At 63.7% G+C, this 85,554-nt stretch carries 70 protein-coding genes, 1 tRNA gene and 1 pseudogene; 37 read left to right on the forward strand and 35 right to left on the reverse strand.

The genetic code is table 11. The features are described 5' to 3' along the window. Positions 1–781, forward strand: a 781-nt coding sequence (locus tag AC07X4_RS06235; RefSeq protein WP_494739563.1) for a FecR domain-containing protein, incomplete at its 5' end; no start/stop codon positions are given. 240 nt (positions 782–1,021) lie between these two features. Further along, entirely contained in the window at positions 1,022–2,974 is a 1,953-nt protein-coding gene (locus tag AC07X4_RS06240) for a PhoX family protein (RefSeq protein ID WP_494739564.1), read from the forward strand. A 167-nt stretch (positions 2,975–3,141) separates the two neighbouring features. On the opposite strand, the gene AC07X4_RS06245 is transcribed toward AC07X4_RS06240, so the two are convergent. Continuing rightward, positions 3,142–5,607, reverse strand: coding sequence for a UvrD-helicase domain-containing protein (locus AC07X4_RS06245; protein WP_494739565.1), 2,466 nt, complete (start codon positions 5,605–5,607; stop codon positions 3,142–3,144). 43 nt (positions 5,608–5,650) lie between these two features. On the opposite strand from AC07X4_RS06245, the gene AC07X4_RS06250 reads away from it, so the two are divergent. Beyond that, positions 5,651–6,376, forward strand: coding sequence for a hypothetical protein (locus AC07X4_RS06250; protein WP_494739566.1), 726 nt, complete (start codon positions 5,651–5,653; stop codon positions 6,374–6,376). Between the two features lie 204 nt (positions 6,377–6,580). Then, positions 6,581–7,558, forward strand: coding sequence for a GMP reductase (locus tag AC07X4_RS06255; RefSeq protein ID WP_056061124.1), 978 nt, complete (start codon positions 6,581–6,583; stop codon positions 7,556–7,558). Positions 7,559–7,600: 42 nt separating this feature from the next. Here AC07X4_RS06255 and AC07X4_RS06260 read toward each other — a convergent pair whose 3' ends face one another. Then, a complete protein-coding gene (locus AC07X4_RS06260) occupies positions 7,601–8,482 on the reverse strand; it encodes an alpha/beta hydrolase (protein ID WP_494739567.1) in 882 nt (293 codons plus the stop codon). 210 nt (positions 8,483–8,692) lie between these two features. Here AC07X4_RS06260 and AC07X4_RS06265 point away from each other — a divergent pair, with 210 nt between their 5' ends. From AC07X4_RS06265 to AC07X4_RS06315, 11 genes are all read left to right on the forward strand, one after another. Then, positions 8,693–9,577, forward strand: a complete 885-nt coding sequence (locus AC07X4_RS06265) for an NAD(P)-dependent oxidoreductase (protein WP_260666866.1) — start codon at positions 8,693–8,695, stop codon at positions 9,575–9,577. A gap of 83 nt (positions 9,578–9,660) precedes the next feature. Continuing rightward, a tRNA-Lys gene (locus AC07X4_RS06270) sits at positions 9,661–9,736 on the forward strand. 498 nt (positions 9,737–10,234) lie between these two features. After that, positions 10,235–12,610: a cellulose biosynthesis cyclic di-GMP-binding regulatory protein BcsB gene (gene bcsB / locus AC07X4_RS06275; protein ID WP_494739568.1), complete on the forward strand. Its 2,376-nt coding sequence runs from the start codon at positions 10,235–10,237 to the stop codon at positions 12,608–12,610. Further along, complete coding sequence (bcsZ, locus tag AC07X4_RS06280) at positions 12,603–13,757, forward strand: cellulose synthase complex periplasmic endoglucanase BcsZ (RefSeq protein WP_494739569.1); 1,155 nt, start codon at positions 12,603–12,605, stop codon at positions 13,755–13,757. The genes bcsB and bcsZ overlap by 8 nt, the downstream gene beginning before the upstream one ends. Continuing rightward, positions 13,754–17,671 (forward strand): cellulose synthase subunit BcsC-related outer membrane protein, encoded by a 3,918-nt coding sequence (locus AC07X4_RS06285; protein WP_494739570.1) that lies wholly within the window; start codon positions 13,754–13,756, stop codon positions 17,669–17,671. Before bcsZ ends, AC07X4_RS06285 begins: the two co-directional genes overlap by 4 nt. Position 17,672: 1 nt before the next feature. Next, the gene (locus tag AC07X4_RS06290) at positions 17,673–19,493 is read left to right on the forward strand and encodes a BcsE family c-di-GMP-binding protein (RefSeq protein WP_494739571.1); all 1,821 of its coding nucleotides are present in this window, start codon (positions 17,673–17,675) and stop codon (positions 19,491–19,493) included. Then, positions 19,490–19,672 carry a hypothetical protein gene (locus AC07X4_RS06295; RefSeq protein WP_133246241.1) on the forward strand — a complete coding sequence of 61 codons (183 nt, stop codon included), beginning with the start codon at positions 19,490–19,492 and terminating at the stop codon, positions 19,670–19,672. The genes AC07X4_RS06290 and AC07X4_RS06295 overlap by 4 nt, the downstream gene beginning before the upstream one ends. A gap of 13 nt (positions 19,673–19,685) precedes the next feature. Continuing rightward, entirely contained in the window at positions 19,686–20,477 is a 792-nt protein-coding gene (gene bcsQ, locus AC07X4_RS06300) for a cellulose biosynthesis protein BcsQ (protein ID WP_494739572.1), read from the forward strand. 236 nt (positions 20,478–20,713) lie between these two features. Next, the gene (gene bcsA / locus AC07X4_RS06305) at positions 20,714–22,984 is read left to right on the forward strand and encodes a UDP-forming cellulose synthase catalytic subunit (RefSeq protein WP_494739573.1); all 2,271 of its coding nucleotides are present in this window, start codon (positions 20,714–20,716) and stop codon (positions 22,982–22,984) included. After that, complete coding sequence (gene bcsG / locus AC07X4_RS06310) at positions 22,981–24,558, forward strand: cellulose biosynthesis protein BcsG (RefSeq protein ID WP_494739574.1); 1,578 nt, start codon at positions 22,981–22,983, stop codon at positions 24,556–24,558. Before bcsA ends, bcsG begins: the two co-directional genes overlap by 4 nt. A gap of 175 nt (positions 24,559–24,733) precedes the next feature. After that, positions 24,734–25,966 (forward strand): multidrug effflux MFS transporter, encoded by a 1,233-nt coding sequence (locus AC07X4_RS06315; protein ID WP_494739575.1) that lies wholly within the window; start codon positions 24,734–24,736, stop codon positions 25,964–25,966. A gap of 15 nt (positions 25,967–25,981) precedes the next feature. Here the strand turns inward: AC07X4_RS06315 and AC07X4_RS06320 are convergent, their stop codons facing one another. From AC07X4_RS06320 to orn, 3 genes are all read right to left on the reverse strand, one after another. After that, on the reverse strand, positions 25,982–27,451 hold the full coding sequence (locus AC07X4_RS06320) for a sensor domain-containing diguanylate cyclase (protein ID WP_167514355.1): 1,470 nt from the start codon (positions 27,449–27,451) through the stop codon (positions 25,982–25,984). Between the two features lie 136 nt (positions 27,452–27,587). Next, positions 27,588–29,456, reverse strand: a complete 1,869-nt coding sequence (locus AC07X4_RS06325) for a DEAD/DEAH box helicase (RefSeq protein ID WP_494739576.1) — start codon at positions 29,454–29,456, stop codon at positions 27,588–27,590. Positions 29,457–29,844: 388 nt separating this feature from the next. Further along, positions 29,845–30,438, reverse strand: coding sequence for an oligoribonuclease (gene orn / locus AC07X4_RS06330; protein ID WP_056062110.1), 594 nt, complete (start codon positions 30,436–30,438; stop codon positions 29,845–29,847). A gap of 37 nt (positions 30,439–30,475) precedes the next feature. On the opposite strand from orn, the gene AC07X4_RS06335 reads away from it, so the two are divergent. From AC07X4_RS06335 to rsgA, 3 genes are read left to right on the forward strand one after another with little or no spacing between them, the layout of a single operon-like run. Next, positions 30,476–31,783, forward strand: coding sequence for a M48 family metallopeptidase (locus tag AC07X4_RS06335; RefSeq protein WP_494739577.1), 1,308 nt, complete (start codon positions 30,476–30,478; stop codon positions 31,781–31,783). Then, positions 31,780–32,118 carry a 4a-hydroxytetrahydrobiopterin dehydratase gene (locus AC07X4_RS06340; protein WP_494739578.1) on the forward strand — a complete coding sequence of 113 codons (339 nt, stop codon included), beginning with the start codon at positions 31,780–31,782 and terminating at the stop codon, positions 32,116–32,118. The genes AC07X4_RS06335 and AC07X4_RS06340 overlap by 4 nt, the downstream gene beginning before the upstream one ends. 12 nt (positions 32,119–32,130) lie before the next feature. Then, positions 32,131–33,075: a ribosome small subunit-dependent GTPase A gene (gene rsgA, locus AC07X4_RS06345; protein WP_494739579.1), complete on the forward strand. Its 945-nt coding sequence runs from the start codon at positions 32,131–32,133 to the stop codon at positions 33,073–33,075. Between the two features lie 49 nt (positions 33,076–33,124). Here the strand turns inward: rsgA and AC07X4_RS06350 are convergent, their stop codons facing one another. The 6 genes from AC07X4_RS06350 to rpsP form a co-directional block, all read right to left on the reverse strand. Further along, on the reverse strand, positions 33,125–34,111 hold the full coding sequence (locus AC07X4_RS06350) for a CobD/CbiB family protein (protein ID WP_056747487.1): 987 nt from the start codon (positions 34,109–34,111) through the stop codon (positions 33,125–33,127). Between the two features lie 189 nt (positions 34,112–34,300). Then, the gene (locus AC07X4_RS06355; protein ID WP_494739580.1) at positions 34,301–35,023 is read right to left on the reverse strand and encodes a CoA pyrophosphatase; all 723 of its coding nucleotides are present in this window, start codon (positions 35,021–35,023) and stop codon (positions 34,301–34,303) included. A gap of 90 nt (positions 35,024–35,113) precedes the next feature. After that, entirely contained in the window at positions 35,114–35,497 is a 384-nt protein-coding gene (rplS, locus tag AC07X4_RS06360; protein ID WP_056061081.1) for a 50S ribosomal protein L19, read from the reverse strand. A gap of 128 nt (positions 35,498–35,625) precedes the next feature. Next, positions 35,626–36,384: a tRNA (guanosine(37)-N1)-methyltransferase TrmD gene (trmD, locus tag AC07X4_RS06365; RefSeq protein ID WP_056747486.1), complete on the reverse strand. Its 759-nt coding sequence runs from the start codon at positions 36,382–36,384 to the stop codon at positions 35,626–35,628. Positions 36,385–36,408: 24 nt separating this feature from the next. Next, the gene (gene rimM, locus AC07X4_RS06370; protein WP_116749217.1) at positions 36,409–36,981 is read right to left on the reverse strand and encodes a ribosome maturation factor RimM; all 573 of its coding nucleotides are present in this window, start codon (positions 36,979–36,981) and stop codon (positions 36,409–36,411) included. A 74-nt stretch (positions 36,982–37,055) separates the two neighbouring features. Further along, a complete protein-coding gene (gene rpsP / locus AC07X4_RS06375) occupies positions 37,056–37,307 on the reverse strand; it encodes a 30S ribosomal protein S16 (RefSeq protein WP_015013104.1) in 252 nt (83 codons plus the stop codon). Positions 37,308–37,452: 145 nt separating this feature from the next. Between rpsP and AC07X4_RS06380 the strand changes: the two genes are divergently transcribed. After that, a complete protein-coding gene (locus AC07X4_RS06380) occupies positions 37,453–37,974 on the forward strand; it encodes a GNAT family N-acetyltransferase (RefSeq protein ID WP_056061071.1) in 522 nt (173 codons plus the stop codon). A 10-nt stretch (positions 37,975–37,984) separates the two neighbouring features. Next, the gene (locus tag AC07X4_RS06385) at positions 37,985–38,431 is read left to right on the forward strand and encodes a TM2 domain-containing protein (RefSeq protein WP_260666701.1); all 447 of its coding nucleotides are present in this window, start codon (positions 37,985–37,987) and stop codon (positions 38,429–38,431) included. 117 nt (positions 38,432–38,548) lie between these two features. Here the strand turns inward: AC07X4_RS06385 and AC07X4_RS06390 are convergent, their stop codons facing one another. From AC07X4_RS06390 to AC07X4_RS06440, 11 genes are all read right to left on the reverse strand, one after another. Further along, on the reverse strand, positions 38,549–39,559 hold the full coding sequence (locus tag AC07X4_RS06390) for an inorganic phosphate transporter (protein ID WP_056747483.1): 1,011 nt from the start codon (positions 39,557–39,559) through the stop codon (positions 38,549–38,551). A 19-nt stretch (positions 39,560–39,578) separates the two neighbouring features. Further along, entirely contained in the window at positions 39,579–40,226 is a 648-nt protein-coding gene (locus AC07X4_RS06395) for a DUF47 domain-containing protein (protein ID WP_055403060.1), read from the reverse strand. Positions 40,227–40,404: 178 nt separating this feature from the next. Next, positions 40,405–40,767, reverse strand: coding sequence for a DMT family protein (locus tag AC07X4_RS06400; RefSeq protein ID WP_015013099.1), 363 nt, complete (start codon positions 40,765–40,767; stop codon positions 40,405–40,407). 213 nt (positions 40,768–40,980) lie between these two features. Beyond that, entirely contained in the window at positions 40,981–41,709 is a 729-nt protein-coding gene (locus AC07X4_RS06405; protein ID WP_056061060.1) for an ABC transporter ATP-binding protein, read from the reverse strand. Positions 41,710–41,711: 2 nt separating this feature from the next. Further along, the gene (locus tag AC07X4_RS06410) at positions 41,712–42,506 is read right to left on the reverse strand and encodes an ABC transporter ATP-binding protein (protein WP_056061058.1); all 795 of its coding nucleotides are present in this window, start codon (positions 42,504–42,506) and stop codon (positions 41,712–41,714) included. A 20-nt stretch (positions 42,507–42,526) separates the two neighbouring features. Continuing rightward, positions 42,527–43,603, reverse strand: coding sequence for an ABC transporter permease subunit (locus AC07X4_RS06415; protein ID WP_056061055.1), 1,077 nt, complete (start codon positions 43,601–43,603; stop codon positions 42,527–42,529). Positions 43,604–43,616: 13 nt separating this feature from the next. Further along, positions 43,617–44,546 (reverse strand): branched-chain amino acid ABC transporter permease, encoded by a 930-nt coding sequence (locus tag AC07X4_RS06420; protein ID WP_056061051.1) that lies wholly within the window; start codon positions 44,544–44,546, stop codon positions 43,617–43,619. A gap of 357 nt (positions 44,547–44,903) precedes the next feature. Next, positions 44,904–46,259, reverse strand: coding sequence for a replication-associated recombination protein A (locus AC07X4_RS06425; protein WP_056061048.1), 1,356 nt, complete (start codon positions 46,257–46,259; stop codon positions 44,904–44,906). A 96-nt stretch (positions 46,260–46,355) separates the two neighbouring features. Then, a complete protein-coding gene (gene lolA / locus AC07X4_RS06430) occupies positions 46,356–46,988 on the reverse strand; it encodes an outer membrane lipoprotein periplasmic chaperone LolA (protein ID WP_494739581.1) in 633 nt (210 codons plus the stop codon). Positions 46,989–47,032: 44 nt separating this feature from the next. After that, complete coding sequence (locus tag AC07X4_RS06435) at positions 47,033–49,369, reverse strand: DNA translocase FtsK (RefSeq protein WP_056061046.1); 2,337 nt, start codon at positions 49,367–49,369, stop codon at positions 47,033–47,035. Positions 49,370–49,442: 73 nt separating this feature from the next. Next, complete coding sequence (locus AC07X4_RS06440; protein WP_494739582.1) at positions 49,443–50,120, reverse strand: Crp/Fnr family transcriptional regulator; 678 nt, start codon at positions 50,118–50,120, stop codon at positions 49,443–49,445. A 186-nt stretch (positions 50,121–50,306) separates the two neighbouring features. On the opposite strand from AC07X4_RS06440, the gene trxB reads away from it, so the two are divergent. The 3 genes from trxB to rpmG all read left to right on the forward strand — a co-directional run bounded on the left by trxB (position 50,307) and on the right by rpmG (position 51,857). Further along, the gene (gene trxB / locus AC07X4_RS06445; protein WP_056061042.1) at positions 50,307–51,260 is read left to right on the forward strand and encodes a thioredoxin-disulfide reductase; all 954 of its coding nucleotides are present in this window, start codon (positions 50,307–50,309) and stop codon (positions 51,258–51,260) included. A gap of 181 nt (positions 51,261–51,441) precedes the next feature. Continuing rightward, the gene (gene rpmB / locus AC07X4_RS06450; RefSeq protein ID WP_010463481.1) at positions 51,442–51,675 is read left to right on the forward strand and encodes a 50S ribosomal protein L28; all 234 of its coding nucleotides are present in this window, start codon (positions 51,442–51,444) and stop codon (positions 51,673–51,675) included. An 11-nt stretch (positions 51,676–51,686) separates the two neighbouring features. Beyond that, complete coding sequence (gene rpmG / locus AC07X4_RS06455; RefSeq protein ID WP_008904999.1) at positions 51,687–51,857, forward strand: 50S ribosomal protein L33; 171 nt, start codon at positions 51,687–51,689, stop codon at positions 51,855–51,857. A gap of 252 nt (positions 51,858–52,109) precedes the next feature. On the opposite strand, the gene AC07X4_RS06460 is transcribed toward rpmG, so the two are convergent. From AC07X4_RS06460 to AC07X4_RS06470, 3 genes are all read right to left on the reverse strand, one after another. After that, positions 52,110–53,324, reverse strand: coding sequence for a DesA family fatty acid desaturase (locus tag AC07X4_RS06460; protein ID WP_056061039.1), 1,215 nt, complete (start codon positions 53,322–53,324; stop codon positions 52,110–52,112). Positions 53,325–53,464: 140 nt separating this feature from the next. Continuing rightward, complete coding sequence (locus AC07X4_RS06465; protein WP_494739583.1) at positions 53,465–54,739, reverse strand: RsmB/NOP family class I SAM-dependent RNA methyltransferase; 1,275 nt, start codon at positions 54,737–54,739, stop codon at positions 53,465–53,467. Between the two features lie 104 nt (positions 54,740–54,843). Beyond that, the gene (locus AC07X4_RS06470) at positions 54,844–56,709 is read right to left on the reverse strand and encodes a M48 family metalloprotease (protein WP_494739584.1); all 1,866 of its coding nucleotides are present in this window, start codon (positions 56,707–56,709) and stop codon (positions 54,844–54,846) included. Between the two features lie 66 nt (positions 56,710–56,775). Here AC07X4_RS06470 and AC07X4_RS06475 point away from each other — a divergent pair, with 66 nt between their 5' ends. After that, positions 56,776–57,030 carry a DUF1653 domain-containing protein gene (locus AC07X4_RS06475; protein ID WP_056747477.1) on the forward strand — a complete coding sequence of 85 codons (255 nt, stop codon included), beginning with the start codon at positions 56,776–56,778 and terminating at the stop codon, positions 57,028–57,030. Between the two features lie 3 nt (positions 57,031–57,033). On the opposite strand, the gene AC07X4_RS06480 is transcribed toward AC07X4_RS06475, so the two are convergent. Then, complete coding sequence (locus tag AC07X4_RS06480) at positions 57,034–58,158, reverse strand: ATP-binding protein (protein WP_494739585.1); 1,125 nt, start codon at positions 58,156–58,158, stop codon at positions 57,034–57,036. After that, complete coding sequence (locus AC07X4_RS06485; protein ID WP_494739586.1) at positions 58,146–58,874, reverse strand: response regulator; 729 nt, start codon at positions 58,872–58,874, stop codon at positions 58,146–58,148. The genes AC07X4_RS06480 and AC07X4_RS06485 overlap by 13 nt, the downstream gene beginning before the upstream one ends. A gap of 240 nt (positions 58,875–59,114) precedes the next feature. Between AC07X4_RS06485 and xopAW the strand changes: the two genes are divergently transcribed. Further along, positions 59,115–60,119: a XopAW family type III secretion system calcium-binding effector gene (gene xopAW / locus AC07X4_RS06490; RefSeq protein ID WP_494739587.1), complete on the forward strand. Its 1,005-nt coding sequence runs from the start codon at positions 59,115–59,117 to the stop codon at positions 60,117–60,119. A gap of 269 nt (positions 60,120–60,388) precedes the next feature. Here xopAW and purN read toward each other — a convergent pair whose 3' ends face one another. After that, on the reverse strand, positions 60,389–60,970 hold the full coding sequence (gene purN, locus AC07X4_RS06495) for a phosphoribosylglycinamide formyltransferase (RefSeq protein WP_494739588.1): 582 nt from the start codon (positions 60,968–60,970) through the stop codon (positions 60,389–60,391). 283 nt (positions 60,971–61,253) lie between these two features. Between purN and AC07X4_RS06500 the strand changes: the two genes are divergently transcribed. The 4 genes from AC07X4_RS06500 (at position 61,254) to AC07X4_RS06515 (ending at position 65,795) form a co-directional block, all read left to right on the forward strand. After that, positions 61,254–61,955 (forward strand): YceH family protein, encoded by a 702-nt coding sequence (locus tag AC07X4_RS06500; protein ID WP_108498119.1) that lies wholly within the window; start codon positions 61,254–61,256, stop codon positions 61,953–61,955. Between the two features lie 47 nt (positions 61,956–62,002). Further along, positions 62,003–63,184 carry an acyl-CoA dehydrogenase family protein gene (locus AC07X4_RS06505; protein ID WP_494739589.1) on the forward strand — a complete coding sequence of 394 codons (1,182 nt, stop codon included), beginning with the start codon at positions 62,003–62,005 and terminating at the stop codon, positions 63,182–63,184. Between the two features lie 12 nt (positions 63,185–63,196). Then, positions 63,197–64,312 (forward strand): acyl-CoA dehydrogenase family protein, encoded by a 1,116-nt coding sequence (locus AC07X4_RS06510; protein ID WP_056061011.1) that lies wholly within the window; start codon positions 63,197–63,199, stop codon positions 64,310–64,312. Between the two features lie 88 nt (positions 64,313–64,400). Further along, positions 64,401–65,795, forward strand: a complete 1,395-nt coding sequence (locus AC07X4_RS06515; RefSeq protein WP_494739590.1) for an alpha/beta fold hydrolase — start codon at positions 64,401–64,403, stop codon at positions 65,793–65,795. 59 nt (positions 65,796–65,854) lie between these two features. On the opposite strand, the gene AC07X4_RS06520 is transcribed toward AC07X4_RS06515, so the two are convergent. From AC07X4_RS06520 to AC07X4_RS06530, 3 genes are all read right to left on the reverse strand, one after another. After that, entirely contained in the window at positions 65,855–66,412 is a 558-nt protein-coding gene (locus AC07X4_RS06520) for a DUF3617 domain-containing protein (protein ID WP_440596182.1), read from the reverse strand. A gap of 77 nt (positions 66,413–66,489) precedes the next feature. Next, on the reverse strand, positions 66,490–68,988 hold the full coding sequence (locus tag AC07X4_RS06525) for an IPTL-CTERM sorting domain-containing protein (RefSeq protein WP_494739591.1): 2,499 nt from the start codon (positions 68,986–68,988) through the stop codon (positions 66,490–66,492). An 80-nt stretch (positions 68,989–69,068) separates the two neighbouring features. Next, positions 69,069–69,752 carry a response regulator transcription factor gene (locus tag AC07X4_RS06530; RefSeq protein ID WP_395455901.1) on the reverse strand — a complete coding sequence of 228 codons (684 nt, stop codon included), beginning with the start codon at positions 69,750–69,752 and terminating at the stop codon, positions 69,069–69,071. Positions 69,753–69,994: 242 nt separating this feature from the next. Between AC07X4_RS06530 and AC07X4_RS06535 the strand changes: the two genes are divergently transcribed. Further along, positions 69,995–71,887, forward strand: coding sequence for a sensor histidine kinase (locus AC07X4_RS06535; RefSeq protein WP_494739592.1), 1,893 nt, complete (start codon positions 69,995–69,997; stop codon positions 71,885–71,887). Positions 71,888–72,022: 135 nt separating this feature from the next. Further along, entirely contained in the window at positions 72,023–73,333 is a 1,311-nt protein-coding gene (locus AC07X4_RS06540; RefSeq protein WP_494739593.1) for a tetratricopeptide repeat protein, read from the forward strand. Between the two features lie 53 nt (positions 73,334–73,386). Here the strand turns inward: AC07X4_RS06540 and AC07X4_RS06545 are convergent, their stop codons facing one another. Further along, positions 73,387–73,944, reverse strand: a complete 558-nt coding sequence (locus AC07X4_RS06545) for an HNH endonuclease (protein ID WP_056060991.1) — start codon at positions 73,942–73,944, stop codon at positions 73,387–73,389. A gap of 167 nt (positions 73,945–74,111) precedes the next feature. Between AC07X4_RS06545 and AC07X4_RS06550 the strand changes: the two genes are divergently transcribed. From AC07X4_RS06550 to AC07X4_RS06565, 4 genes are all read left to right on the forward strand, one after another. Continuing rightward, positions 74,112–75,164 carry a bifunctional riboflavin kinase/FAD synthetase gene (locus AC07X4_RS06550; RefSeq protein WP_494739594.1) on the forward strand — a complete coding sequence of 351 codons (1,053 nt, stop codon included), beginning with the start codon at positions 74,112–74,114 and terminating at the stop codon, positions 75,162–75,164. Between the two features lie 113 nt (positions 75,165–75,277). After that, positions 75,278–78,163 carry an isoleucine--tRNA ligase gene (gene ileS / locus AC07X4_RS06555; protein ID WP_494739595.1) on the forward strand — a complete coding sequence of 962 codons (2,886 nt, stop codon included), beginning with the start codon at positions 75,278–75,280 and terminating at the stop codon, positions 78,161–78,163. Continuing rightward, positions 78,163–78,675: a signal peptidase II gene (gene lspA, locus AC07X4_RS06560; RefSeq protein WP_494739596.1), complete on the forward strand. Its 513-nt coding sequence runs from the start codon at positions 78,163–78,165 to the stop codon at positions 78,673–78,675. Before ileS ends, lspA begins: the two co-directional genes overlap by 1 nt. Positions 78,676–78,906: 231 nt before the next feature. Beyond that, positions 78,907–80,562: a Na/Pi cotransporter family protein gene (locus AC07X4_RS06565; RefSeq protein ID WP_056747467.1), complete on the forward strand. Its 1,656-nt coding sequence runs from the start codon at positions 78,907–78,909 to the stop codon at positions 80,560–80,562. Positions 80,563–80,630: 68 nt separating this feature from the next. Here the strand turns inward: AC07X4_RS06565 and AC07X4_RS06570 are convergent, their stop codons facing one another. Continuing rightward, complete coding sequence (locus tag AC07X4_RS06570; protein ID WP_056062101.1) at positions 80,631–81,611, reverse strand: bile acid:sodium symporter family protein; 981 nt, start codon at positions 81,609–81,611, stop codon at positions 80,631–80,633. 131 nt (positions 81,612–81,742) lie between these two features. Here AC07X4_RS06570 and AC07X4_RS06575 point away from each other — a divergent pair, with 131 nt between their 5' ends. Then, a complete protein-coding gene (locus tag AC07X4_RS06575) occupies positions 81,743–82,666 on the forward strand; it encodes a LysR family transcriptional regulator (protein WP_436078089.1) in 924 nt (307 codons plus the stop codon). 83 nt (positions 82,667–82,749) lie between these two features. Here the strand turns inward: AC07X4_RS06575 and AC07X4_RS06580 are convergent, their stop codons facing one another. Beyond that, the gene (locus tag AC07X4_RS06580; protein WP_494739597.1) at positions 82,750–83,682 is read right to left on the reverse strand and encodes a LysR family transcriptional regulator; all 933 of its coding nucleotides are present in this window, start codon (positions 83,680–83,682) and stop codon (positions 82,750–82,752) included. Positions 83,683–83,779: 97 nt separating this feature from the next. Between AC07X4_RS06580 and AC07X4_RS06585 the strand changes: the two genes are divergently transcribed. Next, positions 83,780–84,871: an SDR family oxidoreductase gene (locus AC07X4_RS06585; protein ID WP_288853144.1), complete on the forward strand. Its 1,092-nt coding sequence runs from the start codon at positions 83,780–83,782 to the stop codon at positions 84,869–84,871. Here the strand turns inward: AC07X4_RS06585 and AC07X4_RS06590 are convergent. Next, positions 84,825–85,535: pseudogene (locus AC07X4_RS06590) on the reverse strand (NUDIX hydrolase); the annotation flags it as partial. The gene AC07X4_RS06585 and the pseudogene AC07X4_RS06590 overlap by 47 nt on opposite strands. Positions 85,536–85,554 lie beyond the last annotated feature (19 nt).

The following is an 85,554-nucleotide window of genomic DNA, read 5'->3' on the forward strand; positions in this document are numbered from 1 at the left end:
CCCCCCAGCCCCCCCGGCGCACCACCTGCAGGGCCGCTCTGACGACGAGCTGGTCTGGTTCCAACGGCGCAGCGTGGTGCAGGCTGCCGCGCTGTGGGTGGCAGGCGGTGGCTGGTCGGCCGCCCATGCGCAGGCGCGCAGCAACATCGTGGAGGTGCGCGGCGATGTGCTGCGCAATGGCGAGCCCCTGACGGCGCAGCACACCATCACCGCCAACGACCGCATCGAGACCGGGCCGGGCGCCAGCCTGGTGTTCTCGGTGGGTGACAGTGCCTTCATGGTGCGGCAGAACTCACGCATGGCGATGGAGAGCGACACCCCCACGGCCGTCAAGCTGCTGCGCCTGCTCAGCGGTGCGGTGGCCACGGTGTGGGGGCGCGGCCCCGACCGGCAGATTGCGCTGCCCACCGCCACGGCGGGCATCCGCGGCACAGGGGTGTATGCCGAGGTATTTGCCGACCAGGACCAGCGCGGCTATCTCTGCAACTGTTATGGCACGGTGGAGCTGACGGCGGGCGGCGAACGCCTGGTGAGCCAGTCCAGCTACCACCAGTCGTTCTGGGCCGAGCCCGCGCCCCGCAATGGCCGGCTGCTGACACCGGCCGGTGCCATCAACCACACGGACGAAGAAATGGAATTTTTGGCGGGGCTGGTCAACCAGCGCACCGCGTGGCAGGTGTCGGGCCGCAAGGGCATCAAGGATGGCAGCGGTGGCGCGGCCGTACCGGCCAATAACTACGGAACCGGCAACTCCTACGGCCCGCCCGGCTCCCGGGACTAGGGCCTGTCCCGCAGCGCACGCGCAGCCATGCCTGCGCGGCGCGCCTTGGGCGGGCGTCACGCGCTGCGCAAGGCATCGCGTCAAACCGTCACACAAACGTCAAACCACTGTCACGGGGCGTTCCTAGGATCGCGGGCTGGACTCCATGCCACCCGCCTACTACGCCTTTTCCAACAAGGCTCCCGGTCGGATCAGGGCGTGGCATGCCCGTTTGCATACCCACTTGGAAACACCCCGAAAATGACCCAACCGACGATGCCCACCCGCCGCAAGGCCCTGCAACTGCTGGCCGGCGTTCCCATGCTGCCGCTCAGCGCCAGCGCCTCGGCCGCACTGCTGACCGCCTGCGGTGGCGGCGACTCCGCCGCGCCCAGCTTTGTGTCGGCCAGCTTCACGTCGATGGCAGCCCCCACCCTGGCCAACGCCGCAGCCATGGCCACCACCACCGTGGGCTCCACGCTCAACATCAAGCTCAGCGACGACTCGGTGCGCTCTTACCAGCTGGCGTACCAGCCGTTCTTCGTGACGGGCGACATGGTGTCCGACGGCAAGGGCGGCACCATCCTGTCGGGTGGCTACTACGACATCAACAACAAGCCCATCATCGACGCCACGGTGGCTGGCAAGGAACGCCAGTACTTCTCGGACTCGCCCGACGGCACCTCGCTGCTGACCGTGGCCAACCCCACCGTGACTGGCCTCAAGGGCAAGGCCGTGTTTGCCGTGGTGCAGTTTGAATACACCACCTGGGCACAAGACGGCAAGACCGACATGTACGGCAAGCTGCCCTCGCCCATTGCCGTGCTGACGCTGGACCAGGACCAGACCACCGGCAAGCTGAGCCTGGTGAAGTACCACAACGTGGACACCTCCAAGGTGCACGGCCTGTGGATCACCTGCGGCGCCAGCCTGTCGCCCTGGGGCACCCACTTGTCGAGCGAAGAATACGAACCCGATGCGTTCAGCATCGCCAGCAACGCCATGTTCAAGGCTTACAGCAAGAACCTGCTTGGCGACGAAACCAAGGCCAACCCCTACCACTACGGCCACATGCCCGAGGTGACGGTGAACCCTGACGGCACCGCCAGCATCAAGAAGCACTTCTGCATGGGCCGCATCTCGCACGAACTGGTGCAGGTGATGCCTGACAACCGCACGGCGCTGATGGGCGACGACGCCACCAACAGCGGCTACTTCGTGTTCGTGGCCGACAAGGAAAAAGACCTGTCGTCCGGTACGCTGTACGTTGCCAAGGTGGGCAGCGGCTTCTCCATCGACCCCAAGGTGGGCACGGCGGCGCCCCTCACCTGGATCAAGATGGGTTCGGCCACCAGCGCCGAGATCGAGAACCTGGCCAACACGCTCAAGCCCACGGACATCATGACCGTGAAGACCACCGACCCGGCCGATGCCAGCTACACCAAGATCGTGGCCAACGGCAAGACCGAGTGGATCAAGCTGAACCCCGGCATGGAAAAGGCCGCAGCCTTCCTGGAAACCCACCGCTACGCCGCCTACCTGGGCGCCAGCCTGGGCTTCACCAAGATGGAAGGCACCACGGTCAACGCCAAGGACAAGATTGCCTACTCTGCGCTGCAGAACATCCAGTCGTCCATGGTGGCAGGCAACGCCGCCAACGTGCCGGGCAACGGCATCTCGGTGCCCAAGCAACTGGTGGCCGGCGCCGTGATGGCGCTGAACCTCAAGGGTGGCCAGAAGGACACCGCTGGCGGCACCATCAACAGCGAATGGATGCCCGTGGACACCAAGGTGCTGCTGGCCGGTGAAGACATCACCGCCGACGCCCTGGGCAACACCGCCAACCCCAACAACATCGCCAACCCGGACAACCTCAAGTTCTCCGAAAAGATGCGCACCCTGTTCATCGGCGAAGACAGCAGCCAGCACGTCAACAACTTCCTGTGGGCCTACAACGTGGACACCAAGCAGCTGTCGCGCGTGATGTCGATCCCCTCGGGCGGCGAGTCCACCGGCCTGCACGCCGTGGACGAGATCAACGGCTGGACGTACATCATGAGCAACTTCCAGCACGCCGGTGACTGGGGCGCCATCCACAGCGTGGTCAAGGACACGCTGGACCCGATGATCAAGGCCAACTACAAGAACAAGAACGGCGCGGCCGTGGGCTACCTGACGGCAGCGGCCAAGCAGCCCAGCCTGAACCAGGCCTGAACTCAGCCTGAGCGAAGGGCCAACAGGGCTGCACCCGGTGCGGCCCGCTTCAAAAACCAACGGGGCCTCAGGGCCCCGTTGTCATTGGCGGCCCCGGCTTGCTATATAAACAATAGCTAACAGGGCATAAGGTACTAGCGCCAGCAGGCGATTTGGCTCAAAACGCGCTATTCGACCACCGTCAGCTTGGCCACCGACAGCGCCAGCCACTTGGTGCCGTGGCGCGGAAAGTTGACCTGTGCACGTGTGTCGTCGCCGGTGCCTTCAATGGCCAGCACCTTGCCCTCGCCAAACTTGGTGTGGAACACGGCAATCCCCGCGCGCAGGCCGTGCGATGGTGCCGCCTTCTGCACAGGCACCGGGGGACTGGCAAACGTCTCGGATTTGAAGCCAAATTGGCCTCTAGCGCTAGATCCATATACGCCACCAGCTCCTGAATTAGTAGCAAAACTGGGCGCATACGAGCCAAAGCCCTGCTGCTTGGGCGTGATCCACTTGAGGGCCGCTTCGGGCAGTTCGTCAAAAAACCGGCTCTTGATGTTGTAGCGCGTCTGCCCGTGCAGCATGCGCGTTTGCGAGTGACTCAGGTACAGGCGCTTGCGCGCGCGGGTGATGGCCACGTACATCAGGCGACGCTCTTCCTCCAGGCCGTCGCGGTCGCTGGCGGAGTTCTCGTGGGGGAACAGGCCCTCCTCCATGCCGCCGATGAACACGCAGTCAAACTCCAGCCCCTTGCTGGCATGCACCGTCATGAGCTGCACAGCGTCCTGCCCAGCCTGGGCCTGGTTGTCACCGGCTTCGAGCGCGGCGTGGGTCAGGAAGGCGGCCAGGGGCGAGAGGGTTTCGCCGGTGTCGGCGTCCACGATGCCGGGCACAGCGGGTTTCAAAGGCTCGTCGAGTACGGGCGCGTTCGGGTCCAGCCCTTGGCTGACCACGCTTTGGGTGAGCGGCGTGCCGTGCTCGTCCAGCGGCAGCGCCACCGCGTCACGGCCAAAGCCCTCTTGCGTGACAAAGCTCTCGGCGGCGTTGACCAGTTCCTCCAAGTTCTCGATGCGGTCGGCGCCTTCCTTCTCGGTGCGAAAGTGCTCCACCAGCCCCGTGGATTCGAGCATCTGCTCGATGATGCCGCGCAGGTTCAGGCCCTGGGTCTGCTCGCGCAGCACATCCACCATGGCCACAAACGCGCCCAGGTTGGCCCCCGCCTTGCCGGGCACGGCGCTCACCGCATCGTGCAACGAGCAGCCCGCGGCGCGGGCCGCGTCCTGCAGCACCTCGATGCTGCGCGCGCCAATGCCGCGCGGAGGAAAGTTGACGACGCGCGTGAAGCTGGTGTCGTCGTGCGGGTTCTCCAACAGGCGCAGGTAGGCCAGCGCATGCTTGATTTCGGCACGCTCAAAAAACCGCAGGCCGCCGTACACACGGTAGGGGACGCTGGCATTGAACAATGCCGATTCGATCACCCGGCTTTGCGCATTGCTGCGGTAGAGCACGGCAATCTCCTTGCGCTCAAAGCCGTCGTTGCGCACCAACTGCTTGATCTCATCGACCATCCACTGCGCCTCGGCCAGGTCGGAGCTGGCTTCGTACACGCGCACGGGCTCGCCCGCGCCCTGCGTGGTGCGCAGGTTCTTGCCCAGGCGGCGGCTGTTGTGGCTGATGAGGTGGTTGGCCGAGTCGAGGATGTTGCTGTAGCTGCGGTAGTTCTGCTCCAGCTTGATCTGGCGCTGCACATCGAACTCGCGCACAAAGTCGGTCATGTTGCCGACGCGGGCGCCACGGAAGGCATAGATGCTCTGGTCATCGTCGCCCACGGCGATCACGCTACCGCGCGCCTCGTAACGCCCGCCCACGTCGTTGCCCGCCAGTTGCTTGAGCCAGGCGTACTGCAGCTTGTTGGTGTCCTGGAACTCATCGACCAGGATGTGCTGGAACCGGCGCTGGTAGTGCTCGCGGATCGGGTCGTTGTCGCGCAGCAGCTCGTAAGACCGCAGCATCAGCTCGCCGAAGTCCACCACGCCTTCGCGCTGGCATTGCTCTTCGTACAGCTGGTAGACCTCGACCTTCTTGCGGGCGTCGCTGTCGTGCGTGGGCACGTCGCCGGGACGCATGCCTTCTTCCTTGCAGCTGGCGATGAAGTACGACAGCTGCTTGGGCGGAAAGCGCTCCTCGTCCACGTTGTGGTGCTTGCACAGGCGCTTGATGGCCGAGAGCTGGTCTTGCGTATCCAGGATCTGGAACGACTGCGGCAGCCCCGCTGCCTTGTGGTGCGCGCGCAGCAGCCGGTTGCACAGGCCGTGGAAGGTGCCAATCCACATGCCACGCACGTTGACCGGCAGCATGGCCGACAGGCGGGCCACCATCTCCTTGGCAGCCTTGTTGGTGAATGTGACGGCCAGAATGCCGCCGGGCGTGGCGTAGCCGTTTTGCAGCAGCCAGGCAATGCGGGTGGTCAGCACCCGGGTCTTGCCCGACCCCGCCCCCGCCAGGATGAGCGCATGGCCTGCGGGCAAGGTCACCGCAGCCAGTTGTTCATCGTTCAGGTGGGCCAGAAGGGGGGATGCGGCCGAGGGCGCACCGGAGTGTGGGGGCACCAGGGCATCTGGCACACCCGAAAACGGGTCTTGTGGGAACATCCAGCCATTGTAGAAAGCACCCTGCCCCACGCCGCCTCGCACCATGAAAAACATTGCCCTCCCCCTGGCCAGCCTGTGGCTGGCCCTGGCGCACGCCCCCCAGGCGATGGCCCAGGCCAGTTGCAGCAGCGACGGCACCCCCAGGCCTGTGGCCGTGTTCGAGCGCTTCATCAGCGCCGACTGCGAGTCCTGCTGGAGCGATGCGGCCACCCCGGCACCGTCAGCCAAGGCAGGTGCCGTGGTGCTGGACTGGATCGTGCCGGGCAAGGCGGGCGACGACGCCCCCCTGTCGGCTGCGGCCTCGACCGACGCGCTGCCCCGCCTGCAAGCCCTGGGGCGCAAGCCCCCCATCTCCACCGATGTGTACGTCACCCCGGTCGGTTTAGCCGCGCGTGGCCGGTTGCGTGTGGCCCATGGGGTGGCGTTCAATGACTATGTGGGCACAGGCATCGCCTTCACCCCCTCCCCTGCGGCGCCACAGCGCACTGCGGCTGCCACGCCCCTCGCCTTTTACCTGTTGCTGGTAGAGGCCATACCCGCAGGTACTGACGGCACCGTTGTGCCCCGTTACATCGTACGCAATCAGTTCGAGGGCGCCTGGCCCCAGGCCCAGCGGCCCGCACGCAGCAAGGGCAAGCCGTGGGCATGGATGGAAACCCGCTCCATGCGCATCCCCGATGGCGCACAGGCCGACAGGCTGCATATGGTTGGCTGGGTGCAGGATGCCTCGGGCAGCATCGTGGCGGCCGCCCAATCCGTATGCAGGTAATACCGGTGGCGTTATGACGGCCCTTTGGCAGGCGGGTAGAATCAAGCACCGGGCCCAAGTTTCTTGACGCCCGGTTTTTTGTGCCCGCGCTCAGCAGGGTTCGGAGTGACTGTCACGTCCACTCCCGCAAAGCCGGTCTGACAGCCAAGCGCCCACCGCCGTCGAAATCGTTTGGCGGCGTCCCTTTATGGAGCTTGGAATCTCATGGAAATCTTCGACTACGACAACATCCTGCTGCTGCCCCGCAAGTGCCGCGTGGAAAGCCGCTCGGAATGCGACGCCAGTGTGGAGCTGGGCGGTCGCCGCTTTCGCCTGCCGGTGGTGCCCGCCAACATGAAGACCGTGGTGGACGAAACCATCTGCACCTGGATGGCGCAGAACGGTTACTTCTACGTCATGCACCGCTTTGACCTGGACAACATCCAGTTCGTCAAGGACATGCATGCCAAGGGCTGCTATGCATCGATCTCGCTCGGTGTGAAGCAACCCGACTACGCCACCGTGGACCAGCTGGTGGCACAGGGCATCACGCCCGAGTACATCACTATCGACATTGCCCATGGCCATGCTGACAGCGTGAAGAACATGATCGGCTACCTGAAAAAGCACCTGCCGCAGTCGTTTGTGATTGCTGGCAACGTGGCCACGCCCGAAGCCATCATCGACCTGGAAAACTGGGGCGCCGACGCCACCAAGGTGGGCGTGGGCCCGGGCAAGGTGTGCATCACCAAGCTCAAGACCGGTTTTGGCACGGGCGGCTGGCAGCTGTCGGCCCTCAAGTGGTGTGCCCGCGTGGCCACCAAGCCCATCATTGCCGACGGGGGCATCCGCAGCCACGGTGACATTGCCAAGAGCATCCGCTTTGGCGCCAGCATGGTGATGATCGGCTCGCTGTTTGCGGGCCACGAGGAATCACCCGGCAAGACGGTGGAAGTGGACGGCGCGCTGTTCAAGGAGTACTACGGCTCGGCCAGCGACTTCAACAAGGGCGAATACAAGCATGTCGAAGGCAAGCGCATCCTGGAGCCCATCAAAGGCAAACTGGCCGAAACGCTCATCGAGATGGAGCAGGACGTGCAAAGCTCCATCAGCTACGCGGGCGGCACCAAGCTGATGGACGTGCGCAAGGTGAACTATGTGATCCTGGGCGGCGACAACGCAGGCGAACACCTGCTGATGTAACCCCCCGGGCGCGAGCCGCCGCCCGGTTAGGAGAACCTGTTCTCAGGCCCGCAGCAGGTTCTGCGCCATGTGGTGCAGGTCATGCCCGGGCTTGGCCAGGGCATCGACGATGCTGAAGTGGTTCAACCCCGGCAAGGCCACGCTGCGGGGTACAAAATGGCTGCCCCAGGCATCCTGCATGAGCTGGTTCTGGCGCAGGAACTCGGGGCTTTCATCCGCCCCGACGGCGCAATACAGCGTGCCGGTGGGCGGCTCCAGCAAGCGCGCGGGGCTGCATTGCAGCACCTGCTGTTCGGTCAGGTGCAACACCGACTGGTACATGGGCGTGTGCATGATGGGTTCCAGGTCGTGCACCCCCGAGATCGACAGCACATTGCGCACCAGGCCATCGGGCAAGCCCTTGCCGATCAGGGGCCACACGCTGGTGAGCAGCAGGGCCGCCAACTGCCCGCCCGCCGAGTGCCCCGCAACGGTGATCCGCCGGGGGTCGCCACCATGGGCGGCGATCTGGTGCCAGACCCAGCCCAGCGCCTTTTCCATCTGCCGCGCGATGTGAGGAATGGTCACCGGCGCGTCCGGGGTGCCCGGGCACAGCGCGTAGTTCACCACCACCACACAAAACCCGGCCTGGGTGAAAGGCGGCGCGATGAAAGAGTGATCCGATTTGTCGAGTGACCGCCAGTAACCGCCGTGGATGAACACCAGCACGGGCACCGCCCCACCCCCGGCACGGGCGGACGGAAACACGTCCAGGGTTTCCCCGGCACCCGTGCCATAGGCCACATCCAGCGCACAAGGGACAGTGGCTCGCACCTGGGCAGAGTCTTGAGCCCAACGCTCGAAGTAGTCCATGTGGTCAGGGACCAGGGCGCGGTTGTTGTACATGCGCTCCAGCCAGGCAGGGTCGTACAGGGGCAAGGTCATGGGCAAGGGTCTCCGAGTTATGTGGGCTGCCTTCGGTGCCATACCGCAGACCGGCCAACAGGCTCGGCAGACGCAGGAACGGCGCTGGCGCTGCAGAATCATCTGGCCAATCGCCATACGCTGCAAGCTCCGTGACAGACTGGAGCGCCAAAAAGGCACATGATGACAACAGAGACGCCCTTGAATTCCTCTTTGCAGCAGAACAACGCCATGACCACCACACCGCTTCGCATCGCCGTTCTTGGCATTGGCATGATGGGGTTGCCCATGGCCAGGCGGCTCAGCGAAGCAGGCCACAGGGTGCACGCGTGGAACCGCACCCGCGCCAAAGCAGAACCGCTGGCGCAATGGGGTGTCACCGTGCACGGCAACCCTGCCGATGCCGTCAAGGACGCGGACATTGTCATCAGCCTGCTCGAAAACGGCCCGGTCGTGGGCCAGGTCCTGTTTGAGCACGGCACAGCACAGGCCATGCGCCCAGGTGCTCTTTTCATTGACATGGCCTCCATTCAGCCCAGCGAGGCGCGCGACCACGCAGCCCGCCTGGGCGAGCTGGGCCTGACCCACCTGGATGCACCGGTATCTGGGGGCACCGTTGGCGCCGAAGCCGGCACTCTGGCCATCATGGCCGGCGGAAGGCCCGAGGACTATGCCCGCGCCCAGCCCGTGTTTGCCTGCCTGGGGCACGCCACGCATGTGGGGCCACACGGTGCCGGGCAGCTGGCCAAACTGGCCAACCAGATGATCGTGGGCATCACGATTGGCGCCGTGGCCGAAGCGCTGCTGTTTGCCGCCAAGGGTGGTGCCGACATGGCCAAGGTCCGCGAGGCCATTAGCGGCGGTTTTGCCGACAGCCGTATCCTGCAACTGCATGGGCAGCGGATGGTGGAACGCGACTTTGCCCCCAGGGGCCGGATGGCGGTCCAACTGAAGGACATGCGCAATGCGTTGGCCACCGCCCGGGAAACAGGTTTCGACGCCCCCATCACTGCCCTGTTTGAGGCCTTGTATGCCGAAGGTGTGGACCACGGCCTGGGCGAGCTGGACCACAGCGGCCTCTTCGTCGAGCTGGCCAGCCGCAACGCAATGCAATAATTTTTGAGCACGACTTGCAGAGTGTCCAAAAACTAGTGCATAATTCGAGGCTCTGCAGCGATGCAGACAAATTTTAAAGATTTGGGTTCTTAGCTCAGTTGGTAGAGCAGCGGACTCTTAATCCGTAGGTCGAGTGTTCGAGTCACTCAGGACCCACCAAATCAAGCCGCAAGGCACAAAAAGCCTGCTACCCATAAGTAGCAGGCTTTTTTGTTTCCAGACCGATTGTTTCTCCGCTCGCGGCAACCCGGCCCCATGGCCCGGAGAGTCGTCCGCCGGCAGCACCATCGTCTGGCCGCCTGGGGCCCACGGCCCCGGTGTCCACCTTCCACGGGTGGCAACGGATGTGTCTTTGCAAGAACCACCGCGTGTTCTGTCCGCCGTCAGCCCGCCAGGGAGCATGCCATCCGCCATGCCATGGTGACCAGCCAGAGCTACAGACGCGCACCGTTTTTTCGAACCATGAATCCAGGCACTTACTCTTCACGTACCTGCTGCAGTCGGGCAACAACACTGCTGGCAAAGCAATTGCAAACAAATGTCCTGCGGAGCGGCACAACCCGGCCCCATCGATACACTTTGTCATACAAGTGACACCACCCAGGCATGGGTCCGATGCGCCCATCCTTCAGGTACGAGCCAGCAAAAAAGAACACTGTGAAATCCACATCTGCAACCCGCGCGCTCCCTCTTTTTGTCGCGCTGATCACTGCCGGGCTGATCTCAACCCCCGCCCCGCAAGCCAATGCCCAGACCAGCAAGGCCCGTAGCGCTGCGGCCAAAGAAAAGGCTCTGACCCGCCAGGAGCGCGAGTCAGCCCGGGCAGTGCAGGCCAACGACAGCGCGATCGGAGCCAGCCCATCGGACACTCCTACGCTGCCCGCACGGCAATGGAAAGTCAGCCTCAAGGAACTGGGCGTGGGGCGCCCTGTTTCTTTGCGAGGCGTGGAGAGTGAGGCCAGTGTGGGTGTGGGGGTGCGGCGCGACGAGATCGTCGAAGCCGCCAAGCTGCGCCTGACCTTCACACTGTCACCTGCGCTGATCCCGTCACTGTCGCATCTCAAGCTGATGCTCAATGACGAAACCCTGCAGACCGTGGTGCTGGACAAGGAGCGCCTGGGCACCCCGCAGACGGTCGAGCTCAATATCGACCCGCGCTACTTCACGGATTACAACCGGTTCCGCTTCCAGTTCATCGGCCACTACACGATGGAATGTGAGACGCCAACCCATTCCAGCCTGTGGGCAACCATCAGCAACGACAGCCAGCTGGAGCTTTCGTTGCGGCAGATCCCTCTGCGCAATGACCTCGCGCTGCTGCCTGCGCCGTTTTTCGACCCCCGGGACAACCGCCCCGTCAAGCTGCCGTTTGTGTTCGGCAATCAACCCAGCACCGGTACGCTCAAGGCGTCAGGCTCCATCGCCAGCTGGATTGGCATGCTGGCAGGCTACCGAGGCAACCAGTTCCCGGTGCTGGAAAACCAGCTGCCCCGCTCGCACGCCGTGGTGCTGGCCACCAACAGCCACCGTCCCGCGTTCCTGCAGGACATGGCACCTGTGACCGAGCCCACGATCTCGATGGTCAACCACCCCGAAGTGCCAGGCGCCAAACTGCTGCTGGTGCTGGGCAAAGACGATGTTCAGCTACAGATGGCGGCAGATGCCCTGGCCCTGGGGAAAGCGGTTTTGTCCGGGCAAACCATTGCTGTCAAATCGCTGGACTATCCCGCGCTGACCAAGCCCTATGACGCCCCTCGCTGGATCACCACCCAGAGGCCCGTGAAACTGGCCGAGCTGGTGGGCAGTCCTTCGGACCTGCAACTGCGCGGCACGGTGCTCAACGACACGGTGAACATCTACACCCGCATGGCCCCGGACCTGTTCACCTGGAACGCCAAGGGTGTGCCGCTGGACCTCGCCTACCGCTACACCCCCAGCAGTGTCTCGGACCATGGCAGCCTGAACATCTCCATCAACAACCAGTTCATCCAGTCCTATCCGCTGCAGTCGCGGGATGACCGCACCAGTGGCAAGAACACGGTGATGCTGCCCCTGTTCGATGACGGGAACGCCCAGAACCGTTCGGACCTGAAGATTCCTGCCTTCATGATTGGCGGCGACAACCAGCTGCAGTTCGCATTCCAGATCCCGCCCAACGACCTGGGCCGTTGCAAGTCCGCGCCGCCCACCGAACTGTTTGCGGCCATTGATCCGCAGTCCACCATCGACCTCACGGGTTTTCGCCACTACCTGGCCATGCCCAATCTGGCGGCCTATGCCAACAGCGGCTTTCCGTTCACCCGGGTGCCCGACCTGGCCCAGACCTCCATCATCTTGCCCAACCAGCCCAGCACCGCAGACATCGAGGTCTTCCTGACCTCCGTAGGCCGCATGAGCGCTTCCACCGGCTATCCAGGCACCCGCTTTCAGCTGCTGCGCGCCGCAGACGCCAACAAGGCGGGTGACACGGACATCCTGATCGTGTCGCAGGCCGACGCCGATGGTTTGCTGGAGCAGTGGAAGAACCACCTGCCAGCCCTGCTGGCCGCTGGCGCCCGGTCGGTGCAGCCCCTGGAACGCGCACTGGGATCGTTCATTGAACTGTTCAACCTGGAATCCGAACACCGTCTGTCCGCCTCTGGCGGGCAAGCCGTGCTGCAAGGCACAGGGCCGCTGGCAGCAGTCACCGGCTTTGAATCGCCCTTGCACAGTGGTCGCAGCGTGGTGGCGCTCACCGCCACTGACAAGGAAGCCATGGGGCTGCTGAGCCAGAGCCTGAACGATGCGGGCAAGATCAAGAGCCTGCGCGGAGATCTGGGCCTGATGCGCGGCGACGCCATCGAAAGCTTCCGCATCAAGCCTGTGTACTACGTGGGCGACCTGCCTTGGTGGCAACGCCTGTGGTTCCACCTGCACAGCCACCCCTTGCTGCTGGCCTTGGCGGGCATCGCCACAGGCCTTCTGCTGACCTTTATCGTTTATGGCGCCTTGCGCACCATGGCGCGCCGCCGACTGGCATCCCAGCATGACTGAGTCCCTTCGTCGGCGCACGGCCCTGCAGGCTGGCGGCGGTGCTGCACTGCTGTCCTGGCTGCCAGGCCTTCGCGCGCAGCCCCAATCCACGGCAGAACGCCCCGGGTGGCCCGCCTGGGAAGCGTTCAAGGCGCAGTTCATCAACGAAGGCGGCCGCGTCATCTCGGATGATGCGGGAGGAGGACAGACCTACTCCGAAGGTCAGGCATACGCCTTGTTCTTTGCCTTGGTGGCCAATGACCGAACCACCTTCGACAAGCTGCTGCGCTGGACGGAAAACAACCTGTGCGACGGCGATATGACCGCCCGCCTCCCGGCCTGGCTATGGGGTAAACGCCCCGATGGCACTTGGGGTGTCATCGACAGCAACGCCGCCTCGGACGCCGACCTCTGGATGGCCTACGCGCTGGGCGAGGCAGGCCGCCTGTGGAACGTGCGCACCTACCGCGCACTCTCTGCCTTGCTGGCGGCCCGCATCCTGCGTGAAGAAACCGCGCAACTGCCCGGCCTGGGACTGACCCTTCTGCCAGCGCCCCAGGGCTTTGCACAGAAGGACGGACGCTGGCGCCTGAACCCCAGCTACATGCCCATGCACCTCATGCACTGGCTGGCAGCAGAGGACCCCCAGCCCGAATGGAAGCAACTGGTGGACAGCTCGCTCAAGGTCATCCAGGGCGCTTCACCCAAGGGCTTCACGCCCGACTGGACCGTGTACGACCCTAAGCAGGGCTTTCTGGTGGATGACAAGGGCAAGGAAAAAGGCCAGGGCAGCTACAACGCCATCCGCGTCTATCTGTGGGCGGGCACGTTGCACGCCAACGCTCCCGGTCGCAAGGCCTTGCTGGATACCCTGCAGCCTATGGCACGCTTCGTGCGCGAACAGGGATACCCGCCCGAGTCCATCGACATCCTGACAGCCCAAGCCTCGGGCCCCGCCCCCTCCGGGTTCTCGGCTGCAGTCCTGCCATTTTTGCGGGCAGTGGGCGACGACCGCACCCTGCAATCGCAGCGCATGCGCCTGGAGGCCCGCCCCTTGCGTCCCACGGCCTACTACGAGCAGGTGCTCGGCTTGTTTGGGCTGGGCGCCATGGAGGGGCAATATCGCTTCACTGCAAACGGCCAACTCACTGTGCGATGGAAACCGTGAAACGCCGTACACACCGCTGGCTCCCCTCCCTGACCTTGCTCGCCGCCGCCTGCCTGCCCGGGCAGCACGGCGTGCACGCCAGCACCCCACCCGCCATCGAAGCTGAGCTGCTCAGCGGCGCCCGCCTGTGGGCCAGCAAAAACCGGCCGGATATGGCCCGCCAGCTGGTGGACAAGCTGCTGGCCATGGACCCGAACTCTCCCGAAGGGCTGGCGACGCTGGGCGACTTGGCGCTGCGCGAAAAGAAAAGCGACGAGGCCCAGCGCGTGCTGGCCACCTTGCGCGCACGCCACCCCGGCCATGTGCTGACCCAGGAACTGGAAACCCTGGTACGCGTGTATGGCCCCGACCGCGAAAAACTGGCCCAGGTGCGCTTGATGGCGCGCGCAGGCCGCAAGGCCGAGGCCGCCGACTTGGCGCGCGAGCTGTTCCCGCAAGGCCCGCCCACGCTCGGCGGACTGGCGCTGGAATACCACCAGATCATGGGCTCCACCGCCAAGCAGAGCACCGAATCCCAGCGCCAGCTGGCCAGGCTGTACCAGCAAACCGGGGAGTCCCGCTACCGGCTGGCACAGCTGGAGCTGCGCATGTACCAGGGGGGCAACCCGACGGCCGTGGTGCAGGAGATCGAGGCCCTGGCAAAGCAGCCCGATATCAATGCCCAGCAGCTGCAAGACCTCTGGCGCCGCGCCCTGGACCGGCTGGCCAACACCCCAGCGAACCTGCCCCGCGTGCGCGCATTTCTGCAGCGCTACCCGGCTGATAGCGCCATGGTGGAACGATTGGCCGCCATGCAACAGGCGGTCGAGCGCGCAGAGCGCGCGGCCCGCGACCCCGCCAACATCGCCCGCCAGGCAGCGCGTACTGCCCTTGACCAAGGTGATATGGAGTTGGCGGAAGAGCAGATCCAGGCGACGCTGGCTTTGCGCCCCCAGGACGGAGAAAGCCTGGGAAACCTGGGATTGATCCGCCTGCGCCAAGGCCAGCATGCACAGGCGCAGGACCTCTTCAGCCAGGCCTATGCGCTCACACGCCAGAGCCGCTGGAAGGACTTGCAGGCCACTGCCAGATTCTGGGGACTGCTGCGACAGGCCGACAGAGCCGTCGAACAGAACGAACTGGTCACGGCAGCCAGCCTGGCCGAACGCGCGCTGCAGATGCAACCCCAAAGTGCTGACGCATTGACCACCCTGGCGAGCATTCGCGACCTGCAAGGGGACCATGCGCTGGCAGAGAATTTCTACCAACAAGCCATCCAACAGGAGCCCAACAGCACCTCCGCCATCAAAGGCCTGGCAAGTCTCTATGCCCGCACCGGGCGGGTGACCAAAGCGCTGTCCCTGCTGGCCGAGGCTGCCGCACGTGACACCACACTCTCAGAAAAACTCGCCAGTGCCCAGGCCGACGTGCTGGTGGCCCAGGCGGAGGACGACCTGCAGGCCCAGCGCCTGGGCCCCGCACTGCGTGCCTTGGAGTCGGCAGTGGTACTGACCCCCGACGATGCTTGGATAAGACACCGCCTCGCGCGTATTTACATACGCCTGGGCCGCCCCCAAGAAGCACTGCACGCCATGGATGAGGGTGTGGCGCGTATTCCGTCCGGCGCCGTCGGTGCCGAGATGTTGTATGCCCGCGCCCTGATACGTTCTGCCCTGGACGAAGACAGCGCTGCCCTCGCGGACATGCAGCGGATACCCTCCGCCGATCAGACAGACGCCATGCGCTCGCTGGTGCGGCGCTCTCAGGTCAAGTCGCTCGTCACTCAGGCCCTGAAACCCCTGCCGGCAGCTGAAGTCGAGGCACTGCTACAGCAAGCGGAACGGACAGCAGGCAATGAAGCAGACCTGCTCTACAGCGTTGCCAATGCCTGGTCTCGCCGCGCACAGCCCGCGCGGGGCGTGGCAGTCTTCCATCGCCTGGCAGCGCGTGTCCCCACGCTGGCGCCAGACACGCAGCTGGACTACGCACAGCTGCTCAACCGGGCGGAGGACGATGCCGGCCTCGCCGAGCAATTGCCTCGTCTGCTGCAAGCCAAGGGCTGGAGCGCCGAGCAAGAAAGCCGGCTGGTAGCGCTGTATGCAGCGCACCAAGAGCGGCTCATCGAGAAGCAGCGGCAGGCCGGACGTACCAACGAAGCCTCGCGCCTGGCACGCCAGGCGACACCCCTGCCGGACACACTCTCCACACCACGCCAACGCAGCCTGGCCCAGGCACGGTTGCTCATGGCTGCAGCCGAATATGCCGATGCCGCCCAGTTGCTCAAGCCTTTGGCATCCGCACAACCGGATGATCTGTCTGTTCGCATGGCGCTGGCGGACACCCTGTCACGACTGCAGGACACCGGAGACCGGCGGGCTGCGGCCAATGAGGCCGACTGGTTGAAAGACCGCATCCCTCCGAGCGATGTGGGGCAGCAACTGGCACTGCTACGCATCTGGCAACGTATTGGCCGCATGGACGAAGCGCGTGCATTGGCGACCCGTCTGCTGGACGGTTTTCCGCAAGACAGTGACGTGCTGCTGCATGCAGCGCGCCTGGAGCGGGCCAACCGCAACTACGCACAGGCCATGGTGTTCTTCCGCACTGCGCTCATGCTGGAGACGCGCGGAAAGATCGCCCCCCCTGCTGCAACGGCCCCAGAAAGCCAGGCCCCGGTGCCGATTGATTCCGACCGACCACTGGCTCTCCAGCAGAGTTACACACTGTCCGTCCCCGCCGACCCGGCCGTCGTTGCCAAGATCCAGGGCGAGATCGATGCCATCGAGGCACGGCGCCAGCCGCGAATCGAAGCGGGACACCAGGCGCTGAGCAAGCGCTCCACGGACGGAATCTCCAGCCTGCGCGGCTGGGAACGTCCTGTGGTGGCGTGGATGCCGCGTGGCTACGACGGGCACTATTTCTTGCACGTGGATCGGGTACAGCTGGATGCGGGCGATCTCCCCGCCGATGGTCCAGACCTGCTCACTTACGGGCAGGTGGCGGCACTACCACCGGGGTCCTCCTTTGCCACCGAGCGACGCCAACGGGGCCAGGGCACCAACCTGGGTTTCGGCTATGTGGGAGACGATGTCCAGTGGGACATCGGAACCACTGGGGTTGGATTTCCGGTGACCAATGTCGTAGGGGGCCTGTCCAAAACCGGCGATCTGGGCCGCTACAGCTACAAACTCGAAGCGTATCGGCGCCCCATCACTGGCAGCCTGCTGTCGTACGCAGGGGCGCGCGATCCCATCACAGGCCAGGTATGGGGCGGCGTGGTAGCAACGGGCGCTGCAGGCCGTCTTTCTACCGACATTGGGCCCTACAGCACCTCGCTGAGCCTGAGCCTGGCCGCCCTCACCGGAAAAAATGTGGCAACCAATACCCGCGCCCAGCTGCGCTGGGCACTGGACCGCGATGTATGGCGCCACAGCGATGGCGTCGTCAACCTGGGTGTTGCCGTCTCAGCTTGGCACTATGGCAAAGACCTGTCCGAATTCAGCTTCGGCCACGGCGGCTACTACAGCCCACGCAACTACGTATCCGTCGCCCTGCCACTGGAATGGAGTGGACGCCGCGGCGCACTGACCTGGCTGGCACGCGGGTCCGTCTCTGTATCGCGCAGTAGCAGTGGCGACAGCGACTATTTTCCGCAGAGCGCACTCCTGCAGGCCCTGGCGCGTGCCCGGCTGGCGGCCGACGGTGGCGTTCCGGTGTACGCGGGCAGTTCGGGTTCGGGTTTCGGGCGTTCGTTCCGGGGGGCACTGGAATACCAGGTCACGCCCCATCTCGCACTGGGAGCACAGCTGGAGCTGGATCGCTCGGCCTACTACGCGCCCACCAATTTCATGGTGTATGGCCGCTACCGCTTTGAGCCCGGGAACGCTCCACTGGACAACCGCCCACGGCCGGTGCAGACCTATTCCAGCTTCTGACATGTCCTCTGCCGCTTCATCCCCACGCAAGAGCCCACCCGCAACAGGTGTGCTGCACGCGCTCGCCAAGCGCCTTTGGCCCTCTTTGGGTACAGCCAGCGCCATCCAGCGACCGACAAGCATCGGCATCGCAGGCCTGCCAGACGGCATTGGCCAGTTGCCATCCCATGTGCCCGTCTCTCTGGTTGCCGCCGACAGCCGAAGTGCCGCGGCATGGTTCCCCGCGCTGATCGAAGACGCTTTGGCCGCTGGCCCCTTGGGGCTGGTGGCGTCCAGAACACAGTGGCTGGACGAATTGCTGGAGTACCCCGAGTTGCGAGCGGCTTACCGCGCTGGTCGGCTGAAGCTCTGGGTGCTATCGCCTGGGTTGCAGGCGCAAGTACAGCGCCATGGACTCAGTCCACTCGTGCAGGAGCTTGAGCGGACCGGCCTGCTGCCACAGCATGCACTGTATCTGTGCGACGCACAGAACCTGCTGTCCGGACTGAACGTTGCCCAACTCGCACATGTCAGCGACCAGCTCAGCGCCCTGTGCCGTCAACGGCAGCGCCCGGTGGTACTGGGGTTCACCCCACCGCTGGATGCCACCGCCTTTTTGCCAACGCTGCGCAACCTGTGCCAGATGTCCATGCACATCGCCACCTTGCATGCCGACGCTGACCGCTGGCGCCTGAGCCTGGACCGCTGGGGTTCGGATACCGGGGCGCTGTTTCAGACCGGCTTTGGCCTGGTGCAAGACGCCAGCACACACCGACTGACTGCCGACGGCACGCGCACCCAAGGCGCCACCCCCGAACTGGTCACTGCAGCCGACCAATGGGGCGTGCTGGCAACCCGGGCATCGGTGGAGGGGCAACGCGGTATCCCTGGCCACTGGCGCATCGTCGATGGGCTGGAGGACATCGAAGTGGCTGCTGCGACCTGCGTGGCCTCCACGGTGCTGATCGACGCGGGCTCTGCGGGCGATTTTGAATCCCGCGCACGCTTGGTGCACCACCTGCGTCTCTCGCGCCCCCCAACGCTCAAGATCGTGGTGCGCGAGAACCTCGGCAAGTTGCGCACCCACAGCGAGCAGGCACTGCTGCAACTGGGCGCCAGCGCGGTGGTCTACAAAGAGGTGGGTTTCTCGCGACTGCTGCAACTGCTGCAGGACATCAACGCTCAGAGCCACACCCGCAAAGTCCACCCCGACTACGCTCAGGCGCTCGACAGCTTCATGCCCCCCCGCGAGCGGGGCTACCAGGCCCCGGGACGATTCTGTACGTTGGTACGCGGCATGCTCGACCGCACCCATGACATTGGCCTGTCGCACAGTCTGGTACGGCTCAACATGCTGGACCGGATGCCGCACCTCGATGCTTTGCGCGCCTGCCACACCTCGCGCGATGGCGACTTGTTCACGGCCGACCACGAAGCGATCTACGTGTTCCTGTTCGCCTGCCGGGAGCCCGATGCAGAGCTGGCACTGCAACGGGTATTCGCGCTGCCGCTGACCCAACTTTTCACTTCGCAAGCTACGGACTGCTCAGCGCCAGGCATACGCGCGATGACTGAACAATTGCAAGAATCCCTGCGCAAGGGCGTACCTGACTACAGTGCCATCTTGGCAGCAGTCAGCGCCCCCACACCTGCCGCCCTGGAGGCTCCTCCTGCCACGCCCTTGGCGCAGTTAAGAGAGGATGCGCTGGCACTGCCAAAGCACACCAACATAGAGAACCAACAGTCCGCGGCCTCGCCGCTCGTTGTGACAAGACCGCAAATGCGACCACGCCCTATCGGACAGCGCGCCGCGCCGCGCCCCCTTGGAAGGACGTCTGCATGACGGCATGGATGCTTGTTTACGTGCTGCTGGGTGTCTTGCTGGCTTGGCCGTGTGGTTGGCTGCTGCGCCGCGTGCTGAAGGCGCGCCAGCCGTTACGCTGCGTGCAGCCCTATCGGCCAAACCTTCCGCAAAGCGAATCGCCCATTACCCCAAAAGGTGGGATGACCAAAGCCCCATGAACAAAGAGTTTGCATGCGCGTGATTGCTGTCGTTTCGCCGCTCGGCGGGTCCGGGCGCACCACCATGGTCGCCCACCTGGCGTCCATTGGTGCCCGTCAAGGCCAGCACACCTTGGCCGTAGAACTCTGCGCCCAGAATCTGCTGGGCATACACCTGGGCATGCCCCGCCCCGCCAGTCAGGGATGGGCAGCACTTGCTGCCACAGGCTCTTGGTGGGCAGACGGCAGCTTCGACAACACGGACGGCGTCTGCGTTCTGCCCTTTGGCCCAGCGGCACCAGAAACCATCACGACGCTCCACCAGTTGCTCGCTGCCAACCCACAGTGGCTGCAAGACCAGTTGGAACTGCTCGACGTGCCAGAGGATTGCACGATACTGCTGGACACACCGCAATGGCCTTCGCCGCTGGCCCAGGCAGCGCTGCGCTGCGCAGATGCGGTGTTGGTGGTCATGGAAGCGTCTGCGCGCGGATGTGCCAGCACGGACGCCGTACGCGCCATGCTGCAGGCGTCGCCAGCAACGCCCAACGTGCAGGGCATCGCAGTCACGCGTTTTGACCCGCGCCGCGTATCGCAACGGGAGGCGCTCAGCACATTGCGCCAGCAGTGGGGAAGCCAATTGCTGCCCTATACCGTGCATGAAGACGAGAACCTTTCACGTGCACTGGCCGCATCGCAATGCGTGAACGGCATGGCACCGCATGCACAGTCCGCGCACGATCTCCAGGGCATCTTCCATTGGCTGTCGGCAGTGCCTCCGTTGGCGCCGCTGCCTGCGCCCGCAGCTGGAGTGGTTGCACCATGACAGACCAGGCGCCCTCGGGTACCACCACACCTACCCCGGCCACCGAACAAGCGGACGCACTGGTGCCCACTCGCAAGGCACTGATGTGGCTCGGGCGCCAGCTTGAGGTCGGGCATGAGGCTCCCTGGTGGATGTGGTTGTGGCGCTGTTTCGTTCTGCCACCCTCGCCACAGCGCGCATTGCGCCCCTGGTTGCTACGCCCAGTGCGCGGGCTTTGGGCAGGCCTCGGCTGGGCCATGCGCTGGCTCTGGCGAGTCCTGGCACTGGCGCTGACACTGGTTTTCTGGCCCATCCGGCTTTTCCTGCGTGCCATGGACCGCCTGGCCACCCACGTCAACGTGGGCAAGGGCATGCGACTGGCAGACCAGTGGCTCACACCGGCCCTGGAGATTCCTGGCCTGCGCTGGGTGATCCTGGCGGTGGGGGCGGTCACCGGTCTGGTCGTCATGACCACCCCATTCAACTGGTTCGGGCAACTGTTGTTCATGCTGCTCTGCTGGGGACTGTCCCTGGTGCTCCGGCGCCTGCCAGGCCGCTATCCTTCGCTGGCGCTTGCAGCGATCAGCCTGCTGGCGATGGGGCGTTACGCCTGGTGGCGCCTGACTTCATCGATTGAATTCGACTCGGTCATCGAGTCCTTCCTGGGCTACGGCCTGCTGGCGGCAGAGGCCTACACCTGGTTGGTGGTGGTGCTGGGCTTCATACAGACTGCCTGGCCCCTGCACCGCAGTCCGGCGGAGCTGCAAGGCGCACCCGCGTCCTGGCCCACGGTGGATGTGTACATCCCCACCTATAACGAGCCGCTGAGTGTGGTGCGCACCACGGTGCTGGCGTCGATGGCACTGGACTGGCCCAAAGACAAGGTCAAGGTCTTCATCCTGGACGATGGGCGGCGCGAGGAATTCCGTGCCTTTGCCGAATCCATGGGCGTGGGCTATATCGTGCGGCCCGACAACAACCACGCTAAGGCTGGCAACCTGAACCATGCGCTGGGCAAGACCGATGGTGAGCTGGTCGCCATCTTCGACTGCGACCACATTCCCACACGCTCCTTCCTGACCACGGCCGTGGGCTGGTTCCAGCGCGACCCGAAGTGCGCCATGCTGCAAACGCCGCACCACTTCTTCTCACCCGACCCGTTTGAGCGCAACCTGGGCACCTTCCGCCGTGTGCCCAACGAAGGTGCCCTGTTCTACGGTCTGATCCAGGATGGCAATGATTTCTGGAACGCCACGTTCTTCTGCGGTTCCTGCGCGGTGATACGGCGCGGCCCTTTGCTAGAAGTGGGCGGCATCGCCGTGGAAACCGTGACCGAGGATGCGCACACCGCCCTCAAGCTGCACCGGCGCGGCTACACCACGGCTTACATCAACGAGACGCAGGCCGCCGGCTTGGCCACCGAGAGCCTGTCGGCCCATGTGGGCCAACGCATCCGCTGGGCGCGCGGCATGGCGCAGATCTTCCGCGTGGACAACCCCTTCCTGGGCAAGGGCCTCACGCTGTGGCAGCGCATCTGCTATGCCAACGCCATGGTGCACTTCTTCTTCGGGCTGCCGCGGCTGGTGTTCCTCACCGCGCCCATGGCCTTCTTGTTTTTTGAATGGCACATCATCAACGCGGGCGCCATCATGATCGCGCTGTATGTGCTGCCATACATCCTGCAGTCCAACATCGCCAATGCGCACGTGCAAGGCGAGCACCGGCACACGTTCTGGGCTGAGGTCTACGAAACGGTGTTGGCCTGGTACGTGGCCCTGCCCACCACGGTGGCGCTGATCAATCCGCGCCTTGGCAAGTTCAACGTGACAGCCAAGGGCGGGCTGGTGGATGAGCCGTACTTCGACTGGGTGATCTCCCGCCCCTACACCGTGCTGGTCCTGCTCAACTTCGCAGCCTTCGGCATGGGGCTGCTGCGCCTGTTCTTCTGGAATACCGAGGAAACCGCCACCGTACTCCTCAATCTGCTATGGACGGTCTACAGCATCCTCATGCTGGGTGCTGCGTTGGGTGTGGCATCCGAAGCACGCCAGGTGCGGCGAATGCACCGCGTGGCCACGCAATTGCCCGCGACCTTGTACCTGGACGACGGAACCGTGCTTCAGGCCCTTTGCCTCGACTTTTCCATGACTGGTGTAGGTCTGCAATTACCTGAAGGCACTCCACTGGCCGTGGGAGACAAGGTGCAGGTGGGACTATGGCGCAACGATACGGAATGCACCTTTCCAGCCACGGTGATGTTGCACAGAGGCCAGAGTGCCACCGGTTTTCAGTTTGATCCCATGACGCGCGAACAACAAATCGACTTGGTGCAGTGCACCTTTGCCCGCCCCGACACCTGGAGGCAATGGAACGACAGCCACGATACCGACCGACCTTTGCATGGCCTGCAGGAAATCGCGCAGCTGGGCGTGCTGGGCTACCGCAAGTTCTGGACTTCTTTGGTGGAGTCGGCACGCAGCCGATGGCCCCTTCGCAAGCAGCGCGGGCAAGAAAGGCTGCCGGCATGAGCTTCTGGCATTTGATTTTCCTTGCCAAGGTGGGCCTGTACTTTGGTGGCTATATCGGCTTGAACTGGTGGCTGAACCTGCTGTTGTGGGCGTCCATGCTGCCCCCCATTGCGCAGAAAGGGTGGCGGCGTGTACGCGCTGCAGTCGCCGTACCGGCTGCCATCGCACTGCTGTATGCCGACTCTTACCTTCCCAGCCCAGGACGCGTGCTGTCGCAGCTCAAAGCGCTGAGTGGCTTTAGCGCGGACTACTGGCTGGAACTTGCCCAGCGGGTGTTCAACCCTGAAATGCTGCTGGTGGGACTGGTCGGCATCGTGCTTTATGCAGCACTGGCCCGGCGGGTCCGTGCGGGGACTTTTGCATTGCTGGCGTTGTTGAGCGTACCGGTGGTAGCGGCCCTGCAGGAGCATGCGGCTACGCCCCAGGCCACCATGGCCGCAGCAAGCGGATTGAACTCGGCCGCTGCGCCCAACGACAATCAGGACACGTCGCCAGACGCTCTGCTGCAACGCTTTTACGCCAGCGAAAGCCAAAGGCGCGTCCAGTTCACCGCGCCCAATGCGCCCCCGGCATTCGACATCATCCTGCTGCATGTGTGCTCCTTGTCGTGGGATGACATGGACTTTGTAGGACAGCGGGACAACCCGTTCCTCAAGCGTTTTGATGTGTTGTTCACCAACTTCAACAGCGCTGCGAGCTACAGCGGGCCAGCCTCTCTGCGGGTATTGCACGGCACCTGTGGGCAAACACCACACAACAAGCTGTACGAGGGCATTGATCCGCAGTGCTACGTGTTTCCCAACCTGGAAAAGGTAGGCTACCGGACCGCTGCACTGCTCAACCACGACGGGGTGTACGAAGAGTTTGCCCATGCGCTGGAACAGCGCGGAGGCCTTGCTGACAAGCTGCAGTCCAATCAGGGCGCGCCCGTGCACATGCAGAATTTTGACGGCTCGCCCATCTATAACGACCACGCCTTGTTGGCGCAATGGTGGAAGAAGCGCAGCACTGACCGCAGCACCGGGCCCGTGGCGCTGTACTACAACACCATCTCCCTGCACGACGGAAATCGCGTGCCAGGCATGGCTTCGCGCAACAGCCTGGAGACATTCAAGCCCCGCCTGGTACAGCTGCTCGCCGACTTCGACAAGTTCATCTCCGAACTGGAGGCAGCAGGCCGCCCTGTGGTCGTGATGCTGGTCCCTGAGCACGGCGCATCGCTGCGCGGAGACAAGATCCAGATGTCGGGCATGCGGGAGATTCCTGGCCCCCGCATCACACTGGTCCCTGCTGCGGTGAAGCTGGTGGGCATGAAGCCATCCGAGGCATCCGCCCCAGCAGCGCCCGTGATTGTGAACCAGCCAATGAGCTACCTGGGCTTGTACACCTTGCTAGGCGATCTGATTCGCGACAACCCTTACGCCGACTCCGCGCGCCCGTTGGCGGAGCGGCTCGCGGCCCCGGTCACTACCCCCTTTGTGTCAGAGAACGCTGATGTGATCGTGATGCGCAACATGGAAGGCAAGTACGTGATGCGCTCGGGGAACGGTGAATGGGTTCCCTACAACTATTGATTGCATTGGCTTACAGCCCCAAGGGGGCGTGACGAGGGGGCTGCGCGACAGCCCCCTTCTCCACACCCTGCCGCATGCGTCCCGCATAATCCAACCGCACCGCCGCATCATCCCCCGCGATGCCACAGCGGTGCGATGTCCTTCGCGTGCCTGCAACCCCCATCTGCCACCACCCATGAACCCACAAGCCCATCTGCTCTGGAAAGCACCCCGCTGGGCGCTCGCGATCCTGTTGGCTGTGCTGGGCATGCTCGGGCCTTTCTCCATCGACACCTACATCCCTGCGTTCTCAGGCATCGCTGCAGCGCTGGGAGCCACACCGGTGGAAATGCAGCAGACGCTGTCCGCCTACCTGTTCGGCTTTGCGTTTATGAGCCTGTTCCACGGCGCGCTGGCAGACAGCTTCGGGCGCAGGCCCGTGATCTTGTGGGGCATCGCCGTGTTCACGCTCGCTTCCGCGGGGTGTGCGCTGTCGCAAACGATCGGGCAACTGGTCTTTTTCCGGGCACTGCAAGGCCTGTCCACGGGAGCAGGGATCGTGGTCTCCCGCGCGGTGATCCGCGACATGTTCCCTCCAGCACAAGCGCAGAAGGTTATGAGCCAGGTGACCATCTACTTTGGAGTGGCTCCAGCGATTGCTCCCATCATCGGAGGCTGGCTGTTTGTCCACACCGGGTGGCACAGCATTTTCTGGTTCCTGACCCTAGTGGGAGTGGCCCTGTGGACCGCCAACTTCAGGCTGCTGCCAGAGACCTTGCATGTGGAGCAGCGGCAGCCCTTTCATGTGCGCCATCTAATGCGCGGCTACGTGCAGTTGGGCACCAGTGCGCGCTTTGTGCTGCTGGCGCTGGCCAGTGGCGTGCCCTTCAATGGCATGTTCCTGTACGTTCTCTCGGCCCCAGCATTTCTTGGCGATCACCTGTCGCTGGCGCCTACGCAGTTTTTCTGGTTTTTTGTCCTGACCATCTCGGGGATCATGGGCGGTGCGTGGCTCAGTGGACGGCTGGCAGGGCGTATCCCGCCCAAGCGCCAGATCCGCCACGGATTTGTCATCATGTTTTCGGTGGCTGTGTTGAACCTGGTCGCCAATCTGCTATTCACACCCCACGCATGGTGGGCTCTGGCGCCCATTGCGGTTTTCTCTTTTGGCTGGGCACTGATGGTGCCGGTGGTGACGCTGCTGGTGCTGGACCTCTACCCGGAGCGCCGAGGCATGGCCTCATCTATGCAGGCGTTTGTCGGCTCTTCGGCCAATGGCCTGGTGGCAGGCGTGATTGCTCCGCTGGTGATGCACTCTACCGTTTTGCTGGCGCTGTCATCACTTCTGATGTTGTGCATTGGCATGCTGTCCTGGATCTGTCTGCACCATCGCTGGCCCGAGATCGGGCGTACGCCGGTCCACCTCTAAGCAATACACGACTGATCAAGGACTGGGCTGCCGCCGGTCCACGTTCTTTTGCTGGTAATAGCGGTTCTTCTCCGCATACATCGCCTGGTCTGCGCGGTGGATCGCGGCTTCTACCGCATCTCCAGACTGGCAACAGGCAATCCCCATCGCCAGGCTCAGATGCTGGCCAGGGTAGAACTGGTTGTTGAGTTCGAGCATCGACAAAATGCGTTCCTGCAAAGCCATGGCTCCGCGCTCATCCGTGCCTGGCAACAACACCGTGAACTCGTCACCACCAATGCGGGCTGCGCAGGCCGGAGCATCCACGGCCTTGGCCAAGACCTCGCCAACGCGGCGCAGCATGGAGTCCCCCGCCGCATGGCCTTGCTCATCGTTCACCACCTTGAGACCATTCAGGTCGATGGCGATGATGGACAGCGGCCAAGGGCCCTTGCGGGTCAGGCGGTTGAGCTCCTCTGCATAAAAGGCTCGGTTGCGCAATTGCGTGAGCACATCGTGCTTGCCCAAGTACTCCAGATAAGCCTCGGCCTTCTTGCGCGCCGTGATATCCACCAGCGACAGGAGCACCAGGCCCCAATCGCTCATGTGATCGGCCAGCACCGAGAACTGCATATGGATATGCACGGCATCCCCGGACAGTGCGTAGTTAACCACTTCGCGCTGCTGAAAGGTCTTGCCCTCCCACAGGTCCAGCAATTGCTCCGCAAAGGACTCGTGCATCTCACCGCGAAACACCCGACCAATGTTGTTCAGCAGCATTTCTTTGCTCTCTGCGCCGAACATCCGCAGGGTCTGCTGGTTCACATCGATCACCCGGATTTCGTGCATGCAGCGTGTCACGAACTCGGGATGCACCCGGATGAATGTCTTGAAATCATCAATACCCTGCGCACGCACACCATCGAGCAGGCTCTTGACCGCACTGAAGTCCTCCACCCACAAGGACACGGGTGAATGTTCGAACAAATCGCGTGCGTACCGTTCGCTGCGGCGCAGCTCGGCACCTGCACGCACGGTGGCCGTAACATCCTCCAGCGACACCAGCACACGGCTCCAGTTGTCCTCGTAACCGGGCAGGATGCGCGCACGGATCTGCACATCCAGCCGACGTCCGTCGAGCGCATAGTTGACTGTCTGGTTAGAAAACTCCAGCTGCCCGTCCCATAACTGAGACAGCTCATGCGCCACCGCGTCGTGCATGTCGTCCCTGAAGACCTTATCCAGATTGGCTTCCAGCACCTGCTGGCTCTCGGCGGCAAACAGATCCAGCGTGCGCTGATTCACCTTGAGCACCTTGAGGGCTGCACTGCAGGCCCGCAGGCGGGCCGGGTCCTCTGCCAGGAACTGGCGGATGTCGGTCACGCCTTCGGCACGCCACTGCTCAAAAAGCTGCTTGAGCGCACTGTAGTCCTCCAACCAGAGCGACACTGGCGCCAGCCCGAACATGTGCTCAAAGTCCGCACCCGAAGATAAAGAAGACGACACAGCAGATTCCTCCGGCGGCCATTATTGACGAGGCGCCGTTGGCAACCGCAGCTGAAATGGCCTCCCCAATGAAAAAAGGCCAGCACCTTACGGTACTGGCCTTTGCACAAAGGGCGGCGCTAGCGCCACACAACAATCAGCGCGCGGGGCGTGCAGGACGCTTGCGGGCGTCGTGGGCCACAAAGGGCTTGCCACCACCACCGGCAGGCTTGGCAAATGCAGGCTTGCGAGGAGCGAAATCGCCGCGCGGTGCACCCGCATCGCCACGAGGAGCAAAGCCACCACGGCCTGTATCACCAAAACCAGGCTTGCGGCCATAACCGTCACCGTCACGACGCGGCGCAAAACCACGGTCATCACGGCCAGCGAAACCGCCGCCGCCTTCACCACGGGCAGGGGCACCACGGTTGTCACGACCAGCAAAGCCGCCGCCAAAGCCACCACCGAATCCACCACGATCATTGCCACCACGTGCTGGACCACCGAAGCGACCGCGCGACTGGTTATCACGGTTGTCATACGAACGGCCCGGGGCGCCACGGCCACCACCAAAATCGCCACCGCGAGGTGCCTGCGGAGCGCGCTGCGAAGGCTCCATGCCCGGAATCACTTCGGCCTTGAACTGCTGGCGGCTGTACGACTCAATGTCGTAGATCTTGCGGCGATCGCGGAACTCGGCAAACGTGATGGCCAGGCCATCGCGGCCCGCACGGCCGGTACGACCGATGCGGTGGGTGTAATCCTCAGCCTTCATGGGCAGGCCGAAGTTGAACACGTGGGTGATGGTAGGCACGTCGATGCCCCGTGCTGCCACGTCAGTAGCCACCAGAATCTGCACCTGACCAGCGCGCAGCGCCATCAAACGGCGGTTGCGCAGGCCCTGGCTCAGGGCGCCATGCAAAGCGACGGCCGAGAAGCCTTCTTGCTGAAGGTCGTTGGCCAAACCGTCGCACTCCACCTGGGTGCTGGCAAAGACAATGGCTTGGTTGATCGTGGTGTCACGCAGCCAGTGGTCCAGCATCTTGCGCTTGTGCTGGGCATTGTCGGCCCAGTACAGAACTTGCTTGATGTTGGCGTGCTTCTCTTGCGGAGAATCGATTGTCACCTTCTGCACAGACGAACCACCGTCGTGCATCACGCGCATGGCCAGTTGCTGGATGCGGGGCGCAAATGTGGCGCTGAACATCATGGTCTGCTTGCGCTGCGCGGTCAGCTGGTTCAGTTCAGCCAAGTCATCCGAGAAGCCCAGGTCGAGCATACGGTCCGCTTCATCAACGACCAGGAACTGCACCTTGTCGAGCTTGATTTGCATCGAGCGCTGCAGGTCCAGCAGGCGGCCGGGGGTCGCCACCACGAGGTCAGCGTTTTGCAGTTTGGCGATCTGCAACTGGTAAGGCATGCCACCCACCACGTTGGCCACACGCAGGCCACGGCAATGCTTGACCAGGTCGATGGCATCGTGCGCGACTTGCTGCGCCAGTTCACGGGTCGGGCACAGGATCAGGGCACCAGGGGTGGCAGCCTTGAAGTTGCGCGAACTGGTAGGGTCCTTGCGTTTGGCGCGCTTGGGAGCAGGTTCGCCACGGGCAGCGGCTTCGGCCACGGCGCGTTCAAAAGCGGCGCGCTCTTCGGCTTCGGCAGCAGCTTGCTGGTTGATCAGTGTGTGCAGCACAGGCAGGAGGAAGGCGGCGGTCTTGCCGCTGCCCGTCTGGCTGGAGACCATGAGGTCGATGAACTTGGTGGAGTCGTTGCCACCGCCCATCGCCAGAGGGATCGCCTTGAGCTGCACGCTGGTGGGCTGGGTGTAACCCAGATCAGCCACGGCTTGCACGAGTTCAGGGGCCAGGCCCAGTTCGATGAAGCCATTGGGCTCAGCGGTCACAGCAGCATCGGCTTCGACGGCTGATACCACGGCGTCCAGGGGAGAAGACTGCACGGAAATGTCGGCAGCAAAGGAAGTGTCTGCAGGCGCGAATTCGCCCTGCACCAAAGAGGTGTCGGTCATGATTTTTCTCTCACGAAGACGGTCGCGGGCGCAGCCCACGATTGGCTTCGTCAAATGGTTAAAAAACATCAACCATCAAACGAAACCTGCGCTGGCGCTGAAGGCCTGAGCGGGTGGGCGTTATTCGCCAGTCCTGCACTGTCTGGTGACAGTCGGCTGGCAAGCCCGGTGTGTGAGGGGAGATGCACAAACTGCGCGGGATTCCTGCGCAGCCAGCGATTATCGCACGATTAAGGGTTTGCCCGCAATACCCTCCTTTGCTTTTCGCCAGTGGCAATGCCTTCTCCGCCAGGAATCCAGTCCCGCGTCGTCGTAAAACACGCGCACCAAAGGCGCGGATCTCACCAGGGCTCTCACGCCCCTCACAAAAGGGATGAGAAGCAGTGGCTCAAGACGTTTTCACATCCACGGCCAACAGGTGCTGACGGTAATGCGCCAGCTCGTCGATGGACTCGTGGACATCGGCCAGGGCCGTGTGTTTTTGCGCTTTCTTGAAGCTGGTGTATGCCTCGGGCTTCCAGCGCTTGGCCAGCTCCTTGAGCGTGCTCACATCCACATTGCGGTAGTGAAAGAACCGCTCGAGCTTGGGCATGTAACGCACCAGAAAACGCCGGTCCTGACCGATGCTGTTGCCGCACATGGGCGCAGTGCCCTTGGGCACGTACTGGGCCAGGAAAGCAAGGATCTTCTGTTCCGCTTCCTCCTCCGTCACCGTGGACGCCTTCACTTTGTCGATCAGGCCGCTGCGGCCATGCGTGCCTTTGTTCCAGGCATCCATCTTGTTCAGCAATTCATCCGGCTGGTGAATGGCAAATACGGGGCCTTCGACGCGGGGTTCCAGGCTCGGACCGGTCACGACCACGGCGATCTCCAGCAGGCGGTCGGTGTCGGGCTCCAGGCCGGTCATTTCACAGTCCAGCCAGACCAGGTTCTGGTCGGATTTGGCAAGCGTGGCAGGGGTGGGGTTGTTGGCTTCTGACATGGCGCGCATTGTCGCCGATGGCCTAAACTCGCCGCACATGCCCACCTCTGACGACATTTCCCCCTCTTTGCTGTTTACCCTGGCCTTTGCAGCCGCGCTGCTGCTGGGCCTGGCCCTCAAGTTCTGGCTGGCGACGCGCCAGGTCCGGCATGTTGCACGCCATCGCGCTGCGGTCCCGGTACCGTTTGCCGAGCGCATCGCCCTGGCGGCGCACCAGAAGGCGGCCGACTACACCATCACCAAGGCCCGGCTGGGCATGCTGGAGATGGCGCTGGGCGCGGCCGTGCTACTAGGCTGGACCTTGCTGGGCGGCTTGGACGCACTGAACCAGGCGCTGCTTGGCGTGCTGGGCGGCGGCATGTGGCAGCAGATGGCATTCCTGGTCGCCTTTGCTGCCATCAGCGGCCTGATCGACCTGCCCCTGTCGCTGTACCAGACCTTTGTTGTGGAAGAACGGTTTGGGTTCAATAAGATGGCCTGGCGCCTGTGGCTGGCGGACGCCCTCAAGGGCCTGCTGGTGGGCGCCATCATCGGGCTGCCCATTGCCGCACTGATCCTCTGGCTGATGGGCGCTGCAGGCCCGCTGTGGTGGCTGTGGGCCTGGTGCTTCTGGATGGGTTTCAACCTGCTGCTGATGGTGATTTACCCCACCTTCATCGCACCGTTGTTCAACAAATTCCAGCCGCTTGAAGACGAGTCGCTCAAAGCCCGCGTGACTGCGCTGATGCAGCGTTGCGGCTTCTCGGCCAAGGGCCTGTTCGTGATGGACGGCAGCCGCCGCAGCGCCCACGCCAATGCCTATTTCACTGGCTTTGGTGCCGCCAAGCGCGTGGTGTTCTACGACACCCTGCTGCGCCAGCTGGCACCTGGCGAGGTCGAGGCTGTGCTGGCCCATGAGCTGGGCCACTTCAAGCACCGCCACATCATCCAGCGCATCGTGATGATGTTTGCGCTCAGCCTGGCGGGCTTTGCGCTGCTGGGCTGGCTTTCCACACAGGTCTGGTTCTACACCGGGCTGGGTGTGCGGCCCAACCTCTCGCTGGACTCGGCCATGGCCGCTGCACCCAATGATGCGCTGGCACTGCTGCTTTTCATGCTGGTCGTTCCGGTATTCACCTTCTTCATCTCGCCGCTGTTTTCGCAACAATCGCGTCGCCATGAGTTCCAGGCAGACGCGTATGCTGCGGCCCAGGCCAGCGGCGCCGACCTGTCGTCGGCCTTGCTCAAGCTGTACGAAGACAACGCCTCCACGCTCACTCCGGACCCGGTCTACGTGAAGTTTTACTACTCGCATCCACCCGCCACAGAACGGCTGGCGCGCATGCAAACCCCTGCTCACCCATGACTACCATGTTGAAGAAAAAAGACTGGTCCACGCTGACCCGCCGCGCCCTGACAGCTACAGAAATAGTAGCAAACCTGGCCAAACTGGAGGGCTGGAGCCTCAGCGGCGACGGCGCCAACGTCGCCATCGAGAAGACCTACCACTTTGCCAATTACTACGAGACAATCTCGTTCGTGAACGCATTGGCTTTCATCGCCAATGCGCAAGACCACCACCCCGATCTGTCGGTGCACTACAACCGCTGCGTGGTGCGACTGAACACGCACGACGTGCATGGCATCTCCAGCACCGACTTCGAGTGCGCCACCCAGTTCGACGCACTGGTCGCAGTGTGAGGCAGGCCCACCATGGCTGAACGCAGCGCCCTCATGGAAGGTACCGTGGTGGCCAGCCATGGGCGCCACTGCATGGTCGAGACCCCGGATGGGGAGCGCCGCATCTGCCACCCCCGCGGTAAAAAAAGCCAGGCCGTCGTTGGCGACCATGTGCTATGGCAGGCGCCGCCGCCCGGGCAAGGCGAAGAAGGCACCATCGAAAAGGTCAAGGAACGGCGCAACCTGTTCTACCGACAGGACGAGATTCGCACCAAATCTTTCGCCGCCAACCTCGATCAGGTGCTCATCCTGATTGCGGCGGAACCGGTGTTCTCCGAAAGCCAGCTATCACGGGCACTGATTGCTGCAGAGGCGGAGGGCATAAAACCCATCATTGCACTCAACAAGAGTGATCTGGTCGAACCCTTCGCCCGCGCATGGGAGCGACTGCTGCCGTACCGGCACATGGGCGCAGGCAAACACTATGGCGTGCTGCCGCTATCTCTGGCACTGTCCAGCGATTTGGACCGCGCCCTGCTCATGGAACACTTGCAGGGCAAGACCACGCTGGTGCTGGGCCCGTCGGGGTCCGGCAAGAGCACGCTGATCAACCTGCTGGTGCCGGGCGCCTCGGTGCTGACCGGAGAAATCTCGCAGGCCCTGAATTCAGGCAAACACACCACCACCAGCACCCACTGGTACTGGATGGATGCGGCGCGCACCACGGCACTGATCGACTCGCCAGGGTTCCAGGAATTCGGGCTGCACCATATCGCTCCCATGCAGCTGGCAGCCTGTATGCCCGACATCGCCGAGCATGCAACGGCCTGCAAGTTCTACAACTGCACCCACCTGCATGAGCCGGGGTGCGGTGTGCTGGATGCAGTCAAAAAGGGCCAAAGCGCTGGAGGAATAAGCCCTTCTCGCTACAAAATATATAGCGATTTATTTGAAGAGTTGAGTCACACCCGGTATTGACCGGCGTATGCCAGCGGCGCCACGCGAGATGGCGCGACAGGTGAACGGGCTAGCCGAGCAACCGGGCCAGCGTCAGCAGCGCCAGCAGCAGCATCCAGACCACCACCGAGCGCCACACCAGGCCCACCACGCTACGAAGGTGGCCTACTTCAGGCTCGCGGCCGGGGGTGGAGTCGCTGTCACCCATGTCGGCATCAATCTCCAGACCCTGTGGCGCATGCAGCTCGGTGCGCGCCTTCAACGCCTCACCGCCCAGGCGCACATTGATGGCCCCTGCAGTGGCGGCAAGAACCACACCATCGTTGTCGTTGGGAAACCGCTGCGCATGAAAACGCCAGCCTTCAATCGCTTCTTCAAAACTGCCGACAACCGCAAAGCTCAGTGCCGTGAGCCGCGCAGGCAACCAGTCGATGGCAGTCCAGGCCTGGGCGGACGCCTGCTGCAAGGACTCGCTGGCGGGCAATGCGCCCGTGCGCTGCTTGTAATGCCAGTAGCGAGAGACAAATTCAGCCAGGCGATACAACACCGCCCCCGTCGGTCCCAGACCCAGCGCAGCCAGCACCGAGAACCACGCCAACACCCCAAATACATGCCGGTGCGCAGCCAGCACCGAATACTCGATCACATGGCGCACGATCTCGCTGCGCGGCAGCGCGCCCACATCCACCTGTTGCCAGTGCGCGAGGCGCTCGCGCGCCGCGTCTTCGTCACCCTCTTCCAGCGCATCGCGGATGCCGGTGAAGTGGTGGCTGAACTGCCGAAAACCCAGCGTGACATATAGCACCGCCACGCTCCAGAGCACCGCAAACGGCCAGCCGAGCCCCCACAGCAGCAGCCAGTGGATGCCCAGTGTGACCAGTGCGGGAACGAGTACCGCGAGGCTCCACGCCACCCACCCGTGGTGCGATTTGCCCGCGTCGAAATTGCGGCTCACGGACAAGGCCCATGCACGCAGCCCCGCGTGGATGGGATTGCTGCGAGCCAGAGGGCGTGCCTGCTCGATCAGCAGAGCGAACAGGATGGCAAAGAAACTCATGGGGGGCAATGATACTGGCGCCAAGCCACGGGAGCACGTGATTCCGCCGAACCTCAGCAACACATCCTCCAACGAAGCGGGGACCCCACCCGCAGCCCTCAAAGCCCACATGGCCGAAGCCAGAGCCCCACGTGAGGGGTCGCGCTGCCACACACCGGGTGCGTCCGCGCGAAGCGCCTCAGGGGTGCTTCATTCAGCCACCATGAACCGGTAGAAATTGCGCAGCATGCCAGCCGTGGCGCCCCAGATGAAATGGGTCTTGTCGCCTTGCTGGTAGGGCATGGAGAACCATTCGCGGTGCACGCCATCACGGTCAAACACATGGCGGCGATGGTGAGCTGGGTCGAGCAAAAAGGCCAGCGGTACCTCAAACAGGTCGGCCACCTCATACGGGTTGGGCCGAAGCACACAGTCCGGCTGCACCAGGGCGACCACCGGGGTGATGATGAATGACGAGCCGGTCACGTAGGTGGGCAAGGTCCCCAGCACCTCGACAAACTCACGGTCCAGGCCCACCTCCTCCTGCGCTTCGCGCAAGGCGGTTTCAGCAGCACTGGCGTCTTCCGGATCAGCCCGCCCGCCCGGGAAGGCTACCTGCCCGGAATGGGTGGACAGATGTGCGGTGCGTTCCGTCAACAGCACCATGGGTTGCTCGCGCAACACGATCGCCAGCAACACGGACGCGTGGGCTGGCTCGCGGTTCATGAACTTCTTTTCCAGCACCACCTCCGGCTCCCACTGGGGTGGCTGTGCAAAACGCGCACGCAGCGCATCGGGCGTCTGCACAGCCAGGGGCACGGCGGGCAGGTGCGCATCCACCCCGACCACCGGCACCGTGCGAGGGTCAAAGTCGGGCAGGCTCGACAGAGGCGCAATGACCGATGAAACAGCAGGAGGAGAAGAAGGGTTCACAAAAAGCAGGTTCCACGGACCAAAAAACAAAAAGCCGCTACAGGCAGATGCTGTAGCGGCTTGTCAGGACAGGCCCTCGCCTTGCTTGAATTAAGCGGCGGTAGCAGCAGCCTTGACGCGCGAAGGCAGCTTTTCCTTGATACGTGCCGACTTGCCGCTGCGGTCACGCAGGTAATACAGCTTGGCACGGCGCACGTCACCGCGGCGCTTGACTTCGATGCTGGCAATCAGCGGGCTGTAGGTCTGGAACGTACGCTCCACGCCTTCGCCGCTGGAGATCTTGCGCACAGTGAAGCCGCTGTTCAGGCCACGATTGCGCTTGGCAATCACCACGCCTTCGTAAGCCTGCACGCGCTTGCGGGTACCTTCCACCACGTTCACGCTCACGATGACGGTGTCACCAGGGGCGAATTCGGGGATGGTCTTGTTCAAGCGGGCAATTTCTTCCGCTTCCAGGGTCTGGATCAGGTTCATGTGAGTTTCCTAGTGATCTTGTCCGCGCCAAAAATGGCTGCGTCGGGATTGACGTCTCAGTGTTTTGCGGGAGAACTCCCAGTCAAAACGGCCGGCCAGAGGATCGAAAAGCCTTTGATTATAGCAATTCAGCCGAGCTTGGCCAATACAGCTTCATCGGCGGGCGCCAAACGCCCCGCTTTGCGCGCGGCGTCGATGAGATCAGGCCGGTGGCGGGCCGTGGTGGCCAGGCGCTGATCACGCCGCCAGCGCTCGATCTGCGCATGGTGACCCGACATGAGGGCCGCTGGCACCTGCTGCCCTGCCCACTCTTCGGGCCGCGTGTAATGCGGGCAGTCCAGCAGGCCATCGAGCGCGGGATTGAAGCTGTCGAGCTGGTGGCTGCCCTCATCGTTGAGCACCCCGGGCTGCAGGCGCGCAACGGCGTCCAGCAGCGCCATGGCGGCAATCTCGCCGCCCGAGAGCACGAAGTCGCCCAGGCTCATCTGAACATTCACATGGGTGTCAATGAACCGCTGGTCGATGCCTTCATAGCGTCCACACAGCAACACAGCCCCCTCGCTGGCAGACCAGCGCTCCACGGCGGCGTGGTTCAGCGACTCGCCAATGGGAGAAAAAAGAACCAGCGGCGCCTCGCCGCCCTCGGGCTCACCACGCTCTGCCCGGATGGCCGCAAGGCACCGCGCCAGGGGTTCGGCCATCATCACCATGCCCGGGCCACCGCCAAACGGGCGGTCATCCACCCGGCGGTAGTTGCCGTCGGCGTAGTCTCGTGGGTTCCACAGGCGCACATCGACCTGGCCGCTGGCATAGGCACGCCGGGTCACACCGCTCGCCAGGAAGGGCGCGAACAGCTCGGGAAAGAGGGTGATGATGTCAAAGCGCATAGGGCGCGGCTCGTGACGGCGCGGTCAGTAGTCGGGCTGCCAGTCCACGGTGATGCGTTTTTCGGCCAGATCCACCTTGTCCACGAAGGCCGAGACAAACGGAATCATGCGCTCCTGTGCCTTGCCGTCCTGCTCATAGGCCAGCACCAGTACGGTCTGGGGACCGGTGGACATCAACTCGCGCACCTCGCCCAGCGCCACACCTTCACGGTTGAAGACCGACAGACCGATCAGATCGACCCAGTAGTACTCGTCTTCGGAGGTAGATGGAAAACTGGATCGCGGCACAAAAATCCGCGCACCGCGCAACGCCTCAGCCCCATTGCGGTCATCAATGCCCTGCGCCCAGGCCACCACGGAGTCCGAATGATCCTTGGCCTGGCGGATGGGCAGCAGCACGGTGCCGCTGAAGGTCTTGGCACCACGCTCGGAGGGCTGCAAATACCAGCGTTTGGACGAAAAAAGCGCCTCGGGATTGCTGCTGTGCGACAGCACCTTGAACCAGCCCTTGATGCCCCAGGCATCTGCGATGCGCCCCACTTCAACGGCGTCGGCAGGCAGTTCTGCGGGTTCGAGGGTCAACGGTGTGGTGGCCATGGCAGTGAGTCCAGAATGAGAAAAGGGCGGGTTCCGCCAGACCAGCCGACGGAACCCGCCCTTTTCAGGGAGCTTTAAGCAGCCTTCTTGGCGGCTTGCTTGATCAGGCGGTCCACCGTGGGGGAGGACTGGGCGCCAACGCCCACCCAGTAAGCCAGACGGTCTTGCACGATGCGCAGGCCTTCTTCAGATTCCTTGGCGGTGGGGTTGTAGAAGCCGATGCGCTCGATAAAGCGGCCATCACGGCGCACGCGCTTGTCAGCAACGACGATGTTGAAGAAAGGACGGCCCTTGGAGCCGCCGCGGGAGAGTCGAATGACGACCATGATTTATCCTTCGGGTGGTGAACTCCGGCAACATTTGCCGTAAGCCACAGTGTTCGCAACCATATTCGCAACGCTTGAGACACGCGACATGGCCACCCGGCCAGCGACACGCTGCAAAGCCTGCGATTATATCCATTTCCCCAAAATGCCCTCTATCCGCCCCAGCACTGACAGCGATATTCCTGCCATCACGGCCATTTACCAACACCATGTGCTCCACGGCACGGGCACCTTCGAGATAGATCCCCCCTCCGAAGCCGACATGGCAAGCCGCCGCGCTGACGTGCTGGCGCGTGGCCTGCCCTGGCTGGTTGCGGAGAAAGACGGTCAAGTGCTGGGCTTTGCCTATGCCAACTGGTTCAAGCCCCGCCCGGCCTACCGCTTCTCGGCCGAAGACTCGATCTACGTGGCCGACCAAGCCCGCGGCATGGGCCTGGGCCGCAAGCTGCTGGCCGAGCTGGCGGTACAGGCCGAAGCGGCTGGCGTGCGCAAGCTGCTGGCGGTGATTGGAGACTCTGCCAACGCAGGCTCGATCGGCGTGCACCGGGCCCTGGGCTTCACCGATGTGGGCATCATGCGCTCGGTGGGCTGGAAGTTCGGCGCCTGGCGCGACATCGTGCTCATGGAAAAGACGCTGGGCGCGGGCGACACCACCTCTCCCGAATAGCGCGGCACCCATGAAAAACAAAACCGTAGCCGCCTGGCTCGCCTTCATCGGAGGACCCCTGGGCCTGCACCGCTTTTACCTTCATGGCCTGTCCGACATGCTCGGCTGGTTGTTGCCCATCCCCACGGCGCTGGGCATCTATGGCATTCAGCGGGTGCAGCAACTCGGCCAGGACGACCACTACAGCTGGGTGCTGATACCGCTGCTGGGCTTCACGATTGCCGCCTGTGCACTGCGTGCCATCCTGTACGCGCTGATGACACCCGAGGCATGGAATGCGCGCTACAACCCCAGCGCTGCACCGGACGCAGCGCCGGGCAGGACGCAATGGATCACCGTGGGCGCCATCGTGGTGTCCCTGCTGATCGGTACCACGGTACTGATGGCCAGCCTGGCATTCAGTTTCCAGCGGTACTTTGAGTACCAGATCGAGGAAGCGCGCAAGATCTCGCAGTGATCCGCTGGCAGGCGCCAATGCAAATGCCCCATCGAATTGACACTCAATGGGGCGTATGCGCTAGTGTTGATTGCCTTGAATGCTATCTATTCAATAGCATTCACGGCAACTCCGCCATCAGAACAGCTGCAGGCTGATCCAGTAGGCGACGGCGGCCACAAAGGCGCTCGCCGGGATGGTCAGAATCCACGCCCAGATGATGTTGCCGGCAACGCCCCAGCGCACGGCGCTGGCGCGCTGGGTGGAGCCCACACCGACGATGGCGCCCGTGATGGTGTGCGTGGTGGACACCGGAATGCCGAGCGTGGTGGCCAGGAACAAGGTCAGCGCCCCGCCCGTTTCGGCACAGAAGCCGCCCACAGGCTTGAGCTTGGTGATCTTCTGGCCCATGGTCTTCACAATGCGCCATCCGCCAAACATGGTGCCCAGGCCAATGGCCACGTAGCAGCTGATGATGGCCCAGGTGGGGGGCGAGGCATCAGACGCCGACGAATACCCCGTGGCAATCAGCAGCAGCCAGATGATGCCGATGGTCTTTTGCGCATCATTACCGCCGTGCCCCAAGCTGTAGGCGCCGGCAGATACCAGCTGCAACCGGCGGAACCACTTGTCCACCTTGCTCGGGCGCGTGCGCCGGAAAATCCAGGCCACGGCCACCATCATGAGCGAGCCCAGCGCAAAACCCAGCAACGGCGAGACAAAGATGAACGCCACGGTCTTGAGGATGCCCGCCGAGATCAGCGCGCCCGCGCCAGCCTTGGCAATCACAGCGCCCACAATGCCGCCGATGAGGGCGTGCGAGGAGCTGCTGGGGATGCCGTAGTACCAAGTGATCACGTTCCAGGTGATCGCGCCCACCAGGGCGCCAAACACCACGTGCGTGTCCACAATGCCGGGCTGCACGATGCCCTTGCCCACCGTCGCTGCCACGCTCAGGTGAAAGACAAAAATCGCCACAAAGTTGAAGAAGGCGGCAAACAGCACCGCCTGCGCGGGCTTGAGCACGCCGGTGGAGACCACCGTGGCGATCGAATTGGCCGCGTCATGGAACCCGTTCATGAAGTCGAACAGGATTGCCAGGGCCACAAGCAGAACCACAACCCAGAGGGCCGTCTGTACGGTTTCCATACTGGTCAGCCTGCGCGGATCAGGAGTTCTCGAGGACGATGCCCTCGATGCAGTTGGCCACGTCCTCGCACTTGTCGGTGATCGTCTCCAGCAGTTCGTAGATGGCCTTGAGCTTGATCACCTCGCGGACATCGGGCTCCTCGCGGAACAGCTTGCTCATGGCGCTGCGCATCACGCGGTCGGCGTCGGATTCGAGCTTGTCGATCTCCTCGCAGGTCTTGAGCGCGGCCTCGGCAACGGCCGGGTCGGCGATCTTGTCGAGCAGCTTGACGGCATCGCGCAGGCGCTCGCAGCACTTGAGGCTCAGGTCCGTGAGGCGGGTGATTTCTTCCGTCATGTGCCGCACGTCGTACAGCGCCATGGTTTCAGCCGAGTCCTGGATCAGGTCGGCCACATCGTCCATGGTGTTGATCAGCGTGTGGATCTGCTCACGGTCGATGGGGGTGATGAAGGTCTTGTGGATGGCCTTGTTCACCTCGTGCGTCACACGGTCGGCGGCACGCTCGGCGTTGTCCACGTCCTGGTTGTACTTGTCGCGCAGGTGCGGGTCGCTGTAGTTGGCCACCAGTTGCGAGAAGGCCCGGGCCGCCTCGACGATGCGGTCCGCATGCTGGTTGAACATTTCGAAAAAATTGCCTTCGCGTGGCAACAGCTTGGCAAACAGCATGGAGACTCCTGGATCGGGAACGAATAGTGAGAAAAGGCCGCGCCATGACAAAACCATGACGCTTTCGTGACCCGGCGAGTTTAACCGTGCGCCCTGCAGGGACTGATGCCACTGCCTCATGCAGTCATGCGCACGGTGCCGAGGGCGGCGACACGCTGGCCGTTCAGGCTTTGTGTCTTCAGGCGCCCCGGAAGATGAAATACACCGCCCCCACCAGGCACAACCCCGCCCAGAGGTAGTCCCACTTCAGGGGTTGCCCCATGTAGAACACGGCGAAGGGCACAAACACGCCCAGCGTGATGACCTCTTGCATGATCTTGAGCTGCCCCACGTTGAACTGGGTGAAGCCAATGCGGTTGGCCGGCACCTGCAACAGGTATTCAAACAGCGCGATACCCCAGCTGACGAGGGCCGCGACATACCACGGCGAAGACGCCAGGTTCTTCAGGTGGCCGTACCACGCAAAGGTCATGAAGATATTGCTGGCAGTGAGCAGCAATACCGTTTGCAAAGAAATAGGCAGGGATTGGAGCGCGTTCATGGTGGAGCGGCAGGCTGGGGAAGTGAACGAAGCGGCCGATTATGAACAAAACCGATCGATTGCGCTGGTGTTACATACCTTGTCAGCTATATTTTTAATAGCAAATTACTGCAACACCACCCCCACCAACAGACACAAAAAAAGGCACTCCCGAGGGAGTGCCTTGCTGGACAGCCGCCGCACCACACCAGCGGCGCGCAGGCTTGCGGTCGCTTATTCGCCCAGGTAGGCAGCGCGCACCTTGGGGTCGTTGAGCAACTGCTGGCCAGGGCCCGACATGGTGATCAGGCCAGACTCCATCACGTAGCCGCGGTCGGCAATCGCCAGCGCGCGGCTGGCGTTCTGCTCGACCAGCACGATGGTCACGCCCAGCGCGTACACGTCGCGCACCACCTCAAAGATCTTGTCCACCATGATGGGGGACAGGCCCATCGAGGGCTCGTCCAGCAGCAGCACCTTGGGCTGGCTCATCAGCGCTCGGCCCATCGCCAGCATCTGCTGCTCACCGCCCGACATGGTGCCGGCCAGCTGGTCCTTGCGCTCGCGCAGGCGCGGGAAAATGGTGAACATCTTCTCGATGTCAGCCAGGATGCCGGCCTTGTCGGAGCGCGTGTAGGCGCCCATTTGCAGGTTTTCGGTGATGGTCATGCGCGCAAACACGCCACGGCCTTCCGGCACCATCACCAGGCCCTTCTTCACTAGGTCCCAGGCGCCCTTGCCCTTGATGCTTTCGCCCAGGTACTCGATGTCGCCGTCGTTCATGGCCAGGGTGCCAGTGATGGCCTTCATGGTGGTGGTCTTGCCCGCACCGTTGGAGCCGATCAGCGAGACCAGCTCGCCTTCACGCACTTCGAAGTCCACGCCCTTCACGGCCTGGATACCGCCGTAGGCCACTTTCAGGCCCTTGACCTGCAGCAGTACCTTGTTGGATTTTTCGGCCATTCTCAATGTCCTCCGGTGCCCAGATAGGCCTCAATCACTTTTTCGTTCTTCTGCACTTCGGCAGGGTTGCCTTCGGCGATCTGCTTGCCATAGTCGAGCACCGTCACACGGTCGCACAGGCCCATCACCAGCTTCACGTCGTGCTCGATGAGCAAGATGGTGCGGTTGTCTTTGCGGATGCGGTCGATCAGCTCGCGCAGCAGCACCTTCTCGGTGGCGTTCATGCCGGCGGCGGGCTCGTCCAGCGCAATCAGTTGCGGATCGGTGGCCAGGGCCCGGGCGATCTCCAGGCGGCGCTGGTCGCCATAGCTCAAAGTGCGCGCCTTGTAGTCGGCAAACTTGCCAATGCCCACGTAGTCGAGCAGTTCCTGTGCGCGCTTGGCGATGGCCAGCTCTTCTTCCTTGAAGCCCTTGGTGCGCAGCACAGCGCCCAGCAGGCCAGACTTGGTACGGATGTGGCGGCCCACCATCACGTTTTCCAGTGCCGTCATTTCTGCAAACAGACGGATGTTCTGGAAGGTGCGCGCGATGCCCGCCTTGGCCACTTCATGCACGGCCGTCGGCTCATAGGGCTTGCCAGCCAGTTCAAAGGTACCGCTGTCGGGGGTGTACAGGCCGGTGATCACGTTGAAGAACGTGGTCTTGCCTGCGCCGTTGGGGCCGATCAGGCCATACACCTGGCCTCGCTCAATGGTGATGCCCACGTCGGAGAGGGCTTGCAGGCCGCCGAAGCGCTTGGAAATGCCGGCAACCCGCAGCACCACGTCGCTGGCTGATTTCTGAATGTTCTCTGCCATGTTCTAACTTTCTGCGGTGTTCAGGTCTTCTGCGTGAGGCTCTTGCCATGGTCGGGCGCAGGCCACAGACCACGGGGACGCATCAGCATGATGATGATCATGGCCAGCGCGATCAGCAGCTGGCGCAGGATGGCGGAGTCCAGGCGACCGTCCGTCATGGCCTGCAGAGGGCCTGCCACATAGCGCAGCACTTCGGGCAGGGCCGACAGCAGCACGGCGCCCAGGATCACGCCAGGAATGTGGCCGATACCGCCCAGCACCACCATGGCGACGATCATGACCGACTCCATCAGGCTGAACGACTCGGGCGACACAAAGCCCTGGAACGCACCGAACATCGCACCCGACACGCCGCCGAACGAAGCCCCCATGCCGAAGGCCAGCAGCTTCATGTTGCGGGTGTTGATGCCCATCGCCTTGGCAGCGATTTCATCTTCACGGATGGCCATCCAGGCGCGGCCGATGCGCGAGTCCTGCAGGCGGTAGCAGATGATGATGGACACCACCACCAGGGTCAGGAACAGGTAGTAGTACAGGGTGACGGAATTGATGTCGAAACCGAACACCTCCAGTCGCTTGCCCAGGTCCAGGCCAAAGATCTTGACCGAGTCGATCTGGCCCAGGCCCTTGGGGCCGTTGGTCAGGTTGACCGGGTGGTCCAGGTTGTTCAGGAAGATGCGGATGATTTCGCCGAAGCCCAGCGTCACGATGGCCAGGTAGTCACCGCGCAGCTTCAGCGTGGGCGCCCCCAGCATGGCGCCAAAGAACGCCGCTAACAACGCCGCCACCGGTATCACGATCCACAGCGAGGTGTGCAGCCCGTTGGGGAACATGGCGGCAAACGCCGCAAAGTTGTCCGCCAGGTGCGGCGAAGCCATCAAGGCAAACAGGTAGGCGCCCACGGCGTAGAACGCCACGTAGCCCAGGTCCAGCAGGCCGGCGTAGCCCACCACGATGTTCAGGCCCAGGGCCAGCAGCACGTACAGCAGGGCCAGGTCGGCGATACGCACCCAGGCGTTGCCGAAGGATTGCAGGATCAGCGGCAGCACCAGCAGCGCGACGGCGCCGATGATCCAGTTGGTTTTGGTGTTCTTCATGGTGTGAGGCTCCTCAGGCGCGATCGGCCACACGCTCACCCAGCAGGCCCGAGGGGCGCAGCGTCAGGATGATGATGAGCACGATGAACGCAAAGATGTCGGTGTAGTGGCTGCCCAGCAAACCGCCCGTGAGCGTGCCGATGTAGCCGGAGCCGATGGCTTCGATGAGGCCCAGCAGGATGCCGCCCACCACCGCACCGGCCAGGTTACCGATACCGCCGAACACCGCCGCCGTGAAGGCCTTGAGCCCCGGCAGGAAGCCCATGGTGTGCTGCGCCGTGCCGTAGTTGGAGGCATACATGATGCCGGCGATGGCCGCCAGGATGGCTCCGATGATGAAGGTGGCCGAGATCACCATGTCGGGCTTCACGCCCATCAGGGAGGCCACGCGGGGGTTCTCCGCCGTGGCGCGCATGGCGCGGCCCAGGTTGGTGTGGTTGACCAGATAGACCAGGGAAGCCAGGGCCACCGCCGTCACCCCCAGGATCAGGATCTGGGTGGGAGTGATGTAGGCACCACCCAACTGGAACGGCGTGCTGGGCAGCAGCGTGGGATAGGGCTTGTAGTTGGGCTTCCAGATGATCATGGCCAGCGTCTGCAGCAGGATCGACATGCCGATGGCAGTGATCAGGGGGGCAAGACGGGGGCTGGTGCGCAGTGGCTTGTAGGCCACCTTTTCGATCACGAAGTTGAGCGTGGCAGCGACCACGCAGGCGATGAGCGTGGCCAGCAGCAGGATGACCCAACCCGGCGCGCCGGGCATGGCAGCCTGCATCATTCCAATACAGCTCCAGCTGGTGAGGGCGCCGATCATGAGCACCTCGCCATGGGCGAAATTGATGAGTTGAATAATGCCGTACACCATCGTGTAGCCCAAGGCTATCAAGGCGTACATGCTGCCGAGTACCAGACCGTTGATGATCTGTTGCAGCAAAATGTCCATAAGAGAAGTCCTTCGTTTGTGACGTACCCACCGCTTTGGCACCGGAATCGGTACAGCCTTGTGGGCCCGACTGCCATCTAGCAAAAAACCCGCCAGGAATGCAGCTGTGCGGGTTTGTGGACGGGATTGTAGCGAGTAGTCACAACCGCCCCAATCCAAGCCGGGCGGGGTTTTCCCTCGGGTTTTGGTCACATCAGCGCGCCACGCACTGCATAAGGAATTTTGATGCACGCAAGATAATTGATGTGCAAACTTATTACCTTGATCATGCAGAATCGGCATAAAGCAGGCTGCGCAGCACCTTGGGCCTGCCGCAGGACATGCGCGGCCACCTCGCCCCACCGAGCAGGTCTCGGATCAGGAGGCGGTGTCTGAATCCTGAAGGCCGGGAGTGGCTGCTGCGGCATTGCGTTCGCGCAGCTCACGCAGCTTCAGGGCAATCTTGATTTCGAGACCCCGCTCCACGGGCTGGTAGAAGCCAGGCTCTGGCATGCCTTCGGGCAGGTAGCTCTCCCCCGCCGCAAAGCCACCCTCTTCGTCGTGGGCGTAGCGGTAGCCCTTGCCGTAGTCGAGCTCTTTCATCAACTTGGTGGGCGCATTGCGCAGGTGCATGGGCACCGGGCGTGTGCCATCCTGTTTGACCCAGGCCCGCGCCGCGTTGTAGGCCTTGTAGACCGCGTTGGACTTGGGCGCCACCGCCAGGTACACCACGCATTCGGCCAGCGCCAGCTCGCCCTCAGGGCTGCCCAGGCGCTCGTACACCTCGCTCGCGTCCAGTGCCAGGCGCAATGCGCGCGGGTCGGCCAGGCCCACGTCCTCGGCTGCCATGCGCACCAGCCGGCGCGCCATGTAGCGGGGGTCAGCACCGCCGTCGAGCATGCGCACCAGCCAGTACAACGCAGCGTCGGGGTCAGAGCCCCGCACCGATTTGTGCAACGCGCTGATGGTGTCGTAGAACTGCTCGCCGCCCTTGTCGTAGCGGCGCATGCGCTCGCCCAGCACCTTGAGCAGCCAGGCATCGGTGATCTCGGAAAGCTTCTCCTGCGCAGCCGCCATGGCCAGGGTTTCGAGCGTGTTGAGCAGGCGACGCGCGTCGCCATCGGCATAGGCCACCAAGCGGTCGATTGCTACACCTTCGATAGCAGGTAGCGCATCTTCCTCCTGCGCCAGGGCCACAATCTGCTTCAAATCTTGCTCAGACAGCGGCTGCAGCACGTAGACCGCCGCTCGCGACAGCAGCGCGGAATTCACCTCAAACGAAGGGTTCTCGGTGGTGGCGCCGATGAAGGTGAACAGGCCTGATTCAACGTGTGGCAAGAACGCGTCTTGCTGACTCTTGTTGAAGCGGTGCACCTCGTCCACAAACACGATGGTGCGCTGCTGCATCAACCCATCGCGCGCGGCCTGGGCCTGCTCCACCGCCTCGCGAATGTCCTTGACCCCGCCCAACACGGCGCTGATGCTGATGAACTGCGCATCGAACGCATCAGCCATCAGGCGCGCAATGGTGGTTTTGCCCACTCCAGGTGGGCCCCACAGGATGCAGCTGTGCGGCCGGCCTGACTCGAAGGCCAGGCGCAGCGGCATGCCCGGGCCCAGCACATGCTGCTGCCCGATCACCTCGCCCAGCGTACGGGGCCGCAGGCGTTCTGCCAGGGGCTGATGGGCGGAGGGTTGTGCCGGAGAAGGGGCGGAGGCACCGCGTGCTGCCATGTTCGTATCCTGTCTACAGTACGCTGATTTTCAAGCCAAATTGGCTTCTAGCGCCTAAAAATCATGCGTTGGCAGCTATTATTTCAAGAGCAGAAACTACTGCTTCACCACATCAGCCCCTGCCGGAGGCTTGAACTGGAACGTGCTGGCAGGCAGCGCCGCATTGGCCTGCATACCGGTAAAGCGAATCAGCGAGCGCTGGCCAAAGCTGTCCAGAATGTCCAGGGCCGCCAGCTGCTCGCCCACAAAGCCCACACGCACGCTCTTGAGCTGGCCGTCCTTGGTCCTGGGGCTGGCCAGCACCCATTGCAGGCCATCCGCATCCGGCGAGGCCTCCAGCGTGAACTCGGCCTTCAGCGCCGACAGGTCCGGCGCGGACGCCAGCAGCGCAGCGGGCGTGCTACCCAGCGCCTGGGACTGCGAGCGCTGCGTGACCTGGTTCAGGTCCACGTCGTACAACCACAAAGTCTGGCCGTCAGCCACGATGGTCTGCTCAAAAGGTTTTTTGTAGACGAACTTGAAGCGCCCGGGGCGCTGGAACTCAAAGCTGCCGCTCGATGTCTTGGTGCGCGCGGTCTGGCCGTCCTTGGGGGGCGAGGTCACAGTCTGGGTGAAGTCGGCCTTGCCCGTCTGCGTGCCCTTCATGAAGGATTCCAGGCTTTTCAGCCCGTCAGCGCTAGCCATGCTTGCCGCAGCAGCTATCAAAATTGCAGTAGCGATCTTTTTCAACAGAAACTCCTGTGGGGTAGGGTCCGGCCTTGCGGTCCGGCCGATCATTCGCTGCGGTTGGGTACCAGCACTTCACGCTGGCCGCTGGTGGTCAGGCCACTGACGAGTCCGGCCTTCTCCATGTCTTCCAGCAGCCGCGCCGAGCGGTTGTAGCCAATGCGCAGCTTGCGCTGCACGTAAGAGATGCTGGCCTTGCGGTCTTTGAGCACCACTTCGACGGCTTGGTCGTACATGGGGTCCTTCTCGCCCCCTTCGCCGCCACCGCCCTCCCCTGACAGATCACCCTCGCCATCCACAGTTCCACCTTCGAGCACGCCTTCTATGTAGTCCGGCTCCCCTTGTTCCTTGAGGTAACTGACGACACGGTGTACTTCTTCGTCCGACACGAAGGCGCCATGCACCCGGATCGGCAGGCCCGTGCCGCTGGCCATGTAGAGCATGTCGCCCATGCCCAACAGCGCCTCAGCGCCCATCTGGTCGAGGATGGTGCGGCTGTCGATCTTGGAGCCCACCGAGAACGCGATGCGGGTGGGGATGTTGGCCTTGATCAGGCCGGTGATCACATCCACGCTGGGGCGCTGGGTGGCCAGGATCAAGTGGATGCCGGCCGCGCGCGCCTTTTGCGCCAGGCGGGCGATCAGTTCTTCGATCTTCTTGCCCACGACCATCATCAGGTCGGCCAGCTCGTCGATGATGACCACGATGTGCGGCAGGCGCTGCAGCGGTTCGGGCTCCTCGGGTGTGAGGCTGAAGGGGTTGTAGATGAACTCTTCCTTGGCCTTGGCCTCGTCGATCTTGGTGTTGTAGCCCGCCAGGTTGCGAACGCCCAGCTTGGACATGAGCTTGTAGCGGCGTTCCATCTCGGCCACGCACCAGTTCAGGCCATGCGCCGCCTGCTTCATGTCGGTGACCACGGGCGCCAGCAGGTGCGGAATGCCTTCGTAGACCGACATTTCCAGCATCTTGGGGTCGATCATCAACAGACGCACATCGCGCGCCTCGGCCTTGTACAGCAGCGAGAGGATCATCGCGTTGATCCCCACCGACTTGCCAGAGCCCGTGGTACCCGCCACCAGCACGTGCGGCATCTTGGCCAGGTCGGCCACCACCGGGTTGCCCACGATGTCCTTGCCCAGGCCCATGGTGAGCATGCTCTTTGCCTCGTGATAGACCTGCGATCCCAGGATTTCGGACAGGCGGATGGACTGCCGCTTGGCGTTGGGCAGTTCCAGCGCCATGTAGTTCTTGCCGGGAATGGTCTCCACCACGCGGATCGACACGAGGCTGAGCGAGCGCGCCAGGTCCTTGGCCAGTCCCACGATCTGCGAACCCTTCACGCCCGTGGCGGGTTCGATCTCGTAGCGTGTGATCACCGGGCCGGGCATGGCCGCGACCACGCGCACTTCCACGCCAAAGTCCTTCAGCTTTTTCTCGATGAGCCGGCTGGTCATCTCCAGCGTCTCGGGGGCCACGGTTTCCTGGCGCTGCAGAGGGCCGTCCAGCAGGTCCACCAGCGGCAGCTTGCTGTCCGGCATCTCGGTGAACAGGGGCTTCTGGCGCTCTTTCACCACACGGGTGCTCTGCGGCACATCCACCAGAATCGGCTCGATGATTTGCACGGGCTCGGGGTGGTGCACCTCGCTTTCGGTGCGCTCCTCCAATACCACCACTTCGCGCTCGCGGGCCGCCTTGCGGCCCACTGCGACGTCCTTGGCCACCTCGCGTTTTGCCAGGCGCGCCTGCACCAGCGCATCAAGGCGCCCTCCGAGAAACTCCGCCACATGGCCCCACGAGAAGCGGAACACCAGCGCCGCCCCCGCCACCGCCAGCACGATCGCCAACAAGCCGGAGCCCGTAAATCCCAGCCACTTCACACCAGCTGGCCCCACCAGGTACCCCAGCACGCCACCCGCATGCCCAGGCAGGAACGATTCAAACCGGTACAAACGCGACCACTCCAGCGCCGTGCTGGAACACATCAGCACCACCAGTCCACCCCAGAACGTGGCCCGGCGCACCAGAGGGCTGGCGGCGCCGGCCACCACTTCGCCCCCACGCATCCAGCGCGCCAGCGACGACAGCCAGGCCCGCACGCCAGCCGCCACGCACCACCACACTGAAAACCCCAGCGCAAAGTAGCTGCCATCGGCCAGCCAGGCGCCGAAGCGCCCCGCCCAGTTGGCAACGGAGCGCGCGTCGCGGGCACCCGAGGTGGACCAGGCCGCATCCTGCGCCGAATAGCTGACCAGCGCCAGCAGCCAGAAAACCAGGGCCAGCAAGCCCACCACCAGGGCGATTTCGTGGCCAAAACGGGCGGCGCCCGTGCGGGGCGGCGACTTGGCCGCCGCCGATGCATTCAGGGTATTGAGGGAATAGGTCATAAACGTGCGGGGTGAGCTTACCCCATGCGTTGCGCTGGGCGCACCACCCGGCGCAGGGTCCGCCCCCCGGATTTCAGCCCAGCGCGTTCAGCCGGTCCTTGAGCAGGGTAGCCCCGCTGGGCAGTGCCTCGATGAAGCCGCGCTCCTCCAGGTCTTTCATCACGCGGCTGACCATTTCGCGGGAAGCTCCCACCATCTTGGCCAGGTCCTGGCGGGAGATTTTGTCCTTGATCAGCAGCTGCCCCTGCGCATCGGGCACCGCAAAGTCCAGCAAGGCATGGGCCACCCGGCCGTACACATCCAGTAACGCGAGTGACTCAATCTTGCGATCTGCATGGCGCAGCCGCTTGACCAGCCCGCGCATCACCACCAAAGACATGGACGCGTTCTCGGTGAGGCAACGCGCAAACTCCGTACGCCCCAGCATCAGCACGTCGGTCTGCACCTCGGCACGCACCGTGGCCGAGTGGGGTTCGTTGTCGATGATGCTCATCTCGCCCAGGTAGTCGCCCTGGGCGAGGGTGGCCAGAATCACCTCACGCCCCCGGCTGTCCGAGGTCATGACCCGGGCGCGCCCTGTGAGCAGGATGTACAGGGCATTGGACTTTTGCCCCTGCTCCACCAGCGCCTCGCCCCGCTTGAAGCGGCGTTTGATCACTGCGCCGCTGATCACCTCGGCCTGAGCCACCGTCAGCAGCGAAAACAAAGGTACCCGGCGCAGCAGGTCGAGGTTGGACAACATCGTGGACATGCAAACATCTCCTTTCAGGGGTGCGACCCAACCGGAGCCGCAACGGGTTATCAATGGGTTCTTACAATCACCGTGATTGAAAACGGGGCCACTCTCGCGAGCGGACGCCGGTTGATACTCGGCGGCTCAACCCCCAGCTTTCCCAACAGCGCCCCATGTAGCGGGCGCAAAACACAGGCTTTTACCATGTCCACCACCCAACACGCGAAAGTTCTGATCCTCGGCTCGGGCCCTGCGGGCTACACCGCAGCGGTTTATGCCGCCCGTGCCAACCTGAACCCGGTGCTGATCACCGGCATGGCCCAGGGTGGCCAGCTGATGACCACCACCGAGGTGGACAACTGGCCTGCCGACGTGCACGGCGTGCAGGGACCGGAGCTGATGCAGCGTTTTCTGGAGCACGCAGAGCGCTTCAAGACCCAGATCATCTTCGACCACATCAACAAGGTCGATTTCAGCAAGCGGCCCTTCACACTCACCGGCGACAGCGGTACCTACACCTGCGACGCATTGATTCTGGCCACTGGCGCATCGGCCAAATACCTGGGCCTGCCTTCGGAAGAAGCCTTCATGGGCAAGGGCGTGTCCGGCTGCGCGACCTGTGACGGCTTCTTCTACCGCGAGCAGGATGTCTGCGTGGTCGGTGGCGGCAATACGGCGGTGGAGGAAGCGCTGTACCTGTCGAACATCGCCCGCAAGGTCACCCTGGTGCACCGCCGCGACAAGTTCAAGGCCGAACCCATTCTGGTGGACAAGCTCAACGAGAAAGTGGCAGCGGGCAAGATCGAGCTCAAGCTGTTCCACACTCTGGACGAGGTGCTGGGCGACAACACGGGCGTGACCGGTATCCGCATCAAGAGCACGAAGGACGGCAGCACGGAAGACATCAAGCTGCAAGGTTGCTTCATCGCCATCGGCCACGCGCCCAACACCGAGATCTTCCAGGGCCAGCTGGAGATGGAAAACGGCTACATCATCACCCAGGGTGGGCTCAAGGGTTTTGCCACACAGACCAGCGTGCCCGGCGTGTTTGCCGCAGGCGACGTGCAGGATCATGTGTACCGTCAGGCCATCACCAGCGCGGGCACCGGCTGCATGGCCGCGCTGGACGCCCAGCGCTTCCTTGAACAAGAGTCTTGATGAAAAACTGGGCAGCAGGCTATAATCTGCGGCTTTGCTGAATTCGGCCCGTTTTTGCGGTCCTCCGAAACAGGCAAATCGGGTTACCGCCACCCTTTCTGGCGAGGTGAGGCCGCAAGCCAACCTGGGCACACAGCCCAGGGCTCAGCGAACGGCCGTTAATCAGTATCGGAGTGTCCTCATGGCACGCGTCTGCGACGTAACGGGCAAGAAGCCCATGACGGGGAACAATGTTTCCCACGCCAACAACAAAACCAAGCGCCGGTTCCTGCCGAACCTGCAATACCGCCGTTTCTGGGTCGAGACCGAAAACCGTTGGGTGCGCCTGCGTGTTTCGAGCGCTGCCCTGCGTTTGATCGACAAGAACGGTATCGACTCGGTGCTCGCAGACCTGCGTGCCCGTGGCCAGGCTTAAGGAGTAGCACCATGGCAAGCAAAGGCGGACGCGACAAGATCAAGCTGGAATCCACTGCGGGTACCGGTCACTTCTACACCACGACCAAGAACAAGAAGACCATGCCCGAGAAGATGCTGATCATGAAATTTGATCCCAAGGCTCGCAAGCATGTGGAATACAAGGAAATGAAGCTGAAGTAATTCAGTCTCTTTCTTGTTATCCCAAAGGCCGCCCGGCATTCAGCCCGGCGGCTTTTTTCATGGCTGCAATCCACGCAGCCTGATGACTACAGCACCGCCTCCCGCCATCGACGACTTGTTCCCCACCAACTTCGAGAGCCAGCAGGCCCACAGCCAACAAAAAACCGCTGAGGGCACAAAGCCCAGCAGCGGTTTATGGGGGAGGTGCGCCGGGGTCAGTGGTCCGACCGACAGCCCCACCAAGGCATTACATCAGGCCCGTGCAGCGCGCAGACTGATGGAGAACTCGCGCAGAGTGGCAATACCGCTCTCCTCGGCACGACGGCACCAAGCCTGCAAGTCGGCAGTGAGTTGCTCACGGGATTGCGATGTATTGAGCCACAGCTGACGCAGTTCTTCGCGCATAGTCACCATCTTGTCCAGGGCCGGATGCGCAGCGCGGGCCTGAGCCAGCTGGGGCAAGGCCCCCGCCGGCACCTTCTCGGCATCGCGATGCAGCCAGCGCTTGGCGGCCTTGAGCACCGATACATCGGCCTGACGGGCCTGCAGCGCGGCAATCTCATCCTTGCACGCCTTGCGCACACCACGCGCATAGCCCGCCATCACTTCATAGCGGTTGGCGATCAAGGCCTCCAGCGTCTTTTCATCAGCCACCGGCTTGACATCGCCCAGTTGCAACTTGGGTGGCACCTTCTTCACGGTAGCCCAGCCGATTTTCTTCATGAGGCTGATGTACACCCAGCCAATGTCAAATTCATACGGCTTGACCGAGAACTTGGCCGACGTGGGGTAGGTGTGGTGGTTGTTGTGCAGCTCTTCGCCGCCAATGATGATGCCCCAGGGCGACAGGTTGGTGCTGGCGTCCTGCGCCTCGAAGTTGCGGTAGCCCCAGTAGTGGCCCACACCATTGACCACCCCTGCTGCCCAGAACGGAATCCAGAGCATCTGCACCGCCCACACCGCGGCGCCCAGGGCGCCAAACAGGGCCAGGTTCAGGATGAGCATGAGGCCCACGCCCTGCCAGCCGTAGCGGGTGTACACATTGCGCTCCATCCAGTCATCGGGCGTGCCGTGACCGAACTTCTTGATGGTTTCCATGTTCTTGGACTCGGCGCGGTACAGCTCGGCGCCGCGCCACATCACCGTGTCCAGCCCGCGGGTCTGGGGGCTGTGGGGGTCATCCACAGTTTCACACTTGGCGTGGTGCTTGCGGTGGATGGCCACCCATTCCTTGGTCACCATGCCGGTACCAATCCACAGCCAGAAGCGGAAGAAATGCGAGGGGATGGCATGCAGATCCAGCGCGCGGTGTGCCTGCGCGCGGTGCAGGAAGATCGTGACCGCCGCGATCGTGATGTGGGTCGTGGCAAGGGTGTACAACACGATCTGCCACCAGGACAGGTTCCACAACCCATTTCCCAGCCAGTCAATGGCGGCGTTCAATACAGCCCAGTCGGGTAACAGCATATTCACAAAAACCTTACTACAGAGAACCCGCTCACCAACGAAACAGGTCATTAATTTTAGATGGCCCGTTTCTGAACGGATCGGGGGAATCCACAGTATTTACGCTGGTTTAGGGTGTTTAGAGCCCTGCCTCCAGCGTTTCAGTCCTTTTTGGCCCAGATGGCGGCAAAAAACCCGTCGGTCTGATGCAGATGGGGCCATAAGCGCAAATAACCACTGCCCGATGCCCCCCCGCTGCACAAACCCTTGGCCCCATCGACCTTGAGCTGCTCCAGCAGTTCACCAGCATCCAGCAGCTGGAAGTCGGGGTGTGTTGCGCTGAAGGCCTCGGCAATGGCCTCGTTTTCTTGCGGCAGGATGCTGCAGGTGGCATACACCAGACGGCCGCCCGGCTTGAGCAGGCGGGCTGCGCTGTCCAGGATGGCCGTCTGCTTGGCCACCAGCTCCTCGATGGCCTTGGGCGACTGGCGCCATTTGAGGTCGGGGTTGCGCCGCAGGGTGCCCAGGCCCGAGCAAGGCGCGTCCACGAGGACGCGGTCGATCTTGCCCGCCAGGCGCTTGACGCGGTCGTCGCGCTCGTGGGCGATGGCGGCAGGGTGCACGTTCGACAGGCCGCTGCGGGCCAGGCGCGGTTTGAGCGCATCCAGGCGGTGAGCTGACACGTCAAAGGCGTACAGCCGCCCAGTGCTGCGCATGCTCGCGCCAATGGCCAGCGTCTTGCCCCCAGCGCCAGCGCAGAAGTCCACCACCATCTCGCCACGCTTGGCGTCGAGCAGCAGGGCCAGCAGCTGTGAGCCCTCGTCCTGTACCTCGATGGCGCCCCGCGTGAAGGCATCGAGCTTGGTCAGCGCGGGCTTGTCATCAATGCGCAGGCCCCAGGGTGAATACGGTGTGGGATGCGCCTTGATGCCAGCTTTGGCCAACTCCTTTTGCACATCGGCGCGCTTGTCCTTGAGGGCATTGACGCGCAAATCCAGGGGGGCGCTCTGGGCCAGACTTTCCACCAGCGGCCAGAAGCCATCGCCCAGCTGGTCCTTCAGGGGCTTGACCATCCATTCGGGCAGGTTGTGGCGATGGCGCTCCATCAAGTCATCGACCGTGACCGCATCGCACTGATCCAGCCAGTTTTTCTCCTGGTCGGTCAACGCACTCTTGAGGAAATCGCGCGGGCCGTAGAAACCCAGGATGGCCAGGCGGCGCTCCTTGGGACCCGAGCCTGACGGGGCCATGTGGTCAAACAGCAGCTTCTTGCGCAGAACGGTGTAAACCGTTTCAGCCAGCGTGGCGCGCTCGCGCGGCCCCAGGCCACGGTTGTCGCGGAAGAAACGCGACACCACCGCGTCGGCGGGGTGTTCAAACGTGAGGGTGAGCCTGACCAGTTCGGCGCAGGCGTCGAGAAGAACTTTGGGATGCATCCTGCGATTGTCCCATTCCCTGCCAACCTGGCGACATCGCCCCCACCCGCCCAACGCGGGAGCCAAACCTCAACGGCCAACTCGCTCCATGCGCGGCCTGGGCGTCAACGGGTATAGATCGGCTCGAACGCCGAGCGCTCGATCTGCTGCAGCGTCGGTGACTCGCCCGCCCACAGCACCAGCGCGGGGCCGGGCAGGCTCAGGTTGCGCTCCAGCGCGCGGCACAGGTGGTAGCGGCTTTCATCGTCCATGCCCGGCAGCTCGACAAACACCAGGTAGGCCCTGCGCTGGGGGTACTCGCGCAGGTTCTTGCGCACCAGCCAGCAGCGGGCCAGAGGAGCGCAGCGGGCCAGTTCGGACTGCAGTTCGGCCAGCTCGAAGGAGCTGAGGTCGTGCCGCACGATCTGGCTGAAGAACGAGGTGCCCGACAGCTCTTCCCAGGCCCGCTCTTCGGATTCTTGCGCGCGTTCCAGCCGCTTGCGCCACTGCTTGAAGGCGGCTGCATCGTGGTCCAGCCCCAGGCGTGGGGTCTCCAGCTCGGCCAATGCCGTGCGCGCGGCCCAGTAGCGGTCGCTGCTGCCTGTTTCCCACAACCGGTGCAGCAGCTGGAGCTTGCCCACCCGATCATCGTCCGCCAGGCAAGGCACCAGTCCACGCAGCGCAGCGGGGTATTCGGGGCTGCGCTGCAGTGCCAGCTCGTACAGGGCGCGCACATCGGCATGCGGATCCAGGTGGCGCTTGAGGCGGGCCAGTTCCACCAGGTCGGCCGCACTGCTCTGTGCCGTCGATGCCCCCAGGGCCTCGGGGGGGGGGGGGGCGCGTGCGCGCACGCGCCCCAGCCAGGCGTGGTGCTGCTTCCATTCGCTGGCATTGTCGCGGCACCATTGCTTGTCGAAATGTGCCACCCAGCGCTTGGCATCCGGCCCCAACAGGGCCAAAGCGTTGCCGCGCGACCAGTCAGGCAGCGTGGGCGTGGCATCCAGTGCCTCAATGCGGTCGCGCAGGCCGGGGTGGGTGTCGTCCAGATTGCTCAGGCGCTTGAGCGCCTGGCGCAAGGCGTCATTGGCAAAGGCTGCATCGGGGGCCTTGGCCAGGGCACGGCGCATGCTGCGGTAAGGGCCCACCGGCAACGGATTGCCCGCCGCTGCACACCAGTGGCTGCCCCAGAACTCTGCCTGCAGCCACGCGCCCCGGATCTCGATCTCGGCGAGGGCCGCAGCGGTCACGTCGCGACCCAGCAGCTTGCCAGCGATCCGGTCGGCTTCGTATTCATCCTGGCGGGCCAGCGCAAAGGTCTTGGCAGAGAAACGCGGAAAGTACCAGCGCATGAACAGCTGGGTGGCGGCAGCGACCGGGCCTTCATCGTCGGCCAGGCTGTGGTTCAGGCGCATCCACGACAGGCGCGTGCGGTAGATCCAGGCCGCAAAGCGGCCATGGTCGCCCCGCAGGTGGCCATACTCGTGCGCCAGCACCGCCAGGAACCGCGGCCGGTCAAGTGCCATCAACAGGGGCAGGCCAATGCTCAGGTGATTGACGGCGCCGCCCAGCAGCCCAAAACGCGGCAGTTGCTGGATGCTGGCATTGAACTCGTCGGTCAGCGTGACCTTGTGGATGGGGGGGCCCTTGATCTTGCGGCGGATGCGCGCCAGCGCTTCAAACAGGTCGGGGGCATCCAGTGCTGTGATCTCCACGCCCTGGGGCTCATCAAACCGCACCCACAGCGCACGCAGGCTCACCCACAGCAGACCTCCGGCACCCAGCAGGGCCCACAGCATCGCGAAACGAAAGCGCCCCTGCAGCAACTGGGGCACCACCCACAGCAAAATACCCACGGCCAGTGCCACACACCCCAGCACCCATGCATAACCCAGGGCGGCAAACGCAGCCACACTGCGGCGGTATGCGCGACTGTTCTCGGCGCTGGCATGCTCGCTCATGCGCACCATGTGCACAAAATCTGCCTGATCCACGGGCGTCCCTCACTCTGGTTGATTTTTTTCAGGCGCCATCCTAACCATTCACGCCACCGCAACACCATGACCGACGACGACCTGCCCGAGCTCATCCGCACGCCACCCGGCCTGTACCGCCACTACAAGGGCATGCTCTATGAAGTGATCGACACCGTGCGCCACAGCGAGACGCTGGAGCCCATGACGCTGTACCGCGCGCTGTATGGCCAGCGCGGCCTGTGGGTGCGGCCGGCCGCCATGTTTGAGGAGCAAGTGCTCATCGATGGCGTGCTGCGCCCCCGGTTTGAAAAATGGGAGGGCGAAGCTCCCGCCGCCTGAGCCCTACTGATATCCGGCGACAGCGCGCGGAAACACCGCGGCCACCACCAGCCCACCGCCCGGTGCATTGCGAAGGGCCAGTTGGCCACCGTGGCGCCGCACGATGTCGCTGGCGATGGTGAGCCCCAGCCCCACCCCTCCGCTCTGGCGATTGCGCGATGCCTCCACACGGTAGAAGGGCTCCAAGACCCGGTCCAGCTCCTCGGGCGACAGGCCCGGGCCGTGGTCGCGCACCTCGATGGTCAGGGCGTCTGCCGCATCGTGCAGCGTGACCTCGGCGCTGCCGCCGTAGCGCACGGCATTGCCCACCAGGTTGTCCAGGCAACGCCGCAGTGCCACGGCCTGCACGCGCAAGGGGGCAGCCTGCCCCGCCACGGTGACGGCGTGACCCATCGCCACCTGGTCGTCCGCCATGCTGTCCACCAAGGCCTGCACATCCAGATGCACCCAAGCCTCCGCACCCGCCACGCCGCGCAGGTAATCCAGCGTGGAGGCAATCATGGCGTCCATTTCGGCAATGTCGCGCCGAAACAGCTGCTGCGCCTGGGCGTCACCCAGGCTTTCGGTGCGCAGCCGCAGCCGCGTCAGGGGCGTGCGCAAGTCGTGCGACACGGCCGCCACAAAGCGGTCGCGCTCGGCCAGTTGCTGGCGGATGCGCGCCTGCATCTGGTTGAACACACGGCTGGCGTCGCGGCATTCCAGCGTGCCGTCCTCGGGCAACGGGGTGCGGTGGATGTCGCGCCCCAGCTCTTGCGCGGCCGTGGCCAGCCGGCGCATGGGGCGCGACAGCCAGCGCGCAGCCCACCAAGCTGCAGCCACCAATGCGGCCAGGCGCACACTGATGTCCAGCAACAGGCCCAGCTGCAGCGACGGTGGTGCGTTCCACAAGCCCGGTGCGGGCCCCGGCAGCGGCAATGGGCGCCCATCGGCCGCCAATGCGTGCGGCGGCGGGCCAGGCGGGTGGCCTGGATGGGCAGGGCGCAGCTCGAACATCAGCGTCAGCGCCAGCACATGGCTCACGATGACGGCGGCGATGAGCAGCAGAGCGAGCCGGCCAAACAGGGTGTCAGGCGTGCAGCGCTGGACTGCAGCGCGCAGCTGCGATTGCGTGGGCGTCAGTGGGGCCACCCTACCTGCCCTTGCAGCGACTGCACGTTGAACAGATACCCGGCACCGCGCACGGTGCGGATCATGGAAGGCGACCGCGGGTCGTCCGCAAGCTTGCTGCGCAGGCGTGACACCAGCAGGTCGATGCTGCGCTCGAATGCATCCATGGCCCGGCCGCGGGCCTGCTCCATGAGCTGGTCGCGGCTGAAAACGCGGCGCGGCATGCGCAAAAAGGTGCACAGCAAACGGAACTCGGCATTCGACAAGGGCACCACCATGCCCCCGGGCGACACCAGATGCCGCTCCAGGCTGTGCAGCGTCCAGCCATCAAACCGCACCACTTCGTCGGGGCCCTGCCGCACAGGTGCCTCGGCGCCGCGCGTGCGGCGCAGCACGGTCTGGATGCGGGCTACCAGCTCACGCGGCTCGAAGGGTTTGCCCATGTAATCGTCCGCGCCCATCTCCAGCCCCAGCACGCAGTCATACGGGTTGGCGCGCGCGGTGAGCATGATGATGGGCACCCGTGAGCGCTCGCGTAGCTCCCTTGCCAGCGTGATCCCGTCGGTGCCGGGCAGCATCACATCCAGCACCACCATGCCGATGGGCTGGGCGGCCATCTGGGCGCGCATCGTCTGCGCGTCACAGGCCGCGTGGGCGGCATAGCCAAAGCGGGTCAGGTAGTCGGTGAGTAGTGTGGTGATCTCGACATCGTCGTCCACCACCAGGATGTGTTGCATGGGCAGGCACAGGCACAAAAGAACGCACCAAGTTTAGGGACGCTTCGCACCCTGCGCGGGGCAATCTGGCGGGCCTTTGCCCCCCTGTTCATGCCTTGCATCTGCCCTTTGTATCGGCCTTGGTACAAAGCGGACAAACCCTGGAGACACGCGCACCCAAGAATGGGATCGGGCCATGGCTGAGGGCTTCCGCAGTGGAGGGCCCCGCACCGGTCCACCTTTGGAACGAAAGGAACAACGATGACGACCATCAGTAGCGTCAGCAGTGCCTGGTCCAGTGCGAGCGTGCAGCGGGCATCGCGCCCGGGGCCTTCGCCGGAGCGGCTGCTGTCCAAGATCGATACCGACGGTAGCGGCGGCGTGAGCGACACCGAATTGCAGGGCCTGCTGGGCAACGTGGCGAAGAAAACCGGCGTCAGCAGCCAGACCAGCGCGGCCGACTTGGTGAAGCAATACGACGCCAACGGCGACGGCAGCCTGAACGCCGACGAGCTGGGCAACACTCTGCAAAGCGCGCTGCCACCGCCCCCCTCCACCATGGCATTTGCCCAGTCGCGCGGTGGCGAAGGCAGCAGTTCGGCCACCAGCGCCACCGGCCAGGCGGGCGACGACCTGTTTGGCAAAGTGGACAGCGACGGCGATGGCGCCGTGAGCAAGACCGAGCTGCAGGCCCTGCTGGAGGCCATGTCCGGCGGCACCGCCAGCCAGACCGGCGTAAGCAGCGACGACGTGTTCAGCCAGCTGGATACCGATGGTGATGGCAGCCTGACGCAGGCCGAGTTCGATGCGGGTCGCCCTTCAGGCCCCGGCGCGGGTGCCGATGGCATGCAGGCCATGGGCGGCATGCCACCGCCTCCGGGTGGTCCGAGGGGTGCAGGTGGCGCTGGCGCCGCATCCGATAGCAGCTCGGCGACCAGCTACGACCCCCTGGACACCAACGAGGATGGCAAGGTCTCCGCCGCCGAGCGCCTGGCGGGCGGAACCAGTACGGCCGAGCAGGACGCCATCACCGCGCTGTTCAACGCCATCGACACCGACGGCGATGCCAGCATCAGCGCCAGCGAGTCGAAGGCGTTCATCGACCAGCTGACCAGTCAGGTGCAGTCCACCACCAGCACCAGCACCGAGTCCACCGGCCGCAACGACCTGGCGCGGCTGGCCGACTTTGCGCGGCAGCAGTACGAACGCGCCGCCAGCGACTGGCGCACGGCATCGAACACCAGCAGTCTGAGCGCCGTGGCCTGACAAGGTGTGAACGACCCGGCTGCGCCCTCCGGGCACCCCTGATTTCTGGCCGCACAGTGCGATTCGCCCGTCAGTTGACGAGCTGTGCGAGCCAGAAACCGGCCCCGGGGCTGGTGGATGGGCCCTGGGACACGAAATCTGATTCAAATCGGCCAGATGCGCTAGTGCATCATGCCTTGTTTGCTATAAATTCAGTAGCAAATTCCCTGCCAGCGTGGGAGCGGTGGGCACCCCACGCGCACGGCCCTGCCTCACCCCGACCTCACCCCCTACAGGGAGCGCACCAGCGCCCGCACGGCGCGGGGGTAGATCACATGCTCCTGGGTCAGCACCCGGGCGGCCAGCGTCTCGGCGGTGTCGCCCGGCAGCACCGGCACCACGGCCTGGTCCAGGATGGGGCCCACATCCAGCTCGGCCGTCACCTGGTGCACCGTCACGCCCGCAAACTTGCAGCCTGCATCGATGGCGCGCTGGTGCGTGTGCAGCCCGGTGAACGCGGGCAGCAGCGAGGGGTGTATGTTGATGAGCCGCCCCGCGTAGTGCGCCACAAATGCGGGCGTCAGGATGCGCATGAACCCTGCCAGCACCACCAGGGCAGGCTGGTGGCGGTCAATGGTGGCCGCCAGCTCGGCATCAAAAGCCTCGCGGGTGGCAAAGGCCTTGTGGTCCAGCGCCTCGGCAGCGATGCCCTGCTCGCGCGCAAACACCAGCCCGGCGGCCTCCGGCTTGTTGCTGATGACGGCCGCCACGCGGGCGCCGTAGCGCTGCTCCCAGCGCTCCTGCTGTGCCGTGCGGACGATGGTGGCCATGTTGGAGCCGCCGCCAGAGATCAGAATGACGATGTTCTTCATAAATTGCCACGGATTATCTAGGAGGCTGTCGAGCATGGGGTTGGCTCTGCGCCACCGCCTGGGGGTGCCAGGCAAGGCGCGGGTGAGGCCGTGTGGCCCAGCCACACAACGAACCCGCAACGCAGCATGGCGGCCCCAGGCGGCGGCCCGAAGGGTTGTGCGACATAGCACGCAGGCGGCGTTGCCCATGCTCGCTGCGCAGCCAGTGCAGCTTGCGCTGGGCGCCTAGCCTGCATACTCTGTCGCACAACGCAGCGCCAACCCCAAGCCCGACAGCCTCCTCATGCCCTTCGACCCCACCACCCGTCCACTGACACCCAACGAAGCCCGCGTGCTCGCCACTCTGATGGAAAAGGCGCGCACCGTGCCCGACAGCTACCCCATGTCGCTCAACGGCCTGGTCACCGGCTGCAACCAGAAAACCAGCCGCGACCCGGTGATGAACCTGAGTGATGCAGAGGCGCAGGAGGCGCTGGATTCGCTCAAACTGCTGACGCTGGCATTTGAGAGCAGCGGCAACCGCACCACACGCTGGGAACACAACTTTCAGCGCGGCGTGGGCGTGCCCGAGCAGTCGGCCGTGCTGCTGGGCCTGCTCATGCTGCGCGGCCCACAGACGGCGGGTGAGCTGCGCATCAACGCTGAGCGCTGGTACCGGTTTGCGGACATTTCGTCGGTCGAAGCCTTTCTGGACGAGCTGCAGGAGCGCAGTGCCGAAAAGGGTGGCCCGCTGGTCGTGCAGCTGCCCCGCGCTCCCGGCGCGCGCGAGCAACGCTGGGCGCATTTGATGTGCGGGCCGGTGGACACCACAGCCAGCCATGCGCCCGCAGGCAGTGCGAGCGCCAGCCCATCGCCTGCGCTGCAGGCCCGCGTGGACGCCCTGGAGGCCGAAGTGGCAAGCCTGCGCAACACTGTGCAGCGCCTGTGCGCCGAGCTGGGCATTTCCCCTGAGTTCAGTCCAATGTCGCCACCCGGACAGGAATAAAACGAACGACCGTGCTACAAATGCAGTATCACTAGGAGACGCACCGCATGGATCTCGCATTCACCCCCGAAGAGCAGGCCTTTCGCGAAGAGATTCGCGCTTGGGTTCACGCCAATCTGCCCAAAGAAATCTCTCACAAGGTCCACAACGCCTTGCGCCTGACCCGCGAGGACATGCAGGGCTGGGCCAAGATTCTGGGAAAAAAAGGCTGGCTGGGCTTTGGCTGGCCCAAAGAGTTTGGCGGCCCGGGCTGGACGGCCGTGCAAAAGCACCTGTTTGAAGAAGAGTGTGCGCTGGCCGGTGCGCCCCGCATCATCCCCTTCGGCCCCGTGATGGTGGCCCCGGTGATCATGGCGTTTGGCAACTCCGAGCAGCAAAAGCGCTTTTTGCCCGGCATCGCCAGCGGCGAAGTCTGGTGGAGCCAGGGCTACAGCGAACCTGGTTCGGGCTCGGACCTGGCCAGCGTCAAGACCCGCGCAGAGCGGGTGGGCGACAAGTACATCGTCAACGGCCAGAAGACCTGGACCACCCTGGGCCAGCATGGCGACTGGATGTTCAACCTGGTGCGCACCAGCACCGAGGGCAAGCCCCAGACCGGCATCTCCTTCCTGCTGCTGGACATGAAGTCCAAGGGCGTCACCGTGCGCCCCATCAAGCTGCTGGACGGCGAGTGCGAGGTGAACGAAGTGTTCTTCGACAACGTCGAAGTTCCCGCCGAGAACCTGATCGGCGAAGAGAACAAGGGCTGGACCTACGCCAAGCACCTGCTGAGCCACGAGCGCACCAACATCGCCGACGTGAACCGCAGCAAGCGCGAACTGGAACGCCTGAAGCGCATCGCCAAGACCGAAGGCGTGTGGGACGACCTGCGCTTCCGGGACCAGATCGCCCTGCTCGAAGTGGACATCGTCGCTCTGGAAATGCTGGTCCTGCGCGTGCTGTCCGCCGAGAAGTCGGGCAAGAACTCGCTCGACATCGCGGGTCTGCTCAAGATCAAGGGCAGCGAGATCCAGCAGCGTTACGCCGAGCTGATGATGCTGGCCGCCGGCCCCTTTGCCATGCCCTTCATCGAAGAGGCCATGGAGGCGGGCTGGCAGGGCAACTTCCCCGGCGGCGTCACCGCCAACGCGCCGCTGGCGTCCACCTACTTCAACCTGCGCAAAACCACCATCTACGGTGGCAGCAATGAAGTTCAACGCAACATCGTCGCGCAGACGGTTCTGGGCTAAGGAGACAAGAACATGGATTTCGATTTTTCTGACGACCAGGAGCAACTGCGCGACGCCGTGCGCAAGTGGGTGGACAAGGGCTACACGTTCGAGCGCCGCCGCGCTGCCGTGGCCGCAGGCGGTTTTGACCGCGCCGCCTGGGGCGAACTGGCCGAGCTGGGCCTGACCGCCCTCACCGTGCCCGAAGCGCACGACGGCATGGGCCAGGGCGCCATCGATGCGATGGTCGTGGCCGAAGAACTGGGCCGCGGCATTGTGCTGGAGCCGATTGCCCAAGCCTTCATTGCCAGCAGTGTGCTGTCGCACTACGCACCGGCCGACGTACAAGGCGCCTGGCTGCCCCGCGTGGCCAGCGGCGAAGCCCTGGTGGTGCTGGCCCAGCAGGAGCGCAAAGCGCGCTACCGCCTGGACGTTTGCGATGCAAAAGCGGCCAAAGCGCAATCAGGATATGCGGTTACAGCTATCAAAAGCGTAGTACCCACTGGCGACAAGGCCGACGCCTTCATCGTGCCTGCGCAACTCGACGGCAAGATCGCCCTCTTCCTGGTCGAGCGCACGGCCAGCGGCGTGACCACGCAGGGCTACGTCACGCAAGACGGCAGCCGCGCCGCCGAGGTGCAGCTGGCCAACGCCCCCGCCACGCTCATCACCACCGACGGCCTGGCCGCGCTGGAACTGGCCGTGGACACCGGCATTGCCGCCGCCTGCGCCGAAGCCGTGGGCGTGATGGACAAGACTGTGGCCATCACCGTCGAATACATGAACCAGCGCAAGCAGTTTGGCGTGTTCATTGCCAGCTTCCAGGCGCTGCGCCACCGCGTGGCCGACATGAAGATGCAGCTGGAGCTGGCCCGCTCGATGAGCTACTACGCCAGCCTGAAGCTGGGCGCCCCCGCCGCCGAACGCCGTGCCGCCATGGCCCGCGCCAAGGTGCAGCTGGGCCAGTCGATGCGCTTTGTCGGCCAGCAAGCGGTGCAACTGCACGGTGGCATTGGCGTGACGGACGAATACATCGTGAGCCACTACTTCAAGAAGCTCACGCAGCTGGAAGTGACTTTTGGCGACACGCTGCACCATCTGGGCGAAGTGTCCGCCCGCATGCAAGACACGGCGGGCGTGTTTGCCTGATGTGAACTGACGCAGGCGCGTAACACCCGCAAACGATGCTCGTGGATTCCCCAGTCCACGGGCATTTTTTCTTTTTGGAGACTCCCCCATGAATCACGCATTCCTGTTGCCACGCCGATCCCTCTTGCTGGCAGCCGCTGCGGCCGCCGGCCTGGCGCTGGCAGGCTGCGCCACCCAGAGCCCCAGCCTGGCAGAAGCACCGCCCATCGTCTTTGTGCATGGCAACGGCGACACCGCCGCGCTGTGGCAGACCACCGTCTGGCGGTTCGAGTCCAACGGCTGGCCCCGCGAGCGCCTGCACGCCATCGACGTGCCCTACCCCCTGTCGCGCGATGAGGACGCCAAGCCCCAGCTGGGCCGCACCTCGGCCGCCGAGCACATGGCCTACCTCAAGGCCGAAGTGGACAAGGTGCTCAAAGCCACAGGCGCCCGCCAGGTCGTGCTGGTCGGCAACTCGCGCGGCGGCAATGCCATCCGCAACTACATCTACAACGGGGACGGCGACAAGACGGTGAGCCACGCGATCCTCGGCGGCACACCCAACCACGGCGTGTGGGCGATACCGGGGTTCCGAGAAGGCAACGAGTTCTCGGGCACAGGCCCCTTCCTCAAAGCGCTGAATGCCCCCAAGAACGCTGCGGGCGACGAAGTGAGCGGCCCGGTGAAATGGCTGACCATCCGCTCGGACAACAACGACAAGTTCGCCCAGCCCGACGGCCTGTGGATCGGCCAGAAAGGCACGCCCACCAACGTGACCGCCACCGGCCCCGAACTCAAGGGTGCCACCAACGTGGTGATTCCGCGCATCGACCACCGCGAGACTTCGTACTCTCCCGTTGCGTTTGAAGCCACCTACCGCTTCATCACCGGCAAGCCCCCCGCACGCACCGAGATCGCCGCGGAGAAACCCGTAGTGATCAACGGCAAAGTCACGGGCTTGGGGGTGGACTCTGCCGACCCCAAGACCGGCAACTTCAGCAACAACCTGCCCCTGGCGGGTGCCCAGCTGGAGGTGTACGCCACCGACTCCGCCACTGGTGCTCGCACGGGCAACCCGCTGCTGCGAAAGACAGTGGGTGCAGATGGCCAATGGGGTCCGTTGGTGGTTGCACCCGGCGCACCCATCGAGTTCGTGATCACCGCGCCTGGATATGCCACCACCCACATCTACCGCAGCGGCTTTCCGCGCAGTAGTGACCTCATCCATCTGCGCGCAGAACGCATGGCCGATGCCGACAAGGGCGCCGAGAGCGTTGTGACCTTGACCCGCCCGCGCGGCTACCTGGACCCGGCGCGCGACAAGATGCTGCTGGATGGTGCAGTGCCTGCGGGCGTGCCCGCTGGCGCCGGCGTGGCATCCGCCAAGGTCAAGCCTGCGGGGGGCGTACGGAGTATTGCCGCCGAATTCAATGGCGAGCGCGTCGTGGGGCAAACATGGCCTGCCGCGCAAGGCCACGTCGTCATGCTGGAAGTCAACCAGTAGTTGGCCGATATTCCGTCGCCTGCGTCAAGGCGACGCATTAATTTGAGGGCACAGGCTCGTCAGTGCGAGTGCCCTGCATGTCCGTGGCTTTCCGCGCGCTTGCGGTCTTCCACGACGTTCACAGTCGCTCCATTTGGCAGCACCATGTCCCCTGCCCGCTGCGTTGCGCCACACGCACCCAACCAGCGGCCCTCGAACTCGGTACGCCCTGGAGCGAAACGCACAGGTTTGGAATAAGTGACCTCAAAGACGCCACGGTAGGCGGTTTGAAGGTCGCCAGACAGCTGCACCGTGGCATCCACGCGGTTGTCGTGCACGTAGCAAACGGTGCGAACCTCACTGCCCAGTGCATTTTTCTTCGCCGTCACGTTGTGGCAGTGTTCCTGACCAGGCACGATCGCAAGCAACATGATTGGCTCCGCTTGGCGATCAGTGCATTGCAGGACCTTCTGCTCGCTCGCAGTCGGGTTGCCGCCACTGCGAACGATGACCTCCCAGAGCCCCGACTTTCGCGCCGGCATCTGCTGCGCATTTGCAGATTGGATAGCGACAACACCCATCCACACGCCCAGGCCAGCAAGGCACGACCAGCGTGCGACATGCGCAATCTGTCTCATCAAAAATCTCCAGTAAAAAGGGGCTGGCCGCGCTTGACGGAACACTCCAGCCCCAAGCTTCACGCTTCCTGACAGGCTCAGCGCGCCTGTCGGCGGTGGAAGTAGATGAAGAACGCAGCCATCAATGCTGACAATATCAATAGCCCCCATTCAGACAAAGTTGGAATGGATGCTGGAACGGCGATCGCCACAAACGTCACGCTCACCGTACAAGACGCGTTGACCGGGTTCGTCGTATAGGTATTGCCAACCAGGGTGCCCCCGCACGCTCCGCCACTGGTTGCGATACGCGCCACAAAACCAGGGTCGGGAGTTACTGTGTAGACCACGGTGTTACCGGGGGCGGCGACATTGGTCACCCCCAGTGGCGTGACAGTGCCGTTGGCGCCTGCGGTTGCCGTCACGGTCAGCGGTGCAAAGCTGAAAGCCACATTGCAATCGGCCGTCACTGGGTTGACGGTGTAGGTGTTGCCGGTCAGCACGCCAATGCAGGATCCACTGGCGCTGGCGACGTTGCCTGCGTTGGGGGTGAGCGTGTAGGTCACAGTCCCGCCTACTGGCACCGTGCGTGAGCTGGCGGGAGTCACAGTTCCTCCGGCTCCAGACGTCATGGTGACGGTAGCGGACAGCGCAAAATTGGCGACTGCTGCGGCGTCCGCAGTCATGGCGGGCACGGTACATGGGTTGGTGGTGCCCGTGCATGCGCCCGACCAGCCGGTGAAAATGCTTCCCGATGCCGCCGTGGCCGTGAGTATGGCCTGGCCACCGTCTGCCACTGGGAGCGTGCATGAGGCACCGCAGTTCATGCCGGCAGGCACACTGACCACCGTGCCACTGCCCGCACCCGACTTGGTCAGGCTCAGGTCATGCAGCGTTGCGGCTACCGAGTTGGTGTCGCCAGCAGTATTGTTGGCGGTGTTGCTGTCGGTGATGCCTGCGGGAGTTCCAATGTTGAAGACCGTGGATGCCGAAGTCGGCCCAGTCACGGTCGCACCGAAGGTGAGCGTGACACTCCCCCCTACCGGGATGTCCAGCAGCACGCCGCCTCCGGTCAGCGCGCCCGCAGCAGGCGCTCCGCCCTGACACGATCCCCCCCCTGTGCCGCTGCATGTCCAGTTGCCCACCGTGAGACCCGTCACAGTCGGCTGAGTCAATGTCGCTCCAATCACAGGAACCGGCCCGTTATTGCTCACCACCACGGTGTATGTGGAGGAGCTGCCCACAGCGCTGGCCGATGCACCATCGCTCACACTGACCACCAAATCCGTCAACGTTGCGCCACTGACAACACGGGTCTGCACCAAGGGGCCCAGTACCGTGCTGGCCCCAGTGGCCGACATGGAGTAAGTGCCATGGTTGAGCGAGTTGGTCGGACTGCTAGTACTTGCACCAGCCGGCACACCCCATACGATCTCGAAAGTCCCGCTCTGGTGGTCGACCAACGAGCCGAAGTCGCAAGTCACCGTACCCGCCGAACCCACCGCCGGTGTCGTGCAGGTCGCGCCGGCAGGTGCTGTCACCGACTGAAACACCGCATCGACGGTGGCAGTGTTGGCAGCGTTCCGCACTTGCGGGCTCTGAGCGCTGACTATGCTGTTGAAAACCATTACCCCGCTGTTGTTGCTATAGGTGTAGGTGTAGGTCACGTTGTCGCTCGGCTGGGCCGTGGTGGGGCCAGTGGCAGTGACCAGCAAACCGGCAAAGAAGGGGCCGATCGAATCCACATAGACCTCCCCCGAGTGACCACCCTGGCTGCAACCTGCTGCGATCACCTCGACTTCGACGGTATCGCCTACATCCAACAGTCCATTCCCAGGAGCAACGTCAATCGCCTGCCAGCCGGTGTACTGGTAGCCGCCCAGGGTCTGCCATGGCACACCCGGCTGCGCCGCAAAGTTGAATGTGTAGAACAGGCGCGTGCCCTTGGTAACGTTACGCACTTCGACGTAGAAATAGGCTTGCTGCTCAGGGCTGTGGCCGCCGTCCTGGATCACCGGTGCGACAGCCATGCGCAAGTGCACTTTGCCATCCACAGGGTCCACATCGGCAAGCAACATCTGGGCGGACTGCTGGATTCCGCTGGCACGGTTGTTGTTGCCCCGTGCGTTGATCCGTGCGCTGTATGAGCCCTGAAACGGGATGGCGAGGGCTTGTCCTGGTGCGTCCGGCGCGCTCGCTGGCGTACCGGATGCCGTACTCACCACCTGCGTAACCGGGGCTGTGACCGGGGGCTGCAAATTCAGATGGCTTTTCTGGGTGGGAGGAAACGTAGCAATACCGTTGTTGCGGTAGTTGGTCACCGTCCAGCCCGTGAAATCTCCACTTTCGAAATTGCCGTTAACCACCCCCGCCTGTGCGGTGGATGCAAAACACAGCGCCGCAACAAAGAGTGCGAACACTCCACGCAGGCAGCGCAGAACTACGGTCCGCAGTGCCATCCAGTTATCGATCGTTTTCAACACTTTCCCCTCTTGGTAAACCGCAAAGCTCCACGGATAGCTGCGGGCTGACTCACACGAAAAATTCGCATCCAACGGCTGGCGTGCAGACAAGCCTCTCCCCTCGTTGGCATTCAAGCCATCGAAAGAGATTCGGTATCTGGCGGGATGGGTGGGCGGTGCTGCGCCAGCGCAGCAGGCGAAGCCCTTGGGCAGGGCTATGTCACGAAGACGAGCCCCTTGCCGAACACTGCACGCACCGGCAAGGGCGTGCCAGTGATTTCCAGGGTTTTGCGGCGCAACCGGTTGAGCGCCGACTCGATACGGTGGAAGTCGTCCTCCAACCCTCTTCCACCCACGGCGTGCATCAAGATCTGCTTGCTGACAACCACGCCCTTTGTCTTGAAAAGACAAGTCAGGAGTTCAAGTTCACGGGTGGTGAGAGGCACCAACATTTGATTGGGCGCGCGCAAGGCCGCATTCGCAGCGTCGAGTTGCCAGGGAACAGCAACCGACGCGTCGATCTCCCCTTGCAAGCGCTTGCTGCGTAACTGGGAACGGATGCCAGCCACGAGTTCCTGCATGTCCACAGGCTTCACAAAATACTGCAATGCGCCGGCATCGAGACCCCTGATCCGACTGTCGAGATCGGCACGGGCAGTCATGAGTACCGTGGGGACGCCCTGAGAAGCCAACCGGGTGAGCAAGCTGAGTCCGTCTTCTCCTGGCAACCCGATGTCGATGATCACCAAATCCACGCGCGACTGCAGCAGACGGACGTAGAAGTCCTCTGCGGACTCCGCGCCCCAAGACTGAAAGCCAGAACGCGCCAGAAATCGGCACACATTGCTGCGGATGTCTTCGTCGTCTTCTACGACAGCAATGATGGGTTCAGCAGACATGAGAAAAATGGGAACGAATCGGGAAGTGAGCTTGCGTAACATTGTGTCAGCGCATCGAACCGCCAGCCATGCACAAGAACTCTCAAGAATTCACAGAATCGATGCATCAAAAGCCCTCACGGACAACGTCCTTCCCCCTGACCGCACTTTGGCTCTGTGTTCTGCTTTGGTGCAGCCTGCTATGCGTACAGGCACAAGCGCTGGAATCGCAAACCAGTTGGCAGCTGGGTTGGGACATCCCCATGGACAGACTGGATGATGAAAGCGGGAACCTGGAACCAGAAGCAATCAGCGCCATTCCAGCGGAACGAGCGACATCCCGACTTAAAGCACCTTTGAACGGTGGGTATCTGCGCCATACCGTTTGGCTGCGTTTCAAGGTGCCTGCCCTCCCCCCCGAACATGAACCGGGGGATCTGTGGCTGCTCGCACAACCGACCTATCTTGACTATGTGACCCTGTACCAGAAGGGCAGCGATGGTGCGTGGTATCAGCAGGACAGCGGCGATCTGGTGCCCACGGATCGCAAACCGGGCGTTCGGCAACATCTGTTCCGTTTGACGCCTGGCCAAGTGGCTCTCATCCGAATTCGTACGTCCAGTGCGACGCAGTTCCACGCGGACATTCTCGACACCTATGCACTCGCAACCACCGTAGCGTCCGCAGAGCGCCTCATGGGGCTCTACTTCGGCGCCATGGCCGCTCTTCTAGTCGGCATCTGGGCCGCTACCGTCATTTTCCGTACCCGTGCGCTCTTCTCGCTCGCGGTCCTGGTGACCGCCAGTGCAATTCATGTCTTCAACGTGCGGGGTTATTCAAGCCTCTGGTCTCCACCGGACTTCATCTTCTGGGACAGCAACGCGGTGAGCATAGGAGCCTTTCTGCTACCCGCAGCGCTGGCGTGGCAGATCAAGGAGCAACTGACACGCAATACGCCCTACCGGTGGACCGACAGATTTCTGACATTCCTCATCGCTGTGAATGTGCTGGGAGCATTCAGTGGGCCTTTAGGTTTCTACCCTGATGTGGCGTGGGTCAATCTGATCTCTCTGCTGGCCAGCGACATCGTAGGAATATCACTGTGCTGGCTGGCCTTACAGCGGCGAGACCGCCTCGGTCCGCATGTGCTTTTGCTCCTGGCATACGGTCTGCACTGCGTGTGCGGTGTGCCGATCGCCATTCTCATGACGGGTCAGATTCAATGGAACGTCGATGCGACATTGATCTGGCAACTTGAGGCCATCGTGTTCACCGCCCTGCTGGCCAGTGCGGTGTTCGTGGGGATGGTGACCCGGTATCGAAAAGCCCAGCGAGCCAAGGACCAGGCCATAGAACGGCTGGCGCTGTCCGAGCAGTCGCTGGAGGAACGCATCCTGCAGCGGACCACGGAGCTCTCGGCGGCCCAAGTCGCGCTCGCGACATCGCTTGAAAGCGAGCGAGCCTTGCGACATGAACAACGGCAGTTCTTCCACATGATCAGCCATGAATTCCGAACACCTCTGACCGTGATCGATAGCGCTGCAGCAGAGCAGCAGAGTTTTCCATCCGCCGAACTGCAGCCCCAGGTAGATCGAGCCGCACAGATACGCAGAGCCACCAGGCGCCTGACCGCATTGGTCGACAGTTGTCTGATCAATGAACGGCTGGATCACAGCGGCCTCGCGCTGCAGGCATCACCGGTCAAGGTCAGTGACTTGCTTCACCACGCCGCTCAACTCGTGCACTGGTCGCCGCGCCACCACTTGCAGCTTTTTACCGACTCAGCGCCTCTGGAATGGGTCTGCGACGCGACACTGGTGCACATTGCCCTATCCAACCTGGTGGACAACGCTGTGAAGTATGCGACCGCTGGAGAAATATTCATTGCGGCGCAAAAAGGTGAGACAGGACTGCTTGAAATCTCTGTGGCCGACGAAGGCTCTGGAATGTCGCTGGACGTGATGAACCGCATTTTTGAACAGTTTGAGAGAGGCGACCGTACGGACCAAAGCAAGGGATTTGGCCTTGGACTGTGGGTTGCGCGCCGCATTGCACGCCTGCACGGGGGCGACATCACCGTCCAGTCCAGCGAGGGCCAAGGCGCCTGCTTCACATTGACGCTGGCCTCGCAACGCATCAGCCCAAGCGGGAGATGAGGCGCCAGGGTAGCCGCGTCGCCAGAAAGCTGCGTAGGCGGAATCCTGGATAATCGACCCTCGCAATTCTTGTTGACACGGGCCTCCTGTGTCCGGCGCACCGCCCGGCGGTCCATTTTCAAAGTTCCAGTATCCATGAGCGCAACAGCGACAGACCCCAACCTTCAGCACCTGACCCAGGCCCGCGAGCAGATTGCGCAAGGCGATCTCAAGAAAGCCGCGCTCACGCTCAACAAAGCCAACGCACAATGGCCTCAGGATCCTCGGGTTTTCATGCTAGGCGGTCTGCTGGCTGAAAAGGCGGGCAACGTTCAAGGTGCTTTTGACGCGCTGCGCAAATCGGTGGCCCTGGCTCCCGACTGGGGCCCTGGACTGCTGGAGTTGGCGTTGCTGCTGGCGCGCCAGAACCAGTTCCCAGAAGCTATAGAGACCGCTGAAAAGGTGGCCGCACTCGAACCTAAGAACCTGCAGGTGCTTGCAGGTGTGATCGATATCGCGCACCGTGCCGGTCATTTGGAAATGGCTGTCCGCCACCTGCAGCGAGGCCTTGAGCTGGTGCCCGGTGATATCGCGCTGCGGCGCTTGCTGGCTCGTGACCTGAGTGGGCAAGGCAAGCACAAGGAGTCCCTTGCGATCTGGGACAGCTTGGTGCAGGAACAGCCTTTGGATCCACAGTCGCTGGTAGGCCGTGTACAGGCGTGCATTGCAGCCGGGAAACCAACCGATGCCAGGGAGAACACGATCGCTTTGCTGGGCTTGGCACCGGATGACGCGGTGTACCAGTACTACGGACAGCTTGCCGACGGTAAAACGCCTGGGGAACAGCCCCCTGAACTAACGCGTTCTATTTTTGACAATATGGCTGAGTTTTACGATTTGCACGTTGTGCGTGGCCTCAAGTACCAATTGCCCAAGCAAGTCGGCGACAAGATCCTGGCGAGACACCCTGACAAAAAGATCAATGTCCTCGATCTTGGCTGTGGTACGGGGCTGCTGGGGGTGTGCCTGGGTCGCCTGGATGGCGCTCTGGTGGGTGTGGACCCATCGATGAAGATGATTGAGCAAGCAGCGCGACACAACGTCTACGACCGCTTCCATACGGTGAATTTGCATGACGCGCTGCGCGAGACGCCCGGTGCGCTCTATCAAGTGATTGCTGCGCTTGACGTATTCATCTACGCGGGCGAGGTGGCGCAAGCCATCCCCAACGCGCACCGCGTTCTAGCGTCGGGCGGCATGATCGTCTTCTCGTTCGAGTCAGCCCCCGAACAAGGCCCCGACATGGTTTTGCAACCTACCGGCCGATATGCGCACAAGCGCAGCCACGTGGAAGCAGTGTGCAAATCGGCTGGGTTTGCCACCGTCGAGATCGAGGAAACCGTGCTGCGCGAAGAAAACCAAGCCCCCGTCCTCGGGTTCCTGGTAACCGCCCACAAGGCAGCTTGACCGATTGGCAAGGTGCCGCCGCACCGTGCATGCAGACGGTGTAGACCCGAGCGTCACGTCAACAAGCGCGATGACTTCGGCACGTGCGCCATCAAAAACTCCATCTGATCGGCCAGGATGCGCCGGTTGCGCAAGATGAAGTCTTCCCACAGACTGGGCACATAGGGCGCATACAGCAGCGGCATGTGCGCCTGCTCTGGCGTTCGGGGGCCCTTGCGGTGGTTGCAGGGGCGGCAGGCCGTGACCACGTTCATCCAGTGGTCCTGGCCGTTGCGGGCGAAGGGCACGATGTGTTCGCGCGTCAGGTCTTCTTCGTGAAAGTGCCCGCCGCAGTAGGCACACACATTGCGGTCGCGGGCAAAGAGCTTGCTGTTGGTCAGGCTGGGCTTGAGCTCGAACGGATTGATGCTGGGCACGCCCTTGGTGCCAATGATGCTGTTGATAGCGATCACCGATTGCTCACCCGAGATGGCGTTGTGCCCGCCCCGGAACCGGGCAATCTGGGCACCAGACTCCCAGCGCACTTCCCCGGCGGCGTAATGAATGACCGCCTGCTCCAGCGAAATCCACGATTGGGGCAGCCCTTGGGCTGACAGCTTCAAGACCTTCAAAACACGCCTCCTGGAACACAAAGTACACAAGGATCGGAACGCAGATGTCTCGCGGGCAGCCCTGCGCGGGGCCAGCCGTGGGTCACAATATACTCCGTTTTCATGACAAATTGGCGTCCTGCGCTTATTGCGCTTGCACAGACCGCTATCAAAAAGATAACAAACCGATGAAGATCTTTCGCGGATTCCACCACCCTGGCATCGCTGACGCCTGTGCGCTGACCATCGGCAATTTCGATGGCGTACACCGAGGTCACCAGGCCATGTTGGCCCTGTTGAACAGCGAGGCCGCACACCGGGGGGTGGAGAGCTGTGTGCTCACTTTCGAGCCCCACCCGCGCGACTACTTTGCCGGTGCACACCACAAGCCGGAAGTCGCACCAGCCCGGATCGGCACCCTGCGAGACAAGCTCACCGAGCTGGCACGCTGCGGTGTGCAGCAGACTGTGGTGTTACCGTTTGACGCGCGACTGGCCGCACAGTCGCCCGAGGCCTTCATCGACGAGGTGTTGGTGCGCGGCCTGGGTGCCCGCTACGTGCTGGTAGGCGACGATTTCCGCTTTGGCCGCCAGCGAGCGGGCGACTACGCCATGCTGGACGCGGCCGGGCAAGCCAAGGGCTTCGACGTGGCGCGCATGAACAGCTACGAGGTGCACGGCCTGCGCGTGTCCAGTTCCGCCGTGCGCCAAGCCCTGGCGGCGGGTGACATGGAGGCGGCCGCACGCCTGCTGGGGAGGCCCTACACCATCAGCGGCCATGTGGTGCATGGCCGCAAGCTGGGGCGCGAACTGGGCGCCACGGCGGAAGGCGCGGGTGACGGTTTTCGCACCCTCAACCTGCGGTTTGCGCACTGGAAACCCGCCGCCAGCGGCATCTTTGCCGTACTGGTGCATGGTCTCGCTGGCGAGCCCTTGCCGGGTGTGGCCAACCTGGGCGTGCGCCCCTCCCTGGACCCCAATGACGTGAACGGCGGCCGCGTGCTGCTGGAAACCCATTGCCTGCACTGGCCTGCCGAACTGGGTGCCGAAGGGGCGTACGGTAAAATCGTGCGTGTGGAACTACTGCACAAACTGCACGACGAACTGAAGTACGACAGTCTGGACGCCCTGACGACGGGTATCGCGAAAGACTGTGCGGATGCGCGCGCCTACTTTGCATCGGCCCACGCCGCTCCTAACCACACCGAGACCCGGCGCCAGACCACGCGCGACCGAATTTAGGGGGCTGCCTGCGCAGCGCCTGCCCTGCAGGCACTACACCTCCCGCGTTTCGCCCCCTGTTTCCCCGCATTGCTCCGGGCCTGCCCCGGAATGCCCCGTTTTAAGGCTCCTTCATGTCCGACAACGCCAGTACCCCCGCATCCACCGCCACGGACTACCGCAGCACGCTGAACCTGCCCGACACCCCCTTCCCCATGCGCGGCGACCTGCCCAAGCGCGAGCCGGGCTGGGTGAAGGACTGGGAAGACCAGGGCGTCTACAAGCGCCTGCGCGACGCTCGCCGGGGCGCACCCAAGTTCATCCTGCATGACGGCCCGCCCTACGCCAACGGCCAGATCCACATGGGCCACGCGGTCAACAAGATCCTGAAGGACATGATCACCAAGGCGCGCCAGCTGGAAGGCTTTGACGCGCTGTACGTGCCTGGCTGGGACTGCCATGGTCTGCCGATCGAAAACGCCATCGAGAAGAAACACGGCCGCAACCTCAGCCGCGACGACATGCAGGCCAAGAGCCGCGCGTTTGCCACCGAGCAGATCGCGCAGCAGATGGTGGACTTCAAGCGCCTGGGCGTGCTGGGCGAATGGGACAACCCCTACAAGACCATGAACCCCGCCAACGAGGCGGGCGAAATCCGCGCCTTCAAGCGCGTGATGGAGCGCGGCTTTGTGTACCGAGGCCTCAAGCCCGTGTACTGGTGTTTTGACTGCGGCTCTTCCCTGGCCGAGTTCGAGATCGAATACCAGGACAAGAAGAGCACCACGCTGGACGTGGCCTTCAAGTCGCACGACCCGGCCAAGCTGGCCTCCGCCTTTGGTCTGCCCGCGCTGACCAAGGACACGTTTGTGGTCATCTGGACCACCACCGCCTGGACCATCCCCGCCAACCAGGCGCTGAACCTGAACCCCGAAATCACCTACGCGCTGGTGGACGCAGGCGAACGCATCCTGCTCGTGGCCGAGCCGCTGGTGGCCTCGTGCCTGGAGCGCTATGGCCTCACCGGCAGCGTGCTGGCCACCGCCCTGGGCAAGAACCTGGGCGGGCTGGAGTTTGAGCACCCGCTGTACGACGTGGCCAGCGAAGACGGCAGCTTTGGCTACCGCCGCCTGTCGCCCGTGTACCTGGCCGACTACGCCACGGCCGACGATGGCACGGGTATCGTGCACTCGTCGCCTGCGTACGGGCTGGAAGACTTCAACTCCTGCCGCGCGCATGGCATGACGCTGGATGAGATCCTGAACCCGGTGCAGGGCAACGGCACCTACGCGGCCGACTTCCCGCTGTTCGGTGGCCAGCACATCTGGAAGGCCGTGCCTGTGATCATCGAAGCCTTGCGCAACGCAGGTCGCCTGATGACCACCAAGGACATCACACACAGCTACCCGCACTGCTGGCGCCACAAGACGCCGGTGATCTACCGCGCTGCGGCCCAGTGGTTCATCCGCATGGACGAAGGCGAAGGCGTGTTCACCCAGCCGGGCATGAAGCCCGCCAAGACGCTGCGCCAGATCGCGCTCGATGCGATCGAGCACACCAGCTTCTACCCCGAGAACGGCAAGGCCCGCCTGCACGACATGATCGCTGGGCGGCCCGACTGGTGCATCTCGCGCCAGCGCAGCTGGGGCGTGCCCATCCCGTTCTTTCTGCACAAGGATTCGGGCGAGTTGCACCCGCGCACCATGGAAATCATGGACCAGGCCGCCGACATCGTGGAAAAGGGTGGTATCGAGGCCTGGAGCCGCGTGACGAACGAAGAGATCCTGGGTGCCGAAGACGCGCCGCACTACACCAAGAGCACCGACATCCTGGAAGTGTGGTTTGACTCCGGCTCCACCTTCAGCCACGTGCTGCGCGGCACGCATGCGCCGCAATTCCACGACCAAGGCCCCGAGGCCGATCTGTACCTCGAAGGCCATGACCAGCATCGCGGCTGGTTCCACAGCTCGCTGCTGCTGGCCTCAGCGCTGGAAGGCCGTGCGCCGTATCGCGGCCTGCTGACCCACGGCTTCACCGTGGACAGCCAGGGCCGCAAGATGAGCAAGTCGCTGGGCAACGGCATCGACCCGCAAGAGATCAACAAGAAGCTGGGTGCCGAGATCATCCGCCTGTGGGTGGCTGCCAGCGACTACTCTGGCGACATCGCAGGCGACGAGAAGATCCTGGCTCGCGTGGTGGACGCCTACCGCCGCATCCGCAACACATTGCGCTTCCTGCTGGCCAACGTGAGCGACTTCGACCCGGCCAAGGATGCCGTGCCGTTTGACCAGATGCTGGAGATCGACCGCTACGCGCTCACGCGCGCGTCCGAGTTCCAGGCCGAAGTGCTGGCGCACTACAAGGTGTACGAGTTCCACCCCGTCGTGGCCAAGCTGCAGCTGTACTGCTCGGAAGACCTGGGTGGCTTCTACCTGGACGTGCTCAAGGACCGCCTGTACACCACGGCGCCCAAGAGCCTGGCCCGCCGCAGTGCGCAGACCGCGCTCTACAACATCACGCACGCCATGCTGCGCTGGATGGCGCCGTTCCTGTCGTTCACGGCCGAAGAGGCGTGGAAGGTGTTTGGCAGCTCCGACTCCATCTTCCTGGAGACCTACGGCAACGTGGCGGGCGTGGGTGCCGGTGCCGACGAAGGCCTGTTGGCCAAGTGGGCGCGCATCCGCGAGATCCGCGATGCGGTCAACAAGGAGATCGAGGCCCTGCGCGCCGCGGGCCAGGTGGGCTCCTCGCTGCAGGCGACGGTCACGCTGACGGCTGCGCCCGAGGACCATGCACTGCTGGCCAGCCTGGGCGATGACCTGAAATTCGTGTTCATCACCTCCGCTATTGAATTGGTAGCTGGTAGCGCTTTGCAGATAAGCGTTAAGCCCAGCTCCGACGCGAAGTGCGAGCGCTGCTGGCACTACCGCAGTGATGTGGGCAGCGATGCCGCCCATCCCACCATCTGCGGCCGCTGCACCAGCAACCTTTATGGCGACGGCGAAAGCCGGGCACACGCGTGATGGCGCGCTCAACGCAAACTGGGCAAGCTGGGCGCACCGGCGTGGGCATGTGGCCATGGCTGGCATGGGCGGTGTTTCTGATGGGCGCCGACCAGATCACCAAGACGCTGATCCTCAACCACTACCAGCTGGGCGACTCCACGTTCATCACCAGCTTCTTCAACATCGTGCGCGCGCACAACACCGGCGCAGCGTTCTCATTCCTGTCGGACGCGGGCGGCTGGCAGCGCTGGCTGTTCACCGGGATCGGCTTGGCGGCCACGATCTTCATCGTGTGGCAGCTGCGTGCGCACCCGGGCCAGAAGCTGTTCAGCTTTGCGCTGTCCAGCATTCTGGGTGGCGCAGTGGGCAACGTGGTGGACCGGCTCATGCACGGCTATGTGGTGGACTTCTTGCAGTTCCACTACGCGGGCTGGTACTTCCCGTCGTTCAACCTGGCGGACTCGGCCATCACGGTGGGTGCGGCCTGCCTGATCCTGGACGAGCTGCTGCGGGTGCGGCGCGAGCGTTGAGGCCACGCTGGCTTTGTTCCCCCTGAACGGCCCGCTGCATGCGGGCCGTGCTGTTTGTGCGCAGCAACGCACCCAGCGCCGACATGGGCATCTGCTCCAGCGCTATGGAATCAGGAGTATGCTTATGTGTCAGTTTTATGACAGCCCGGTGTGCGCGGTTCTTGCATTGGCCCCTGGGTCTGGTCATCGCAGGGTTTGCGCCCATCACAAGAAGAAGAAACAACGGTTTTCATGAAGCATCTTCTCAATCTCCTGGCAGCCGTGGCGCTGCTGATCTGGGGCACCCACCTGGTGCGCACCGGCATCCTGCGCGTATTCGGCGCCAACCTGCGCCAGTTGATTGCGCACAGCGTCAGCAGCCGCTTCACCGCTGTGCTCTCCGGCATTGGCGTGACGGCGGTGGTGCAGTCCAGCACGGCCACCGCGCTCATCGTGTCGTCCTTTGTGGGCCAGGGCCTGGTGGGCCTGCCTGCGGCGCTGGCCGTGATGCTGGGCGCCGACGTGGGCACCAGCGTGATGGCCGTGGTGTTCTCCATGGATCTGTCGTGGCTGTCGCCCTTGTTCATCTTTGTGGGCGTGGTGCTGTTCATCTCGCGCAAGGACACCGCCGTGGGCCGCGTGGGCCGGGTGCTGATCGGCCTGGGGCTGATGCTGCTGGCGTTGCGCCTCATCACCGAATCGACCACGGTGCTCACCCAGTCGCCCACCGTGCGCACGCTGCTGGGCGCGCTCACCAGCGATCTGCTGCTGGAGATTTTTACCGGCGCCATTCTGGCCATCGTGGCGTACTCCAGCCTCGCCACCGTGCTGCTCACAGCAGCGCTGGCGGGCTCGGGCGGTATTCCGGCAGACGTGGCGCTGGGTCTGGTGCTGGGCGCCAATCTGGGCAGCGGTGTGCTGGCCGTGTTGACCACCATGAAGTCCAATGTGCAGACACGCCAGGTGCCACTGGGCAATCTGTTCTTCAAGATCATTGGCGTGCTCATCATGACGCCGCTTACCGGCCTGTGGCTGCAACATGTGCGGCCCTATGTGCCCGAAACCGCCGCCCTGGTGGTGCTGTTCCACCTGGCCTTCAATATCGTGGTGGGCATCGTCTGCATTGGCCTGACAGGTACGGTGGCGCGGGCTGTGCAGCGCCTGCTGCCGGTTGAAAAGGCGCAGGCTGCCGCAGGCACCCGTCCCCAGCATCTGGACCCCTCCGCCCTGGCCACACCATCGCTCGCCATCTCGTGCGCGGCGCGCGAAGCCCTGCATCAGGCCGACGTGGTCGAATCAATGCTGCTGGGCTTGCACAAGGTGATCCGCACGGACGACCTGCAGTTGGCAGAAGACCTGCGCAAGCTCGATGACGAGGTGGACGGCCTGTACTCGGCCATCAAGTACTACATGACCAAGATCTCGCGCGAGGCCCTGGACGAACGCGAGGGCCGCCGCTGGGCCGACATCATCAGCTTCACCATCAACATGGAGCAGATCGGCGACATCATCGAACGGGTGCTGATCGACATCGAGGACAAGAAGATCAAGAAGGGCCGCCAGTTCTCCGAGGCGGGCATGGAAGAGATCAACGAGCTGCACGCCCGCCTGATCGACAACCTGCGGCTGGCGATGAGCGTGTTCTTGAACGGCAGCGTGCGCGACGCACAAAAGCTGCTCGAAGAAAAAGCGCGCTTTCGCGACCTGGAACACGCCTATTCGGCCACCCACCTGGCACGCCTGTCAGACAACACCGTGCAGAGCATTGAGACCAGCTCACTGCACATTGACCTGATCAGCGAGCTCAAGCGCATCAACTCGCTGCTGTGCTCGGTGGCCTACCCCATTCTGGAATCGGCCGGCGCCCTGGCGCCCAGCCGCCTGCGCGCGCTCAACGAACAAAGTTGAAGCCTTTTGGGCTGCAGGCGCATATTCCCTATGCGCCTACAGCTACATAAAAGATAGCAAACTAGCATCTACGCACTGCGCCGCGCATAGCGTTGCGCCAGCACCGCACACACCATCAGCTGCATCTGGTGGAACACCATGATGGGCAGCACGATGGCGCCCACCGCGTGCGACGCAAACAGCACCTTGGCCATGGGCACACCGCTGGCCAGGCTCTTCTTGGAGCCGCAGAACACCAGGGTGATTTCGTCCTCCTTGGAGAACCCCATGCGCCGCGCGACCCAGGTGGTGGTCACCAGCGCCAGGGTCAGCAGCACGGCGCACACCACCACCAGGCCCAGCAGTGCAGACGCTGGCAACTGCCGCCACAGCCCCTCGACAACCGCTGCGCTGAAGGCGGTGAACACCACCAGCAGGATAGAGCCCTGGTCCACCAGCTTGAGCGCTGCCGCACGGCGCTGCACAAAACCGCCAATCCACGGACGCAGCAGGTGGCCCGCCACAAAGGGCACCAGCAACTGCAAGGTGATGCGGCCGATGTTAGCCAGCGTGTCATGCTGCGCAGTGCCTGCCTGCTGCTGCGCCTCGGGCAGCAACAGGCCCACTAGCAGCGGTGTGATCACAATGCCCAGCAGGGTCGATGCCGACGCGCTGCAGATGGCCGCCGGCATGTTGCCGCGCGCCATGGCCGTGAACGCAATGGCCGACTGCACCGTGGCTGGCAGCACGCACAGGTACAGGATGCCGGTGTAAAGCCCAGGCGTGACCAGCGGCAGCAGCACCGGCCGCAGCGCCCAGCCCAGCAGCGGGAACAGCACAAACGTGGTGCCCACGACCACCAGGTGCAGCCGCCAGTGCGAGAGCCCCGCCACGATGGCATCCCGCGAGAGCTTGGCCCCGTGCAAGAAGAACAGCAGCGCCACCGCAGCCACGGTGATCCCCTCCAGCGCCTGGGCCGCCACGCCCGATGCGGGCAACACGCTGGCGAGGGTGACGGTGCCCAGCAGTGCCAGGGTGAAGTTGTCGGGGAGAAAACGGGAACGGGCCATGGGTGACAGCGCAGCGGCAGCGCAAAAAATGCAAAGGGACATGGGGCATACAAACCCCCAAGACACGCATTGGACCGCAGCCTGATTCCAAAGAGAAATGGATTTCTCTGATGGATTTATGATTCGAGCGCATGAATATCACCCTGCGCCAGCTGCACGTGTTTCAGTCGGTGGCCGCCACCCGCAACTTCAGCCGCACCGGCGATGCGGTGGGACTGACCCAACCGGCCGTGAGCCGCTGCATCACCGAGCTGGAAGCCCAGCTGGGCCTGAAGCTGCTCAACCGCACCACGCGCGAAGTGACGCTGACCGATGCGGGCCAGCGCCTGTCGGCACGCCTGCCACGTGTGCTGGAGGAGCTGGAGAACACGCTGCTGGACGTGCGGGAACTGGCCACCGAGCGGCGCGGCCGCGTGCGTGTGGCCAGCAGCCCCACGCTGTCGGCCAACCTCATGCCCGACTGCATAGCCGACTGCCAGCGCACCCTGCCCGGGCTGGAGCTGGTGCTGCTGGACCGCATCCAGAGCGCAGTACTGGCCAGCGTGCTGTCGGGCGAGGTGGACTTTGGCGTGGTCATCGACCCCAGCGAGCGCGAGGCGCTGCACTGCGAGACCATCCTCACCGAACCCTTTTGCCTGGCCTGCCCGCCCGACCACCGGCTGGCGGGCAAGCGCAAGGTGCGCTGGACCGACCTGCAGGGCGAAGCGCTGGTGCTGCTGGATCACGAATCCGGCAGCCGCCGCCTGATCGATCGCGCCCTGGCCGAGCACGGCGTGACCTGCACGGTGGCTCAGGAGGTGGGCCACCCCACCACCATCTTCCGCATGCTGGACGCAGGCCTGGGCATCTCGGTGATCCCCACCCTGGCGCTCCCGCCAGAAGGCCTGACACAGCTGGCGGTGCGCCCCCTGGTGCCGCGCGTGGACCGCGAGATCATGCTGGTACACCGGAGGCACCGCGCGCTCTCGCCCGTGGCGCAGGCGGCCTGGGACCTGGTGAAGGCGGTGGCGGTGCAGCGCAATGGCACGCAGGCTATTAGCAACAAAGGCCGTTGAAAAAACGGCTCCCAAGGTACTTCCATGGGCATCTTCAGCTGCCCAATAGATCGCCGCCTTCCACACCCATCCGATTCAGCGGACTAGTCGGCAGATTCGTCGCTGCCTAGTCCTTCGACAAGGTACCGCTCCAGCCCCACCACCAGCGCATCAAACGTGCGCCTGCAGCGCGGACTGGTGCGCAGGTCCTCATGCATCACCACCCAGGTCTCCAGCCCGTATTGAAGCTGCTGCGGCAGCACCCGCACGAGTGCGGGGGCGCTGCGCCGGGCCAGTGCTTCCTGGCAAATGCCGATGCCGGCGCCTGCGCGGACAAAGGCCAGCTGCGCCACATCGCTGTCGCTGCGCACGGCAAACCGATCTCGCCGCCACACAGGCAGGGCCTTTTGGGCCGCACGCAAAAAAGGGGTTTCTGCATCAAAGCCGATCAGGCGGTGCTGCGCCAGCTCGGCCAGGGTGGCGGGCATGCCCTGGGCGGCGATGTAGCGCGGATGGGCATACAGGCCCAGCGGGATGGTGCCCACGCGGCGGGCGATGAGCGCGTCCTGCCGGGGTTCGGTCATGCGGATGGCGATGTCGGCCTCGCGCTGCAGCAGGTCGTGCACGCGGTTGCTCAGCACCAGCTCCACCGTCAGCGCGGGGTGCTCGGCCTGCAACTGCGCAAGGAGGGGCGGCAGCACCTCAACCCCCATCACCTCGCTGGCGCTCACTCGCACCGTGCCGCGTACGCCGTCGCCCTGGCTGTCAGCCGCGCGCACCAGGGCCGCCGCAGAGTGGCCCATGGCTTCCGCGTAGCTGCGCAGGGCCAACGCGGCCTCGGTCGGCAGCAGGCCCTGCTGAGAGCGCGTGAAGAGCACCAGCCCCAGGGCCTGCTCCAGGGCGGCAATGTGGCGGCCCACTGTGGGCTGTGTCACCCCCAGCGCCCGCGCGGCGCCCGACAAGGAGCCCTCTCGCAGCACACCGAGGTACGAACGGTACAGCTCCCAGCCAATGTCATGGCGATCCGGTTGGTCCATACATAAATGTATAGCCAAGCACTCATTTTCAGCAATTCCATTGAATCGCCCTGGCGCAGACACTGCCTCCATCCATAGGTTTTGAAGGAGTATCGAGATGAGCAACAACCCCACGGGCAGCCGCCCCAAGGTACTGGTTCTGGGCGCCACCGGCGGCATTGGCGGCGAGGTGGCGCGCCAGCTGCGTGACCGGGGGTGGGAGGTGGTGGCAATTCACCGCAACGCAGCGCAGGCCAGAGAACAGCGCGACGGGTTCACCTGGGTTCGGGGCGACGCGATGACCCTCGCCGATGTGATGGCCGCCGCCACGGGCTGCCAGGTGATCGTGCATGCGGTCAACCCGCCCGGCTACCGGCGCTGGAGCGAGCTGGTGCTGCCAATGATCGACAACACGATTGCAGCGGCCCGGGCGCACGGGGCCACGGTGGTGCTGCCAGGCACCGTCTACAACTACGGGCCTGACGCCTTCCCGGTGCTGCACGAAGACGCCCCCCAACACCCCCGCACACGCAAAGGCGCCCTGCGGGTGGAGCTGGAGCGCCGCCTGCAGCAAGCCACCGTGCCACACCCGCTGGAGGAGACATGCCGCGTGATCATCGTGCGCGCGGGCGACTTCTTCGGACCGCAGGCGGGCAACAGCTGGTTTGCGCAGGGCCTCATCCAGCCGGGCCGACCGGTGGCCACGGTAAAGCAGCCAGGCGCGCCCGGCGTCGGGCACCAGTGGTCGTACTTGCCGGACGTGGCGCGCGCCATGGTGTTGCTGCTGGAGCGGCGCGCCGAGCTGCCCGCGTTTGCCCGTTTTCACCTGGCCGGGCATTGGGATGCCGATGGCACGCAGATGGCGGCCGCCATTGGCCGTGTGGTGGTGGCGCGGGGCGGCCAGGCGCCGCGCGTACAGGCTTTTCCGTGGTGGCTGGTTACGCTGGCCTCGCCGTTCGTGACCACCTTGCGTGAAATGCGCGAGATGCGCTACCTGTGGCAGCAGCCGGTGCGCATGACCAACGACCGGCTCCGGGCGGTGCTGGGCGAGGAGCCACACACCCCGCTGGACGAGGCGGTGCAGGCCACCTTGCAGGGCCTGGGCTGCCTGCCAGCCTGCTCCGGTAGCAGCGGGAGCGGGCACGCCCAGGCCGCACCGGCAACTACACCCCCAGGAACCCCGCAATCACCAGCCCGGCTTCCAACGTGAACGCCCCTTGGGCGACGCGCTCCCGGACCACCTCCAGAGGCAGCAGGTCAAAGCGCTCGACCTCGCCGTCCTGGTTGTCGGGCTCCATGCCCTGAGGCACCTGGGCGCGGAACCAGTCGATGCGCTCGACCATGAAGCCCGCGCCACCGCCCTCGCGGCTGGGGCGGCTGAACAGCACCTGGCCCCCGTGCGCCACGTCGGCCAATGCCTCCACCCGCAAACCGGCCTCTTCCCAGGTTTCGCGGGCCAGGGCCTGCGGCAGCGAGTCGGCAGCGGAGACCATGCCACCCATCAGCGTGTCCCACAGCCCAGGGTTGTTGGGTTTGGTCAGGGAACGCTTTTGCACCCACATGCGTCCGTCGGGCGCCAGGCCGACCAAGTGCACAGCGCGGGTAGCCACGCCCAGCACGCGCACCGCCCCGCGCTCCACGGTGCCGATGACCTCGCCCGCCGGGTTGGTGACCGCCAACTGCTCATCACGCCAGGGGCCGCACAGGCCCGCATCGCGCAGCGCGGCGGCCAGGGTGTTGAGGGCATCCGTGGTGTCGGCGGGCGATGCCTGCAAATGCCAAGCAAGGCCCTGAGAATGCTCTGCTTCTGATAGCTGGTAGCGCTTATTCATCAAGCGCTTCAGGCTGATTTGGCTGAAAAACCCCGGCGCTACCAGCTATCAGAAGCAGAGC

The organism is Acidovorax sp. GW460-11-11-14-LB4 (assembly GCF_059423685.1).

Coding starts and splice junctions, on each gene's coding strand:
- AC07X4_RS06240 (WP_494739564.1), top strand. CDS start 1,022: ATGACCCAACCGACGATGCCCACCCGCCGCAAGGCCCTGCAACTGCTG.
- AC07X4_RS06245 (WP_494739565.1), bottom strand. CDS start 5,607: ATGTTCCCACAAGACCCGTTTTCGGGTGTGCCAGATGCCCTGGTGCCC.
- AC07X4_RS06250 (WP_494739566.1), top strand. CDS start 5,651: ATGAAAAACATTGCCCTCCCCCTGGCCAGCCTGTGGCTGGCCCTGGCG.
- AC07X4_RS06255 (WP_056061124.1), top strand. CDS start 6,581: ATGGAAATCTTCGACTACGACAACATCCTGCTGCTGCCCCGCAAGTGC.
- AC07X4_RS06260 (WP_494739567.1), bottom strand. CDS start 8,482: ATGACCTTGCCCCTGTACGACCCTGCCTGGCTGGAGCGCATGTACAAC.
- AC07X4_RS06265 (WP_260666866.1), top strand. CDS start 8,693: ATGACCACCACACCGCTTCGCATCGCCGTTCTTGGCATTGGCATGATG.
- bcsZ (WP_494739569.1), top strand. CDS start 12,603: ATGACTGAGTCCCTTCGTCGGCGCACGGCCCTGCAGGCTGGCGGCGGT.
- AC07X4_RS06290 (WP_494739571.1), top strand. CDS start 17,673: ATGTCCTCTGCCGCTTCATCCCCACGCAAGAGCCCACCCGCAACAGGT.
- AC07X4_RS06295 (WP_133246241.1), top strand. CDS start 19,490: ATGACGGCATGGATGCTTGTTTACGTGCTGCTGGGTGTCTTGCTGGCT.
- bcsQ (WP_494739572.1), top strand. CDS start 19,686: ATGCGCGTGATTGCTGTCGTTTCGCCGCTCGGCGGGTCCGGGCGCACC.
- bcsA (WP_494739573.1), top strand. CDS start 20,714: ATGCGCTGGCTCTGGCGAGTCCTGGCACTGGCGCTGACACTGGTTTTC.
- bcsG (WP_494739574.1), top strand. CDS start 22,981: ATGAGCTTCTGGCATTTGATTTTCCTTGCCAAGGTGGGCCTGTACTTT.
- AC07X4_RS06315 (WP_494739575.1), top strand. CDS start 24,734: ATGAACCCACAAGCCCATCTGCTCTGGAAAGCACCCCGCTGGGCGCTC.
- AC07X4_RS06325 (WP_494739576.1), bottom strand. CDS start 29,456: ATGACCGACACCTCTTTGGTGCAGGGCGAATTCGCGCCTGCAGACACT.
- orn (WP_056062110.1), bottom strand. CDS start 30,438: ATGTCAGAAGCCAACAACCCCACCCCTGCCACGCTTGCCAAATCCGAC.
- AC07X4_RS06335 (WP_494739577.1), top strand. CDS start 30,476: ATGCCCACCTCTGACGACATTTCCCCCTCTTTGCTGTTTACCCTGGCC.
- AC07X4_RS06340 (WP_494739578.1), top strand. CDS start 31,780: ATGACTACCATGTTGAAGAAAAAAGACTGGTCCACGCTGACCCGCCGC.
- rsgA (WP_494739579.1), top strand. CDS start 32,131: ATGGCTGAACGCAGCGCCCTCATGGAAGGTACCGTGGTGGCCAGCCAT.
- AC07X4_RS06350 (WP_056747487.1), bottom strand. CDS start 34,111: ATGAGTTTCTTTGCCATCCTGTTCGCTCTGCTGATCGAGCAGGCACGC.
- rplS (WP_056061081.1), bottom strand. CDS start 35,497: ATGAACCTGATCCAGACCCTGGAAGCGGAAGAAATTGCCCGCTTGAAC.
- trmD (WP_056747486.1), bottom strand. CDS start 36,384: ATGCGCTTTGACATCATCACCCTCTTTCCCGAGCTGTTCGCGCCCTTC.
- rimM (WP_116749217.1), bottom strand. CDS start 36,981: ATGGCCACCACACCGTTGACCCTCGAACCCGCAGAACTGCCTGCCGAC.
- rpsP (WP_015013104.1), bottom strand. CDS start 37,307: ATGGTCGTCATTCGACTCTCCCGCGGCGGCTCCAAGGGCCGTCCTTTC.
- AC07X4_RS06380 (WP_056061071.1), top strand. CDS start 37,453: ATGCCCTCTATCCGCCCCAGCACTGACAGCGATATTCCTGCCATCACG.
- AC07X4_RS06385 (WP_260666701.1), top strand. CDS start 37,985: ATGAAAAACAAAACCGTAGCCGCCTGGCTCGCCTTCATCGGAGGACCC.
- AC07X4_RS06390 (WP_056747483.1), bottom strand. CDS start 39,559: ATGGAAACCGTACAGACGGCCCTCTGGGTTGTGGTTCTGCTTGTGGCC.
- AC07X4_RS06395 (WP_055403060.1), bottom strand. CDS start 40,226: ATGCTGTTTGCCAAGCTGTTGCCACGCGAAGGCAATTTTTTCGAAATG.
- AC07X4_RS06400 (WP_015013099.1), bottom strand. CDS start 40,767: ATGAACGCGCTCCAATCCCTGCCTATTTCTTTGCAAACGGTATTGCTG.
- AC07X4_RS06405 (WP_056061060.1), bottom strand. CDS start 41,709: ATGGCCGAAAAATCCAACAAGGTACTGCTGCAGGTCAAGGGCCTGAAA.
- AC07X4_RS06410 (WP_056061058.1), bottom strand. CDS start 42,506: ATGGCAGAGAACATTCAGAAATCAGCCAGCGACGTGGTGCTGCGGGTT.
- AC07X4_RS06415 (WP_056061055.1), bottom strand. CDS start 43,603: ATGAAGAACACCAAAACCAACTGGATCATCGGCGCCGTCGCGCTGCTG.
- AC07X4_RS06420 (WP_056061051.1), bottom strand. CDS start 44,546: ATGGACATTTTGCTGCAACAGATCATCAACGGTCTGGTACTCGGCAGC.
- AC07X4_RS06425 (WP_056061048.1), bottom strand. CDS start 46,259: ATGGCAGCACGCGGTGCCTCCGCCCCTTCTCCGGCACAACCCTCCGCC.
- AC07X4_RS06435 (WP_056061046.1), bottom strand. CDS start 49,369: ATGACCTATTCCCTCAATACCCTGAATGCATCGGCGGCGGCCAAGTCG.
- AC07X4_RS06440 (WP_494739582.1), bottom strand. CDS start 50,120: ATGTCCACGATGTTGTCCAACCTCGACCTGCTGCGCCGGGTACCTTTG.
- trxB (WP_056061042.1), top strand. CDS start 50,307: ATGTCCACCACCCAACACGCGAAAGTTCTGATCCTCGGCTCGGGCCCT.
- rpmB (WP_010463481.1), top strand. CDS start 51,442: ATGGCACGCGTCTGCGACGTAACGGGCAAGAAGCCCATGACGGGGAAC.
- rpmG (WP_008904999.1), top strand. CDS start 51,687: ATGGCAAGCAAAGGCGGACGCGACAAGATCAAGCTGGAATCCACTGCG.
- AC07X4_RS06460 (WP_056061039.1), bottom strand. CDS start 53,324: ATGCTGTTACCCGACTGGGCTGTATTGAACGCCGCCATTGACTGGCTG.
- AC07X4_RS06465 (WP_494739583.1), bottom strand. CDS start 54,739: ATGCATCCCAAAGTTCTTCTCGACGCCTGCGCCGAACTGGTCAGGCTC.
- AC07X4_RS06475 (WP_056747477.1), top strand. CDS start 56,776: ATGACCGACGACGACCTGCCCGAGCTCATCCGCACGCCACCCGGCCTG.
- AC07X4_RS06485 (WP_494739586.1), bottom strand. CDS start 58,874: ATGCAACACATCCTGGTGGTGGACGACGATGTCGAGATCACCACACTA.
- xopAW (WP_494739587.1), top strand. CDS start 59,115: ATGACGACCATCAGTAGCGTCAGCAGTGCCTGGTCCAGTGCGAGCGTG.
- purN (WP_494739588.1), bottom strand. CDS start 60,970: ATGAAGAACATCGTCATTCTGATCTCTGGCGGCGGCTCCAACATGGCC.
- AC07X4_RS06500 (WP_108498119.1), top strand. CDS start 61,254: ATGCCCTTCGACCCCACCACCCGTCCACTGACACCCAACGAAGCCCGC.
- AC07X4_RS06505 (WP_494739589.1), top strand. CDS start 62,003: ATGGATCTCGCATTCACCCCCGAAGAGCAGGCCTTTCGCGAAGAGATT.
- AC07X4_RS06510 (WP_056061011.1), top strand. CDS start 63,197: ATGGATTTCGATTTTTCTGACGACCAGGAGCAACTGCGCGACGCCGTG.
- AC07X4_RS06515 (WP_494739590.1), top strand. CDS start 64,401: ATGAATCACGCATTCCTGTTGCCACGCCGATCCCTCTTGCTGGCAGCC.
- AC07X4_RS06520 (WP_440596182.1), bottom strand. CDS start 66,412: ATGAGACAGATTGCGCATGTCGCACGCTGGTCGTGCCTTGCTGGCCTG.
- AC07X4_RS06530 (WP_395455901.1), bottom strand. CDS start 69,752: ATGTCTGCTGAACCCATCATTGCTGTCGTAGAAGACGACGAAGACATC.
- AC07X4_RS06535 (WP_494739592.1), top strand. CDS start 69,995: ATGGACAGACTGGATGATGAAAGCGGGAACCTGGAACCAGAAGCAATC.
- AC07X4_RS06540 (WP_494739593.1), top strand. CDS start 72,023: ATGAGCGCAACAGCGACAGACCCCAACCTTCAGCACCTGACCCAGGCC.
- AC07X4_RS06550 (WP_494739594.1), top strand. CDS start 74,112: ATGAAGATCTTTCGCGGATTCCACCACCCTGGCATCGCTGACGCCTGT.
- ileS (WP_494739595.1), top strand. CDS start 75,278: ATGTCCGACAACGCCAGTACCCCCGCATCCACCGCCACGGACTACCGC.
- lspA (WP_494739596.1), top strand. CDS start 78,163: ATGGCGCGCTCAACGCAAACTGGGCAAGCTGGGCGCACCGGCGTGGGC.
- AC07X4_RS06565 (WP_056747467.1), top strand. CDS start 78,907: ATGAAGCATCTTCTCAATCTCCTGGCAGCCGTGGCGCTGCTGATCTGG.
- AC07X4_RS06570 (WP_056062101.1), bottom strand. CDS start 81,611: ATGGCCCGTTCCCGTTTTCTCCCCGACAACTTCACCCTGGCACTGCTG.
- AC07X4_RS06575 (WP_436078089.1), top strand. CDS start 81,743: ATGAATATCACCCTGCGCCAGCTGCACGTGTTTCAGTCGGTGGCCGCC.
- AC07X4_RS06580 (WP_494739597.1), bottom strand. CDS start 83,682: ATGGACCAACCGGATCGCCATGACATTGGCTGGGAGCTGTACCGTTCG.
- AC07X4_RS06585 (WP_288853144.1), top strand. CDS start 83,780: ATGAGCAACAACCCCACGGGCAGCCGCCCCAAGGTACTGGTTCTGGGC.